Genomic DNA, 86,600 nt, shown 5'->3' with positions numbered 1-86,600 from the left:
TAAGCCGCATCCGGCGGGACAGGAGCCGGTGTGGCTGGCGACGAATGCAAAGTTGCCAGACCGCAACGGGCCCCGCCAAGACCCCCTCGCTACGACCTGGAGTCGTAGCGAGGACAGCGGCTCCGATTCGAAGGAGAGGTCACGCCGAGCGCGCCACCCCCTTCTGACCTGCGTAAACATCACCCACCCCCCGGCGAAAAGCGGGCAAAACGGACATTCCTAGCCGTCGTCGTGCACCGCAACCGCATGTGAGCGCACTCACCGTTTGAACCCCGACAGCATCACCACCCGACCCGCCCCCACCACGCCGAGTCACCACCGACCGGCCACAACTGAGACCGCCACCACACCGTGCCGACGCGGTGACGACAACCGGGGACACAGGGCGTGGGCCTGCGCGACGGCGTGCCGCGGCCGCTCGTCCACCGCACCGGTGCCTGTACGGCGACGAGTGGGACGCCGGCCGGCCGCCGGCTCGCCTCGCCTCGGATCGGCGGGCCCGGCAATCCGCCGGGACGTCCGGCCGGCGGAGCTTGCTCCGCACGGCCCACGCCGCCGTGCCCGCGGCCGGGCCCGCCCGCAGGCTGAGGTCCATGACGAGGAGCCTGTTCACCTGCGTCGGCGACACCGCCGACCACCGTTCCCGGGGCGCCACCGAGCGCCTGCTGAAGGCGATCGACGCGCTCGCGGAAGCCGACGGACTCGACTCCGTGACCCAGCCGCTGAGACGGATCATCCGGGCGCTGCCGCTGGGCCGGGCACGCGACGTGCTGCACGGGCTCCCGCTCGGCCATCCCCTGCACCCCGCCCTGGTCCAGATCCCCATCGGCGCCTGGACCTGCGCGGCCGTCCTCGACCTGACACCCGGCGCCCGCCGGCCGGCCCACCTCCTGGTGGCGCTCGGTGTGATCACCGCCGTCCCCGCCGCCTGGAGCGGCTGGGTCGACTGGGCCGAGCAGCACGAACAGCAGATGCGCACCGGCCTGGTGCACGCCCTCGGCGTCGGCGCGGCGATCGCCCTGTACGGCGGCTCGTGGGCCGCCCGGGGGCGGGGCCACCACGGGCTCGGCCGACTGCTCGGCTTCACCGGCGCCGCCGCCGCGACCGCCGGGGCCTACCTCGGCGGCCACGTCGCCTACCGACAGGGCGCGGGAACGAACAAGACCGAACCCGTCGCGCACCTGGTCGGGCCCGGCTGGCACCCGCTCGGCCGACTGGCCGACCTCCAGGTGGGCCTGCCCGCCCGACGCACCGTCGGCGACGTCCCCCTGCTCGTGGTGCGCGAGTCCGAGGACACCGTCCACGTCCTGGCGGCCTGGTGCAGCCACATGGCCGGACCGCTCACCGAGGGCGAGATCGTCGACGGGTGCGTGCGCTGCCCCTGGCACGGCAGCCTGTTCCGGCTCGCCGACGGCTGGAACGTCGGCGGGCCCGCCACCGCCCCGCAGCCCCGCTTCGAGACCCGCACCGACGGTGACGGCGTCCTGCACGTCCGCCTGCCCGAGGCCGGCTGAGCGGTTACGTCGGTGTCGGCCGCGGCCTCCCCCGGAACGCACCTGGCGGGGGGGGGGGGGGGGGGGCGGGCCCCCCCCCCCCCCCCCGCGGGGGGGCCGCCCGCCGCGCCCCCCCCCCCCCCCCCCCCCCCCCCGCCGGCGCGTCGCGCGAAGCAGTCGGTCGGTTGCCCGACGCCCGCTCAGACGCCTGCCGCGATCCGACCGTCGTCGATCCAGCCGCCGTGGCCGTCACCGCCGTTGTTGAGGAAGGCGGTGGTGGGGCCGGTGGTGACGAGGTAGTCGGCGTGGGCGTCGGCGTCGATGTCCGCCAGGGCCACCGTGGTCTGGTCGGTGGTGAGCCCGGTCGCCGTGCGGCCGTGGTCGGTCCAGCCCGCGTGGCCGTCGCCGCCCTTGTTGAGGAAGGTGGTGATGGAGCCGTCGGGGTTGATGACGTTGTAGTCGGCGCGGCCGTCACCGTCGAAGTCGGCGAAGCGGACGCGGCTCCGGTCGGAGGTGAGTCCGCCGGCGACCTTGCCGTCGTCGATCCAGCCGCCGTGGCCGTCACCGCCCCGGTTGAGGAAGGCGCCCACGGCGCCGTCGGGCTGGGTGATGAGGTAGTCCGCGCGGCCGTCGCCGTCGAAGTCCGCGAAGGTGACCTGGGTGGGGTCCGTGGTGAGTCCGGTGGCGATCTGGCCGAGGTCGCTCCAACCGCCGTGACCGTCACCGCCCTTGTTCAGGAACACCCGCACCGAACCGTCGGCGTTGATCATGATGTAGTCGGCACGCCCGTCACCGTCGAAGTCGGCGAAGCGGACCCGGCCGCGGTCGCTGGTCAGCCCGGTGGCGACCTGGCCCAGGTCACTCCAACCGCCGTGACCGTCACCGCCCTTGTTCAGGAACACCCGCACCGAACCGTTGTCGTTCACGATCACGTAGTCGGCACGGCCGTCACCGTCGAAGTCCGCCCACCGCACCCGGCCCGCCCCACCTGACTCCGTACCGGCGTGGTGCACCGGGGCCGGGGCGGCCAGGCCGTCCGTGAAGGCGCGGTCCAGGGCCTGGTCGAAGGTCTGCGCCATCCGCTGGTAGCCCAGGTCGTCCGGGTGCAGCCCGTCGGCCATCTCGGCCGGGGTCAGCGCGGGTGCGGCGGTGTAGCGGACCTTGCGCCCCTGGGCCTGCTTGGCGAGGACGGCCCGGCTCAGGCTGTCGTTGTAGTCGGCCACCTGGGTGGTCAGGCTCGGTGTGGTCGGGATCAGACCCATCACCAGGACGGTCACGCCCGGCCGGTCGGCCAGGATCCGGTCGATCAGCGCCGACGTCCGGTCCGCGGCGCGAGCCTTGTCGGTACCTCGGTCCAGGTCGTTGATGCCGATGTGGAGCAGTACGACGTCCGGCTGCGCGGCGGCCAGCCAGCCGTCGACTCCGGCCAGGAGGTCGTTGACCATGGACCCGCCGTGTCCCTCGTTGTCCGGGTCGGCCGTGGCGCCGTTGCGCAGCGAGCCCACCAGGTCGATGGTGTAGCGGTTCTGCTGGGCCACCAGGTCGGCGAGTGGTCCGCGGTACCCGGCGTCGGAGGTGCTCCGCCACCCGGAGGTGATCGAGTCGCCGAGCGGCATCACCCGCAGCACCGGGGCGGGCGTCGGCGCGGCGGCGGACGCCGTGGGGACGGCGGCGGCGAGCGCGGCCGCCGCGGTCACCGCGGCGAGAGCGAGTGTGGTGGTGCGCTTCACGGGATTCCTTCCTTGTTTCGGGTCGCGGTTCAGGCGCCGGCGGCGATCTGGCCGTAGCCGATCCAGCCGGGGTTGTTCTGGTCGTCGCCGCCGTTGTTGAGGAAGGCGGTGGTCGGGCCGGTGGTGACCAGGTAGTCGGCGCGGCCGTCGCCGCTGATGTCGGCGAGGTCGAGGGTGTTCTGGTTGCTGGTGATGCCGGTGGTGATCTTGGAGCGGAGGGTCCAGCCACCACCGGTGTCGCCACCGTGGTTGACGTAGCTGGTGATGCTGCCGTCCGGGTTGACGATGTTGTAGTCGGCCCGCCCGTCACCGTCGATGTCGGCCCACTTGATCCGGCTGAGGTCGCTGGTCACGCCGCTCGCGACCTTGCCGAGGTCCGTCCAGTTGCCGATGCCGTTGTTGCGGAAGACACCCACCGCACCGTCGGGCTGGGTGATCACGTAGTCCGTACGCCCGTCACCGTCGAAGTCGGCGAAGGTGACCTGGGCCGCGTTGGCCGTCAGCCCGGTGGCGACCTGACCGAGGTCGCTCCAACCGCCGTGGCCGTCACCGCCCTTGTTCAGGAACACCCGCACCGAACCGTCACCGTTGATCATGATGTAGTCGGCACGCCCGTCACCGTCGTAGTCCGCGAAGCGGACCCGGCCGCGGTCGCTGGTCATCCCGGTGGCGACCTGACCCAGGTCACTCCAACCGCCGTGGCCGTCACCACCCTTGTTCAGGAACACCCGCACCGAACCGTTGTCGTTCACGATCACGTAGTCGGCACGGCCGTCACCGTCGAAGTCCGCCCACCGCACCCGGTTCGCCCCACCCGACTCCGTACCGGCGGAGGATCCGCGGCCGCCGATCGGCGACACGTAGCCGCTGACGTGCTTGGACCCGTACATCCCGCCGGTGGTGATGGTGCCGCGGGTGACCTGGCTGTTGCCCTGGTTGCCACCGATGGTGCTGACGGTCCCGTCGGAGTTGACCGCAACGACCAGCGAGACGTGCTCCGCGTAGTCGACGCCGTTGTAGTTGAAGACGGCGGCGTCACCGACGCGGGGGGGTCGAGTGCATTCCGGAGCCGTACTTGGCGAAGCTGCCGGCCCCCGCGGTCAGCCCCGAGATGTTGACGCCGTTCTGCGCCCAGACCCACCGGGCGAAGTCGGCGCACCAGCTCTCGCCGCAACTGCCGTAGTAGCCGCTGCCGCCGGCGCTGTTGGTGTCGCAGGCCCCGTGGCCGAGGTTGGCCTCGGCGATGCCGACGATGTTCGACCCGACGCCGGCGGCGGCGACCTGGGCCCCCGTCAGCATGAGGACGGGCGTGACCGCGGCGGTGGCGAAGGCGGCGGTGAGCAGGGTACGGAGGGAGCGCTTGGGCATGGTGGGTTCTCCTGTTTCGGGCATGGCTGGGACAGGCGTGGTGAGGTGGTGGAGGTACGGCCCGCGGGTCACGCGACGTGGCGGGACCGGTGCCGGGGCCGGTGCCGGGGCGGGGGCCGGCACGGGGCGGGATCGCCGTCGGGCGGCACGGGGCGGCGACGGCTGCCCTGCAGGAGAAGCCGGTCGTGGGCCTGCGGCGCGGTGCCGGCTACTGCCAGATCATGTTGTCGTCGTGCACGTCGGCGGCCTCGACGCGGGAGACGGAGGCGCCGGCGTGCCCGGCGGCGGACAGGGCGACGGCGGGCAGGACGGCGGCGAGGGCGAGGGCGACGACCGCGGCGGCCTCGGCAAGACGGGTGCGCAGCATGGTGGTTGATCCTTCGACGGAGGAGGGACGGGGCGAGGAGGGGCGGCCGGACCGTGCGTCCCGCGGTGACGCTTCGTCCTGGTGGCCTTGCCGGTCGGTGGTCCCGGCCGGCGATCACTACCTTCGTCGAGGCCCGGGGCGGATGGAAGGGATGTCAGGTGGACGGAAACGTCCCCTGCCGGTTCCGTCCAGCGAGGCCTGATCGGGACAGTTCCAGTTCGTAGAACGGGGAGACGAGCGGGGCGCCGACCCGGGCCACGGACCAGCCGTGCAGCGCTGCGGCGGACGCCAGGGCCCGCCCGCAGAGCGCGGCGGCCCGGGACTCGGCGTCGGCGAGGCCGTCGGCGAGGAGGTACAGGCCGAGCACCGGGTCGGGGGCGGCGTCCGGGTGGACGGCGACGTGCTCCAGCCGGTCCGCAGGGGTCGCCACGGACCGGACGAGGTCGGCGACGCCGCCCGGCAGGGGTGCTTGGTCCGGGGAACGCAGGTGAATGTGGATCAGGTACATGCGCACGAGACTCCCAGGCCGCGCGAGCGGCGCACAGGGGGTCGACCGGGACTGTTCGGGCCATGGCCGGAACGGTCCACCGCACACCCCTGGTCCAGCTTCCGATCTCCGTGCGATGATCATGCGCGCATCTTTCGCAGTACTGCTACCGGGGGGTAGGAATGCTGGCAATTCTGGGGTTGGACGCGACTTCCGAAGCCGTGTACCGGGCCATGCTGGCCCGTCCTCAGGACGGCGTGGCGGGACTCTGCGCAGCGGTCGGGCTGCCCGAGGCGCAGGTGCGCTCAGCACTGGACACGCTCAGCGAGCTCGCCCTGGTCCGGCCCTCGCACGAACGGGAGGGAGCGCTGCGCGCGGTCTCGCCGGACGTCGGCATGGAGGTCCTGATGGCCCGCCAGCAGGCCGAACTGGCGCTCCAGCGGCAGCGGATCGAGGCCTCCCGCGTCGCGGCGGCGCAGCTCATCACCGACTTCTCGGACCTTCGTCCGGCCGCCGCGCACTCCGGGGTCGAGCAACTGGTCGGCCTGGACGCGATCCGCGACCGGCTGGCGTCCCTCACCCGCGAGGTGAAGGAGGAGGTGATGACCTTCGCCCCGGACGGCGGGCACACGCCGGAGAGCATCGAGGCGGCCCGCCCGCTCGACGAGGAGTTGCTCGGTCGCGGCGTGAAGATCCGCACCGTCTACCTCGACAGCGTGTGCAACAGCGCGCCGACCGTCGCGTACACCGGGTGGCTCGCCGCGCGGGGCGGGCAGGTGCGGGTCGTGCCGTCGCTGCCGACGCGGATGATCGTGGTCGACCGTGCCGCCGCCGTCATCCCGGTGAACAGCGACGACACGGCGGCGGCGGCCGTGGTGCTGACCGGCCACGGCACGCTGACGGCCCTCTGCGCGCTGTTCGAGAACGTCTGGGACGCCGCGCAGCCCCTCGGGGGCCAGGCCGTGCGCGACTCCCGGGGCCTCAGCGGCCAGGAGTCGGCCGCCCTGCGACTGCTCTCCGAGGGGCACACCGACGAGGCGATCGCCAAGCGGCTGGGCGTCTCGCCGCGGACGGCGCGGCGGATCGCCACCGAGCTGATGGAGCGGCTCGGCGCCCGCAGCCGTTTCGAGGCCGGGGTGCGCGCCGTCCAGCACGGCTGGCTCCCGGCCGGTGTCTGATCGACGGGAGTGATCTGCGCGGCGGCCCGGGCCGACTCCCCCCACGGCTGGACCAACTCCCCCACGGCTTGCGGAAGCCTCCGCCCGGACTACGCTGGTCCGACAGGACCGATCGGGCAAAGCCGACAATCGCCCGCATGTGACATTCAGCTCCACGCCAGGCCGCTGAGAGGTCATCTCATGGACAGATGTGAGGCTTTCCCGAATCACGACAAGGCTTTCCTGAAGGAAGCCGTACGGCTGGCCCGAGAATCCGTCGAGAACGGCTGGGGCGGCCCCTTCGGTGCCGTCATCGCCCGGGACGGGGAGATCATCGCACGCGGCCAGAACCGGGTCCTGCTCACCGGAGACCCCACCGCGCACGCCGAGGTGGAGGCCATCCGCAAGGCGAGCCAGATCCTCAACCCGGAGTCGCCGTCCATCGCCGAGGACCGGCAGAACGAGTGGACCCTCCAGTACGTCCCGCGGGACCCCGGGTCCTGCGACCCCGTGCCGGAGCGCGCCCGGATGCTCAAGGGGTGCTCCATCTACGTCAGCGGCGCTCCGTGCCCCATGTGCATGAGCGCCGTCTACTGGGCCCGGATCGACAGCGTCTACTTCTGCTGCTCCCTGGAGGACACCCGGGCCATCGGCTTCGACGACTCCTTCCAGTACGAGGACTTCGAGAAGCCCTACAAGGATCGACGGATCCACATCGAGCAGCTCCACCGCAAGCTCGGTGTGCGTGCCTACAGGGCGTGGATGGACAAGCCGAACCACCACTACTACTGAGGCGGGTCCCCGCGGGCCGCCGTCGCCGGGTTCGGCGCGGCGGCCCGCGGTGTGGTCAGGGCGTTCTCAGGGCGTTCTCACGACGCGCTCACGGCGTTCTCGCGGCGTCAGCCCTGGCAGCGGCCGCTGCTGTAGTCGAAGGTCGCGGCGGCCTGCGAGTACTGCCACTGCGGGGCGAGCAGTTGGGCGTCCAGCTGGGCGGCGGCGGTGCGGTTCTCCACGACGTAGCCGAAGTCCTGCAGCCAGGCCGGGTAGAGGTTCTTCGAGCCGATGAAGAACGCCGAGCCGTCGACCGAGACCAGCTTGTGGTGCAGCGCGTACGGGTGCCCGTCGGCCCAGGTGGGGGTGGACGCCGCGCGGAACGGGGCGAGTTGGAGGTTCCGGCACATCGCGGTCCGGGCCTGGGCCGGGTCGCCGAGGCGGGCGGTGAGCCGGGCAGCGAGGGTGTCGCTGATCTCGTTCAGGGACTTGATCTGCGAGTAGCCGCCGCTGCCGACCGTGCCCCGGTTGCCGGGGTCGCTGACCACGATCCGGACCTTCACCCCGTCGGCGAGCTTGCCCGCGAGCAGGTCGAAGAGCCGGGCGTCGTAGCGGGGCATCGGCGGGCAGGTGCCGGTCACGTCCTGCTGGGAGATGTCGATCCGGCTGGTGGCGCTGGCGACCAGCGAGCGCAGCGCGTTCTCCTCCGGATTGACCGTCTCGTAGGCGCGGTCGTCGTTGGTACGGTCGTGCAGGCCGACCGGGCCGCACGTGACGTCGTCGGCGCCGGCCGCCGGCTCCGGACGGTAGTCGGAGGTGGGGTCGCTGTCGCGGATCCCGACGCCCAGGCCGCCGACCGCGATCACCGGCACGTTGCCGGCGGCGGGCACCCGCGCGGCCGCCGGGTTGAGCCGCTTCTCCAGGTCGGGGGTGCATCCGGCGCCCTTCGAGGAGGCGAACCAGGCGGCCGAGAAGACACCGCTGTTGCGGCAGGTCCAGTCCCACAGGGTGTCCAGGTAGGCGCCGGCGGAGGCGGCGGCCGGACCGTTCAGCGCGAGGTCGACGTCCGTCACCGGGTGGGCGGTGTCCAGGTAGTCGCCCTTCCAGTTGTTGATGCCGCCGGTGATGACGCTCTGCCCGTCGACGACCAGCAACTTGGAGTGGTTCCAGGAGAACGCGGTCTTCGCGGTGGTCATCGAGGCCACCTCGATGGTCACCCGGTCGGCGGCCGTGCCGAGCCGGGCCACCAGGTCGTCCCGGTACTTCGACGGCAGCGCGGTGATGTTGAGCAGCGGAGCGGCCCCGGCGAGGATCCGCACGTGCGGCGCGTTCCCGGCGGCCACCGACGCCTTGAGGCCGTCCACGATGGCGTCCTGGAACCCACCGTCCGGGAACGGGGCGAGAGTTGATATGTCGACGGTGCGGGTGGCCTTCGAGATGTTCTCCCGCATCCGGTCCAACACCCGCTTGGTCCCAGGCCGTTCGGCGCAGGAGGCGTCCCCCCAGCACCCCGGCGTCTGCAGCAGCCACCCGCCCGGGTCCCCGGCCGGTGCGTCCAGCCGGTTGCCCGCCGTCCGCTGCCACACCACGCCCTCCAGCCCGGGCGACACCTGGCGCAGGATCCGCTCCACCGCGTCCAGGTGGGGAGTACCGTCGGCCTGGGCCGCCCCCGGCGCGGGAGCCGGAGCCGGAGCCGGAGCCGGAGCCGGGTCGGCGAACGCGGGGGCGACGGGCAGCACACCGACGGCGGCGGCGAGGGCCAGTGCGGAACCGGCCAGACGGCGGCCGGAACGGCGGGACTGGGGAGAGAGCACGTGCGAGTCCTTCATGCGGGGCCGGGGACGTTCACCCGGACGACACCGCTAAATTACCTCAAAGTAACCTGAGGTGCTGTCAGGGTCCCATCAAGGCCGCGCATCCGGCCTGACGTGCCATCCACTGGAGGTCCGGTGGCCCCGGGCCTCAGTGGAAGACGATGGCGTGGCCGCCCTCGATGCTCGCCAGGCACGCCCGATGGAGCTGACGCCAGGCGAAACGTTCCGTCTCGAACGGTCCGTCCATCGCGGGATCCACAGCCGGCCCGACCGCCCCGACATCGAAGGGAACGCCCTCACCGTCGAGCTCGATGCCGATCGACGACGCGATACCCGACAGTTCGGCCAGCAGTCGCTGACTGGAACCGACGATGCCATCGCCGTCGACGTCCGCCTCGTCAGGGAGGAAGAGCGGATCCTCGAAGTCGACCGGCACGTAGTAGCCGGAACTGTCGGAGTGACAGAGCAGATGAGAGTCGAACCTCGACATCTCGTCCCGGACCTTCTCGCAGTCGCGCTCGTACTGGCTCTCGCTGACCTCCAGAGCCGATGTGACGGGCTCGCCGAAGTCCGTGAGCACCAGGATGCGGCGCAGCTGGGTCAGGTACCCGTAGGGGAAGCCGGCGGAGAAGGTACGGGTGCGCGGCGGATCGGTCATCTCCGGCTCGTGCCAGCCGATTCCCTCCGCCATGAGCGCCCGGCTGAGGCGGGCGAAGGCGGAGCGGTGGTAGTCGAGCCCCTCGGCGTCATTGCGCGCCTGGTCGTAGAGGAGTCCCACTGATATCGAAAGTCCCATGGGCCGGAGTGTAGGAGCGGCCCCTGACACCCGACCACGCCTCCCCGGGGCTTCCGAACCGGGATGACCTCCCGGGCCGAACCGGCACCGACCTGCCGACCGAGTACGTGACCCTCGTGCTCCGGCCTCAGCGCGCCGGGGTTCTCCCCCGATCGGGGGAGAACCCCTTCCCTACTTCGCGTGATGTGTGGCCGTCCCCCGAGAGCCATGATCATGTCCTGCCCGGTCGAAGCGACCGATACCTCGCCGGCGTCGCCCGGCCTCCGCTCCCGTTCCCGGGCTCGTCGGCCTCCGTGAAGACGCGGAGACGCGGAGACGCGGAGACGCGGAGAGCTCATCATCCGATCATTCGAAGGATCAGCATGACGATGCGAAACACACCCATATCCTCTCTCGTGACCGTCGGAGCTGCGGTGGTTCTGGCCGCGACGCTGACACCGGCGACGGCCTCCGCCACGTCCGGCACCGTCGCCGAGGACCCGATGCGGCCGTACACCCAGCAGACGCTCCGCTGGGGGCACTGCGACGAGCACACGCCGGCCGCTTTCCAGTGCGCGACCGTCAAGGTGCCACTGGACTACAACAACCCCGATGGCGAGAAGCTCGACGTCGTGGTGAACCGGTTGAAGGCGAGCAGTACGCAACACCGCCGCGGCGTACTGCTGTTCAACCCCGGCGGTCCCGGCGCTTCGGGTCTGGGTCTGCCGGTCGCCATGGAGCCGGTCATCCCCCAGGAGGTGAAGGACCGGTACGACCTCGTCGGCTTCGATCCGAGGGGCATCGGGCAGAGCTCCCCCGTCAGCTGCGGTCTGACTCCCGACGAGCTGAACATCGACCGCCCGTACCACGCCGAGACCTTCGCCAAGGACGTGCGGTGGGCGCGAACAGTGGCCGACAAGTGCGCCGCCGCGGAAGGGGACAAGCTGCGGCACATCACCACCCGCAACACCGCCCGCGACATGGACCTCATCCGCACCGTCATGGGAGAGAAGAGGATCTCCTACTACGGGGGCTCGTACGGCACCTATCTCGGCGCCGTCTACATGCAGATGTTCCCCCAGCGGGCCGACCGGTTCGTGCTGGACAGCGCGGTCGACCCCACGCAGTACGGGCGGGGCACCTTCCAGCAGATGGCGCAGGCGACCGAGCCCGCCTTCACGCGGTGGAGCGAGTGGACCGCAGGGCAGGACACCACGTACCACCTGGGCCGGACCCCGGCCGAAGTCCGCAACACCTTCTGGGACATCGTCGCCCGGGCGGATCGCAAGCCCGTCGACACCGGCGACGGCCCCCTCACCGGCGACGACATCCGCGCCGTGCGCGACATCTTCTTCACGGAGCGGAAGGCCGCCGACTGGATCGCCGGACTGAAGAAGGCCGCCGAGGACGACAAGCCCGCCGCGCCGGCGCCCGACCCCGAACTCCCCCCGGAGAACCTCCTCGCGAGCCTCTGGACGGTCATGTGCGGCGACACCGCCGCATCGTGGCCGCGTGACCCCGAGCAGTACCGGCGCGACACCGTGCGCGGCAAGGCCCGGTACCCGCTGTACGGGGACTTCGCGTACGGCATCAAGCCGTGCGCCTTCTGGAAGCCCGGCAGCGAAGCCCCGACCACGGTGGACAACGACGTCCAAGCGCTGATCCTGCAGAACGAGTGGGACTCCCAGACGCCCCTGACCGCCGCCCAGAGCATGCACCGGTCCCTGCACGGCTCCCGGATGATCACCGTGCTGGGAGGAGAGGGGCACGGCGTCTACGGCAACGGGTCCTGCGCGGACGCGGCCACCACGCGCTACCTGACCACGGGCAAGCTCCCGGGGGGCGACCTCACCTGCCAGGCACCGACCGCCCGATGAACCACCGCCGCCGCGGTGCGGCCCCGCCCGCGCGGCGTCGGTGGGCATCCGCGGGTCGTCGCGGCTCCCCGTCCGCCCTGCGGTCCCGGACTGTTCCCGGACAAGATCGCTAGGCCTGATATCTTGCCAGCGCCGTGGTGTTCGGGAAACCGGTCGAATTCCGGTGCGGCCCTCGCCACTGTTGCCGCGGAGTTCCGCGGCCCTCGCTGACCGGCTCTGCCGCCGGTCAGGGCCACTGGGCGGGCTGGAAGAGCCGCTTGGGAAGGTCGGCCGCGGCGCGTCGATGCGGAAGCCAGGAGACCGGCCACGGCGCGACATGTTCCACGAGGGTTTTGGAGAACACGTGCCCAGCGGTCTGCCGTACCCGTTTCGATCCATACGTTCCGCACATTCTGTACATTCCGCACGTCCCAGAGGGCCGATACGTGTCGGCCGGGCGGTCGCGGCCGTCCTGTTCACCGGCATGCTCGGCGCCTGCGCGGGCGTCCCGGCTCCCGTCGCGTCCGGCGGGACGGCCGGGAGTGCCGCGCCGGTCGGCGTGGACAACTGCGGGACCACCGTGACGGTCGGCGCGCCGCCCGAGCGGCTGGTGACCCTCAACCAGGGTGCCACCGAGGTCGCCCTGGCCCTCGGCCTGCAGTCCCGCATGGCCGGCACCGCCTACCTCGACGACTCCGTCCCGGAGAAGTGGAAGGCGGCCTACGACTCCGTCCCGGTGCTCTCCAAGGAGTACCCGACGAAGGAGAAGCTCCTCGCGGCCCGTCCCGACTTCCTGTACGCCTCCTACGCCAGCGCGTTCACCGACAAGGTCGCGGGCAGCCGGGAGGAACTGCGCGACCAGGGCATCCCGTCGTACGTGTCCCCGTTCGGCTGCTCGGACAAGAGCAAGGTACCGCCGACGACCTGGCAGGCGATGTGGGGCGAACTGAACGACGTCGCCAAGGTCTTCGGTGTCCCGGAGCGGGCCGTCGCGATCCAGCAGCAGCAGGAGCAGCAGCTTGCCCGGTTCACCGCGACGGCCGCGGGCAAGGGCCTGAAGGTCCTGTGGTACGACTCGGACACCAAGACGCCGTTCGTCGGTGCCGGCCACGGCGGACCTCAACTCGTACTCGATGCCGTGGGCGCCCGCAACGTCTTCGGGGACCTGCCCGGTGGCTGGCAGAACGTGAGCTGGGAGAAGGTCGTCGCGGCGGACCCGGACGCCATCGTGCTGGCGGACGCAGGCTGGGACACCGCCCAGTCCAAGATCGACTACTTGGAGAACGACCCGGTGCTGAGCAAGCTCGGCGCCGTGCAGCGCAAGGCCTTCGTGGTGGTGCCGTTCTCGGAGTCGACTCCCGGCGTGCTGCTCGCCGACGGTGCCGCCCGGGTGTCCGCGGGGCTGGGCCGGCTGCACCCGGGTTCATGACCACCGCGCCCCACCCCGTCGTGCGGTCCTCCGGTCCGGGCCGCGCGACGGCGGCGCTGGCCATCGGTGTGGCCCTGCTGCTGACCACCGTGCTCCTCGGCCTGGCCGTGGGCTCGCAACACGAGCCGGTCCACACCGTGATCGACGTCGTGGTGCGCCGTCTCGGGCTGGGCGACCCGAACGTCACGCTGCTGGACGATCAGATCGTCTGGCAGCTGCGGCTCCCCCGGGTTCTGGGAGCGGCTGCCACCGGCGCCGGCCTCGCGGTCTGCGGTGCGGTGTTGCAGACGCTGACCGGGAACGACCTGGCCGATCCCTTCCTGCTCGGGATCTCGGACGGAGCCGCCGCCGGCGCGGTCACCGTGATCGTCCTCGGCGCCGGCGTGTCCGGCGTCGTGGGCACCGGTGCGGTGGCGACGGCGGCCTTCGCCGGTGCCCTGCTCGCCGCCGTCGTCGTCCTGGCACTGGCCGGCGCGCGCACCCGGTCGCTACCGACCGCCCGGACCGTGCTCGCCGGCATCGCGGTGGGACAGATGTGCGGGGCGTACACCTCGTTCGTCGTGATGGTCCTCGGGGACCGCAACGCGGCGCGCGGTGTCATGGAGTGGACGCTCGGCTCGGTCGCCGGCGTGCGGTGGCCCACCGCCGTCTTCCTGACCGCGGTCGCGCTGATCGGTGTCACGGTCCTGGCCTCCTCGGCCCGCGACCTGGACGCCTTCGCCTTCGGCGAGACCTCCGCCCGCTCCCTCGGCGTCCACGTCGAGCGCACCCGCTGGGCCCTCGTCGCCACAGCCGCGCTGGTGACCGCGTGCCTGGTCGCCAACACCGGCGTCATCGGATTCCTCGGCCTGGTCGTACCGCATGTGGTCCGTCTCGTCTGCGGGCCGCGCCACGCCCTCCTGCTGCCCGTGTCGGCGCTGGTGGGCGCGTCCCTCCTGGTGGGCAGCGACATCGTGGCGCGCTCGGTCCTGCCCGACCGGGAGATTCCCGTCGGCGTCATCACGGCCGGGCTCGGAGCGCCCTTCTTCGCCTGGCTGCTGTGGCGCCAGGGGCGGGCCGACGGGAGGGGGCAGTGACAAAGACGCCCCCCGTCGAACTGCGCGCGGAGGGACTCCGTGTGCGGATCGGCGCAGCCACGCTGCTGGACGAGGTCTCGCTCGCGTTCGGCCCCGGCCGGGTCACGGGCCTGCTCGGGCCCAACGGCGCCGGGAAGACCACCTTGCTGCGCGCGGTCGCCGGGCTGACCCGGCCGAGCGCGGGACGGGTCCTCCTGGACGGAGCGGATCTCCACGCGCTCACGGCCCGCCGACGAGCCCGACAGGTGGCCTTCATGGAGCAGCAGGCGGACACCCGGCTGTCGCTGCCGGTCCGTCAGGTCATCGAGCTCGGACGCACGCCGCACCGCGGCCGCTGGCCCGTGCCGACGAACTCCGCGGCCGGCGCCCACGAGCGGTCCGTGTTCGCCGACGCCGTTGCCGCGGCCGACGTCGGCCACCTGCTCGACCGGTCCTGGCCGACGCTGTCGGGCGGCGAGCGGCAGCGGGTCCAGCTCGCGCGGGCGCTGGTGCAGGAGCCCGGCGTGCTGCTGCTCGACGAGCCCACCAACCACCTCGACCTACGCCACCAACTCGGCTTCCTCGAAACCGTACGCGGGCTGGGCGTCACCACGGTGGCCGCGCTGCACGACCTCGAACTCGCCGCCGCCTACTGCGACGAGGTGGTCGTCCTGCTCGACGGCCGCCTGGTCGCCCACGGGCCCGTCTCCGAGGTGCTCACCTCGCCCACGATCGCGCACGTCTACGGCGTCGACGTCACCGTGGAACGACACCCCCGGCACGACAGACCGCACATCCGGTGGAACGGACTGCTCCGCGAAAGGACGACCCCATGACCTCCCCCCTGCCGGATGCCCCCGCCCGCCGCAGTGCCGTACTCCTGGTCGGCATGTCGATCGGGGAAGTCGTCCGCCGTGACGAACTCCTCCGGACGGCGGCGTCGCACCGGGCCTCGATCGCGTTCCTGCAGCAGGGAGACCCCTCCCTGTCGGCCGCGCTGACCAGGCTGGCCAACGAGGGCAACGAGACCGTGGTCGTGATCGGCGTCCGCCTCGCGGCTTCCGGCCCGGCCCATTCCTGGCTACGGCGGATCGCCGCGCACTGGTGGCGCGAGCGTGCGGGCCACCGCCCCGAACTCCTCGTCGCGACCCGCCTCGCCGACTCACCGGACGCGGTCGCCGCGGTGGCCGCGGTGACGAAGGCCATCAGCGGCACGGAGCCCGGCCTCACGTCCACGGCCTGGGAGGAGGTCCCCGGCCACCGGCACCAGGTCATGGTGTGCCGCGGTCCGCGTTGCGCGGCCGTGGGCGCGGAGGAGGGACTACGCGCCCTGGTAGGGAAACTGACCGAGCTGGGCCTCGGCGACGACGACGTGCTCGTCACCCAGACGGGGTGCCAGTTCCCCTGCAACCAGGCCCCCGTCGTCAGCGTGCAGCCGGACGACATCTGGTACGGGAGGATCGACCCGGCTGTCGCCGACCGCATCGTCACCGAGCACCTCGCCGGCGGACGACCGGTCGAGTCCCACCGACTCCCCCGCCACAGGAGAGAACAGACAGGCCACCACGACGACTGATCGCGACCACCGGCACGGGAGCGGGGTGAACTCCGTTCCCGGCCCACCGCGAGGTGCCCGCTCCGGCGGCGATCCCGCCCGGGCTACGCGGGCATCACCCCGTGGATGCGGGAGATGGTGAACATCCGCTCGTCGTTCCGCAGGTGACACCAGCCGTGCAGGTAGGGGGCGTCCAGTTCGAGCCGGCTGAGGGTGCGGACCGTCTCGTCGCCCGAGGTCGCGACGTACTCGATCGTGATGGCCTGGCCGTCGTCGACGGCATGGGCCAGCTGGCGGACGTCGGTGAAGGACAGGTTGCGCGCGTGCCCTGCGATGATCTCCTCGGTGTCGCTGGCGTACGGGCGGTCGTCCCACGGGTCCGGCTCCGGGATGTCCTGCGGGGCGTCCCGAAGCCGGACGGCGAGGGAGGGCAGGTCGACGGTCGTCCGGGCGTCCGTGGTGTGGGCGTCCGCCCGCTGTGTGCGGGACCTGCCACCGGACGGGCGCGGCGGCGGGAGGGTGCTCGCCGCGCGGGCGCGTTGGGCCCGCTCGATGCGGACGGACCCGTCGGGCTTCTCGGCGACGGGGGCGTAGCCCGCGGACCGCAGTGCCGCGAGCGTCTTGTCGAGCGGGGTCCGGCTGATCAGCACCGTCGGTGCCAGCAGCCGCAGGCCGAGCTGGGTGAGCTTGCGGTGCGCTGCCAGTTCGGCCAGGAGGGCGGGCTCCTCACCGTGGATCACACAGGCCGCGGAGACGATGCGCACTCGACCGTGGCTGCGCGCGGTGTCGTGGATCAGGTACGAGAGCGGCTGGGGAAGCGGCTCGACGGCGATGGCGGCCAGGTCGGCTGTGAGGGCGTCGGGGGTGAGGCCGGCGTCGAGGGCACGGCGGACGCTTCCCGGGCTGAACCGCCATACGGACGCCGCACCGGCGCTCTCCCGGTCCGCGACGGAGTCCAGCAGGGCGAGGAGGTGCGCCGACGGTGTGCCGGCGACCACGGCGGTGAGATCGCTTCCGAAGCGGGCAGTCCCGCTCGCGGCGGGCAGCAGTCGCCGGCAGGCGTCGGTCAGGGCTTGGGCGTCGTCGGCGAGCAGGGCGGCGCCGATCGGGGACACGGCCCCGAGGGCGAGTGCGCCGAGCAGTTCCGCCTCCCGGATCAGGGTGGCGAACGGCGTGGTGTCCTGGGGGAGTTCGTCGACGAGCGGGCGCAGCCACCCGAGCAGCGCTCCCAGGTCCGCCGAGTTCGCCGCGCCTTCGCCGGCCGGGAGTTGCGACGCGGCGGTGAGCAACCCGTGCCGGGCCTGCACGCAGCCTCCGCAGGGCGGTGCCCCGGCGAGCGCCGGCAGAGCCTTCCCGTCCTCGTCGCGGCTCCCGCCGGGGGTCAGCGGGAGTGCCCACCACGCCCGGAGCAGCACGGCGAGCTGGTCGGCCGGTTCCTGCTCGGCCCAGTTGTCGTAGGACGCGGTCGCCGCGACCCGGTCGCCGTCCCGGGCCAGCAGCCCGGCCGCGCTCGCCGCCTCCAGGACGAGGCGTACCGGGATCTCGTCGCACTGTGCCGCTCTGCCGATCCGGGCCAGCTCGCGGGCGCCGACCCCGCCGGCCTTGAGCCGGGCCGGTGGAGCGGCGGCGCACACCCCGAGGACGGACACGGCGTGGGCGGCGAACGCCATCGTGGCGGCCGAGGTTTCCCGGTCGATGTCCGAGACGGTGGCGGGCGCCGGCCGCACGCCGGGCGGGAGGGGTGTGAACGGGGCGTGCCAGTCGGGGCCGCGCAGTGCGAGTGCCACCTCCGCGGGCATGCGGGCCGGCCCGTACCGGTGCCGGTCCCGGATCAGTAGTCCCCTTTCCAGTGCCCACTGTTCGCCGGGCTCGGAGTCGGCCCGAGGCCCCCCGAACATGATGAAGCCCGGTCGTTCCGGAGCCTCCTGTGCCCGCCGCTCGAGGAGTTTCCGCGTGGCTGCGGGCGCCTTGGCCACCAGCGCGGTGACCCGGACCGGGTCGCTGTGATGGTCGATCAGCGCCGCCAGGCGCATTTCTTTCCTGTTGGCGGCGGGTTTGATGGCGAGTTTCGCCACCATGCGGCCCAGTTCGTCGGAGTTCGAGCCCCCGAGCAGTCGTGCGAGCGGTGCGTCGAGTCCCAGCGGCGAGGTCCACGCGTTCCGCAGCGGCGCGGCCATGTGCAGCAGGCCGTTGCCGTCGGGCCACATCAGAGCGCGATCCGCCAGTGCCTCCAGGGCGGCGGCCAACCCGTGGGCGCGTTCACCGTGTGTCGCGTCCAGGAGGCCTGCCAGGTCGTCCCGCGACGCAACCGTCAGTACGGCGACGGCCTCCGCCACCTGTAGGCACGGCTGCGTGAGTCGGGGCAGGGCCAGCGCCACGGACGCCGGGCGCTGGAGGCGGTCCGCCAGTTCGCCGACCGACCGCGGTTCCGGAGCCGACACGGCGTCCGGGCGCGCCGCCAGGACCCGCTCCAACTCGGCCGCGTCAAGACCGCGAAGCCATGCGGCCAGCGTCGATCCGTTCTTCTTACTGATGGGGACACCTCGCCACGCAGAAGGATGACTGCCCTGCCGAAAGCAGGCCCGGTGCACAAGGATGGCCTACCGGAGGGGGTGAGTGCGACGAAAGCCCCGACGGAGGGGCCGAGACCGTTCTTCGCCTCCCACCCAGGACGTCCGGTCCGCGGCGAAGGAGGAGGCCGCCGGCGACCGGCACAACCTGGTGATCGTCCTCGAACAGCGGCCTCGGGGCGGTACCGGTAGCCGCGGCCGGCGCCCTACTTGCCGACCAGCACCCGGGCGACGATCCCGCTGAGCGCCCCGGGCGCCAGCCGACGGGCCGTCCACAGGGCCCGGGTCCCACGCCCCGGAAAGGCCCACGACCGGCGACGCGCCAGCGCCCGGTCCATCGAGTCCAGCACCGCCTCGGCACTCAATCCCCGGCGTGGGCCGAGGAGTTGCGGGGTCTCGACGCGGATCCGGTCCAGCATCGGCGTCTCCACGGCCGGCGGGCAGACGCACAGGACCCGTATGCCCTCCGCACGGTGTTCCGCCGCGACGATCTCGGCGAGGAAGTGCACCGCCGCCTTCGCCGCGCCGTACCCGCCGCCGAGCGGTACCGGCACCCAGCCGCCGATCGACCCGAACAGCACCACCTCACCGCCGCCCCGGGCCGCCATCAACGGCACCACCGCGTGCACCACACGCAGTGTGCCGCCGTAGACGACGTCCATCACACGAAGGGTGTCCGCCGGATCCCGGTCGAGCAGCCGCCCCATCACGGCGACACCCGCGCAGTGCACCAGCCGGCGCGGCGGGCCCAACTCCCGCCCCACGTCGAGGACCACGGCGGCGACGGCCGTCCCGTCGGTGACATCGCAGACGAACGGGCGCACCCCCGACGCCTCCGCGGCCAGGCGGTCGAGACCTGCCTCATCCACGTCGACCGCCGCGACCACCCAGCCCGCCCGGGCCAGCCGCAGGGCCGCCGCCCGGCCGATACCACTGGCAGCGCCGGTGACGACGGCGACATCTCCTCGCAAGGACGCCATACTCCTGCTCCTGGGCTCGCATCGGGCCGGACACACCACCTCGGCCCGTACCCCGCACCGGAGTCCGGGCCGTACCCCCGGAGGATCCCTACCCGCCCGGCGCCGCCCGCAAGTGTCGCCACGGCACCGGGTAGTACGTGCTCGGGCCGGCGGCGCCCGTCACCGTCCGGCCGCGTAGGCCTGCATGCCCCGCGGGTCCGCGGCGGCCGACAGGAGCCCGGTGCGCGGATCGCGGGCCACCGCGCAGACGCGGCCCTCGCTCCACGGCCCGGCGACCCGCACCCGGTGCCGGCGTCGGCGCAGCTCGGCGATGGCGGCGTCGCCGATCCGCGCCTCGACGACGACCCGGGCCGGGTCCATGGCGTGGGGGTGGAAGGAGGACGGGAAGCTCTCCTGGTGCCAGTTCGGGGCGTCGACGGCGCCCTGGAGGTCGAGGCCGCCGCGCACGGCCGGGCGGAGGGCGACGGCCAGGAAGAAGTGCAGGGTCCACTGGTCCTGGGCGTCGCCGCCCGGTGTGCCGAAGGCCAGCACCGGCTCGCCGTCCCGCAGTGCCAGCGAGGGGGACAGCGTCGTGCGCGGACGGCGGCCGGGGGCGAGGGAGTTGGGCAGTCCCGGTTCGAGCCGCGCCATCTGGAGTCGCGTCCCGAGCGGGAACCCCAGGTCCGGGACGACGGGGCTGGACTGCAGCCAGCCGCCGCTGGGTGTGGCGGAGACCATGTTGCCCCAGCGGTCGACCACGTCGACGTGGCAGGTGTCGCCGTTGGTGGCCCCGTCGGCGGCGGTGGTCAAACCACCCTGGCCCCGCACATCGCCGGGGCCGGTCGGCTCGCCGCCGCCCGGGCCGGTGACGGTCGGCTCGCCGCCGCCGAGCGCCATCGCCCAGTCACCGGCCCCCGGGGCGGAGACGGCGCGTCGGCCGAGTCGTGGCGGCCGACCGCCGGGCCGGCCGGGGCGAAGCTCGGCGGAGGCGAACTCGCCGATCAGCGAGCGGCGTTCGGCGTTGTAGGCGGGATCGAGCAGGTCGGCCACGGTGACGCCGGCGTGTTCGGGGTTGTCGCCGTACCAGGCCTCCCGGTCGGCCATGGCCAGCTTGCCGCCCTCGATCAGCGTGTGGAGGTACTCCGCTCCGCCGTACCGCGGGCCTTTCGACCCGAAGTCGTCCGGCAGCAGGGCGAGTTGCTGGAGGAAGACCGGCCCCTGGCTCCACAGCCCGGGCTTGCAGACCGTCCAGCCGCCCCACTCGTGGCTGACCGGCTCCTCGTACGTCGCCTCGAAGGCCGCGAGATCGTCGCCCGTGAGCACCCCGGCGTGCGGCACGCCGGAGGCGTCCATCGCCGGGCGCGCGGCGAACTCGGCCAGCGCGGCCGCGACGAACCCCTGTCGCCAGACCCGCCGCGCCGCGTCGATCTGCTGCTCCCGCCCCGCCCCGGCGGCCTCCGCCTCCGCCAGCAGCCGCCTCCAGGTGTCGGCGAGACGGACGTTGCGCAGCAGCGCGCCCGCGGCCGGCGGACGGCCGTCCGGCAGGTAGAGCGCGGCCGAGCTCGGCCAGTGCCGCTCGAACTGCCCGCGGACCGCCGTGACCGCCGCCCCGATGGCCGGCAGCGCCGGGTGGCCGTGTTCCGCATGGCCGATGGCGTACCGGAGCACCTCGGACAGCCGTTTGGTGCCGTGGTCACGGAGCAGCAGCAGCCAGGCGTCGAAGGCGCCGGGGACGGTGGCGGCCAGCGGCCCGGTGCCGGGTACCTCGTCCAGGCCGAGCGCGGTGTAGTGCCCGATGGTGGCCGCGGCGGGTGCTCCGCCCTGGCCGCAGAGCACCTGCGGACGTCCCCCGGCCGGCGCGAGGATGATCGGCACCTCGCCGGCCGGGCCGTTCATGTGCGGTTCGACGACCTGGAGCGTGAACCCCGCGGCCACGGCGGCGTCGAAGGCGTTCCCGCCGTCCTCCAGCACCGCCGTCGCCGCCGCGGTGGCCAGCCAGTGGGACGAGGCCGCCATGCCGAAGGTGCCCTGCAGGGTCGGACGGGTGGTGAACATGCGAGTCCTCCTTGGGTTCGGCCCGGCTTCCAGGGATCCCTACCCGGCGACCGACCGGCTTGAAAGCCCACCCGAGTCCCCGCCCCTGACGGCTTTCCACGGGAACGTTGAGTTCTGATGCCGCTGGTCCACGGCGCCCCGGGCGGGAGACGAGTCGGCGGTCCGCGTCGGCGTCGTCGATGATGCCGCCGCAGCGCGGTGCCGACCTGCCGCTCGCCTCCGGACAGCCCACCGGCGGACCGCGGCGCCCGGCGTCGCATGCGGCGTCCTCGGCTGCCGCATGCGACGCCGTACCGCTCGTCAGGCCGGCGCGCTGCCGTCATGCATGGGGTGCCGCACTCCGGTCCCCCCGGCAAGGGCATCGGTGCGCGGTTCGAGGAGCGTGCCCCTGCGCAGGGTGATCGACATCAGGTCGCTGGGGGCGTCGAGTTCCAGCCGGTGCCAGCGGCCGCGCGGGACGATCACGGCGGTACCGGCCGGCAGCCGCACCATGTCCTCGGCGTCACCGGGCGTGGTGGGACGGAAGTAGAGGCGGACACCGCCGGCCAGACAGCACACCGCTTCCTCGGCCTCGGGGTGCATCTCCCAGTGGTCGGCATGGACGTCGGCGTCGGTCTCCACGTGGAACGTCGCGATCTGCCAGGCGTCGGAGTCGATGCCGGCCATCCGGCGTTCGGCGGCTCGGGCCCTCCCGTCGGGGTGGATGTACAGCGCCGAGGCGAACAGGTCGACGGACGTGATCGGGATCGTCGTCATGAGGGCGTTCCTTCCAGTCGGTTCTCCGTGGCGGCAGCGAGGCACGGGACAGGTCGCGGGCGCGACCGCCCGGGCCCGGACGCCCCCTAGTTTTTGTACATGTAAGTAAAGTAGACCGGAGGCTCTGCGTTGTCGAGGCCTGGGGGATGATGGAGGGCATGCAGCAGCCCTCCGCACCCCGCAAGGCCACCGGCCGGCCGCCCCGCATCTCCCGGGGGGAGGTCATCGGGACGGCTCGCCGGATCGTGACCGAGGAAGGTGTCGAGAGGCTGACCATGCGACGCTTGGCCGCGGAGATCGGCAGCACGCCGATGGCGCTCTACCACCACGTCCGCAACAAGGAGGATCTGCTCGTCCTCCTGCTGGACGACTACGCCTCGCGGACACTGCACCGGACCGAACTGCCGACCGAACCCCGGGAGCGGGTGGTCGCTGCCGCAACAGCGATCCACGAGGCGCTCGCCGCCTGCCCCTGGATCGTGGAGGTGCTGACCGCCGACGACCTGATGTCCGCCCACGCCCTGTGGTTCGTCGAGCAGATCATCGACGGCCTGATCGCCTGCGGCCTGTCGCTCGAAGGGGCCGCGCGGGGCTACCGCGCGATCTGGTACTACACCGCCGGAGAGATCATGGTCCGCGCGACAGCGACCCGGCGCCGCACGGGGGTTGACCGCCCGACCTATCGGCAGCAGGTCTTCGCCGGCCTCGACCCGAGCGATCTGCCCCGCCTGGCACAGCTCGCGGACCGCTGGGAGCCACTGACCGCCCAGGACACCTACCGGGACGGACTCCGCTCCCTGGTGGACGGCCTCCTCACCGCGCGCTGAGCGGGTGACGGCGTCGCACCTTGGCAAGGACGTCGTCCACGCCCTCCACACAGGCGAACGGCAGCCGGACCGACCGCGAGGTCGGACTCCCCGTCCACGGCACCCACAGGGTCAGCGGACTGCGCCGGGAGGAGGTCGCCGACCTCGCGGCGATGAGCGTGGAGCACTACACCCGCCTGGAGCGGGGGAACGCGTCATGCGTCTCCGACGGCATCCTCGACGCGGTCTGCGAGGCCCTGCGGCTCAGCCCGGGGGAACGCCGCTACCTGCGCAGCCTGGCCCGGCCGGCCGGCACCGACGTGCCCCGCCTTCCGGACGATCGACGGTCGGACCTGCAAGCGGTACTCGACTCGATGGCCCTCACCCCCGCGTACCTGGTCGGCCCGGGCGGCGCCATCCTCGCCTGGAACCGGCTCGCCGCCGCCGTCTTCCTCGACTTCGGGCGCCTGCGCCCGCAGGAGCGCACCGTCGGCCGGCTGGTCTTCACCGATCCGCGCGTGCGCCGGCTCTACGTCGACTGGGAGGCCAAGGCCCGGGAGACCGTGGGCCTGCTGCGCACCGAGGTCGGCAGACGGCCCCGGGATGCCGCGCTCGCCCGCGAGATCGGCGAACTGCGCGAGCACAGCCCGGTGTTCCGGCGGTTCTGGGACGAGCAGGTGGTGCTGGAACAGGCCCATGCGACGCTGCTGCTCGCCTCCCCCCGGGTGAGCGGCCCGCTGCGGCTGTCCGCGTCGGCGCTGCACCCTGCCGACCATCCCGACCTGGTGATCGTGGCGTACACGGCGGTGCCGGGGTCGGATTCCGAGTCCGCCCTGCACCGACTGGCACGCACCGTCGCGTCGGCCGAGACGCCGTGACGGGCGCGCGCCGCCGCGCCCCCGGCCTGCCGCGTCACCGCCCGCCGCGTCCTGGTCCCTGACCGCAGATCCCTGAACCCGCACCCGACCGCTCACCGGCTCGCACCGTGGTCCGCCTCCGCCCGGGCGGAGAGCTCCGCGCTCCGCAGCCGCTCCTGGCCGGCGGCGAGGTTGGCCTCCGGCCCCAGGTCCCCGCCGCCGGCGGGGCCGGGCAACGGGAACTGACTGGTGGCGAAGGCGGGCGTGAGGTACGTGCCGAGGACGGGCACGCCGTGGGCCTCCCCCACCGTCAGACTGAACGGCGACGGGGCGAAGGCGGTGAGCAGCAGGTCCGCCCCGCCGGCCACCGCACCCGCCACGCCGTCGACGAGCCCGTCCACGAACGCGGCCGTCACCGCACGACGGCGGTGGTACGGGTGCGCATGGTCCCCCCTGGGACGGTCAGGCCCCGCCCTACCGGGACTCCCGGCACATCCTCTTCGCCGACGTTCCCGAGGCCGAGGCCGAGCAGCCACTCGCCGTTCCTCTCCATGCCCCGGCGACTCGCCGCCCTGCTGGGCCGGATCGCGACCGGCCGGGGATGACCGACCGGCGGTGACCGACCGGCGGTGACCGACCGGGGGTGACCGACCGGCGGTGACCGACCGGCGGTGCAGCCCCTACGACCCCTCCCACCTGCGAATTCGACGGGAACGTGACGCGAACACCTCCGCCTGCTGCGGGGGTGTTTCGTCTTCGTGTCCAGATGCCTTGATCCCTGGTGTCACGTGTCGCCCACACACAGACTGGCCACTGCACGGTCGTGCAACCACCCCTTGGATCGAGGAAGTTCCACCCGCATGCGTACCTGCCCCAGACCCGGCGCTCCCCAGCCTCACCCGCCGCATCCGGTGGGGAGGTGCCGTCCGTGCTCCGGTATGTGACCCGCAGGGCGGTGAGCTGGTTCCTGGTGATCGCCGCGGCCACCAACGCCACGTACTTCCTGGCCAGTTGGTTCCTCGACCCGCGCTCGAACTTCAAGGAGCTGCGCCCGGTCCGCACTGAGGAGCAGATCTCCCGGGCTCTGGCCCCGTACAACCTCGACCCGCACGAGCCGCTGCTGCACCGCTGGTGGGACTGGCTGACCGGGGTGGCCCTGCACTTCGACTGGGGCCGCTCCCCGGTCGGGGTCCAGGTGAACGGGGAGATCGGCCACCGCTCCCTGGTCAGCGCCGAACTGGTGATCGGGGCGACGATCCTGTCCGTCGTCGTCGGCGTCGCACTCGCGGTCCACACCGCCTCGCGCCAGTACGGCTGGCGGGACCGGGCCGCCCAGGCCCTGTCCATGGCGCTCTTCAACGTCCCGGTGTCCATCGCCGCCCTCGCCCTGGTGCTGCTGGCCATCGGGCTGAACGAACACGCGGGTTGGCACTTCCTGTACGTCGCGGGAGAGAACTCGCCCGACGTGGAAGGGTTCTGGGCGACGATCGGCGACCGGCTGCTGCACCTGATCCTGCCGACGCTGACGCTCACCCTGACGGGGTACGTGGGCTACCACCTCACCCAGCGCTCCCTGCTGCTGGACGTCATAGGCTCCGACTTCGTGCGCACCGCCCGGGCCACCGGGCTCACCCGCGCCCAGGCGATCCGTCGGCACGCCCTGCGCACGGCCCTGATTCCCACCGCCCAGTCCGTGGCCTTCAGCATCCCGGCCGTCTTCACCGGCGCGGTCCTCACGGAGACGATCTTCGGCTGGAACGGCATGGGCCAGTACTTCATCCAGACCATCAACAAGAACGACGTACACGGCACCGTGGCGACCGCCGCCTTCGCCGCCGCCCTGACCGCGATCGGCGCGATCCTCGCGGACATCGCCACCGTTCTCCTCGACCCGAGAGTGCGGGTGAACTGAGATGGGCACCCCTGTGAGTCCCGACGGGACCTCCGAAGGCGTCCTCGCCACCGCCCCCGGGCCGACCGCCGATCCGCTGCTCACCGAGCACAACGGGCATAGCGGCCACGACAGCCACGACGGGCACGACAGGCGCTATCCGGGCCGGCGCCGCCTCTACCTGCGCCGCTTCCTGCGCAACCGAATCGCCGTCGCCGGTGTGGTGATCTTCCTGCTGCTCGTGCTGTTCAGCGCGCTCGGCGGCCTGTTCACCCCGTACGGCTACGCGGACGCCGACTTCTCGGCGCTGACCCAGTCCCCCGGCGCCGAGCACTGGTTCGGCACCAACCAGGGCGGCAACGACGTCTATGCCGCCGCCGTGCACGGGCTCCAGCGCTCGCTGGTGATCGCGGTGACCGTGTCCCTGCTGACCGTCGCCATCGCCGCGGTCGTAGGCGCGGGCGCCGCCTACTTCGGAGGCCGGGTGGAGAAGGCCACCCTCGCCCTCGTCCACTTCCTGCTGATCGTGCCCTCCTTCCTCATCCTCGCCCTGGTTTCGCACCGGCTGGCGGGCGACTGGCGGGTCCTCATCCTCGTCCTGACGGTGTTCGGCTGGATGTCCACCGCCCGCGTGGTCTGGTCGGTGTCGACGTCCCTGCGCGAGCGCGACTACGTGCGCGCCGCGGAGTTCATGGGCGTGCGCCCCCTGCGCATCGTGGTGCGCCACATCATCCCCAACCTGGGCTCCCTGCTCATCGTCAACCTCACCCTGGGCGTGGTCTCCACCGTGCTCAGCGAGACCGCCCTGTCCTTCCTCGGCTTCGGCGTCCAGACCCCGGACGTGTCGCTGGGCACGATGCTCGCCGACGGCGCGGGCACCATCACCAGCGCCCCCTGGCTCTTCGCCTTCCCCGCCGGGCTGACCGTGCTGCTCACCGTGTCGATGACCTTCGTCGGCGACGGCCTGCGCGACGCCCTCGACCCCACGTCCACCACCGGCGCGGCAGGAGGCCGACGATGACCCTCGCACCCGCCCCCCGCACCGGGCCCGCGCCCGTCCTGTCCGTACGCGACCTGCGCGTCTCCTTCCCCTCCGAGGCCGGACCGGTGGAGGCCGTGCGCGGCGTCGACTTCGACCTCCTGCCCGGGCGCACCCTGGGCATCGTCGGCGAGTCCGGCTCCGGCAAGTCCGCCACCGCCCTCGCCGTCATGGGCCTGTTGCCGCCCACCGCGCGGCTCGGCGGCCGGATCCTGCTGGGCGGGCGCGACCTGGCGGCGATGGACGACAAGGAGCTCTCCCGGGTGCGCGGCAAGGACATCGGCATGGTCTTCCAGGACCCGCTGTCCGCGCTCACGCCCATCTTCAGCGTCGGCCGGCTGCTCGCCGAGGCCCTGCGCGTGCACCGGGAGCTGTCCAGGAAGGACGCCTGGGAACAGGCGGTGGAACTGCTCGACCTGGTCGGCATCCCCGACCCCCGCGAACGCGCCAAGTCGTTCCCGCACGAGTTCTCCGGCGGCATGCGCCAACGCGTCGTCATCGCCCTGGCCATCGCCAACAAGCCCTCGGTGCTCGTCGCCGACGAGCCCACCACGGCGCTCGACGTCACCGTCCAGGCCCAGATCCTCGACGTGCTGCGCCTGGCCCAGCGCGAAACCGGCGCCGGTCTCGTCCTGATCACCCACGACCTGGGCGTGGTGGCCGGCCACGCCGACGACGTCGCCGTCATGTACGCCGGACGGATCGTCGAGCACGCGAGCGTCGACCAGCTCTTCCGCCGTCCCACGATGCCCTACACCGCCCGCCTGCTGGCCAGCGTCCCGACCGTGGACAGCGGTGTCGAACGGCCCCTGATCCCGATCGGCGGGGAGCCGCCGTCCCTGGTCGGCCTGCCCAGCGGCTGCCCGTTCGCGCCCCGCTGCGCCGTGGCCCGGGACGTGTGCCGGACCACCGAACCGGACCTGACCGCACCGGACCCGACCGAAGCGGTCCCGCCCGCACCGGCCGGGCGGCCCGGCCGCGTCGCCTGCCACCGCGCGCAGGAGATCGCCGACGGAAGCCTCGACCCGGCCGGGGAGGCCGCCCCCGTGCCACCGGCCGGCTCCGGGGCGCGGACCGCCGGCGACGTGGTCCTGCGCGTCGAGGACCTGGTCAAGACGTTCCCCGTCACCAAGGGGGCCCTGCTCAAGCGCCGGGTGGGGACCCTGCACGCGGTCAACCACGTCAGCTTCGAACTGCGCGCGGGCGAAACCCTGGGCCTGGTGGGGGAGTCCGGCAGCGGCAAGACCACCACGCTGCGCGAGGTGCTGCGGCTGCGCGCACCCGAGGGCGGCCGCATCGAAGTGGCCGGCACCGACGTCGCCACGCTGCGGTCGGCCGCCCAGGTGCGCGAGCTGCGGCGGGACGTCCAGATCGTCCTCCAGGATCCGACGGACGCCCTGGACCCCCGGCTGACCGTCTTCGACCTGCTGGCCGAACCGCTCCAGGCCACCGGCGCCGACCGGACGGCCATCCGGTCCCGGGTCACCCGGCTCCTGGACCTGGTGGGTCTGGACCGCGCCATGGACGACCGCTTCCCCGCCGCCCTGTCCGGCGGCCAGCGCCAGCGCGTCGGCATCGCCCGCGCCCTGGCCCGCGAGCCGAGGCTGCTGGCCCTGGACGAGCCGCTGTCCGCCCTGGACGTCTCCGTGCAGGCCGGGATCATCAACCTGCTCGCCCGGCTGAAGCGCGAACTGGGCCTGGCCTACCTGGTGGTGGCGCACGACCTGGCCGTGGTGCGCTACTTCTCCGACCGCATCGCGGTGATGTACCTCGGGCACATCGTCGAGTCCGGCGCCACCGAGGAGATCTTCGCCCGGCCCCGGCACCCGTACACGAAGGCCCTGCTGTCGGCGATCCCGGTGCCCGACCCGGAGCGCGAGCGCCACCGCGAGCGCATCGTCCTCGCGGGCGAGCAGCCCAGCGCCGCCCGGCTGCCCGAGGGCTGCGTGTTCGTCGACCGCTGCCCGCTCCACCGGGAGGCCGACGAGAGCGTGCGGACGCGCTGCCGCACCGAACGGCCGGCGACCGTCGGCGTCCCGGACGGCTCGGATCACCAGTACGCCTGCCACGCGGTCTGACTCCCGCCCCGCCCCGCCCTGTCCCGCCGCCTCACTCCTTCTCGCCCCTTCTCACCGATTCCCACCAAGGACATCCCATGCGTCGCAAGCTCGCCCTGCCCCTCGCGCTGGTCGCGGCCGTCTCGGTCGCCGCCACCGCGTGCTCCTCCCCGTCCTCCTCCGGCGGTTCCACCGACGGCTCCTCCGGGCAGGACGCCAAGAACGCCGCCCAGGTCGCGTCCTCGGTCACCGACTACAACCCCCAGCCGTACGAGAACATCAAGGACGGCGGCACCTACACCACCGCGGGGACCTTCGACGAGCAGGGCAACCCCTTCAACGTCAACGGCACCCTGAACGCGCTGCGGATCTGGTCCTGGTACAACGCCGACGCCATCACCTACTCGCCCACCGGCGAGGTCCAGTACAACCCGGACTACTACAGCGACGTGAAGGTCTCGGTCGAGGGCGGCGACCAGAAGGTCGTCATCACCCTCAACCCCAAGGCCGTGTTCAACGACGGCACCCCGATCGACTGGCGGGCCATCGAGGCCACCTGGAAGGCCAACAACGGCTCGAACAAGGACTACGCGGCCTCCTCCACCGACGGCTACGACCGCATCACCTCCGTCACCCCGGGCGCGGACGACAAGCAGGCGGTCATCACCTTCAAGGGCGTCAACGCCTCCTGGTCCGCGCTGTTCACCACCTTCCTGCACCCCCAGGCCGCCACCGTCGACAACTTCAACAAGGCGTACGTCAAGACGGCCCACCCCGAATGGGGCACCGGACCGTACACCGTGGGCACCTGGGACGACCACTCCGGCAACATCACCTTCGTGCGCAACCCCACCTGGTGGGGCCGGACGGGCAAGCTCGACAAGCGCGTCTACGTCAACCTGGAGAGCGCCGCCTCGATCAACGCCTTCAAGAACGGCGAACTCGACTACGCCCCCGTCGGGACCGCCGAGAACCTCAAGCAGGTGAAGACGGTCAAGGACACCGAGGTCCGCAGCGGCGGCAGTCCCTTCGAGTACTCGCTGTACCTCAACACCAAGTCGCCCCTCCTCGGTGACATCCAGGTCCGCAAGGCGGTGCAGGAGAGCATCGACCGCGCACAGATAGCGAAGATCCGCTTCCAGGGCCTCGACTACACCGAGCCGCTGCCCGGCTCGGCGGTGCTCTACAGCTTCCAGCAGGGCTACCAGGACAACGTCGCCGCCGTACTGAAGTACGACCCGCAGGAGGCGCGGAAGACCCTCGACGCGGCCGGCTGGAAGCCCGGGGCCGACGGCATCCGCACCAAGGACGGCAAGGAGCTCGCACTCGGCTACACCCTGCTCGGCGACGACCCCATCGAGAAGGCCACCGCCGGAGCGTTCACCGCGATGCTCAAGGCCGTCGGCGTGAAGGTGGACATCAACAAGGTCTCCTCGAACGACTTCTCCAAGGTGCTCAGCGACCGCCGCTTCGACCTGTTCGTCTCCGGCAACCGCTCGACGGACCCCTTCGGCGCACGGTACCTGTGCGACTTCTACTGCTCGGACCGTGACTCCAACATCACCGGAGCCGGCACCCCGGAGCTGGACGGGGAGATCCGCGCCACCGGGGAGATCGCCGATCTCGGCGAGCAGATCGCGGCCGTCAACAAGGTCGAGCAGAAGGCCCTCCAGCAGTACGCCTTCCTGCCGCTGTACAGCGGACCCTCCACCTACGGGATCCGGAAGGGCCTCGCCAACGTCGGTGCCACCATCTTCTACAGCCCGCTGCCCGAGACCATCGGCTGGCAGAAGTAGCACCGTCGGCGCCCAGGACGTGCGAGGGCCTGTCCGCACGGGGTGCGGACAGGCCAGGGTTCTCGGTGGTCCCGGGCACACCCGGGGGTACCTGCCAGTGGGTTCGAAGGATCCTGTTCGGGGCCCTGAATGGCATCGCCCGTGCCGTCGAGCGACTACGCGGTGTAGCCGTCCAGCTTCTTCAATGCCGCGCCGATCAGCCGGGCCACCTCCGTCCAGCCCGCCGCGGCCTCGGCGTACCCGTCGCGGGCGGCCCGCACGCGTTACTTTGAGCGATCAGGAGATGGCATTCAGTTGCACAATGATGGCAGTCGTCGCCCAGGAGGTACGCGATGCCCGACCCCGACCAGCTCGCAGCGATCGACCACATCGTGGTGCTGATGCTCGAGAACCGCTCGTTCGACCACATGCTCGGATTCCTCTACACCGATCAGGGCAACCGCTCCCCATCCGGGCAGCCGTACGAGGGCCTGACCGGCCGTGAGTCCAATCCCGATACGACCGGCGCGCAGGTCCCGGTCTTCCGGATCAAGCCGGCCGACCCTGGCGCGTATTACATGCCCGGCGCCGACCCCGGCGAGGGCTACCAGGCCACCAACCAGCAGCTCTTCGGCACCACCACCGTCGCCTCCCCCGCCCCGGCCGCGACCAACCAGGGCTTCGTCGCGAACTTCGCCGCCACCCTCGCGCTGCGCGCCCAGCAGGGCCGCTCCATCCTTCCCGGCACCACCGCCAAGAGCATCATGGGCTGCTTCAGCCCCGAAACCCTGCCGGTGATGTCCGCCCTCGCCCGCGGCTACGCCGTCTGCGACCACTGGTACTCCTCGGCTCCCACCGAGACCCTGCCCAACCGGGCGTTCGCCTGCGCCGCCACCAGCCAGGGCCACATGGACGACGCCACCCACACCTTCACCGTGCCGTCCGTCTTCGGCCTGCTCTCCGGCCACAACCTCGACTGGGCCGTCTACGGCTACTGCGCCCAGCCCCTCACCCGCGGCAACTTCCCCGACATCTACGCCGCCCCGGCCTCGCACTTCGGACTGTTCACCGACTTCCGGAAAGCCGCCGCGAACGGCGCCCTCCCACCGTTCACGTTCCTCGAGCCCAGCTGGTCCTCCACCGGCAACAGTCAACACCCCAACTACGACGTCGCCCTCGGCGAACAGCTCATCCACGACGTGTACTACGCCCTGCGCCAGGGCCCCGCCTGGGACAAGACCCTGCTGATCGTCACCTACGACGAGCACGGCGGCTGCTACGACCACGTACCCCCGCCCACCGCCGTCCCGCCGGACAGTGCCGCCGGCGAGTACGGCTACGACTTCACCCGCTACGGCGTTCGCGTACCCGCCATCCTCATTTCGCCACTGATCCCCGCCGCAACGGTCCTACGCGTCCCCGACGGCACCACACCCATCGACCACACCTCCATCCTCAAAACCGTCCAGCGCCGCTGGAACCTGCCCCCGCTCACCGCCCGCGACAAGGCCGCACCCGACCTCGGCGCGGCCCTCACCCTCACCACCCCGCGAACCGACGACCCCCTCGCCGGCATCACCGCTCCCACCGCCACCGGACCCAACCCCGCCGCCGCCGAGACCTCCCACCTCCTTCGGATCCACCAAGAACTGACCGCGCGCCACCTCATCCCCACCACCGACGACAACGAACACTGACACCCGGCCACATCCCCGACCGGAAGCGTCAGACAGTTGACTCTGGCCCACATTCGGCGGTGCCACACGGTGGCGCGGAACCGGAGGCCGCAGATGCCGTGGATCTCATCGGGGGCAGCGGGGTCGACAGGCAGCAGTCGCTCGGCCCAGTGGCGGATGACGAAGGGCTGGGCGTCGAGCCGGATGGTCAGGGCGTGCGGGGCTGGGTGAACAGCGCGGATGCCCATGGGGTGAGCACTGAGCAGGCCCAGACCCGTGCGCGCCCACCAGCATGCGGCCGGGGCCCGTCAAATCGGGCCCCGGCCGATGAGCCGGCCCATCACGCCATCGGACGCTCCCGCGGCGGGCTGACGACGAAGATCCACCTCGCCGCGGACGGCCGCTGCCGCCCGCCGTGCTTCCTCCTCACGCCCGGACAGGCCGGCGACGCGCCCGCGTTCGAGCACGTCATGGCCACCCTGTGCGTGCCCAGGCCGGCGATGGTCTCGCGGGCCGAATCCGGAGTCAGCTCAGGCATTGGGGGACCCTCCACACCAGTCGGTCGGGACCTCGTGGACGGTGAAGTTCCAGAAGTCCCTCGGGTTCTCGTTCCGGGTGTCCACCTTGTAGGTGAGGTCACGGTGGAACAGCACTTCGGCTTCGGCGGGGTAGACCGAGTAGTCCCACACTTCGGCGCCGGTCTTGCTGTCGAACACGAAGTGGGCGTTCGACCCGGGCCACGGTCCCCGGGGTCGGGGTGTAGTCGTCGGGCAGGCACGGGACGACGAGGACCGCGAGGACGGCGCCGCGCACCGCCGACTCGACGCTGACCTCCCCGTCGCGGTCGGAGTGCGTACGGGCCTGACCGGATGGTGGGCACGACTCCCGAGCGGGCCGAGGGCCGGGCTCACCGATCCCGCAGCAGGGCGTGCAGCGGACGGGCCGCCGCCTGCGCGGCGGGCCGGGTGAGGTGCAGGGCCGTGTGGAAGTAGCCGTCGGTCTCCTTGCCGCGGGGGTCGTCGCCGAGCGCGGACACCGCGGCGACGGCGTACCTCTGTTCGTCGGAGTCGGTGAAGCGCCGCTGCCGGTAGGTGCGGGACGTGTCCTTCTCCGTGGTCATGCCCAGGGCGGCCAGCCCGTCGGCGATGTCCTGGTAGGAACCCGTACGCAGCACGAACGCGGCCACCCACGGCAGCTCCCGCCGGCCTTCCAGCAGCGGACGGAAGGTGCGGGCGGACAGGAAGCTCGACCCGCCGGTCACGGTGATCAGGCGGGTGCCGCGGGTGGCCCGGTACAACTCCGGGCTGGGCGGGGCGGTTTCCAGGTTCTCGGCGAACCCCGCGTCGAGCAGGCCGACGGCTCGGCCGTAGGCGACGGCCTGCGCGGCGATGTCGAGGCCGATGACGGGCACGGCGTCCGGACGGCGGCGCGCCGCGTAGTACTCGCGGTCCGACTCGATCAGTTCGGCGGTCGTCAGGTCGGCCACCTGCGGTGATGTGTAGCGCTTGTACAGCTCGTCCAGCGTGACGTGGTGGTTGAGCAGGGCCGCGTTGATGCCGTACGAGCAGCAGATGTCCAGGACGTTTGCCTGCGGCTCGCCGTCCTGGCCGTCGGCCGGGCGTTCGGGGGCTTCGGTGACTTCGGAGGCTTCGGAGGCTTCGGGAAGGCCGACCAGCGGCAGGAGACCGCGGAAGACACTCCGGGCGTGCTGGGGCGTCTGGTACTCCAGCGGCCCCAGAGCGCCAAAGTACGACCGAGGGTCGGGTCGGTCGTAGATGTCGTCGAAGCGGGTCATCTGTGTGGGCGTACCCGGTGTGCGCTCGTTCCCGGCGGTGGTCATCAGGGCGCCTCCTCGTTCGGATGGGACAGGCATAGCGCACGGCGCTGCCGGTAGGGAAGGACGCCCCCGGCCAACTGACCCACAACATCTGGTCCTCGGAGGCGATTCGTCGGGCGAAGCCCGGGAGCCGATCCAGCCGGTTCTCACCGCCTGGAAGGTGAGTCATCCGGGGCTGAGCCCGGTGGAGGTGCGGCGCCGCCTCGAACGCTACGGCCTCACGACGGAGCCCTTCGACTTCCCCGAGCGGCCGGACCAGGCCTACGTGGAGTGGCTCAGCCGGGACCACACCGGGAGATGGCCGTGGGTGAGCGCCGCGACGCCGCTCCCGCCGTGGCAACTGGTCGCCGCCCAGGGCTGGTTGGAGCTCTCCGTCGAGGACGTCCGGGCCGAGTACGCGCGCCTCGGTTTCACCCTGCCGCCGCGCGCGGACTGCCGGGAGTCACCCGAGGACTTCGAGCTGCTGGCCGGTGGGTGGGAGGTCGACTGGTCCCCCTTCCGCACGGACCGCGCGCCGAGCTTCCACCAGCTCATCGAGGTGTCCGAGAACCTGGGGCTCAGCCTGCGGAAGCTGACCGGCCGGCTGGCGGCCTACCGGGTCCGCGTCGGCATGGTCCTGCCGCAGCGGCCGGGCGAGCTCGACCGCGAGCTGTTCCGCCGGGACGACCTGCCCGTGGCACAGACCGCCCGGGACCTGCGCGACCTGGGCGTCCACGTCGGCGACATCGCGGCCGCCGTGCGGGCGGCTCTGGCCCGGGTGCCGCTCGCGTGACCGCCGGGAGAGAGGGCGACGAGGTCCGGGTACCGGTCGGCGCGACGGAGGCGACGAGCCTCAGGAGAAGGAGGTGTGCAGGTACCTGACGGTCGGCGCGGCGATCAGCCAGGCCGCGACGGCGAGGCCCAGGGTCACCGGGAAGGGCCACTGCACCAGCGTGAGGACGACGGCACCGATGGCGGTCACCAGGACCATCCCCATGGTCAGGAGCAGTGAGCTGTCCCAGAACTCCGGGTTCCGGCCGGGCAGTCCGTAGGTGGTCACCACCGTGCCCACGGCGATCAGCGGCACGGCTTCCGCCAGGCCGAGCCAGTTGCGCCAGGACAGGGCCAGGGTGCTCACCTCGTGCCCGTCATGGGCGATCCGGACCACCATGTCCTTCCAGATCTTCAGGTCCACGGCGGTACCGGCCTCCACGTGCCGGTAGAGGGGCTCGTCGACCATGTACTTCTGGGTGGCCCCCTCCCCGCGTGCGATGTTCAGGTAGTAGCTGGTCCCGTCCTCGACGGAGGAGGACACCCACTTCCTGGTGACCTGGCCGCTCTCCAGCAGCAGGCAGTCGGCGTCCGGCCCGGGCGCCGGAGTGCCGCAGACGGGGGCGGTGCGGTAGGCGCCGCGCTCCTCGTACGTGCCGACGAACAGGACGAAGCCGAGGACGACCAGCGGCAGGCCCGCGAGGACGATGAGGGTGCGCGCGGTACGGGAGTCCCGCCACCGCCGCTTCGGCTTGCTCGGAGTCCCCGCCCAGCCGTCCATCGGATCCCCACCCGCCCTACCGCGTCCGCGTGTTCCGTGTGTTCCGTATGTTCCGCGTGTGACGTACCCCGGTGGTCTCCCGGGTCGTACGTCGGATGATGCCAGGGGTGCCCGGCGGGCGCGATGGAGTTCGGGAAGTTCACCGAGGGCCCGGCAGTTCGACACTGCCGGGCCCTGTGGCCGTTCCGGTTACCTGCCCGGACGGCTACCGGTGTCGGGGCCGTCGCCTGCGGAGCACGACGAGCGCCCCGCCGAGGGCCGTGAGCGCCGCGGCGGTGAGGGCCACCGGCACGAGGTCCGTGCCGGTGCTCGCCAGGTGCGATCCGGACGGTGCGGGCGGTGCCGCCGGTCGCGTCGGCGGCACCGGTGCCGCAGGCGTGTCCGACGCCGTCGGCGGCTCGGCCGGAGCACTCGGCGTCGCCGACGGCACGGGCGCGGGAGTGGGCAGCAACCGGTTGACCGCGGTCACGGAGACCCCGGCGTCGAGGTTCTCCGGGTTCAGCACCAGCGGGTCGGAGACCGGCTGGTCCGGAACGGCGTAGCCCTGGGGCGGGCTGATCTCCTGCCAGTAGTACGTCCCCGGTTCGACCGTGGACCGGCAGACTCCGTCGGCCCCGGTGGTACAGGGGTCACCGACGCGGGTGTCGGGCTTCGTCCCGGAGGTCTGCAGCCCGTCGGTGCCGTTCGTCTCCTTCCACAGGGCGAACTCCGCCCCGGCCAGCGGCTTTCCGTCCTGGTCGTGCTTGACCAGGCGCACCGCGCCTTCCTGCCGTCGGAAGCCGATGTCGAAGGTGTGGTCGTTCTCGCCCGGTCCGCCGGTGGTCAGCGACCGTTCGGGGAAGCGGGCGCCCTGCGGGACGGTGCCCTTGGAGTCCACGAAGCGGTTGTCGCCGACGCCCGCCTCGGTCGGCACCCACCGGTACAGCGGCCCGCCCGGCGCGTAGTCCGCCGGCTCGTCGATCCTGATCGTGTACGTGGTCCTCGGCTTCAGGCCGCCGGGCACGTTCGAGTCGTCGAAGTAGTACTCACCGCGCGGTGTCGTCTTCGTCGACGCGACCAACGTGCCGGACTCGTCGTAGAGGTTGACGGTGGCACCGGGGACCGGACGCTGGCTCGGGCTCTGGATGCCCTTGCGCTCGGGGTCGTACCAGACCCGGTTGCCGATCTGCAGCGGCGCCTGGTCGCAGAGCACCTCCAGATCGCCCATCGAAGCACCCTTCCCGAAGGCGGGCCTGGAGTTCTTGGGGTTCGTGGGGTTCGTGGAGTTCAGGCCCAGGCCGGAGCCCGGGGCCCTCGTCCCGTCGCGGTTGGTGAACATCGTGCCGATGACCCACGCGGAGTCGGTGGGGTCCACGGCCGAGATCGCGATGGAGTCCTCCACCTTCGACAACGCCATGCCCGCGTAGGCGGCGTTCGGATGGTTGCCCTGGAAGGTGCCCACGCTGAAGAACCTGGTCCCCCGTGCCGCCGTCCCGCAGCCGCCGTTCGTGTCCATCACGTACATGCCGCCGGACAGGCACGCCTTGTTCAGGTCACCGCCGGCCGCGAAGCTGTGGTACGTCGTGGGGTCTCCGGGCCGTGGGAACGCCGTCGCCTTGTCGGTGTGCCGGTCGCGGAACGCCAGCAGCATGGAGCCGTCGGTCTCGAAGGCGATCTCGGCCAGCTCGGGCTCGGGGTTGGCGTAGAACCCGGTGCCGGTGCACGCCTTGCCGCTCTGCTGGGCCGGGATGGTGCCCGTCCACGGGAACCAACCCGCTCCGGGGCAGAGGCCCTTGGCCGTGACCTCGCGCGGGTAGTCCAGGCGCTGGTCCAGCACCGCCCTGCCGAAGGCTCCCGTCGCCGGGTCGAAGGGCAGGACGACCGCACGCAGGTCCGAAACCTTCCCGGTCGACTCGCCCGAGCAGACCCCGCCGAGGTACCCGACGCCGTCCTGCAGGCCCAGGCCGAACGGACGCCAGTCCGCCGGCGAGGGGCAGCCCGGGTCCGGAACGGCGTAGGAGGCCTGCGGCTCCGGCGCGGTCGCCTTGGCGGCGTCGTAGCGGTACAGCCTGCGGTTGTTGAGGTTGACGACGAACAGGTCACGGCCGTCCTCGGAGACCTTCAGCGCGCCCAGGCTCTCCTTGCCCGCCGCGGAGAGGAAGGCGTCGTCGGCGGAGCCGGCACCGTGCGCCGATACTCCGGCGTCCGGGACGGTGGTGAACAGCGACGTCGTCCTGTTCGCCACGTCGGTGACATAGATCGCGCCGGCGCCGCCGGGGCCGTACGCCGTGTCCCGTTTGGCCAGCGCCGAACTGAACAGCCGCTTGCCGGACTTGCTCCACCCGATGCCGTAGACGGTGCCGGTCTCGGCGTTGGTGGCCAGGTCGGTCGTGTCCGTGTTGTCGCCGCGCGCGCCGTAGGGGAACGTCACCAGCGTGCGGCGGTTCTGCGGCTCGCTCGTCGCGGGCTGGCAGGCCGTGACCAGCGGGGCGTTCTTCTGGCAGTAGTCGCCGGGGTTCCACAGACCCGTGGTGAACTCGACGTGCTTGCCGCCACCGAGGTCGACGAACTCCTCGTTGCTGCTCAGCAGGTTCGGCGCGCCGTCCAGTCCCTGCCGCGACGCGAACGCCGGGAACAGCAGGCCCGGCTTCGGGTTCACGACCTGGACCCGGTACCTGCCGCCGGCGGACCGGGCCGTGCCCGGCGCCAGGGTGACCGTGCCGTTGGCCGCCGTCACGCCGGTGACCTCGGCGCCGTCGTCATTGGCGAGTACCACCGTGACCCCACCGATGCCCGGCTCCAGGGCCGGGCTCCACACGCCGGTGGCGTCGACCGCCCGGACCACCCGCACCGTCACCGAGCCGTCGTCCGCCTGCGGATACGCCGCCGGAGCCGCCAGCACCGAGCAGCTGCCGATCCCCAGGGCGAGCACCGCGACCCGGCCCACCGACCGCCGGCCCGGCAAGCCCGACCGCCGCCGGCCCGGCCCGCGCGCGACGCCGTTCATCTCTTCACTTGTAGGTGTCATTCCCGCTCTCATCGCTCAGGCGGTGATCCGCCTTGTCGACCAGGAGCTTAAAGGATTCCTAAACAACTACTGACAGTGATCGATAAATTGACGCACCGTCGAGGCCGCGCCCGCAGGGTGCGTCTTTTGCCGGAACCCCTTGACAGGTATAGACCACTCCGCTTGAGTCTGGGGCAGCCCCGCACCGGCCCGCACCCCGGTCGGCCCGTCCCCCACGACGTGCCCCACCCCGCGGGGCCCTGCTCCCCTGCCCCGACGTCCCTACCTCCACGACCGTGCGGCCCCACACCGCACAAGGGGTGATCAAGTGCCCACGAAACGCCTGCTCGCACTGCTCTCCGCCGTCGTCACGGCGCTGGTGGTGGTCCTGCTGCTGCCCGCGGCCAACGCCAGCGCCGCCGTCTGCGCCACGCCCTGGAACTCCTCGGCCGTCTACACCGGCGGCGCCGCCGTCTCCTACAACGGCCACAACTGGCTCGCCAAGTGGTGGACCCAGAACGAGCCGCCCGGCACCGGCGGCTCCGGCGTCTGGTCCGACCAGGGCGGCTGCGGCACCGGCCCGACGACGACCCCCACCCCGACCGTCACGCCGACGTCCACCGGCACGCCGAACCCGGGCGGATTCCCCGTCAGCCAGGCCCGGTTCGACCAGATGTTCCCGAACCGGAACCCCTTCTACACCTACCAGGGCCTGATCGACGCCCTCTCCGCCTACCCCGCCTTCGCGGCCACCGGCAGCGACACCGTCCGCAGGCAGGAGGCCGCGGCCTTCCTGGCCAACGTCAGCCACGAGACCGGCGCACTGGTCTACGTCGTCGAACAGAACACCGCCAACTACCCGCACTACTGCGACACTTCACAGCCGTACGGCTGCCCGGCCGGGCAGGCCGCGTACTACGGGCGCGGCCCGATCCAGCTGAGCTGGAACTTCAACTACAAGGCGGCCGGCGACGCCCTCGGCATCGACCTGCTGCGCAACCCCAACCTGGTGCAGACCGATCCGGCCGTCGCCTGGAAGACCGCGCTCTGGTACTGGAACACCCAGAACGGGCCGGGCACCATGACCGCGCACAACGCGATCGTCAACGGCTACGGCTTCGGTGAGACCATCCGCAGCATCAACGGCTCACTGGAGTGCAACGGCGGCAACCCCGCCCAGGTGCAGAGCCGCATCGACGCCTACCAGCGCTTCACCCAGCTGCTCGGCACCGTGCCGGGCTCGAATCTGAGCTGCTGAGCGCCCAGGACGCGTCCCCCACTATCGATCCTCCGGCCGCTTCGCGGAGCGGCCGGAGGATCGTCGAAGCCGGGACACCTCCTGCTCGGCACGCCACGACCGGCCGGCCCGGACGGACGGACACGTCGGCGGACGATCGGCGACCGACGACGTGCGACCGGCCTCATCCGGCGTCGGTCCCGGTCGGTCCCGCCTTCTTGGAGGAGTTCCTCCTCAGGCCTCGTCGAAGCGCCCCCATCAGGTGCCCGGCCGGCCCTCGCGGCCGCGTCCGGGGCTCCTCGGGTACCGGCCAGGGAATCCTCGCTCTCGTGAAGTCGTAGGCGGTCTCGGCGTGTTCGGCCTGGTCGATGCCGACCGTCTCGGTCTTCGGGGAGACCCGGAAGCCGATGGTCCGCTGGATCGCCAGCCCGAGCAGCCAGGAGATCGCGAAGGAGTAGACGGCGACCGCCGCGACCCCGATCGCCTGCTTGCCGAGTTGCCCGGGCCCGCCACCGTAGAACAAGCCCTTCGCGCTCTGGCCGACGTGCCCCGTGGCCAGGAGACCGATCAGCAGCGAGCCGACCGCCCCGCCGATCGCGTGCACGCCCACCACGTCGAGCGAGTCGTCGAAGCCCCAGCGGTACTTGAGCGAGACGGCGGCGCAGCAGACCACGCCCGCGACCAGCCCGATCGCGATGGCGCCGAGCATCGAGACCGAGCCGCAGGCCGGGGTGATCGCGACCAGGCCGGCCACCGCGCCGGAGGCGGCTCCGAGCAGGGTGAAGACGCCGCGTCGGGTCTTCTCGTAGGCCAGCCAGCCGATCATCGCGGCGGCGGTGGCGACCTGGGTGTTCATGAACGCCATGCCGGCCACACCGTCGGCGGCCAGCGCCGAGCCCGCGTTGAAGCCGAACCAGCCGAACCAGAGCAGCCCGGAGCCGAGCATCACCAGCGGCAACGAGTGCGGCCGCATCGGGTCCCTCCTGAAGCCGATCCGTCTGCCCAGCACCAGGCAGAGCGCGAGGCCGGCCACACCGGCGTCGACGTGCACGGCCGTACCGCCGGCGAAGTCGATCACGCCCACCCGGTCGACCAGCCAGCCGCCGTTCCCGTTGTCGGTGAAGAACACCCAGTGCGCGACCGGGAGGTAGACCACGGTGTCCCACAGCGCGACGAACAGCACCCAGGCGGTGAACCTGGCGCGGTCCGCGATCGCCCCGCTGATCAGCGCCGGGGTGATGACCGCGAACATCAGCTGGAACGCGGCGAACACGGTGACCGGGATCGAGCCCTTCAGGTCGTCCAGGCCGATGCCGCGCATCCCCAGGTGGTCCGGGGTCCCGATCAGACCGGCGAAGGAGTCCGTGCCGAAGGCGAGCGAGTAACCGTAGAGGACCCACAGCACGCTGACGATCGCCAGCGCTACGAAGTTCATGGCGAGCATGTTCAGGACGCTCTTGACCCGCACCATGCCGCCGTAGAAGAAGGCCAGCCCGGGGGTCATCAGCATCACCAGTGCGGCACCGATGAGCACGAACGCCGTGTCGGCCGCGCTGAAGCCCTCCGGCATCGGCGTCTCCTCCTGCTGTCGATGCCACGCCGCCCGCGCGGACCGTGACGTACCGTACCGCCGGACACCACCCGGAACGGCCGAGCCTTCCCCCCGCATACGCCGAACGGGCGAGCCCGGCGGCCCTCGACGGCCCTGGAGCCGGGGTCAGGTGAGGCACTTGCCGGCGCTCCGGGCTCCGGGCTCCGGGCTCCGGGCTCCGGGCTCCGGGCTCCGGGCTCCGGCGAGGGTGACACGACGACCGCCTCGGCCGGTCGGCCCGCTGCCGCCGGTAACGTCCCTGGTCATGAGGATTCTGGTCACCGGCGGTGCCGGGTTCATCGGTTCGGCGGTCGTACGGGCCCTGGCGACCGCGCGCCACGAGGTCCGGGTGCTGGACGCGCTGCTGCCCGCCGTCCATCCCTCCGGGATGATGCCCGTGCTGCCGGAGCGCGTGGAGGCGCGGCACGGTGACGTGCGGGACGCGGCGGCGGTCGAGCGGGCGCTGGCGGGCGTGGACGCGGTCTGCCACCAGGCGGCGATGGTGGGCCTGGGGCTGGACCTGGACGACGCTCCCGGGTACGTCGGCTGCAACGACCTCGGCACGGCGGTCCTGCTCGCCGCGATGGCCCGTTCGGACGTGCGGGACCTGGTGCTCGCCGGGTCGATGGTGGTCTACGGGGAGGGCCGCTACCGGTGCCCGGCGCACGGGGACGTCTCGCCCGGTCCGCGACGCCCGGCCGACCTGGAGGCCGGACGGTTCGAGCCCCCGTGCCCCCGGTGCGGCGCCGGGCTGAGCCCCGGGCTGGTGGCGGAGGGCGCCCCGACCGATCCGCGCAGCGTGTACGCCGCCACCAAGCTGGCGCAGGAACACCTGGCCTCCGCCTGGGCCCGGGCGTGCGGGGGACGCGTCCTGACGCTGCGGTACCACAACGTCTACGGGCCGGGCATGCCGCGCGACACCCCGTACGCCGGGGTCGCCTCGCTGTTCCGCTCGGCCCTGGCCCGGGGTGAGGCGCCGCGGGTGTTCGAGGACGGCGGGCAGCGACGGGACTTCGTCCACGTCCGGGACGTGGCCGAGGCCAACGTCGCCGCGCTCGCGGCGGTCGGCGGGCGGCTTCCGGGCAGTGCCCGGGCGTACAACGTGGGCAGCGGTGAGGTCCGGACGATCCGCGAGATGGCGGTGGCACTCGCCGCCGCCCACGGTGGGCCGGTGCCGGTGGTGACGGGTGAGTACCGGCTGGGCGACGTCCGGCACATCACCGCGGACTCCGCGCGGCTGCGCGGGGAGCTCGGCTGGCGGGCCCGGGTCGCCTTCGCCGACGGCATGACGGAGTTCGCGACCGCGCCGCTCCGCGCCTGACGCCCGGCGGTCGGAAGGCCGGGCTGCTCGCGGGAGCCACCGTGGCTCGCCCGAACGGGTGCGGCCGGACGGGTGCGGCCCGTCCGCGAAGGCGCGGTTCGGCTCTGCCGCGCCACCCGGCGGCTACCGTGACCGCCGTGACAGAAGCTCCCCCTCCCCCACCGGTCGGCGATGTGGTCCTGCCCTGTCTGGACGAGTCCGAGGCGCTGCCCTGGGTCCTCGAACGGATCCCGCCCGGCTGGCGGGCGATCGTCGTGGACAACGGTTCGCGGGACGGCTCCGCCGCACTCGCCCGCTCCCTCGGCGCGACGGTGGTCGAGGAACCCAGGCGCGGTTTCGGTGCCGCCTGCCACGCCGGACTGCGCGCCGCCACCGCCGAGCTGGTCTGTTTCCTGGACTGTGACGGCTCGCTCGATCCCGCCCAACTCCCCCGGGTCGCCGCCCCGGTGCTGGCCGGCACGGCCGACCTGGTGCTCGGCCGCCGCCGGCCCGCCACCGCCGGAGCCTGGCCCCTGCACGCCCGGTTCGCCAACGCCGTCCTCGCCCGCCGGCTGCGGGCCCGCACGGGCGTCCGTTTGCACGATCTCGGCCCGATGCGGGCCGCCCGCCGGGAGCAGCTGCTGGCCCTGGGGCTCGGCGACCGGCGCTCCGGCTACCCACTGGAGATGGTGCTCGCGGCTTCGGCCGCCGGGCTGCGGATCGCCGAGACCTCCGTCGACTACCTGCCGCGGGCCGGCCGGTCCAAGGTCACCGGAACCGTACGGGGCACCCGCCAGGCCGTCCGCGACATGCGGGTGGTGCTGGCCGCGCCGCCGCCCACGCTCCTGGTGATCGCGAAGGCGCCCGTCCCCGGCCGGGTCAAGACCCGTCTCACCCCGCCCTTCACCCCGTCCCAGGCGGCGGCCCTGGCCGAGGCCGCGCTCACGGACACCCTGCGCTCCCTGGACTCGATGCCCGCCGGGCGCCGTCTGCTGGTCCTGGACGGCGATCCCGGCGACTGGCTGCCGCCGGGCTGGACGGTCGTCCCGCAGTGCGACGGCGGCCTGGACCGGCGGCTGGCCGACGCCTTCGCGCACGCGGCCCGGCTGGCTCCGGGCTCCCCCGCGCTGCTGGTCGGCATGGACACCCCGCAGTTGGACGCCGCCACGCTGTCGGAGCCGCTCTCCGCCGTCCGGCGGCCGGGCGTCGACGCCTGGTACGGCCCGGCGGCCGACGGCGGGTTCTGGGCGCTGGGCCTGGCGCGGCCGACCGCGGAGCTGGCCGCCCGGCTGCTGCACGACGTGCCGATGTCCACGCCGGACACCGGCACGGGGCTCCTGCGCCGCCTGGCGGAAGCCCGCCTGGCCGTCCACCGGCTGCCGGTACTGACGGATGTGGACACCGCCGACGATGCCCGGCAGGTCGCCGCCGAGTCCCCCGGAAGCCGCTTCGCCTCCCGGCTGCGAGCCCTCACGACCGCGCCGGAGGTGGCGAGTTGACGGTGGCGGCGCCCTGGGTGGACGACCCGTTCGCCGAAGCCGTCCGCACGGGCCGCGGCCCGCTGTGGCTGCGTCACGAGGACGGCCACCGGGTGCACCTGGACATCGAGCGCTGGTGCGCGCCCGCGGCCGGCGCCGACCACAGCCTGCTGCGGCGCTGCACCCGTCTGGGCGCGCCGGTCCTCGACCTCGGCTGCGGCCCCGGCCGGCTGGTGGCCGCGCTGTTCACCCTCGGGGTGGACGTCCTCGGGGTGGACGTGACGAGGACCGCGGTGGCCCGCACGGTCGGCCTCGGCGGCCGGGCGATCTGCCGATCCGTCTTCGACCGCCTGCCCGCCGAGGGGCGCTGGGGTGCCGCGCTGCTGGCGGACGGCAACCTCGGCATCGGCGGCGACCCGGGCGCGCTGCTCCGCCGGGGCGCCGAACTCGTCGCCCCGGAAGGGCTGTTGCTGGTCGAGGTGGAGACGGAGGAGGTGGACGAACGGGCCGTCGTCCGGGTGGAGGGGCCGGGCGGGCAGCTCGGCCCCTCCTTTCCCTGGGCCCGTCTCGGCGGGTCGGCGACCCTGCGGCTGGCCGGCGCGGCGGGCCTCGTCGAGGCGGAACGCTGGACCTCCTGCGGACGCCGCTTCCTCGCCCTGCGCAAGGGCTGAACCCAGGGGCCTGCCGTGGTCCCCGACCGGACCGGCCCGGGAGCGCGGGCAGCCTGGCCGTCCGGTCAGGGGTTGGTCGTCTCCGGCACCGCCCCGGCCATCGCCCGGCGCGCTCCGCCACGCAGCCGCCCGCGCACCAGCGGCACCGCGAGCACCCACAGCAGCGCGGCCCCGTACGCGGCGCGCTGGGCGTCCTCGCCGCCCGTCAGGTAGAGCACCTGCCCGGCGGCCGGTACCGCCAGCCACTCCCACCGTCCGTCGAGCGCGACCAGGGCGACCACCAGCAGCCCGTACCAGGGGTAGCTCGGGGCCACGAGCAGCAGCGCCGTCCCGGTCACCAGGAGCGCGCCGCGCCAGGGCCTGGCCGGGTCACCGTGCCGTAGGACCCGCAGCACCACCGCCGCCAGCACCAGTGCGGCCGCCCACGGCGTCCAGGGGTCGGGCAGCACCACCCGCAGCAGGCCGAACCGTTCGAGGCGCCCCTGCTCGTACCCCTCCTCCCTCAGGTAGCCGGGCAGGTACCCCAGCACGCCGGCGCCGGAGAGCACGACGTACGGGAGGTAGGCCGCCGCGAAAGTGCCGAGGGCCGTCGTGGCGAGCAGCACGTCGTTCCTGGTCGGCCGCCGGGCCGACAGCCCGGACAGCGCCCCGGACAGCGCCCCGGGCAGGGCGAGTGCCGGGAGCAGCTTGGCCGCGGCCGCCGCGCCGAGCAGCGCGCCGCCGGCACCGGTCCGGCGGCGGGCCGCGCAGCCCAGCCCCGCCACCATGAGGAGGGCGCCCAGGGTGTCGGCGTGGGCGTCGTTGACCGCCCAGAGCGCCACTGCCGGGCACCAGCCCCACAGTGCCGCCCGCCGGCTCCGCCCGCCGACGGCGAGCAGCACACCGGTGGTGGCGACCGCCAGCAGGGCACCACCGACCTGCACGCCGCGCACCCCGCCGCCGAAGGGGTGTTCGGCGAGGAACCAGGCCTCCGCGACCGGCGGGTAGACGGTGTGCACGGCGGGCCGGTTGATCCGGGTGCAGTCCCCAGCCGCGGTCCTCCGCTCGTCCCAGGCCGAGCACCCGTCCCCGTCCGGGAACAGGCCCGGGTCGCGCAGCCAGGACAGCGCCGGATCGTCCGGGGTGTGCGCGTACGGGGAGACGCCGGCCGCCTGGACCCGCCCGTCCCACACGTACCGGTAGGCGTCGTCGCTGGTGCGCGGGGGTGCCAGCAGCCCCGTCCCGGCGACCAGGATGCTCCCGACCACCACCAGCGGCGCCACGTGGCGGTCGGCCACCCTCCGCAGCAGGAGCAGCGCGAAGGCGAACAGTGCGGCATCGAGGACGTACCAGCCGGGGAGCCGCGACCGGTCGGCGAGCGTCCCGCCGCCGGTCACGGTCAGCGCCAGGCCCGCCACCAGCGCGGCGACGGCCAGCGCGCAGGGCAGGACGCCCCGGGCCCGGTCAGTCACCCGGGATGCCGGGAAGGCCGGTCGCCAGTCCGTCCAGGACGTGCGGGCAGGGGCACTCCCGGTCGACGGGCAGGGCCTCCAGCGCCTTGAACAGCACGGTGCGCAGCCGGTCGACATTGCGGGCGAAGACCGCCAGCACCTCCGCCTGGGTGACGCCCTCGCCCTTCTCCACGCCGGCGTCGTGGTCCGTGACGAGGGCCAACGACGTGTAGCAGAGCCCGAGTTCGCGGGCGAGCGCGGCCTCCGGGTGCCCGGTCATGCCGACCACCGACCAGCCGTTCGCGCCGAACCAGCGGGATTCCGCCCGGGTGGAGAAGCGCGGCCCCTCGATCACCACCAGGGTGCCGCCGTCCACCGGCTCCCAGGCCGCCGTGCGCGCCGCCTCCAGGGCGGTCGACCGCCCCGCCGGGCAGTACGGGTCGGCCATCGACACGTGCACCACGTGCGACCGCGAGCCGTCCGGCAGCGGCTGCCCGTCGTAGAAGGTCTGCACCCGCCCCGAGGTCCGGTCCACGAACTGGTCCGGCACCAGGAGCACCCCGGGCCCGTACTCCGGCCGCAGCCCGCCGACCGCGCACGGCGCGATCACCTGCCGCACGCCCAGCGAGTGCAGCGCCCAGAGGTTGGCCCGGTAGTTGATCCGGTGCGGGGCCAACGCGTGGCCACGCCCGTGCCGGGGAAGGAACCCGACCCGGCGCCCCGCCACCTCGCCCAGGACCAGCGCGTCGCTCGGCGGCCCGTACGGCGTGTCGACCCGCACCTCCGTGACCGCGTCCAGCAGCTCGTACAACCCGGAGCCGCCGATCACGCCCAGCTCGGCCTGCGGGGAATCCTGACGCACTGCCATGTGCACCACCTCTCGTCGGGAGACGTCCGGTCACCGCGGGCGCGGGCCGGAAGGAAAGCCGTCCGCATACGGTCCTACGGTTCGCGGACGCCGTGTTCGCCGGCGCGCGCCGATCGGCCGGCCCGGCGCGCGCCGCGGATCCGGAACGCGAGGGCGACGGCGGAGGCCCCGAAGAGGACCCCGGTGATGACGAGCCACCGGGGCAGGTAGACCTCGTCCGACAGACCCGTGGCGCCCGGGTAGGGCTCGGACAGGCGGAGGATCAGGGGGAACCAGACGAGCAGCAGGAGGCCGGACAGGCAGGCCGGAACGCGCAGGTGGTTGATCCAGGGCACGGCCGGCACCGGCGCGGGCAGGCGGCGCAGCACCGAGCGGGCCGAGAGGTCGGCGATCGAGTAGAGCGGGAGCAGGATCAGGTCGTGGGCGACGGCCGCGCCGACGAACCAGACCGCCACCGCGACGGGCCGTTCGGCCACCAGGCGCTGGACCGCGTAGCCGGTGAGGGCGAAGGAGGCGAGGAGCGCGAGCAGGTGCAGGGGCCGCGCGCCGTACCAGCGGGTGATGGGGGCGAATCGGTCCATCGTCACGTCCTGAAGGTCAGCCGGCCGACCCACTTCGTGTTGTTCACACCGGGGTTGGCGGGGACGATGATGCGGGCGGGATAGCCGTGGTCGAGCGAGAGGTCGGCTCCGTTGACGTGCAGGGCGAGCAGGGAGAGCGGGTCCCGGATCTGGTTGCCGCGCAGCAGCACGGAGGTGTAGGGCCCGGGTGGTTGGACCGACTCCACGAGGACGTCCGCCGCGTCCGGGAGCCCGGCCATGGCCGCGAGCTCGGCGAGCGGCAGTCCGCTCCAGTGCTGGTCCTCGGTGGACCAGCCCTCCACACAGGCGATCGGCAGCCGGGCCGACCGCTGCGGCAGCGCCAGCAGCTGCTCCCGGGTGAACACCCGCACCGGAGCGGCACCGTACAGCTCCAGCCGCCAGTCGGGGCCGATCATGGCCGCCGTGACGCCGACGGAGGCGGCCGTCTTGTTGATCTGGAATCCGTTCGGACCGTTCGCGGGCTCGCGGTTGTGCGGTGCCAGCAGCGCGGTGGCCCGGAGCCGGCCGCCGATGCTCTGCCCCGCCGTGACGACCAACAGGGCCAGCGAACCCGCGCCGACCAGGGCCAGCGCACCGCGCCGGGCGATCGTCGGCGGGGCCGGGTCCGACGCCACGAGGCCGTCCGCGTCCGGCGGTTCGGGCCGGGTGCCGGCGACGCCGGTGCGCAGCTCCCCCCACAGCGGGCGCGACCTCAGGGCGCGGACCAGCTTCCCGAGCTTGAGCGCGACGTGGACCACGAACGCGGCGATGAACACCCACGCCCCGTAGAAGTGCAGGGTGTAGAAGGAGCCCGGAAAGACGTAGTGGAGCTGGATGTTGAGGATCCCGGTCACGAACTCGAAGACCACCCCGCCGACCAGCGTCAGCAGCGACAGCCGTTCCAGGGCGTGGGCGGCACTGCGCACGGGCGGCCACTCGAACAGCTTCGGGATCACCGACCACAGCTTGGCCAGCACGACCGGCACCAGGACGACGCCGAGCGTCACGTGCACGCCCTGGGTGAGCCGGTAGAGCCAGGAGGGGCGGGTGGGCCAGTCGAAGAGGTAGAAGCCCAGCAGGCCCTTGTCCGGAGTCTGGTCGTTGAGCGGCCCGAGGTCGGGGTTGTACGCGGCGTAGGACAGCGCCCCGGTCACGAACAGGACCGGCATCCCGACGAGCAGCACCGAGCCGAACACCGAGGTCAGCCACGGCCCGCGGATCGGACTGCGCCAGAAGCCGGGCCGGAACGGCCCCGGCGGGGCGGGCAGCCGCCCGATCGCGCCCGCGGCCTCCGACAGCCTGGCACCCGCCGCGGTACGGGCCCGCCCGATGGCCCGGCCCAGCCGACGCCCCGCGCGGGCGCCCCACCGCGGCCGGACCCGGCTCCCGGACGATCCACCACCGCGCCCAGCCGTCACCACCGACCACCTCCAGCCGCTCGGGAGCCCCCGGGGCCTCGGCACCCGGGGCCCCTGCGGCCCGGGAGGGGAGCCTGGTCGCCCGTTCTCCACGCCGCCGCACGTCGCCGCGGAAGCCTGTCGGCCGCAGCTCGCCGCACAGCAAACCACCCACCCCCCAACAGCCCGGGCGAAGCCACACGGGCGGACGAAGAGACCACCCGAACGGGCGGTTCCCGGACCGCGGCCCGCCTCGATCGCGACGGGGGACGGACTCGGGCGAGCGCCCGCCCATGAACGAGAATCACCGTGCGCGACGATCGTCACGCACGGTGACATTTCGTCGTCCTGGCCGTCGACGTCACCGACGCCGAGACCGTGCGGGCGGCAACCAAGCGGATCGAGCGGGAGCTCGGCACCGTCGACCTGCTCGTCAACAACGCCGGAGTGATGCTCCCGGCCCCCACCGAAGAGCTGCGCACCGACCAGTGGCAGCGCCAGATCGAGAGGTGTCGTAGGCGCCTGGCCCGCCCAGCACCGCCCTCGCCTTGCGAGACCTCTGCGGAGGGCAGAACCTGAAAGTGAGGCATGCCACCGATCACATCGACCGAGCGCAGACGGCTGCGGGGCTCGGCCACCGCGGCCCGTGCAGGGAGCGGGTTCCGATGAGGCTTGTCGTCGATCTCAACCGGTGCCAGGGATTCGCGCAGTGCGTCTATCTCGCTCCGGACGTCTTCGCCCTGCATGGCGATGAGGCGCTGCTGTTCTCCCCTCGCTTCGACGAGGCGCAGCGCGACCGGGTGGAGGAGGCTGCTGCGGCCTGCCCGGTCCAGGCCATACTTGTCGACTACTCCGACGAGCCGACGAAGGGTGTGGAGCCCCATGTCGGCTGAAGCGGACGTCGAGGTCCTGCGGCGGGAGGGCCGCATCGTCGTCGTGGGTGCTTCGCTGGCCGGTCTGCGAGCGGCGGAGACCCTGCGGGACGAGGGCTTCACCGGATCCCTGACCATGATCGGTGATGAGCCGTACGAGCCCTACGACCGGCCGCCGCTGTCCAAGCAGGCGCTGCTCGGGCGGGCGCGGGCCGAGGACACGGCGCTACCGCGGCGGCGTGAGATCGATGCCGAATGGCGTCTGGGCGTCGCGGCCGAGGGCCTGGACCGGGACGCCGAGCAGGTGCGCCTGGCGAACGGTGACGCCGTTCCGTACGACCGCCTGCTGATCACCACCGGGACCAGAGCGCGGCCCTGGTTCCACCCGGAACAGGCAGCTCTTGACGGGGTTTTCGCACTGCGCACCCGCGACGACTCCGCGCGCCTGAAGCGGAAGCTGGCCGGCGGCCCGTCCCGAGTGCTGGTGATCGGCGCCGGTTTCACGGGCTCCGAGGTCGCCTCCGCCTGCCGGGAGCTGGGCCTCGAGGTCACGGTCGCCGAACGCGGCCCCGCGCCGCTGGTGGGCGCACTGGGCGGGGTGATCGGCGCGGTCGCCGACCGGCTGCAGCGCGGGAAGGGAGTCGATCTGCGCTGCGGCGTCAGCGTCACCGCCCTGGAGGGTGATTACGCCGGACGGCTCAGGCGCGCCCATCTGTCGGACGGCTCGGCGATCGAGGTGGAGGTGGCGGTCGTCTCGCTCGGAGCGATCAGGAACACCGACTGGCTCGCCGGCTCCGGGCTGGCCGCAGGCCCCCGGGGGATCGCATGCGACGCCGGGTGTCGGGTCTTCGACGTCAACGGCATCGTCACCGACGACATCTACGCCGCCGGTGACGTCGCACGCAGCCCGCACCCGCTGTTCGACTACCAGTTCCTGTCGCTGGAGCACTGGGGCAACGCGGTCGAACAGGCAGAGATCGCCGCCCACAACATGATCTGTGCGGGTCCCGATCGCCGTCCGCACCTGTGGCTGCCGATGTTCTGGTCCTCCCAGTTCGGTGTGAACATCAAGTCCGTGGGTGTGCCTTCGCTGGGCGACCAGCTGGTCGTCGCCCAGGGGGCGCTCGCCGAGGACCGGTTCGTCGCGGTGTACGGCTACCGCGGCCGTGTCATCGCCGCGGCGTCCTTCGACGGAGCCAAGTGGCTGGGGTTCTACCAGCGGCAGATCGAGGCCGCCGCGCCGTTCCCGCCGGAGTACCGCACGGTCGACCGCCGCGCCGAAACGCTGGAGCCGGTCGACCCGGCCTTCCCCGACCCCCACCTGCCCACCCACGGGCCCACCGTCACGCTGACGGGTCACTCACCGAGCGAGCGGCGTGTCGCGTTCGTTCCGGCACGTGCCTGATCACCGGCCCTGTGCCGCCCGGAGCCCTCAGGAGACACCATGACGCCCGCCACCATCTCCGCGCAGATCACCGACTACGCCAATCGAGCCGATCCGTACCCGCTCTACGCGGAACTGCGCGAGCAACCGGTCAGGCGGGAGGACAACGGCACCTACCTGGTCAGCACCTACTACGAGGTGCGGAACCTGGCCAACGACCCGCGGCTGAGCAACGACATGAGCAACCGCCCGCCCGGCTACGCCCGCATCGGGCACCCGCCGGAGGAGAGCGGCCCACCGCCGAGCTTCATCTTCACCGACCCACCCGTGCACGACCGGCTGCGCGCCACCGTCACCCGGCCGTTCGGCCCCCCGCACAGCCCCAGATTCCTCGACGGCCTGCGCGGAGACCTGGCCAAGGTCGTCACCGAGCTGCTCGACGCCTTCGAAGGCAAGGACCGGGTCGACATCGTCGAGGACTTCTCCTACCCCCTTCCCGTCACCGCCATCTGCAAGGTCCTCGGTGTGCCGCGCGAGGACGAACAGCGCTTCCACGTCTGGGCCGACGCCCTGGCGTCCTCACTCGATCCCCACCCCGGCGGCGACGACGACCCCGACAAGGCACAGCGGGCACGGCAGGACATGGGCGCCTACCTGTCCGACCTGATCGAGACCAAACGCCGCCACCCCGGCCCGGGGATCCTCAGCGAGCTCGCCCCCGACATGACACCGACGGACCTGGAGGCCACCGCGATACTGCTCCTGGTCGCCGGCCACGAGACCACCGTCAACGCGATCACCAATACGACCCTCACCCTGCTGCGCCACCCCGACGTCCTCGACCGGTTCCAGAACGAGCCGGAACTGGCCGCCCCGCTCATCGAGGAATCGCTGCGCTACGAGCCCCCGGTCCAGTTCGTCCCGTGGACCACCGCCCTGGCCGACATCGACGTCGCCGGCACCACGATCCCCAAAGGCTCACCGGTCTGGCTCATGCTGGCCGCGGCCAACCGCGACCCCAAACGCTTCAAGGACCCCGACCGGTTCGATCCCGACCGCAAGGACAACCAGCACCTGGGTATGTACACCGGCATCCACTACTGCTTCGGCGCCCCTCTCGCCCGCATGGAACTACATCTGGCCGTGCCCGAACTGTTCCGCCGGGTCAGGTTCTCCGGGTTGCTCGAGGACCCGCCGCCGTACCGCGCCAACGCCGTACTGCGCGGCCCCCGCCACCTTCCCGTGGCGATCGAGGGCCTGACGGCCTGAACACCTCGTGGCAAGGAGGCAGCGGTTCCGCGGTACGGACACGGACCGCGAACCCGGACACAGGAGTGATCGACGATGGCGAAACTGCTCTTCGTTCTGACCGGATCCCCCTACTGGACCCTCAAGGACGGCACCCGGCACGCCACCGGCTACTGGGCCGAGGAGTTCACGGCGCCGTACACGGCGTTCACGGAAGCCGGCCACCAGGTCGTGGTGGCCGCACCCGACGGCGCGATCCCCAGCGTCGACATGATGAGCCTGCGCCCCGACATGGCGGGAGGCGCCGAGGCCGCCCTGGACCTGGAGCGCGTCATCCGTTCCGCGGAGGAGCTCCGACGGCCGATCCGGCTGTCCGACGCCCGCTTGGAGGACTACGACGCCGTCTACTTCCCCGGCGGCCACGGCCCGATGGAGGACCTGTGGCTCGACGCCGACGCGGGTCGGCTGCTGACCGCGGCACTCGCCTCGGACAAGCCCCTCGCACTGGTCTGCCACGCCCCCGCGGCGATGCTGTCCACCCGGGTGCGCGGGGTGTCCCCCTTCGCCGGTTACCGGGTCACGGCCTTCACCAACGACGAGGAGTACGCCGTCGGCCTGGCCCCCAGGGCACGCTGGCTGCTGGAGGACGAGCTGAAGGAGCTCGGGGTGCAGTTCGAGCGCGGAGAGATGTGGAAGCCGTACACGATGGTCGACCGCAATCTGTACACGGGGCAGAACCCGGCCTCCGCCGGCGCGCTGGCGCAGCTGCTGCTCAAGGTCCTGAAGTAGGCGGCGAGCCCCGGGCCGCCCGTGGTGACGACGTCTAGCCGCTCGCGGTCACGGCCTTGAGCTCGTCGAGCGATTCCCGCATCAACTGCGACAGCTCGCGTTCCTCGGACGCCGCGATCCAGAGTTCGAAGCCGACCTTGAAGACGGCGACGCCCACCTCGGCGGTCAGGCTCGCGGCCGGCCCCGCGACGCCTCGTCGGCGCAGGGTGTCGGCGAGCGCGGCCGAGATCGAGGCGAGCTTGATCAGCTCGCGTTCCTGGAGTTCCGCGTTCGCCGCGATGACGGCCTGTCGCTGCCGGGCGAACTCACGGCGGCCGACGAACTCCTCGGAGACCGCCTCGAGTCCCGCCGCTATCGCGTCGATCGGCGCCGCGGACTCCGGGGCACCGGCGACCGCCTGCACGAACAGCTCCTCCAGCGAACCGGAGCCGGCGAACAGCACCTCGCGCTTGTCGGCGTAGTGCCGGAAGAAGGTCCGCTCCGTGAGCCCGGCCCGTCTGGCGATCTCCGCCACCGTGGTCTGCTCGTAGCCGCGCTCGCCGTAGAGCTCCAACGCCGCTTTCGTCAGGCGTCCGCGCGAGTCCGGCTCCCATCTACCCATGCGTAGATCCTACGCGATGACAGTCACTGACATCAGATGCTAGAGTCGATGACAGTCACTGACATCGATAGTTTGGGGTGCCTTCCCATGCGTATCTTCGTAACCGGTGCGTCCGGCTGGATCGGCTCCGCCGTCGTTCCCGCGCTCATCGGCGCGGGCCACCAAGTCGTCGGACTCGCCCGATCCGACACCTCCGCCGCCGCGCTCACCGCGGCCGGCGCGGAGGTCGTCCGCGGTAGCGTCGACGACCTCACCGTGCTGCGGAACGCGGCCGCCGCGTCGGACGGGGTGATCCACCTCGCCTTCAAGCACGACATCGCCTTCACCGGCGACTTCCCTGGCGCCGCCGAGGCCGATCGCCGCGCCGTCGACACGTTCGGCGACGCGCTCGCCGGCACCGACCGCCCCTTCGTCCTCGCCTCCGGCGTGGCCGGCCTCACGCTCGGGCGCGCGGCGACCGAGCGGGACATGCCCGTGATCGACGGCTCGCCGATGTCGATCCGATCGGCCACCGCCCAAGCGGCGCTCGCACTCGCCTCGCGCGGCGTCCGCTCCTCCGTGGTGCGACTGTCTCCGACCTGCCACGGCGAAGGGGACAACGGCTTCATGGCGGCCCTGGTCGCCACCGCCCGGGCCAGGGGTGTCTCCGGCTACCTCGGCGACGGCGCCAACCGCTGGCCGGCCGTCCACCGCCTCGACGCCGCACGGCTGTTCCGTCTGGCGGTCGAGAAGGCCCCCGCCGGATCGGTGCTGCACGGAGTCGCCGAGGAAGGCGTCGCGATCCGCGAAGTCGCCGAGGTGATCGGCCGCCACCTCGACGTGCCGGTGACCTCCGTGGCCCCCGAGGCCGCGGCCGAACACTTCGCCTGGCTGGGCGCCTTCCTCGGCATCGACGCCCCGACATCGAGCACCCTGACCCGCGACCTGCTGAACTGGCAACCGACCCACCCCGGCCTGCTCGAGGACCTCGACAAGGGCCACTACTTCCATACCCCCGCCACCAGGGCCTGACCAGCCGCGGAGGCGCCACCTGAGCGAAGCCGGTACCGCGGGCTCGTCAGGGTCACCACTGCACGTACGAGTTCGGCACGGTCGGCGAGGAGTCGGAGGCAGCGCTTGATCGAGCCGGCCCGCCAGTGGACCCCTCGCTGGAGCAACCCGGCGAGCCGGCGGCCGTGTACGGCCGAGGAGTCGGTTTCCGCGTTCAGGCGGGTCAACCGGACGGTTGGCTCGGGTGCTCGCGCACGTCGGTCAGGCGGAGGCGAACTCCACGTACTCGATGATCGCGCCGCCAGGGTGCCGGAGAGTCGCGTTGCGGCCGGTGGGCACCGCGTTGGGGCCGTCGAGCAGGGTGCCGCTGTCGAGGACCTCGTCGAGCGAGTCGACCAGCACGGTGGCGTGGGTGTCCCGGTACGGCGCGAGCGCTTCGGGCGTGCCGGCGATCAGCAGGAAATCGCCGACGCGGGCCAGTTCCAGGTCGCGGTACTCGAACCGCAGCCGGGGCGGCTCGCCGGCGAGGGCGACGAAGGCGGGCAGAGCGACGTCCAGATCGTCCACGTAGACGCGGGCGAGGGTGGCGAGTGCAGGCATGGCGAACGCTCCCAAGAACAGGCGGTGATGGGCCACTGAAGATCGTTTCGACTTTCCCGAAATGTCGAAACGATCGGCATACTACTGTCATGACGGACGATCTGGAACTGGCCGCCGTGCTGCACGCGCTCGGTGACCCGGTGCGCCTCGCCCTGGTCCGCTGGATGGCGACCGAGGGCGAGAGCGCCTGCAGCCCCGACTGGCTCACGGTGCCGCGGTCGACGCTCTCCAACCACTGGCGCATCCTCCGCGAGGCCGGTCTCACCACCACCCGCCAGGAGGGCAAGAATCGCATCATGACGCTGCGCCGCCCGGAACTCGACGCCCGCTACCCGGGGCTCCTGGCCTCGGTGCTGGGAGAACACTGAGCCGTCGGCTCGGCCTTCGGGGCCGGCCTGCCCCCGCTGCCGGCGCGTCGTCCGCATCGACAAGCCCCTCGACGGACAGCGGGTCTGCCGCAACTGCATCGCGAGGCCCCGCATCGAGGAGTGCTCACGCTGCGGCGCCCGGCGCGAACCTGCCACCCGCGACGCCCAAGGCCGGCCGCTGTGTCCGAAGTGCCTGATCACGGACCCCGCCAACCCTGGAGACCTGCACCACCTGCGGCAAGCGGCGCATGGCCAGCACCAGGACTCCCGACGGGCCGATCTGTCCCAACTGCCGTCCACTTCCCACGCTGGTCCGCTCGATCTGTAGCCGGACGGCACCCTGCGTGCTCTCGAAGCTGAGCGGGCAACCCCGCTACGGCAGTTGCGACCAGCGAGAGGCGCACTGCACCGTCTGCGGGCGCTTGCGAGACATCCACTCCGACACGACCCCTCCCGGGCCATGGACGACGACGCCCACTGGGCCACCACCCGTCGCCTGCTGCATGACGACACCATCCGGACTGAAGACCGCCTGGCCAGGCTACTGTTGCTCCTCTATGCCCAGTGGCCAGCGGCGATCTCACGGTTGACCACCGCCCACATCGAGGAGACCAACGCGACAGTCCGGATCCGCCTCGGGGACGTCGCGGTCACCTTGCCCGGCCCCATCGCCAAGCCGGCCCTGGAACAAGTTGCCGCCCGTCGCAGCCACGCGGTCCTCACCCAGACCGACTTCCCCTGACTCTTCCCCGGCGGCCAGCCCGGCCGCCCGATCAGCGCCTAGGCCACGGGCGAACGACTCCGCAAACTCGGCATCCGGCCCGCGGCAACCCGCTCCACCACCCTGTTCCAGCTCGCCACCGAGCTGCCCGCCGCGATCCTCGCCCGCACCCGCGGCATCCACATCACCATCGCCGTCAAATGGCAGCGAGCCGCCGCCGGAGACTGGGCCACTTATGCGGCCGAGGTCAGCCAGAGAACCAGCCGATCAACCGGAATTCCTGTCGCACAGCGGTCACAGGGCGTTGCCGCACTTGATGCAGTCGATCCATGGGACAGCTGGAGCCGCTTGGGGACGGGATAGTGGGCGTCGCCGCGCGAGTAGACGGCGCGGGCCAGGCCGAGGCGGCGGTGGTCGGGGTGGGTGCCGACGGGTTCGAACGCGCCGGTGGCGTTGATCGCGTATTCGAGAAGCCGCGTACTGTCTCGGCAGCAGTTCGACGACATCAACTTTTATCTGGACAATCTTGCGCGCGTCAGAGTGGCGTTATGAGTCCCAGGACATCCCCGGCGCCTTGTCGCCGAACTCGCTTGTCGTACCTGGTGGCAACTCAGGAGACCCTTGACGGCTGCTCACTCGAACCCTCTGCAGCCAGGGCTCAGCATGGTGCTCGGCTCAGTGGTGACCGAGGCCTTGGCTGTCGAGATAGTCGATCAGCGCGGCCTCCTTGCGCAGCAACCGTTCGCGGTCATCGGCCGATAGCGACACAAGGGCGTCGACCAAGACCCGCTTGCGGTGAACGTAGACCATGTTGCCCGAGTAGATCCGGCACCCCGAGCACCAGCCAAACCCGATACATCGCTCGAAGCTGGAGGACTCAGGCGGATGCACGCGGTACTGGAAGGAACGGACTGGCTCCCGGCACACCATGCAGACCGAGCGTTCACCGTCACGAACGCACCAGCCGGTTACACCCCTGCGCCAGGACTTGCGTCCGGCCGGTGCTCTTCAAGTCGTCATGGCGATCATTCTGCCTCGTCGTGGTCTCGGGAAACAGGGTGATCAGTGTTGACGCCTCTCGCGCTCGCCAGCAACGGCGTCGCCGAACGGGGTGAAGCCCATGCTCGCTCCGAACATGTCGCCACCACGCCGGAAGGCGAGCAGGCGTGCCGATGGGGCGTCTCCCGCCTCACCGAAGTGGAAAACCGCGAGCGGCGCGGTCCGATCACCGGAAGCGTAGCCAAGGGTCTTGGCCGAGCGCGGATCCTGGTCGCCAAAGATCACGGAAGGCCGACCGTACACCTGCAGAACATCGTCGAAGGTGCGGTCGGTCTCCGCCCAGCCTTCGGCTGTCTCGACGAGGCTCGTGTACTCGTCAGTCCGCAAGGCTCGATCGAGATGGAGCCAGCCACGCTCGTGAGCTGCGGCGCCGTACTCCGCGGCCACCACATGAACTTCCGGCTGGGGAAAGCAGTAGCGCAGCAATGCCGCCATGTCCAACCGCGCGTTGTCGTCCACGATCCACCGCGTGCCGTCGGGCCGGGCCTCGTCCTCGGCGAGGGCATCGAGGAAGAGCGGCAAGCACGCGAGCCCACCGTGCGCGTCGGGGCACCGCACGGCGGCGTTGAACCTGTCGAGCACGCGGACGCGTTCCGCCTTGGTGAGCGGGGTCCGGCGGTGAACTGTGAGGGGGATGCTCCGAAGGGACAGCATGCCGACCACCTTGAGCCGTTGCCATCAGGCTGTCCACCCCGTTCCTCAATCCGCTAAGGCTCGGGTCGGTTCAGCAGTGATCGCCAGGGGCGGGGTCGGGACTCTCGCCGAGGTCCGCGAGGAGGCTCCGGATGCGGTCGGCGATGGCTGTGTGACGTTCGACCTCGCGGGGCCATCCGCGTTCAATGGCGTCCTGGGCGAGCTGCTGCTCGCGGGCCAGCCGGGATCGAAGGCGCGGAGCGTACTCGCTGGTGGTGAGGAACTTCGAGCAGCGAAGGTAGAGGTCGCATTCGCAGGGTCCTTCGGCGGGTGCGCGCAGGCAATGGCCCAGTTCGAGCTCGGTCTTGAAGAAGTTGGTCTTGAGCCAGTTCAGGGTGTCTTCGCCGATCCGGCCGCTGAGCAGTTCCTCTGCGGCCGGGCCCGCGATCCGGCCGCCGGCAGCGATGACCTTCTCGTACTGTTCCTTCAGGATGGGGTCGCTGATGTGGGAGTAGGTGGCCGACATCTGCGCGTTGCGGTGCCCGAGGATCGCCATGATGGTCTGGATCTGGGCTCCGCCCTCGGCGAGCTGGGTGCCGACGGTATGCCGGAACCGATGGGCGGTCACCATGGGGTTGCCGTCGCCATCGACCAGCCCGGCCTTGCGGCAGGCGACTTCCAGGGAGTCGGTGAACAGGAACTGCCGGCCCATCGGCTTGCCCCGCCGCATGAACACGTAGCGGACCGGCCGCTGGGCCCAAGGGTCGTGGCGGGCTGCGGCATTGCCGGCCTTGGCCGTCTCGATCAGGCTCCGCAGCGCGTCGGCGGCCTGCGGGTGCAGCGGGATCATGCGCTCGGTGTAGGTCTTGCCGACCGGGATTCGCAACCGGGGATAGCCGTCGGGATAGGCATCGAGGCAGTCGATGGGCAGGCGGGCGATCTCGCCGCGGCGGGCACCGCTCCACCGCAAGAGCAACAAGGCTGTCCTCTGGTGAGGGTCCTCCAGGTCCTCGACGGCCTGCATGAGTCGGTCCAGCTCGTCGCGCGGGATGAATCGGGGCAGCCTTGACGGCAATTTCGGCAGGTCGGAACGCCCCAGCAACGGCCTGGCCGGGACGTCCGTCCAGCCCCACTGGCTGGTCTCGCGGAAGAACTGCAGCAGCGGGCTGATGTAGGTGTAGCGCGTGCGGGCCGACAGCGGTCGGCCGTTGCGCGGATTGATCCGCTCGTGCTGATGGGTCAGGAAGCCCTCGATGTGAGCTCGCGTCAGCTCGGCGAGGTTCGTCAGCTCGGGGACGTCCTGGGCGAGCCAGCGCAGGAAGTAGCGGAAGGCGTCCCGGCAGTTGCGCACAGACTCCGCCCGGTCGGTGGTCTGCAGCCGTCCGGACAACCACCGGTTGACCGGCGCTGCGATCGCAGGCGGGGTGTCCGGGGAAGTGAGCTCTTCGCGCCACAGCTCGCACGTCTTCAGCCCGTGGAACGGTGGTTCCTTGACCTGCCCGGTGTTGAACAGCAGCACGTGCAGGCCGTGCAGCCGGCTCAGGCATGCCTTTTCGAACTCGGCGGTGAGCGTGGCAGGGTCGCTGTCACGGCGGTTTCGGTGAACGTGGGCGGCCCGGATGGTCCTGGCTTCCGGCATCGCGCACCAGCGGCGGATCTCCTCGCCGAACGCGGCAAGGTCGCCGTAGGTGATGGCGGTGATGTCCGGATCGCCCTTCCAGAGGACAAGGCGGGCGATTCCCCAGGTCAGCAGCGACCGGCCGCTGCGGTAGCCGAGCTGCCGCTGGCGTTCGTCCAGCGCGTCGACCAGGTCCAGGTCCATCCCGAGTGTCGGGGCGACGCGGGGGTTGAACAGGCTGTCGAAGTTCCGGGCCAGCACCCAGTCGGCGTCCATCGGGATTCGATGGATCAGTGAGAGGTAGGCCAGGTAGGAGCCTGCTTCGTGGGAGATGCCCAGGTGCTTGCCGGAGCCCGGAGTCGCATCGGCATGCAGGTCCAGCCGGTCCAGCAGCGGGGCGGCGAACCAGTCCTCCAGATCGGGCCAGTGCTGGACGAACCTGTTGTAGAAGAACAGCCGGGAACTGATCGTCCCTCGTGTCCCGGCGAAGGTGGCGCGGACCCACGCGGTGTACTCCTCCCGCGGGGCGTGGCGCCGCCGATCCGGCAGGTCCGGGACTGCGGCCAGGGCATTCACCGCTGGTTCTCCAACGCCCGGGTGTAGTCGGCCAGCACCGCCTCATCGGACACCCGGGTATAGATTTTCGTCGATTCCGGCGAAGCGTGTCCGAGCCGCTTCTGCAGCGACAACTCGCGCATCCCGCCCTCCCACATCGCCGTGGCGTGGGTGTGCCGCAAAGCGTGCGGAGTGGCCTCCGGCGTGCGCGCGCCGAGCTTCGCCATTCGGCGGGAGAACAACCGGACGAGCGCGTCGTAGCTCAGCGGCTCCAGCCTGCGGGCTCCGTTGCCGCCGACGAGGAACACGAATGGGCTGGCGGACTCCAGGGGCCGCTCGTGCATGACGTAGCGGCTGACCGCGTCCAGCGTGCGCGGATCGTGCAGGTCGACGACCCGCTCGGAGCGCGACTTCCCGCGGGCTCCGCCGGGGTGGTCGTCACGCTTGCCGATCGTCACCCGCCGCCGCCCATAGGAAAGGTCGGCCAGATGAAGGGACAGCACCTCGCCCGGCCGCAGCCCTCCGTCCAGCATCAGCAGGAACATCGCCAGGTCACGCAGCTTCGTCAGGCTCGCGATGAAGCCCTCCAACACCGCCTCGTCCATCGGACGCGGCAGCCGCCGCGGCTGCTTGACCGTGACCGTGCGCCGCACCGGCTGCTGGCGGCTGGCCTTACCCATGAACGGCTGATGCCGGCCCGGGACCCTCGCGAGAGCCGGATCCGGGCGCATCTGCATCGGCGAGTCCTCGCCGTCGTACTCCTCCGCGACCATGGCCCAGTCGTAGAAACTCGACACCGCGGCCAAGATGCGGTTCACCGTCGACGGCGACAGCAGACTGCCAGGCAGGTCCGCTCCGCCGACCACGACGGTCAACCCGAGTCGCTGGGCTGGCCGGCGGCTCGGCTGACGGCGCAGGAAGCCCAGCAGCCGCAACGCGTCCGGTGCTCGGAAGTCCCGCCAGTCCAGGCTCTCCCGGGCCAGGAACGTGAACAGGTACTTCAGGTCGTAGGCGTAGGCGCACCAGGTGTTCGGCGACAGCCCCCGATCATTGAGATGCCCCAGAAACCGGCAGACCGGATCGATCTCGGAACCGGATGCGTCGATCAACCGGACGCGACGGACGATGCCGCCGTCTCGGTCCTTCACCACACGCAGTTCGCACTCCACAGCACCATCAACGAGCGGCGACGAGGAGCGCGACGCCGGGAAGCCGAACTCCACCCGGGAGTGTCCAGATAAGAACCTCCTCGGCCGGTAAGCGTTCTTTCGGCCGCGGGACGCCGGGCGCCGGCCGCTGCGCGAACCGTCGGTCGGCGAAGACGACAGCGAGCGACAGGGAGGCCGACCGGCCCAGTACCCGGCTGTCCTCGACGGCGGCTGGGTACTGGGCGGCGATGGCTCAGCCGGAACGCGCCCCGTGGTGATCTGGAAACATGCCGTAGTTGTAGCCTGCGAGCCATGACGCTTAGGACTGGGACGGTACACGGCTTCTGGGCGCGCAAGTTGCTCGCAGACTCAGGTGTGGATCCGGAGGATCTGCGGCTGGATGTATACGAACACGTGGACCGTGGCGTCGCGCTTGCCATGGGCGGGTTCGACTCCGAGCGCTCTGAGCTGGTCGAGGGCGCGGTGTCACTCGCCTCGGACATTCTGCGGCGATGGCGTACGCCCCGGCCGGAGTTGGTAGCCGGTCTGGTGCGATGCCTACAGTCCCGTCATCCCCATGCCAGAGGCGACGCGGCGATGGTGCTGGCGCGGCTCGTGTCGGCAGACTCCACGCAGGACATCACGTCGGCCGTTCCCGCACTGATCGTGGCCGCCAACGATTCCTACGACCGGGTTGCCGGGCCGGCGGCGCTGGCTCTTGCCCGTATCGACCATCCGGGGGTTCTGGAGCCGGTACACCGGTGGTTGATGTCAAGCAGCCGACTCCCGTTCTTCCAGGTGACTTCACTCGGGCAGGTTCTGCAGCCGCTGGTGGGATGTGCCGACGAGCTGCTCCCCGGGATCCGTCGCATGCTCGTCGACTCGGCCGACAGCGAGGGACTGCGTCCGGTCCTCACAACACTGGCCGCGTGGGGCCCCTCCGCGAGCGCGGCGGTTCCAGAGCTGGTGTCGGCACTCGCCACCCGCAACGTGCGATGGGTCTGCGACGTGCTCGGCAGTATCGGCGCGGCGGCGGCGCCTGCGGCGGACACCCTTGACAGCTTCCTCTGCGGCGTCAAGCAGCCACCGCGCCACGACGGCAGCACCCTGATGCCCAACGGCATACGAAGATGGCACGGCGCCCAGAACGCGGCGTGGGCCCATTGGCGGATCACCGATGACTCAAAGGTCTTCCTGGCTTTCCTGGAGGACGCGGCATCCCGGGGCTTGGGGTACGCCGACCTCGGCCGGTTGGCGGAGTTGGGGCCGCAGGCGACGCGATGTGCGAGCGCGGTCCGGCCGCTGCTGGAGTCGCCGGGCCCGTGGACCCGTGTCCAGGCCGCCTATGCCTGGTGGCGGATCACCGGCGACACGGACGCCGCTGTCCCGGTACTGCTGGCAGCGCTGGAACCATTGAGGTCGGGTGATGCCGACGAGTCCTGCCGCGCGGCGGTCCAGTACATCGCCCAGATCGGTGCCCGGGCCTCCGCCGCGGCACCTCTGCTCGAAGCGACGCTGTCATCCGACCGGCGCTTCCCAGCGGACGTCTATCCTGCGGCACGCGCGGCGCTGGCGGCCTTCGGCGGCGGCCTCCGCCTTCAATGAACCGTCGCCACTCCCGAGATCATCCGGGCTGCCCGCGACATGCTGCCCAACCCCGAGAACTCGATCACCTCTATCGCCAAGCTTCTCGGCGTCGGCCCCGGCACCCTCGATAACCACATCCCCGACCTGTAGGAACTCCGCTCCTCCGGCCGAGTCCCGAACCCAGCTCACCGCAGGCTGACCGCTAGCGCCACCGGTCCGTTCCTCCCCACGGGCCCTCCCGGACCTGGCGGCGGACGTTGAGCGGGATAACGGGCCCCTCCACCGCCCGGTCGCCGTCCTTCCGGAACTCACGGTACTGGCCGGGCTGTTCGTTCAGGTAGTCGGCCACCACGGATTCCCGGGCCGCGCCCTTCGGGGTGCGCGGTCGGATCCGACGGCGCACCCTCGTGCATCGAGTGGTACGACTACTTCCGCTACCGCGGCGGGTCGACCTTCTCGACCGGGCCGAAGTCGCGGAAGGTGCCGTAGGTGCGCATCTGGATGCCCCGCAGCTCGGTCTTCTTGTCGTAGCGGACGGTGCGGCCCTGGGCGTCGATCCACTGGTCGAGCCGGAAGCTCTCCACGGACTTGCCCTTGAGGATCTTGTACTGCTCGGGCTCCACGGCCTTCATCTGCTCCAGGTCCACCGTGCCGGAGAGGTGGTAGCACGGCGTGCCCTCGCAGTCCTCCATGCCCTTGCGGGCGGACGGGCCGAGGGCCAGCACCGCCTTGGCGTAGCCGTGGTAGTCGGCGATCCGGTTGCCGAGCGGGGAGGTGCGCCAGCTGCTGCCGTTCCTGATGTAGGTGGTGCCGTCGTCGGTGACGACGACGCTCGGGCCGTCGTTCGCGCCGCCCATCATGTCCTCGCCGCCCACGCTCATCGACTCGGCGAGCCGGCCGGAGCGGATCGGCCCGTTGAGGTTCACCCGGGCCTTGACGACCGCGCTGATCGGGCCGCCATCGGACGTGAAGTCCTGGGTGGCCGCGTACGGCGTCCTCTCCGCGAGCGCGAGCGCCGCCTCCGGGTCGATCACCCCGCCCGCCGTGGTGGCGACTGCGGTGGCGGCGGGTGCGGGCGTCGCGACGGCGGTGGGTGCCGGGGTGGGAGTCGCCGTGGGCGCGGAGGTCGGCGCGGCCTCGGGCGTGGTGGCGCCCGGGGACGCCGTCGAGGACGCGGCCGGCGCAGGGTCGCCGTCGCAGCCCACCAGAGCGACGAGGGAGACCGTCGCGGCGGCGACGGCGAGCACGGTGGAGCGGCGCATGGTCAGGAGAACCCCCGGTCGAACCAAGAAGCGAAGAGACGGGGCATCCTGCCACAGCGCCTGGTCGGTGATCGAACCGTTTTCCTCGCCGGGGCCGCCCTTGACGGCGAGTCAACGCACGTACGCCGTCTCCAGCGGTCCGTCTCCCTCGTCCGGTACGGACGGCTGGTCCACGCCGTCCTGGGGTGACGCGGGCGCGCCGCCCACTGCCGCCGCCAGGAGAACGACGTGTGCGGGTACCTGACCGTCGGCGTCGCGATCAGCCCGCGAGGGAGCTGGTCTCCCCCGGCGATGGGGTGCCGGCGGAGGCTCGCGTCGACGGCGGTGGTCACAGGGCGCCGATGGTCCTCGACGCGTGGTCGGCGACCTGGCGCGGTGTGAGGCGGGTGGTGTCGATGACCTCGGCGTCGGCCGCGAGCCAGCCGTCGTACGCCTCGGTGTAGACCGGCAGCTTTCGGCGGCGGAAGGCGCGGACCTTCTCGTTGCGCGCCTCGTCGTCGGGGAATTCGACGCCGACGGCGATGCGGGCGCCGACGGTGTCGGGGTCGGCGTGGAGCAGGAGGTGCCGGAGCGGGATGTCGGCGGCACGGACGGCGTCGTGGATCTCGGCGGCGTAGTCCCGGCGCAGCAGGGTCATCGGGATGATCACCGGTCGGCCGTCGTTCTCCCGGTGGCAGCGGACGGCGAACTCGGCGACGAGGGGGCGCCAGGCCGGGTTGTCCTGGAAGTCCTCGTACTTGCCGGGGAAGACCTGGCGCAGGAGGAAGCCGACCTCCTCGGCGTCGAAGAGGACGGCGCCGGGCAGTTCCCGCTGAAGGGTGGTGGCGAGGGTGGTCTTGCCGCCGCCGAAGGGGCCGTTGATCCAGATCACGGTCACCGGGATCTCGCTTTCGTCGCTGGGTGCTGGTGTTCGCTGTCGGAGTCGATCGCTGCGATCCGCAGTCGCCGGCTGACCATGCCGGCCGGCGTCGCACGCCGTCAGGTACCGGCCGGCACCTCCGCGACCTGGGGCGTGAACGCGTAGGTGCGGACCGGGTCGAGGTGCAGTTCGTAGGGCCCGAAGCAGTCCGCCGCGAGGGTGGCGACCCGGGCTCCGCAGGGACAGGCCCGGTTGAGGCCCTCGGTTCCGTTCGGTCCGCAGCATCCGCTGCTGTTCTCCCCGTTCGGGAGGGGCCGCAGCGCGGGCGCGCCATCGGGGTGGACCACGATCGTGTCGCGGACCCCGGCCGAGGCGACGAAACCCTCCTCGGTGGCCATGAGGATGCCGCGGGGCTGCGACGGCGCCGGGTTCTCCTGGTCCTCCTGCATGACGAAGGGGACTCCCCAGGGCTCGGTTTCGATCGCTTAGCAGCCGCGCGGCACGGTCGGCGGGGCCTGCTGTGCTCCCTCGGGCCGGGCGTCTTCGAGCCCAGGAACCGTGGGGACGGCGGGCAGGGCTGTCAGGTCCGGGGTGAGCGTCGCACCGCACTTGGAGCAGGAGAAGACGGTCATGGGGTCCGTTGTAGCCGTGAATCGTCTCGTCCCGCACCTCGCTCATCGTGCCCGCAGCCGGTCGTGCGGGGCGTGGACGACCACCGTGAGGCGTCCGAGCTGAGGTCGGGTGCGAGCCGGTGACGGGTGACGTTCAGGCCCAGGAGGGAGCGCACCCGGGTGTCGACCGTGGCGGGGATGCCGCCGGCCGCTCACGGACTTGTGAGGGGCCGGCGGCGTCGTCGGCGGCTCCGGTTCCGCTGCCGGCTGGTGCTCCGTTGGAGACGGCACCGGGCTGGGGCGGTGGTTCGATGAGCCGACAGGTGCGGCACGGGACGGGGGCGAGGTTCTCCGAAGTCCGGGCCTACACGCGCAGCGCGCCGGCGTCGCGGAGCAGGGCAGCGAGGTCGTCCGGGATCGGCATGTGGGTGGTCAGCCCGACCCGGGTGCGGCCGGTGTTGCCGTCCGGGTAGTTCCCGGCCGCGGAACCGGGCGCGGCGACGACCAGGCGCACCAGCTGGCCGAGCATCTCCCACACGTCGCGGTCACGGAGGGCAAGGCGGAACATCACGCCGTGGGTGCGGGTGTGGGGCCACGGCCAGGGCTGGGACAGGATGTGGGCACGCTCTACGGCCTTCCATCGCTGCGCGGTGGGTCCTGGGGTCCGGGCCGCGGCCATCTCGGCGTCGAACGCTTCGAGCAGGGCGGGCGGCATGGGAGCACGGCGGGACACTGCGGACCTCCAGTGGTTCGGATTTCACGGATTCACACCCGGATGCGGCGAGGTGGCGCCCAGCGGTACGGTCCGCGGACGGCTCCGCGGGCGCCGGTGCGGCGCATGGGCACATCGATCAGGGCGATGTCGCTTGGGAACGCGGATCCCCCACGCGGTCCCCGCGCTGGAGCTCCGCCGCCGGTCGGGAGGCCCCGGACCCGAGCCCGCGGCCCGGGCTTCGGAGCACGGCGACGACGAGGGTCGCCGCGCCCGCCATCAGGACGGCGCTGACCACCGAGGCGATCCGGGCTTCCCGGGTGAAGGCCTCGAAGGCCACGTGGCGCAGGGACTCGGCGGTGCCGCTCGGGAGCGTGGCGGCGGTCTCGACGGCGCCGCCGAGGGTGTTCCTCGCCGCCTCCAGTTGTCCGGGTGTGAGGGCGTCAGGGGCGTTGGCCGCCAGTTCCGAACGGTAGACGGCGGTGCCGATGCTGCCCAGGAGCGCGATGCCCAGCGCCCCGCCGAATTCGGCGGAGGTCTCGGCCGTGGCCGAGGCCGCCCCGGCCCGCTCCGGCGGGGCGGCGGACTGGATCACCTCGGTGACGACCGCGGAGACGGCGCCGATGCCGATCGAGACGACGGTCATGCCGCTGACGAGGTGGACGATTCCCGAACCGGCCTGGAGCAGGGCCAGCATGACGTAACCGGCGGTGGCCACCAGCAGCCCGGCGGCGATCACGTTGTGCTTGCCGACGCGCGGAGCGATCGCGGTGGCCAGCGCGATGCCCACGGGCATCACGAGGAAGGTGGGCAAGGACCACAGGGCCGACTCCACCGGGCCCATTCCCAGGACGAGTTGCATGAACTGCCAGTTGAACAGGCTGAAGCCGACCAGTCCGAACGTCGCCAGCGCGTCGATGAGCAGGGGCACGTTGAACCGGCGGGTGCGGAACAACGCCATGTCGATCATCGGGTTCGCGGACCGGTGCTGGCGGCGGAGGAACGCCGCTCCCACGGCGAGTCCGGCGGCGCAGCAGGTCAGGGAAATCCATCCGAAGCCGTGCTCCGCCACGGCCTTGACGCCGTAGATGACGCCGAGGACGGCTGTGAGGGACATGGCGGCGCCGAGCAGGTCGAAACGGCCCGGCTCGGGGTCGCGGTGTTCGGTGAGCAGCAGCGGGCCGAGGAGCAGCAGCAGGGCCATCACCGGCACGTTGATCAGGAACACCGATCCCCACCAGAAGCGCTCCAGGAGCAGACCACCGATGATCGGACCGAGCACGGCGCCACCTGCGAAGCCCGCCGTCCAGATGCCGACCGCGGCGGCCCGCTGCCCGGCGTCGTGGAACATGCTCCGGACCAGGGAGAGGGTGGACGGTGCCAGCGTGGCTCCGGCGATGCCCAGGAGGGCACGGGCCGCGATGAGCGTCCCGGGGCTGGTCGAGTAGGCCGCCAGGACCGAGGCGGCACCGAAGGCCGCGGCGCCCGTGAGCAGCACCCGCCGACGCCCGAAACGGTCGCCGAGCGTGCCCATCGTGATGAGCAGGCCGGCGAGGAGGAAGCCGTAGGCGTCCATGATCCAGAGTTGCTCGGAGCCGCTCGGGCCGAGGTCGGCCGCCAGGGACGGGAGCGTGATGAACATGACGGCCATGTCCATGGATGCCAGGACGCAGGGCAGCACCAGCACGGCGAGGCCGGCCCACTCCCTGGATCCGGCGTGTTTCTCTTCTCCAGCCATGCCCTCTCCTGAGCGGTGTGTGTGGATCCGGGCAGGCTTGACCATCCCGGGTGCGTACTTAGTACGCATCGACGCGTGCAGAGTACGCATGCATTCCTGAACGACACAACAACATTTTTGACCTGCGGATTTATGCAGAAATTCGCACCCGCTCACGCTGCCGGGCTAGAATTTCGTCACGGCCCCCGATGTGTGACGAAAAGGAGTTCGTTGATGTCCGTGCAGCCGGCGTGCGCGTCCTGCGGAAAGGGACTGGAGCCCGCGGACCGGGGCCGGCCCCGGCTCTACTGTTCCCGCGCGTGCCAGGCGAGGGCCTACCGGGCACGCAGGGCGGAGGACCCGGCCGACGTCCCGGTGGGCCACGACGGCGTGCCGCACCTCACCGTCGAGCGCATCGTCCGGGCCGGGATCGTCGTCGCGGACGCGGAGGGGCTCGACGCGCTGTCGATGCGCCGCGTCGCCGCGGAGCTGGGCACCGGCACGATGTCCCTGTACCGGCACGTGGCGTCCAAGGACGACCTGGTGACCCTGATGGTGGAAGCCGCGATGGCCGACGTGCCGATGCCCGACTCGCCACCGCGGAACTGGCGGCACGGCCTCGAACGCGCCGCGGAGCACGACTGGGAGCTGTACCACCGCCACCCGTGGATCCTGCCGAGGGTCACGGTGACGACCCGCGCCTACTTCAGCCCGGCCCTCGCCGCGGACAGCGAAAGCGCCTTCTCCTCGTTCGACGGGCTCGACCTCGAACCCGCCGACGCCTTCCGGTACATGTTCATGTTCGCCTCCTACGTGCAGGGCGTGGCGGTGACCCTCGTCAGCGATCTGGAGGCGGAGCGGCAGTCGAGGACCGGCGCGACGCGGGAGGCGACGGACCCGTACCGCACGCAGGACCCGCTGTACGAACCCGGGGCGTACCCCCGGCTCGCCCGTGCGATGCGCGCGGGCGCCGACCCGTGGGACCTCGACGCCCTGTTCACCTCGGGCCTGGCCGGCGTCCTGGACGGCATCGCGGCCGATCTCGCACGGAAGGGCATCGACGCCTGAGCTCCGGGCCATTCCGGGCCGCTCCGGTTCGCCGTACCGGCAGGAGTCCGCGACCGTCCGGGCGCCCTCGTACCCGGCCCACCGCCCGTCCGTGAACCCCGCCGTACGGCGGGTGCAGGCCGGCCCGGACCCGCTACCGGCCGACCCGGTCCTCTACCGGCCGGCCCGGTCCTCCCCGGAGGCACGGTGGCGGAGTTCCTTCCTGTCGATCTTGCCCAGGGCGGTGAGGGGCAGTGCGTCGGCGAGGTGGATCCGCTTCGGGACCCAGAGGGGGCCCTTGCAGGTGCGGACGTGGTCCGTCAACTCGGCGGGGGTGGCGTGCCGTCCGGGGTGCAGGACCACGGTGGCGGTGACGGCTTCGCCCCAGTGCGGGTCGGGTGTGCCGTAGACGGCGACGGCGGCGACGGCCGGGTGGGCGGAGAGGGCCTCCTCGACCTCGCGCGGGTAGACGTTGAAGCCGCCGGTGATGATGGTGTCCTTGATCCGGTCGATGATCGTGATCAGGCCGTCGTCGTCCCTGCGGGCGACGTCCCCGGTGTGCAGCCATCCTCCTTCGAGCGCGGCCGCGGTCTGCTCGGGCTTGTTCCAGTAGCCGTCCATCACGAGCGGTCCCCGGGCGCACAGTTCGCCCGGCTCACCGGCCGGCACCTCCCGACCGTGCGGATCGCGCAGGGTGATCTCCACACCGGGCATCGGTCGGCCGCAGCTGCCCAGGACGGCCGGGTCGTCGCGGTGCTCGGCCGGGTCCAGGACGGTCAGTGCGTTGGGGGCCTCGGCCTGACCGTAGTGCTGGCTGAGTACGGGGCCGAGGAGCCGGCGGGCCTGGGCGAGCCGGGCGGGGTCGGCCGGTGCGGCGCCGTACAGGACCCACTTCAGACCCGACAGGTCCGCTGCGGGGAGCCGGGGGTGGTCGAGCAGGGCGTAGAGCATGGTGGGGACGACGAACGTGGCGCTCACGCCGTCGTGTTCGACCGCGTCGATGACGCGGTCCGGGTCGAAGGAGGGGTGCAGTTCGAAGCAGGCGCCGTGCAGCAGGCCGGGTGCGACGAGGAGGCCGGCGGCGTGCGACATGGGGGTGGTGATCAGGAAACGGGTGTCCCGGGGCCACGCCCAGGTGGAGCAGGCCCAGGCGTTGGCGAGCAGGGAACGGTCGCGCAGCATCACGCCCTTGGGTTCGCCGGTGGTACCGCCGGTGTAGAAGAGGTAGAGAGCGGGGCCGCGCGGGTCGGCGGGGCCGGGGGGCGTGTCGGCGGCGAGGCGGTCGAGTTCGGCGAGGGTGATCGCCCGGGTGCCGTCGGGGTGGGCACGGGAGGCGAAGCGGGTGTCGTCCACGACCAGGTGGTCGGAGGCGCTGTCGCGCAGGACGGTGCGGTCGGTGTCGGCGGTGGCCAGCGGGTGCAGGGCGGTGTAGCGCAGTCCGGCCAGGCAGGCGGCGGCCATGACGGTGAACGCCCGCGGGTCGGGGCCGCACAGCAGGGCGATCCCGTCACCGGGTGTCAGGCCCAGCCGTCCGAACGCGGCCGCGGTGCGTTCGATCCGGTCCGCGGCCTCCCGGTAGGTCCAGGTGTGCTTCGTCCCGTCGTCGTCGCCGCTGAAGCGGAAGGCGGTGCGCTCGGGCCGTCTGCGCAGCGCGGTGAGGATCAGGTCCGCGTAGCCGGGTCTCATCGGGTCCTCCCCAGGATGGTCACGGCGGCCACCGCCTCCTCGATTCCGTACAGGCCGCCGCCGTTCTCGGCGATCGCGATGCGGGCGTCGGGGACCTGTCGTCCGCATGCCCGGCTGCGCAGCTGCGTGACCAGTTCGAAGACCTGGGCCAGTCCGGTGGCGGACACCGGGTGGCCGCGCGATTCGAGTCCTCCCGACGGGTTCACCGGAAGGGTGCCCCCGAGTGCGCTCGCGCCCGAGAGCGACCACGGGCCGCCGTCGCCGATCGGGCAGAAGCCCAGGTTCTCCGCCTGCTGGATCTCGCCGAAGGCGGTGGCGTCGTGGACCTCCGCCACGTCGACGTCCTGGGGACCGAGGCCGGCCTTCTCGTAGGCGGCGAGCGCGGCGCGGCGGCCGATGTGGTGTTCGGCGTCGTCCGCCGCCCGGTCGGTGCCCGACAGCAGGACACTGCTCAGGACCGCCACGGCCGAGTCGTCGTGGGGGAAGTCGGCTCTCGTCACGACGGCGGCGGCGGCCCCGTCGCTGACCGGTGAGCACATCGGCACCGTCAGCGGCCACGCCACCCGCCGGGCCGCCAGGACCTCGTCCGCGGTGAACGGCCGGCGGAAGTGGGCCCGGGGGTTGTGGACGGAGTGGGCGTGGTTCTTCGCGGAGACCGCGGCCAGGTGGGCTTCGGTGGTGCCGAAGCGCTGCATGTGGGCTCGGGCCAGGGAGGCGTAGATCTCCATGAACACCGACCGGTCGCCGTCCACGGAGAGTTCGGGCGGCAGCGGGTCGGCCAGGGCGGCGAGCGCGGCGAGGGTCCCCTCGCGATGGGCGACGTCCATGGCGCCGTCGAACACCGCCAGCCCCTGGGCGGGGTCGGCGCAGACGAGCTTGTCCACGCCGACGGCGAGGGCGACGTCCGACAGACCCGCCCGGACGTGGGCGATCGCCAGCCACAGGGCGGTCGCGCCGCCCGCGCAGGCGTTCTCCACGTTCACCACCGGCACGCCGGCGAAGCCATGAGGGCGCAGGGCGACCTGACCGGGGATCATGTGCTGGCCGTCGATCGCCTTCTGGCTGACCGTGGCGTGGAACACGGCGCCGACATCGGCGGGGGTGAGCCCGGCGTCGCGCAGCGCCTCGTACGCGGCGAGGCCGGCGAGGTCGCCGGCGCTGTGGTCGAGGCGGCCGAAGCGGGTGGAGCCGACGCCGAGGACGAGTGCTTCGTGATTCATGACACCACCCGGTTGCGCAGCACGCCCAGGCCGGAGACCTCGAGTTCGACGGTGTCACCGGGTTCCAGGAAGCGGCCGTGCTCCAGTCCGCAGCCGGTCGCCACGGTGCCCGAGCACAGGACCTCTCCCGGGTGCAGCCGGGTCGACCGGGAGGCGAAGGCGATCATGTCAGCGAAGCTGTGGTGCATGTCGGCGGAGGTGCCCCGGCTGACCTCCTGGCCGTTGATGCGGGCGGTCATGGTGAGCCGGTACGGGTCGCCGACCTCGTCGGCGGTGACGATCCACGGGCCGAGGACGTTCGAGCCGGTGAAGTCCTTGCTCTTGCTCAGGCCCAGCCCGGTGGCGATCTCCTCCAGCTGGGTGTCGCGGGCGCTGAAGTCGTTGAAGACGGTGTAGCCGAAGATGTGCGACGGGGCGTCGGCTGCGGGGATGTCGGTGCCGCCGCGGCCCAGGACGCAGGCGAACTCCAGCTCGTAGTCCCGCACCGAGGAGTACGAGGGCCAGTGGATGTCGCTGTCGTGGCCGGTCACGGCGAGCCTGTTGGCCAGGTAGTAGAGCGGCCGTTCGAACATGACGGCGGGCAGCTCGACCCGGTCGGCCGGGATGCCCTGAATCCGGGAGCGGGCGTTGCGGAAGTGGCCCATGAAGCTGCCGAAGTCCCGGATCTGCACGGGCCTGGGCAGCGGGGACAGCCAGCGCACCTCGGTCGCGGCGACGACCGCTTCGGACGGCGCCAGTTCGGCGAGCCGCTCCAGGGTCTGCCGTACGGGTTCGCCGCCGTCGATGCAGAGAGGATTTGACTTGGATTCAGAAACGCCGCGAGGCCTGCCGGCGAGACGGAGTCATCGATCCCACCGTTCGGAACACGCGCACGCCCGACCGCGCACGGCCACCGCCCCGCCTCCACGGGCGTGCAGGGTCGGCACAGCGGTGGGCACTGACGGTCAAAGCCGATGGCACTGTTCGGAGGGAATCAAAAGCCGTCGACAGCGACAGCCCCCTCGCGGACATGAAGGGGCCTGGACCGAAGGGCTGAACCCAGGTTCCCGTGGGGCTGGGACGCATTCAGCTGGCGTGGCTCGGGTTGAACCCCTACAACGCGAACATGGCGTACATCACGAGGGACACTTTTGATCCGAACGTGTTCGCCGTGGTCGTCCTCGGCACGAACGCCAACGTGACCGACGTCCTCGAGGACCTCGACGTCGGCACGCCAACTCGACCTACCTGAAACTGCTCAAAGCACCCGTCCTGCCTGCCGGCCCGGTGGTGACGCCCCTCAGCCCCGCCACCGGCGAGGCAGGCAGCACGATCGCCATCGCCGGCAGCGGCTTCGACGCTGACTGCGTGGTCGGCTTCGGCACCGTCCCGCGTACGGCCTTTCGCGTCGAGAGCGACAAGCGGATCAGGGCGACCGCGCCCGTCGGAGTCGGCGTCGTCGACGTCCGGATCACCAACACCCTGGACACCTCCCCCGCCGGCCCCGCCGGCGAGTTCACCTACACCGGCTGACCCTGACCGACGGCGGTGCGTGCCACGCCTTCGACGCCCGCGCGGACGGGCGTGGGACGCGAGGGACGCCTCCCTGATGAGGCGCTGTCGTCAGGCTTCCGTGCCCGTACGCGCCAGGATGCCTTTGAGCAGCCCCGTGGCCTGGCCCACCTCGATGAGGTATCCGTCCGGATCACGCATGTAGCAGCGCAGTTCGGCGCGGCGGTCGATGGGTGGGGTGAGGAACTCGGCCCCTTTGGCGCTCGCCGTGGCGTAGAAGTCGTGGATGTCCGCCACCCGTACGTTCAGGAAGCTGGAGACGGTGTTGGGATCCTCCGGTGTGCGCAGGATGACATCGGGTTTGTCGGCGGTGGGCCCGCCGCCCGGGTTCATGATGATCCAGCTGTTGGCGACCTTGACGATGCAGGGGTTCTCGTCCAGCACCACCCTTCCACCCAGTACCTCGGCGTAGAACGCCCGCGAGCGAGGGACATCGCTGACCGTGAGGAAGTGCGTGAGCACCAGCCCCTCGGCCGGTGCGGGAAGATCGTCGGCTGTGGCGCCGGCAGACGTGACGTCGGACATGTGTCGAGGGTATGGCGCGCATGGCCGTGCCGCATTCTCGGCAGGTGCGCCTGGGGCTGGGTCGGCGATGACCGCTGTGGCCGGCTGGGCCGCCCGGCGGCGCCGACCGCCCGGGGGTGACGAGTCCGTTCGGGAGGCGGCGCGCACGGGCGACCGATCTCGACATCGCCCACCGCTCCACCAGCGCACCACCGCCCTTGCCAGACACTACGGTGACCGTACTATGGTGGCCGGTGTGACGAAGAAACGCTCCATGCAGGAGCCCACCTTCCTGCTGCTCACCGCCCTCGCCGACCAGCCACGGCACGGCTACGCGCTCGGCGACGAGGTCGCCGCGATCTCCGAGGGGCGGGTCCGGCTCGGCGCCGGCACCCTGTACGGGACGCTCGACCGGCTGCTCGCCGAAGACCTCATCCGGGTCGAACGGGAGGAGACGGTCGCCGGGCGGCCCCGCCGCGTCTTCGCGCTCACCCCGACCGGCACCCAGGCCCTCACGGGCGAAAGCGACCGGCTGCGCGCCGCCCTCCGCGAGGCCGACCGGCGCCTCGCCATCACCCGGAACAGGCTTGCAGGAGGCACGGCATGACCTCGCGCCAGGAGCAGAAGGACCAGAAGGGCGGTCGCCTGACGGCGCACCTGCTGCGCCGTGCCCTCGTCCTCTACCCGGCCTCGTACGGCACCGACGCGCTGGCGGAGGTCGCCGACCACGCCGAACGCCGCGTCCGCACCGCGGCCCCGCTCGCCGCTCTGCGCGAGGTCGCCGACGTGGCGGGGCACGGGTTGCGGGTCCGGCTCGGCCTGGTCTCCCACCTGCCGACGGGCCGGGCCCTGGCCACCGCGGCCCCGCTCGCCGCCGCACTCGCCGGCAGCTACGCGGCCGTGCACCTCTGGTGGGCCGTCCGGACCGCCACCGACCCGGACGGCGGGGTACGTGTCGGATCGCTCGTCGCCACGGCGGCCCTGCTCGTCCCGGCGGCGCTGATGGCCGTCGCGGCCCTGGCCGGCCGCTGGACGACGGCCCGGGTCCTGGCGGCGGCCACCGTCGTGGCCCCGCTGCTCGTCCTGTTCGCCGGCCCCGAGCTGCCCGGTGCGCAGGCGCACATCCCACTGACCTACGCCCTGCAGGGCCCGGACACCGTGTTGTTCGCCCTCAACGCCCTCGTGCTGCTGATCGCCCCGCCGGACCGCACCACGCAACCGCGCCCCGCCGTACCGTGGGGGGCCGTGATCGCTCTCACGGCCTCGGACGCCGTCCTCACCCAGGCACTCGGCCCCGGCGAGGGAACGATCTTCCGCACCGGATTCCACATCCTCGCCCCGGTGGTCGCGGGCGCGGCCGTCGCCTGCACCACCCGCACGGTCGGCTCCGCGGCCCTGACCGCCGTCGTCCTGGGCGTGCCGCCCGTGGTCGCCCCCGTACTGACGGGCTACTCCATCATGAACGCGACCGCACTCCTGTTCCTGGTGGCGCTGTTCACCGTCGGGTACGCGGCCGCCCTCGCCGTGGTCCGGCTGACGGACCGGTTCACCCCGCGCACCGGCCGGCAGCAGCGCTGATCCCCGGACGCGGCCGGGGCGGCCGGGCGTCGGCGGTACCCCGCCCACGCCCGGCCGCTGGAGGTCCCGTCGGCCGCGGGGGCGAGTCACCGGCCGGCGGGCGTCCCGTCGGCAGGCTCGGTGCGCTCGGCCTGCTCGGTGCGCTCGGCCTGCTCGGTGTGCTCGGTGTGCTCGGTGTCCCGGACGACGACGACCGGGCAGGAGGCGTGCTGGACGCAGTGTTGGCTGACCGAGCCGAGCAGCGCTCCGACGAAGCCCCCGTGGCCGCGGTTGCCGAGGACCAGGAGTTCGGCACCCTCGGCGACCTCCAGCAGGACCTGGGCGGCGTTGCCGTACTCCACCCGTTCGCGCACCTCCACCGGGTACTGCGGGCCCGTCTCCTCCGCGACGGCCTCGGCGAGCGTCTTCCCGGCGTACCCCGCGACGACCCCGTCGTCCACGTCGGCCACGGGCACACCCCACTGGTAGACGGCCGGGTACTCCCAGGTGATCACCGCCTCGACCGCGGCTCCGACCAGGGCGGCCTGACGCACCGCCCACCGCAGGGCGGCGCGGGAGGACGCCGATCCGTCGACGCCCACCACGATCCGCCGCTGTGCCACCGTCTCGTTCATGTCGTTCCCTTCCTCTTCCTTCGGGTTGTGGATCGCGGACCGGACCCCGGTCAGCGCAGGTCGAAGACCAGGCGGGCGGAGACCTTGCCGCTGAGGACTTCGTCGAAGCAGGTGTTGACGTCCTCGAGTCGGCGGGTTTCGCGGATGACCCGGGTGCGGCCGAGGGCGTGCAGGCGGAAGACCTCGGCGAGGTCCTCGCGGGTGCCGACGATCGAGCCGATGACCTTGGTGCCGTTCAACACGGTCTCGAAGACGGGGAGTTCGAGTTTGCCGGCGGCGGGGAGGGCGACCAGGACGAGGGTGCCGCCGCGGCGCAGGGCACGGTAGGCGGCCTGGAAGGAGGCGTTGCTGACGGCGAGGGCGATCGCGGCGTGGGCGCCGCCGAGGGCCTGGACCTCGGTGGCGACGTCCTGGGTGCGGGCGTCGATGACGTGGTCGGCGCCGAGGTCGCGGGCGAGGGCGAGTTTGTCGTCGGTGACGTCGACGGCGATGGTCTCGGCGCCGCAGAGCCGGGCGTACTGGAGGGCGAGGTGGCCCAGGCCGCCGATGCCGGAGACCAGGACGCGGGTGCCGGGCCCGGCGCCGGAGACCTTGAGGGCCTTGTAGGTGGTGACGCCGGCGCAGGACAGCGGGGCGGCGTCCAGGGGGTCGATGCCGTCGGGGACGGGGACGACGTAGTCGCCGTGCGCGAGCGCGTACTCGGCGTAGGCGCCGTCCACCGAGTAGCCGCTGTTGTGCTGCTGGAGACAGAGCGTCTCCCACCCGGAGACGCACTGGTCGCAGCGCCCGCAGGCGTCGGCCAGCCAGGGAATCGCGACCCGCTCGCCCACCCGGACGTGCCGCACCCCCTCACCGGCCGCCTCCACGATGCCGACGCCCTCGTGTCCGGGAACGAACGGCGGACTGGGCTTCACCGGCCAGTCGCCGTGGGCGGCGTGGATGTCGGTGTGGCACAGGCCGGAGGCCTCGATCCGGACCCGGACCTGATGCGCGGCCGGCTCCGGCACCGGACGGTCCTCGACGACCAGCGGTGCGGTGAAATCACGGACGACGGCGGCCTTCATGTGCTGCTCCCTCGGACGGTGACGAACGCGGTTCCGGTGTCCACCGGTACCGCGCTGCCTTCATCCCAGCGTCTCGGCCCGCTGTCCGCTGGGGCCGGGAGGTACCTGTCCTCCAGGACGAAGGTCCCCGGTCGCCAGGGTCGGCCGACGCGGTGTCCGGTCACCACGTCCGCGCCGATCCGCGCGGGGGGGGCACGGGGGGCCTGAGCCCTCCGGCAAGGACGGGATCCCCCCGACGGGATCGCCTCCTCACCGCGCCAGCCGGTGTCCGGCGGTCCCGCTGCTATCCTCGTCTGGCCCAGTGGCACACCTGGGCGAGGCTCACGGGGGGTCCGGGGGAGCAGATGAAGCCGCGTCTGGTGTTCGTCCACGGGATCGGCAAGCCGCGCGACGCTGCCGCCGAGCTGGACGGGTGGCTGGATGCGCTGATCAGCGGTGCGGGCGATGCGGGGCACTCCCGGCGCGCCGACGCGCTGCTGCGGGGCGAGCAGGTGGATGTCCGATTCGCCTACTACACCGATCTGTTCGCTGCGGAGGGTACCCGGAACGGGGCAGCCCCTGACGACGAGAACAGCGCCGAGGCGGAGGCGCTGGCCGATCTGCTGCTGGACGTCCTCGACACGAGGCTGGCCGATCCCCAGGACGGCCAGGAGGAGCGAGTACTGCGGCGGGCCAGGGCTCAACTGGCTCCCGAGGGGCAGCAGCAGGGACTCGGCAGCGCGGTCCGGCGGACCCTCAACGCGGCGAACACCGTGCTGGCGCTGCCCGGGCTGCGCAGGTTCGGCGGCTGGGCGAGTGACCGGATCATGGTCAGGGAGCTCGGCCAGGTCAGGCGCTATCTGGCCCGCCAGGAGCAGGACGGATCCGGTCTCAGCCTGGACCAGCGCATACGCGACCGGGTCACCGCAGAGCTGCATCCCACGGGACCCACCGTCGTCGTCGCCCACTCCCTGGGAACGGTGGTGGCCTTCGAGGCGCTTCACGATCACCTCGGTACCGTGCCGCTGCTGATCACGCTGGGCTCGCCGATCGGGATGCGCACCGCCGTGCGGCGTCGGATGCGTCCGCAACCGCTGGCGGTCCCCGCGTCGGTGGGTCGTTGGCTGAACTTCTGGGACCGTGACGACGTGATCGCCGGGCACCCCTGGCTGGAGAAGTCCATCACCGCGAACAGCGCCTCGACCAGCCCGGTGAGCCGTCGGATCGACTCCGACGGCGTGTGGACCCACCCGGCGCTCAAGTACCTCGCGCAGCCCGGCGTGGCCGGACCGGTCCTTGAGGCTCTTGAGGCAGTCACGGCCGGATGACCGCCCCGTCCTCGCCCCGCCACCTCCTGGTGATCGCGCCGCAGTGCCCGGACATGGGGCTCCTCAGCGGGCTGGAGGAGGCGGCCGGATCTCTGTACGCCGCTCTGCTGGACCGCCGGGTGGGCGGCTGTGAGCGCGAAGCGGGCGCGGCCTCGCTGGTGTGCGGCCCGTCGGTGACGCAGGCGCGGATCGAGGCGGCGGTCCGTGACGCTGCGCGGCACGCGGGCCGGGTGGGGGCCGAACTCGTGCTCGCCTTCATCGGCCACGGCACGACCCAGGGCGGGATTCCCAAGCTGTTCCTGATGGCGGGCGACTCCCTCCGTGACGAGCCGACCACGGTCGTGAGCGTCGGCGATCTCCTGACCCAGGCGTTGGACACCCAAGGGGTTCAGGGAGTGATCGCGCTGGTGGACACCTGCCACGCCGGCGGCGCCACCCCGGACATCGCGGCCCTGGACGCGGGGATCCGAAGGGGCGCGGTGAACCTGTCGCTGCTGATGTCGGTCGGCGTCGGCGAGGAGGCGTACGACCTCGCCTTCACCCGCGGGCTGAACCGGGTGCTGCGCGACGGCATCGCCGGGGCCGGCAGCCGGCTATCGGCGGAGGACGTGCGCGACGCCGTCAACCGGGCGATGAACATCGGTGCCCGGGCCGTGGAGTCGAACGGCGATCCGTTCAGGGGGCGGCTGTGGCTGGCGCGCAACAGCCTGCACGCACGGGGCGGCGAGCAGCTCCTGGGCCGGATCGGCCGGGAGGACCTGGACTCGGCACTGCTGCCGTTCGGCGAGGACGGAGAGCCGCTGTCGAACCGGATCTCCAGCCCGACGGACCCGGCGGACCTGGCGCACCTCCAGCAGAGGCTCCGGGATCTCGCGCGGTCCGGCGCAGCGAACCCCGACGACGTCACCTACGCGGAGCGGGTGCTCGACGGACTCCGTGACGCGGCACGCGCCGCCGAGCTGCTCAAGTCCTGGCCCGGCGCGCCGCTGACCTCGGAGCGTTTGCGGCGCGCGGTGTCGACGGTCGACGGCGCCCCGGCCGGCGCCCGGGGCAACAGCGGTGGCGAACTGTTGCGCGACTGCGTCGAATTTCTCCGGCTCCGGGCTCCCGTGATCGGGGCCAGCCGCCTCGCACCGCTGGCCGCGTTCGTCGCCGCGCTCGCCGCGGAGGACGGGCTGGACGCCGGCCATCCGGCGCTCCGCACCTGGGCCAAGGACACCGGCGCCGTCGTCGAACTGAACGACGCCTTCGAGTGGCTGGCCGGCCAAGAGGCCGAATCCCGGCTGCGACTGGTGGTCAGCCTGCACGCGGCCCTCGCGGACGAGTGGCCGGACACCCTGCCGGCCTGGCTGCTCGACACCGGCCGGCTGGTGGCACACGAGGAGTTCCCCTGCTCCCCCACGCAGCGAGGGGTCGAAGAACAGCTCGCGTCCGTACTGCGGTGGGCATACCGTCTTGCCAGGCCGATCGGAGCAGACCTCAGACGCATCGAGATCGCCGTGCCCTCGCCCCTGCTGCTGCGCTGGCGCCCCGAGGAGACCAACCTCGGCTTCCGGCTGGGGGCCAGGCACGACGTCGTACTCCGGTGGAGCGACCGGCTCTGCCTGCCCGAGCACCTGTGGTGGATCAACACCCACGCCCGGGACCAGCTCACCGCGATGAAGGCCGGCCGCGGCGACGGCGCCCCGGTGGACTGGCTCGGCAAGCCCGAGGCCGGCAGCACCGAGGAGCTGGCCAGGAAACTGGCGGACGGCGCCTACGGGCGGGCGCTGGCACTCAGCCATCTCCCCGACCGGATCGAGCAGTTCATGCCGCTGCTGCTCGCGCACGCGCCGATCGTGCTCTGGCCCAAGTACGAGGGCGAGCTGGCCGCAGCCGCCCGTGAGAGCGTGGAACGCCACTGGGACAAGCTCCCGAAGGAGTTCAGCGTCGCCTACCGCAAGACCTGGCAGCAGGGCACCGGCCAGGACCACGCGGAGGGGACCGCGGCACTGGCCCGCATGCGGTCCGTGTGGCACGACACCGACTGGCTGGACTTCTGCGACTGGTTCGAGACCCGCACGACCGATGGAGAGAACGCGCAATGACCTGGAGCCCCTTCTACGTCGGTGACGGGCACCCCCGGAACGTGGACCTCGGCGCCCCGCCGCCGTGGCGCACCTTCCCCCGGCAGACCCCGCCGCACCGCTTCCAGCCGCCGCCCGGCCTGGTCGAAGCAGTCAACGCGGCGCTCGCGCTGCGCCGACCGCTGCTCCTCACCGGCGCTCCCGGGTCCGGCAAGTCCACGGTCATCGAGCAGGTGGCGGCGGAGCTGACGCTCGGCGACGTGCTGCGCTGGCACATCACCTCCCGCAGCACGCTCGCGGAGGCGCTCTACCGCTACGACGCGCTCGGCCGCATCCACGCCCAGCGGATCGAGGGCAACACGGGCAGCGACGACATCGCCCCCTTCCTGCAGATGGGGCCGCTGGGGACGGCACTGCTGCCCACCGGACGTCCTCGCGCCCTGCTGATCGACGAGATCGACAAGAGCGACCTCGACCTGCCCAGCGACCTGCTCGACGTCCTGGAACGCGGCGAGTTCGAGGTCCCCGAGCTGGCCAGGTACCGCGACGACGTCGTCCACGTCCGCGAGTGGGGTGGCGAGGCGCGCCATCCCGTCACCAAGGGCCGGGTCCGCTGCAACGGATTCCCGTTCATCGTGATGACGAGCAACGGCGAACGGGACTTCCCGGCGGCGTTCCTCCGCCGCTGCATCCGCTACACGATGCCGGCGCCGACGGTGGAATCACTGCACCAGATCGTCGCCGCGCACCTGGAGGTCTCCGAGGAACAGTCCGGTTCCGTCGACGCCGTGGTCACGGGCTTCGTCGAACGGCTGGGGGCTGGCGAGAGCCTCGCGGTGGACCAACTCCTCAACGCGGTCCACCTGCTGATCGGAGCGGACGCGCCTTCGGAGGAGGACGCCCGGGCCATCCTGGACCTGGTCCTCAACGAGCTCTCCCGTGTCTGATCTGTCGGCGCCCGTTTCGTCTCCGGCCGCGGAGGCGCAGTGGGAACCGACGGCGACACCTCTGGAGCACATCGTCGCGGCGCTGCACGCCACCGCTCCCGGGCTGGACGCGACGGCCCTCTCGGAAGCGATCTGGCTGGCTTCGCGTCTGGGGTCGGCGGCGCCGCTTTCGCCAGGAGGGGACGGTGACCTCGCGGAACCGGCCGACGAATCGACCGCCGAGGCCCCGGACACCGTCGCACCGCAGACCACCCCGCCGACCGCACCGCCGACCGTTCCCCGGGGCCGTACGCCCGTGCCGGCGTTCCACGAGCGGCTGCCCGGGTCGGATTCGCTGGTCCGCGGCGATGCGAGCAGCATCCCGCGCGCGGGGGCGCTGCCGCTGGCACTGGAGGTGAGCAGGGCACTGCGTCCATGGAAGCGGCCCTGGCGCGCCGGCCGACGTCGGACCCTGGACGTCGGTGCGACCGTGGACGGCTACGCTCGCAGCGGCGATCTGCTCCCGGTCTTCGGCGCGGCCCCGGAGCGGTGGTTCGACCTGGTCCTGGTCGTGGACCGGTCACCCTCGATGCAGGTCTGGCGGGAGACCGTCGACGCCTTCGCCGCCACCCTGGACCGGCTCGGGGCCTTCCGTACCCTCCAGGTCCGCGATCTGACCTTCGACGCCGACTCCTCCCCACAGCTGCGCGACTCCCAGGGCCGGTCGAGCACGGTCGGACAGCTGCGCTCACCGAACGGCCGCCGCCTGGTGCTGACCGTCTCGGACTGCACCTCCGACGCCTGGCGGGCACCGGCGGTCTGGCAGCAGCTGCGCACCTGGGCCCGGACGACACCCGTCGCCCTGCTCAACCCGCTGCCGACGAAACTGTGGCGCCGCAGCGGACTCGATCTGCCGACGGTCCGGGCGACGCCGGACCGGCCGGGCGCGAGCAGTCCCCGGCTCTCCTTCACCCTGCCGCTCCTGCTGCCAGCGGCCACCGGCGAGGGGACCGACCGCTCCTGGCTCCCGCTCCCCGTCGTCTCACTGTCACCCCACCACCTGGACCGCTGGTCGCGAGCGGTGATGACCGCAGCCCCCGAAGGCTGCGCCGCTGTCCTCGTCCCGCCCGGCGGTCGCCTCCCGACCCGCCCCGGTCAGCCGCACCCGACGCGATCCAGGGGACCGGCGGAACTGGCGGACGGCTTCCTGCGGACGGCGGCACCCGCCGCCGCCCGACTGGCCGTCCTCTGCTCGCAGTTCGACCGCTTGAGCCTGGGGCTCCTGCACACGATCCGCCGGGAACTCCTCCCGCACGCCACCACCGCGGACCTCGCCGAGGTGCTGACGAGCGGCGTGTTCACTCTGGAGACGGATCCGGGCGGCGCCGTACAGGTGGTGGTGCCGCCGCAGGCCCAGGCCCGGCTTCGGCAGGAGCTGACGGAGCACGAGGTGTGGCGCCTCAACCGGGCACTGAGCCGCCCCGTCTCCTCGCAGGGCGCCGGCCGGGGAAGGCTGCCGGCGGTCGTCCGGCACCCGGAGGGACAGCAGGAGTTCCCCGCGGCGTCCGTGCCGTTCGGCCAGGCGCTGGATCGGACCCGCGAACTGCTCGGACTCCCGGCGGCGTCGGAGACCGGCACGGCCGTGCCCTCCGGGGACCGGATCGCTGAGGACCTGACCAGCTTCGCCACGCGACTGGCCCTGGCCCTGCTCCCGACGGACGTGCCGCCGACGCAGGCCGAACTCACCGACAGTGCCCACCTGGTGACGGCGCTGCTGGAGAGGTACGGCGGTCACCTGGACCCGGAAGCCCTGCTGAGGCACCTTGAGACCCTGGTAGCAGTCTTCCAGCCCGCTCCCGTCGCGTCGGACACCACCGTGCACCTCACGTGGCTGGACCGCCGCACGGGCGACCGCAGCCAGGACTTCTGGGAACGTCACCTGCGGTACCTCCGAGAGATCAGAGCCGTACAGGAGGACTGGGCCCGATACCTCGACGAATCCACCGACGAGGTGCTGGGCCGGCTCGAAGATCCCCACAGGGCCGGCGGCTGGCGCCGCACCGGGCTGGTCCTGACGCAGGGGCCCGGGTCGGGCAGGACCGGCCACGGCATCGCCCTGGCGGCCAAGGCCATCGATGCGGGCTACCGCGTGATCGTCTTCCTGACCGGCAACAGGAACAACCTCCGGATACAGACCCAACAGCACGTCGACGAGGGCCTCCTCGGCTTCGACACCGGATTCCGCCGAAGGACCGACCGCCATGACGGCGCGCTGAGACACCTCACCGGCGCCGGCGCCCTGCCGAACGCCAAGCAGCTCAGCATCATTTCGCTGACCGGTGCGGACAGGAACGGGGACTTCACCCCGGCCCGTGCGGCACAGATCGCACCGCTCGGAAGCACCATCCCCCTGGTCTTCGTGGTCAAGAAGAACCCACGGATCATCGGCAGCCTGCGGGACTGGCTGACGAAGCTCACCGGCCCGGTCACGGGGCAGCCGGTCGACCAGAGCCTCCCGCTGCTCGTCATCGACGCCGGTTACGACTCCTACAACTACCTCCCCAGGCGCTGGACGAGCACCCCGTCGGCCAGCGAGACGAGCGTCTACGAACTGGTCTCGGCGTTCGAGAAGGCGGCCTTGGTGGCGTACCCGACGACAGCCTATGAACCCGCACTGTTCCGCCGGTTCCCGGACGCCTTCGCCTACCACCTCGCCCCTCCTGTCCGGCCACCTCGGGATCTGGCGGGCCTGTTTCGGCACTACGACGAGGAAGCCCGTCAGGAGAGGACCGGGCCGACTTCGATCCTCCGGCTCGTGAGCGACAACGAGTCGTGGCTACCCAGCCGCCACGACCAGTCCGCCGCACCGGGGGCGGAACTGCCGGCCTCGCTGCGTGAGGCGATCAACGCCTTCCTCCTCGCCTGCGCCGTCCACCGAGCACGGGGCCGGTTCTCTCCACGCAACTCGATGTCGGTCTCCGTCAGCCGTTTCATCAACGTCCAGACACTGGTGCGCGACCAGGTGGCGGCACACCTCGGATTCGTCGCCACCGCGCTGCGCGACCACCGCGCCCACGGCGCGGCCCTGCCGACGGCCAACCTGCGGGAGCTGTGGCGGTCCGCCGTCGAATGGGCCGGTACCTCACGGACGGAGGTGGCAGAACACCTGGCGGCCGAAGCCGCGCGAGTCCGGGTCGTGACACTGAACAGCGCCTCACCCAACCGGCTCGGCCGCCTCGCCGGCGCCCCCGGCGTCGTCGTGGTCGGCGGCACGAAGCTCGCCCAGGGTGGGGGACTCGACGGCCTGACCATCAGCTACAACCTCCTCCCTCACGACGTCGGCGAAGCGCTGGATCGCCGGTTTCTCCTGCGGGATCCGGCCCTCTTCCGCCACTACACCACCACCGAGGTGATGGCCAGTCACTCGGGCCTCCTGACAACGGCCACCGAACGCCCTCCTCGCACAACGCGGTCGATCAGCCCCGAGCCGCCCACGGAAAGGCCCGTCGAGGACCTTGCCGGCTTTGCACCCGAGACCGTGAGGTTCAGCCTGTCACCCGAGGTTCTGGAGCAGAACTTCCGCACACTGGAGAACTTCGTCAGGTCGCTCGACGCTCTCGGCGGCCAGCGGACCACCGACCCCGCCAACCGAAGCGTGCTGTGGCGGGAGGTACCGTACGAACTGATCGTGTCGAGGCTCCTCGACGACTATCTGCCCGCTCCGGGCAACACACCGATGCTGCCCGAGCGCGTCGCCGCCTACATCCGGCAGTGCGCGGCCCAGGGTTCGCTCCGCACCTGGGCCGTCCAGCTCATCGGCATCGAGACATCGACACCCGAACACGACATCGCCGGCCACCGGCTCGGCCTCGTGAGACGCAGCCCCACGGATCTCCCCGTTGGTGACTCCTACACGGTGCGCCGCCTGACGAACCCCCGTCACGAAGTCCGGGACCTCGACCAGGAGCAGTACGACACAGCGCTGAAGATGACTCTGGCAGCCAGAGCGAACCGCGGCGGCATCGCCGGTCCGCGTGCGATCGAGATCCCTTCCGGACATGCCATCAGATCTGTACGACGCCACGATCAACCACTGCTGACGATCTACCCTCTTCTCTCTCCGCTTCACGACACCGAAGGCCCTGGCGTACCGGTCGTGGGGCTTGCTGTGAGCTTCCCCTTCGCCAACCGGACCGACGAGTAGCCTGCGCTGCCGACCAGTTGGACGGCAGCGCAGGCGGGAGGGAGCAAGCGCGGGCCGGCGCAGAGGAGCGACTGGGTGCTCCCGAAGCCGGCTCGACGGGCCTGCTCCAGGACGTCGCAGGGATCGGCCGGGCCGTGGTGACGGCTCTTCCGGGCCCGGAAATGCGAAGAACCCCCATCCGGAATCCGGATGGGGGTTATTCAGAAGAATTGTTCGGCGGCGTCCTACTCTCCCACAGGGTCCCCCCTGCAGTACCATCGGCGCTGTGAGGCTTAGCTTCCGGGTTCGGAATGT

78 protein-coding genes, 1 rRNA gene, 2 pseudogenes and 1 riboswitch are annotated in these 86,600 nt (G+C 72.0%); of the genes and pseudogenes, 40 read left to right on the top strand and 41 right to left on the bottom strand.

Annotated elements, in window-relative coordinates; genetic code table 11:
* The first annotated feature begins 593 nt into the window (after positions 1-593).
* Entirely contained in the window at positions 594-1,514 is a 921-nt protein-coding gene (locus ACGF0D_RS27850) for a Rieske 2Fe-2S domain-containing protein (protein WP_392884023.1), read from the top strand.
* A 179-nt stretch (positions 1,515-1,693) separates the two neighbouring features.
* Here the strand turns inward: ACGF0D_RS27850 and ACGF0D_RS27845 are convergent, their stop codons facing one another.
* The 5 genes from ACGF0D_RS27845 to ACGF0D_RS27825 all read right to left on the bottom strand — a co-directional run bounded on the left by ACGF0D_RS27845 (position 1,694) and on the right by ACGF0D_RS27825 (position 5,466).
* Positions 1,694-3,223, bottom strand: coding sequence for an FG-GAP-like repeat-containing protein (locus ACGF0D_RS27845; RefSeq protein WP_392920832.1), 1,530 nt, complete (start codon positions 3,221-3,223; stop codon positions 1,694-1,696).
* A 29-nt stretch (positions 3,224-3,252) separates the two neighbouring features.
* Entirely contained in the window at positions 3,253-4,113 is an 861-nt protein-coding gene (locus tag ACGF0D_RS27840; RefSeq protein ID WP_392920829.1) for an FG-GAP repeat domain-containing protein, read from the bottom strand.
* Positions 4,114-4,258: 145 nt separating this feature from the next.
* Positions 4,259-4,591 carry a hypothetical protein gene (locus ACGF0D_RS27835; RefSeq protein WP_392920826.1) on the bottom strand — a complete coding sequence of 111 codons (333 nt, stop codon included), beginning with the start codon at positions 4,589-4,591 and terminating at the stop codon, positions 4,259-4,261.
* Positions 4,592-4,799: 208 nt separating this feature from the next.
* Positions 4,800-4,958: a hypothetical protein gene (locus ACGF0D_RS27830; protein ID WP_392884028.1), complete on the bottom strand. Its 159-nt coding sequence runs from the start codon at positions 4,956-4,958 to the stop codon at positions 4,800-4,802.
* A gap of 154 nt (positions 4,959-5,112) precedes the next feature.
* Positions 5,113-5,466, bottom strand: a complete 354-nt coding sequence (locus ACGF0D_RS27825) for a hypothetical protein (protein ID WP_392884030.1) — start codon at positions 5,464-5,466, stop codon at positions 5,113-5,115.
* 161 nt (positions 5,467-5,627) lie between these two features.
* On the opposite strand from ACGF0D_RS27825, the gene ACGF0D_RS27820 reads away from it, so the two are divergent.
* Both ACGF0D_RS27820 and ACGF0D_RS27815 read left to right on the top strand, forming a co-directional pair.
* Positions 5,628-6,623 carry a helix-turn-helix domain-containing protein gene (locus tag ACGF0D_RS27820; RefSeq protein WP_392920823.1) on the top strand — a complete coding sequence of 332 codons (996 nt, stop codon included), beginning with the start codon at positions 5,628-5,630 and terminating at the stop codon, positions 6,621-6,623.
* Between the two features lie 180 nt (positions 6,624-6,803).
* Positions 6,804-7,394 carry a nucleoside deaminase gene (locus ACGF0D_RS27815; RefSeq protein ID WP_392884032.1) on the top strand — a complete coding sequence of 197 codons (591 nt, stop codon included), beginning with the start codon at positions 6,804-6,806 and terminating at the stop codon, positions 7,392-7,394.
* A 107-nt stretch (positions 7,395-7,501) separates the two neighbouring features.
* Here the strand turns inward: ACGF0D_RS27815 and ACGF0D_RS27810 are convergent, their stop codons facing one another.
* Positions 7,502-9,187 carry a phospholipase gene (locus tag ACGF0D_RS27810; protein WP_392920821.1) on the bottom strand — a complete coding sequence of 562 codons (1,686 nt, stop codon included), beginning with the start codon at positions 9,185-9,187 and terminating at the stop codon, positions 7,502-7,504.
* A 148-nt stretch (positions 9,188-9,335) separates the two neighbouring features.
* Positions 9,336-9,965 (bottom strand): hypothetical protein, encoded by a 630-nt coding sequence (locus ACGF0D_RS27805; RefSeq protein WP_392920819.1) that lies wholly within the window; start codon positions 9,963-9,965, stop codon positions 9,336-9,338.
* Between the two features lie 413 nt (positions 9,966-10,378).
* Between ACGF0D_RS27805 and ACGF0D_RS27800 the strand changes: the two genes are divergently transcribed.
* From ACGF0D_RS27800 to ACGF0D_RS27780, 5 genes are all read left to right on the top strand, one after another.
* Positions 10,379-11,839 (top strand): alpha/beta hydrolase, encoded by a 1,461-nt coding sequence (locus ACGF0D_RS27800; protein WP_392920817.1) that lies wholly within the window; start codon positions 10,379-10,381, stop codon positions 11,837-11,839.
* Positions 11,840-11,957: 118 nt separating this feature from the next.
* Positions 11,958-12,163, top strand: a riboswitch (cobalamin riboswitch).
* A 139-nt stretch (positions 12,164-12,302) separates the two neighbouring features.
* A complete protein-coding gene (locus ACGF0D_RS27795) occupies positions 12,303-13,247 on the top strand; it encodes an ABC transporter substrate-binding protein (protein WP_392920814.1) in 945 nt (314 codons plus the stop codon).
* Entirely contained in the window at positions 13,244-14,323 is a 1,080-nt protein-coding gene (locus ACGF0D_RS27790; protein ID WP_392920811.1) for a FecCD family ABC transporter permease, read from the top strand. Before ACGF0D_RS27795 ends, ACGF0D_RS27790 begins: the two co-directional genes overlap by 4 nt.
* Positions 14,320-15,138 carry an ABC transporter ATP-binding protein gene (locus ACGF0D_RS27785; RefSeq protein WP_392920808.1) on the top strand — a complete coding sequence of 273 codons (819 nt, stop codon included), beginning with the start codon at positions 14,320-14,322 and terminating at the stop codon, positions 15,136-15,138. Before ACGF0D_RS27790 ends, ACGF0D_RS27785 begins: the two co-directional genes overlap by 4 nt.
* Positions 15,135-15,878 carry a ferredoxin gene (locus tag ACGF0D_RS27780; protein ID WP_392920805.1) on the top strand — a complete coding sequence of 248 codons (744 nt, stop codon included), beginning with the start codon at positions 15,135-15,137 and terminating at the stop codon, positions 15,876-15,878. Before ACGF0D_RS27785 ends, ACGF0D_RS27780 begins: the two co-directional genes overlap by 4 nt.
* Before the next feature lie 83 nt (positions 15,879-15,961).
* On the opposite strand, the gene ACGF0D_RS27775 is transcribed toward ACGF0D_RS27780, so the two are convergent.
* The 4 genes from ACGF0D_RS27775 to ACGF0D_RS27760 all read right to left on the bottom strand — a co-directional run bounded on the left by ACGF0D_RS27775 (position 15,962) and on the right by ACGF0D_RS27760 (position 22,197).
* Positions 15,962-18,331: a helicase C-terminal domain-containing protein gene (locus tag ACGF0D_RS27775; protein ID WP_392920803.1), complete on the bottom strand. Its 2,370-nt coding sequence runs from the start codon at positions 18,329-18,331 to the stop codon at positions 15,962-15,964.
* A gap of 302 nt (positions 18,332-18,633) precedes the next feature.
* Entirely contained in the window at positions 18,634-19,407 is a 774-nt protein-coding gene (locus ACGF0D_RS27770; protein WP_392920800.1) for an SDR family NAD(P)-dependent oxidoreductase, read from the bottom strand.
* Positions 19,408-19,566: 159 nt separating this feature from the next.
* Positions 19,567-21,441, bottom strand: coding sequence for a gamma-glutamyltransferase family protein (locus ACGF0D_RS27765; protein ID WP_392920797.1), 1,875 nt, complete (start codon positions 21,439-21,441; stop codon positions 19,567-19,569).
* A gap of 300 nt (positions 21,442-21,741) precedes the next feature.
* Entirely contained in the window at positions 21,742-22,197 is a 456-nt protein-coding gene (locus ACGF0D_RS27760; protein ID WP_392884047.1) for a cupin, read from the bottom strand.
* Positions 22,198-22,355: 158 nt separating this feature from the next.
* Between ACGF0D_RS27760 and ACGF0D_RS27755 the strand changes: the two genes are divergently transcribed.
* Together ACGF0D_RS27755 and ACGF0D_RS27750 are read left to right on the top strand one after the other, a co-directional pair.
* Positions 22,356-23,024, top strand: coding sequence for a TetR/AcrR family transcriptional regulator (locus ACGF0D_RS27755; protein ID WP_392920794.1), 669 nt, complete (start codon positions 22,356-22,358; stop codon positions 23,022-23,024).
* Between the two features lie 20 nt (positions 23,025-23,044).
* Positions 23,045-23,881: a helix-turn-helix transcriptional regulator gene (locus ACGF0D_RS27750; protein ID WP_392920791.1), complete on the top strand. Its 837-nt coding sequence runs from the start codon at positions 23,045-23,047 to the stop codon at positions 23,879-23,881.
* 92 nt (positions 23,882-23,973) lie between these two features.
* Here the strand turns inward: ACGF0D_RS27750 and ACGF0D_RS27745 are convergent, their stop codons facing one another.
* Positions 23,974-24,276, bottom strand: coding sequence for a hypothetical protein (locus ACGF0D_RS27745; RefSeq protein WP_392920788.1), 303 nt, complete (start codon positions 24,274-24,276; stop codon positions 23,974-23,976).
* A 512-nt stretch (positions 24,277-24,788) separates the two neighbouring features.
* On the opposite strand from ACGF0D_RS27745, the gene ACGF0D_RS27740 reads away from it, so the two are divergent.
* The 6 genes and pseudogenes from ACGF0D_RS27740 to ACGF0D_RS27715 all read left to right on the top strand — a co-directional run.
* On the top strand, positions 24,789-25,772 hold the full coding sequence (locus ACGF0D_RS27740) for an ABC transporter permease (RefSeq protein ID WP_392884053.1): 984 nt from the start codon (positions 24,789-24,791) through the stop codon (positions 25,770-25,772).
* A 1-nt stretch (position 25,773) separates the two neighbouring features.
* Positions 25,774-26,772, top strand: coding sequence for an ABC transporter permease (locus ACGF0D_RS27735; protein WP_392884055.1), 999 nt, complete (start codon positions 25,774-25,776; stop codon positions 26,770-26,772).
* Positions 26,769-28,868, top strand: a complete 2,100-nt coding sequence (locus tag ACGF0D_RS27730) for a dipeptide ABC transporter ATP-binding protein (RefSeq protein ID WP_392920785.1) — start codon at positions 26,769-26,771, stop codon at positions 28,866-28,868. Before ACGF0D_RS27735 ends, ACGF0D_RS27730 begins: the two co-directional genes overlap by 4 nt.
* 77 nt (positions 28,869-28,945) lie before the next feature.
* A complete protein-coding gene (locus ACGF0D_RS27725; RefSeq protein ID WP_392920782.1) occupies positions 28,946-30,643 on the top strand; it encodes an ABC transporter family substrate-binding protein in 1,698 nt (565 codons plus the stop codon).
* Between the two features lie 332 nt (positions 30,644-30,975).
* A complete protein-coding gene (locus ACGF0D_RS27720) occupies positions 30,976-32,319 on the top strand; it encodes an alkaline phosphatase family protein (RefSeq protein ID WP_392884059.1) in 1,344 nt (447 codons plus the stop codon).
* A 255-nt stretch (positions 32,320-32,574) separates the two neighbouring features.
* A pseudogene (locus ACGF0D_RS27715) lies at positions 32,575-32,753 on the top strand (IS5/IS1182 family transposase); the annotation flags it as partial.
* Between the two features lie 75 nt (positions 32,754-32,828).
* Here ACGF0D_RS27715 and ACGF0D_RS27710 read toward each other — a convergent pair.
* Together ACGF0D_RS27710 and ACGF0D_RS27705 are read right to left on the bottom strand one after the other, a co-directional pair.
* A complete protein-coding gene (locus tag ACGF0D_RS27710; protein ID WP_392884065.1) occupies positions 32,829-33,014 on the bottom strand; it encodes a hypothetical protein in 186 nt (61 codons plus the stop codon).
* Positions 33,015-33,205: 191 nt separating this feature from the next.
* Positions 33,206-34,138 (bottom strand): hypothetical protein, encoded by a 933-nt coding sequence (locus tag ACGF0D_RS27705; protein WP_392920780.1) that lies wholly within the window; start codon positions 34,136-34,138, stop codon positions 33,206-33,208.
* Between the two features lie 157 nt (positions 34,139-34,295).
* Between ACGF0D_RS27705 and ACGF0D_RS27700 the strand changes: the two genes are divergently transcribed.
* The gene (locus tag ACGF0D_RS27700) at positions 34,296-34,907 is read left to right on the top strand and encodes a hypothetical protein (RefSeq protein ID WP_392920777.1); all 612 of its coding nucleotides are present in this window, start codon (positions 34,296-34,298) and stop codon (positions 34,905-34,907) included.
* Between the two features lie 60 nt (positions 34,908-34,967).
* Here the strand turns inward: ACGF0D_RS27700 and ACGF0D_RS27695 are convergent, their stop codons facing one another.
* Together ACGF0D_RS27695 and ACGF0D_RS27690 are read right to left on the bottom strand one after the other, a co-directional pair.
* The gene (locus tag ACGF0D_RS27695; protein WP_392920775.1) at positions 34,968-35,666 is read right to left on the bottom strand and encodes a hypothetical protein; all 699 of its coding nucleotides are present in this window, start codon (positions 35,664-35,666) and stop codon (positions 34,968-34,970) included.
* Positions 35,667-35,871: 205 nt separating this feature from the next.
* Positions 35,872-38,652, bottom strand: a complete 2,781-nt coding sequence (locus ACGF0D_RS27690; RefSeq protein ID WP_392920772.1) for an SdrD B-like domain-containing protein — start codon at positions 38,650-38,652, stop codon at positions 35,872-35,874.
* A 328-nt stretch (positions 38,653-38,980) separates the two neighbouring features.
* Here ACGF0D_RS27690 and ACGF0D_RS27685 point away from each other — a divergent pair, with 328 nt between their 5' ends.
* A complete protein-coding gene (locus tag ACGF0D_RS27685) occupies positions 38,981-39,910 on the top strand; it encodes a glycoside hydrolase family 19 protein (protein WP_392884417.1) in 930 nt (309 codons plus the stop codon).
* A gap of 163 nt (positions 39,911-40,073) precedes the next feature.
* Here the strand turns inward: ACGF0D_RS27685 and ACGF0D_RS27680 are convergent, their stop codons facing one another.
* A complete protein-coding gene (locus ACGF0D_RS27680; RefSeq protein WP_392920770.1) occupies positions 40,074-41,459 on the bottom strand; it encodes an ammonium transporter in 1,386 nt (461 codons plus the stop codon).
* A 286-nt stretch (positions 41,460-41,745) separates the two neighbouring features.
* On the opposite strand from ACGF0D_RS27680, the gene ACGF0D_RS27675 reads away from it, so the two are divergent.
* The 4 genes and pseudogenes from ACGF0D_RS27675 to ACGF0D_RS27660 all read left to right on the top strand — a co-directional run bounded on the left by ACGF0D_RS27675 (position 41,746) and on the right by ACGF0D_RS27660 (position 44,929).
* A complete protein-coding gene (locus ACGF0D_RS27675; protein WP_392920768.1) occupies positions 41,746-42,801 on the top strand; it encodes an NAD-dependent epimerase/dehydratase family protein in 1,056 nt (351 codons plus the stop codon).
* Positions 42,802-42,929: 128 nt separating this feature from the next.
* Positions 42,930-43,649: pseudogene (locus ACGF0D_RS27670) on the top strand (glycosyltransferase family 2 protein); the annotation flags it as partial.
* Between the two features lie 102 nt (positions 43,650-43,751).
* On the top strand, positions 43,752-44,279 hold the full coding sequence (locus ACGF0D_RS27665) for a DUF2064 domain-containing protein (RefSeq protein ID WP_392920845.1): 528 nt from the start codon (positions 43,752-43,754) through the stop codon (positions 44,277-44,279).
* Between the two features lie 2 nt (positions 44,280-44,281).
* Positions 44,282-44,929 (top strand): methionine biosynthesis protein MetW, encoded by a 648-nt coding sequence (locus ACGF0D_RS27660; RefSeq protein ID WP_392920843.1) that lies wholly within the window; start codon positions 44,282-44,284, stop codon positions 44,927-44,929.
* A 65-nt stretch (positions 44,930-44,994) separates the two neighbouring features.
* Here ACGF0D_RS27660 and ACGF0D_RS27655 read toward each other — a convergent pair whose 3' ends face one another.
* From ACGF0D_RS27655 to ACGF0D_RS27640, 4 genes are all read right to left on the bottom strand, one after another.
* Positions 44,995-46,380, bottom strand: coding sequence for a hypothetical protein (locus tag ACGF0D_RS27655; protein ID WP_392920765.1), 1,386 nt, complete (start codon positions 46,378-46,380; stop codon positions 44,995-44,997).
* Positions 46,373-47,227 carry an S-methyl-5'-thioadenosine phosphorylase gene (locus ACGF0D_RS27650; protein ID WP_392920762.1) on the bottom strand — a complete coding sequence of 285 codons (855 nt, stop codon included), beginning with the start codon at positions 47,225-47,227 and terminating at the stop codon, positions 46,373-46,375. Before ACGF0D_RS27650 ends, ACGF0D_RS27655 begins: the two co-directional genes overlap by 8 nt.
* 74 nt (positions 47,228-47,301) lie before the next feature.
* Positions 47,302-47,808, bottom strand: coding sequence for a hypothetical protein (locus ACGF0D_RS27645; protein ID WP_392920840.1), 507 nt, complete (start codon positions 47,806-47,808; stop codon positions 47,302-47,304).
* Positions 47,809-47,810: 2 nt separating this feature from the next.
* Complete coding sequence (locus tag ACGF0D_RS27640) at positions 47,811-49,085, bottom strand: molybdopterin-dependent oxidoreductase (protein WP_392920838.1); 1,275 nt, start codon at positions 49,083-49,085, stop codon at positions 47,811-47,813.
* A 468-nt stretch (positions 49,086-49,553) separates the two neighbouring features.
* Between ACGF0D_RS27640 and ACGF0D_RS27635 the strand changes: the two genes are divergently transcribed.
* From ACGF0D_RS27635 to ACGF0D_RS27615, 5 genes are all read left to right on the top strand, one after another.
* Positions 49,554-49,784 (top strand): SDR family NAD(P)-dependent oxidoreductase, encoded by a 231-nt coding sequence (locus ACGF0D_RS27635; RefSeq protein WP_392920835.1) that lies wholly within the window; start codon positions 49,554-49,556, stop codon positions 49,782-49,784.
* Positions 49,785-49,870: 86 nt separating this feature from the next.
* Complete coding sequence (locus ACGF0D_RS27630) at positions 49,871-50,098, top strand: ferredoxin (protein ID WP_392884411.1); 228 nt, start codon at positions 49,871-49,873, stop codon at positions 50,096-50,098.
* Complete coding sequence (locus tag ACGF0D_RS27625; RefSeq protein ID WP_392884410.1) at positions 50,088-51,482, top strand: NAD(P)/FAD-dependent oxidoreductase; 1,395 nt, start codon at positions 50,088-50,090, stop codon at positions 51,480-51,482. The genes ACGF0D_RS27630 and ACGF0D_RS27625 overlap by 11 nt, the downstream gene beginning before the upstream one ends.
* A 39-nt stretch (positions 51,483-51,521) precedes the next feature.
* On the top strand, positions 51,522-52,730 hold the full coding sequence (locus ACGF0D_RS27620) for a cytochrome P450 (RefSeq protein ID WP_392920759.1): 1,209 nt from the start codon (positions 51,522-51,524) through the stop codon (positions 52,728-52,730).
* 75 nt (positions 52,731-52,805) lie between these two features.
* Positions 52,806-53,498 carry a type 1 glutamine amidotransferase domain-containing protein gene (locus ACGF0D_RS27615; protein ID WP_392920756.1) on the top strand — a complete coding sequence of 231 codons (693 nt, stop codon included), beginning with the start codon at positions 52,806-52,808 and terminating at the stop codon, positions 53,496-53,498.
* A 34-nt stretch (positions 53,499-53,532) separates the two neighbouring features.
* On the opposite strand, the gene ACGF0D_RS27610 is transcribed toward ACGF0D_RS27615, so the two are convergent.
* Positions 53,533-54,099: a TetR/AcrR family transcriptional regulator gene (locus ACGF0D_RS27610; protein ID WP_392920753.1), complete on the bottom strand. Its 567-nt coding sequence runs from the start codon at positions 54,097-54,099 to the stop codon at positions 53,533-53,535.
* A gap of 87 nt (positions 54,100-54,186) precedes the next feature.
* Here ACGF0D_RS27610 and ACGF0D_RS27605 point away from each other — a divergent pair, with 87 nt between their 5' ends.
* Positions 54,187-55,110, top strand: coding sequence for an SDR family oxidoreductase (locus ACGF0D_RS27605; protein WP_392920750.1), 924 nt, complete (start codon positions 54,187-54,189; stop codon positions 55,108-55,110).
* A gap of 240 nt (positions 55,111-55,350) precedes the next feature.
* On the opposite strand, the gene ACGF0D_RS27600 is transcribed toward ACGF0D_RS27605, so the two are convergent.
* The gene (locus ACGF0D_RS27600) at positions 55,351-55,689 is read right to left on the bottom strand and encodes a hypothetical protein (RefSeq protein ID WP_392920747.1); all 339 of its coding nucleotides are present in this window, start codon (positions 55,687-55,689) and stop codon (positions 55,351-55,353) included.
* An 89-nt stretch (positions 55,690-55,778) separates the two neighbouring features.
* Between ACGF0D_RS27600 and ACGF0D_RS27595 the strand changes: the two genes are divergently transcribed.
* Positions 55,779-56,057, top strand: a complete 279-nt coding sequence (locus ACGF0D_RS27595; RefSeq protein ID WP_392920745.1) for an ArsR/SmtB family transcription factor — start codon at positions 55,779-55,781, stop codon at positions 56,055-56,057.
* Positions 56,058-56,517: 460 nt separating this feature from the next.
* A complete protein-coding gene (locus tag ACGF0D_RS27590; protein ID WP_392920742.1) occupies positions 56,518-56,799 on the top strand; it encodes a hypothetical protein in 282 nt (93 codons plus the stop codon).
* 654 nt (positions 56,800-57,453) lie between these two features.
* Here ACGF0D_RS27590 and ACGF0D_RS27585 read toward each other — a convergent pair.
* From ACGF0D_RS27585 to ACGF0D_RS27570, 4 genes are all read right to left on the bottom strand, one after another.
* Positions 57,454-57,588: a hypothetical protein gene (locus ACGF0D_RS27585; protein ID WP_392920739.1), complete on the bottom strand. Its 135-nt coding sequence runs from the start codon at positions 57,586-57,588 to the stop codon at positions 57,454-57,456.
* A gap of 252 nt (positions 57,589-57,840) precedes the next feature.
* Positions 57,841-58,491 (bottom strand): hypothetical protein, encoded by a 651-nt coding sequence (locus ACGF0D_RS27580; protein WP_392920737.1) that lies wholly within the window; start codon positions 58,489-58,491, stop codon positions 57,841-57,843.
* Between the two features lie 70 nt (positions 58,492-58,561).
* Positions 58,562-60,664, bottom strand: a complete 2,103-nt coding sequence (locus ACGF0D_RS27575) for a tyrosine-type recombinase/integrase (RefSeq protein ID WP_392920734.1) — start codon at positions 60,662-60,664, stop codon at positions 58,562-58,564.
* Positions 60,661-61,866 (bottom strand): tyrosine-type recombinase/integrase, encoded by a 1,206-nt coding sequence (locus ACGF0D_RS27570; protein ID WP_392920731.1) that lies wholly within the window; start codon positions 61,864-61,866, stop codon positions 60,661-60,663. Before ACGF0D_RS27570 ends, ACGF0D_RS27575 begins: the two co-directional genes overlap by 4 nt.
* 237 nt (positions 61,867-62,103) lie before the next feature.
* Here ACGF0D_RS27570 and ACGF0D_RS27565 point away from each other — a divergent pair, with 237 nt between their 5' ends.
* Entirely contained in the window at positions 62,104-63,396 is a 1,293-nt protein-coding gene (locus tag ACGF0D_RS27565; RefSeq protein WP_392920728.1) for a hypothetical protein, read from the top strand.
* A gap of 184 nt (positions 63,397-63,580) precedes the next feature.
* On the opposite strand, the gene ACGF0D_RS27560 is transcribed toward ACGF0D_RS27565, so the two are convergent.
* The 7 genes from ACGF0D_RS27560 to ACGF0D_RS27530 all read right to left on the bottom strand — a co-directional run bounded on the left by ACGF0D_RS27560 (position 63,581) and on the right by ACGF0D_RS27530 (position 68,560).
* Positions 63,581-63,727 (bottom strand): hypothetical protein, encoded by a 147-nt coding sequence (locus ACGF0D_RS27560; protein ID WP_392920725.1) that lies wholly within the window; start codon positions 63,725-63,727, stop codon positions 63,581-63,583.
* A gap of 85 nt (positions 63,728-63,812) precedes the next feature.
* Positions 63,813-64,640, bottom strand: a complete 828-nt coding sequence (locus tag ACGF0D_RS27555; RefSeq protein WP_392920723.1) for a hypothetical protein — start codon at positions 64,638-64,640, stop codon at positions 63,813-63,815.
* Between the two features lie 328 nt (positions 64,641-64,968).
* Positions 64,969-65,517 (bottom strand): AAA family ATPase, encoded by a 549-nt coding sequence (locus ACGF0D_RS27550; protein ID WP_392920721.1) that lies wholly within the window; start codon positions 65,515-65,517, stop codon positions 64,969-64,971.
* A 101-nt stretch (positions 65,518-65,618) separates the two neighbouring features.
* Positions 65,619-65,948 (bottom strand): hypothetical protein, encoded by a 330-nt coding sequence (locus ACGF0D_RS27545; RefSeq protein ID WP_392920718.1) that lies wholly within the window; start codon positions 65,946-65,948, stop codon positions 65,619-65,621.
* A 36-nt stretch (positions 65,949-65,984) separates the two neighbouring features.
* Positions 65,985-66,131, bottom strand: coding sequence for a hypothetical protein (locus tag ACGF0D_RS27540; protein WP_392920715.1), 147 nt, complete (start codon positions 66,129-66,131; stop codon positions 65,985-65,987).
* A 343-nt stretch (positions 66,132-66,474) separates the two neighbouring features.
* A complete protein-coding gene (locus ACGF0D_RS27535; RefSeq protein WP_392920712.1) occupies positions 66,475-66,843 on the bottom strand; it encodes a DUF3703 domain-containing protein in 369 nt (122 codons plus the stop codon).
* 118 nt (positions 66,844-66,961) lie between these two features.
* Entirely contained in the window at positions 66,962-68,560 is a 1,599-nt protein-coding gene (locus ACGF0D_RS27530) for an MFS transporter (RefSeq protein WP_392920710.1), read from the bottom strand.
* Between the two features lie 213 nt (positions 68,561-68,773).
* Between ACGF0D_RS27530 and ACGF0D_RS27525 the strand changes: the two genes are divergently transcribed.
* Complete coding sequence (locus tag ACGF0D_RS27525) at positions 68,774-69,607, top strand: TetR/AcrR family transcriptional regulator (protein WP_392920708.1); 834 nt, start codon at positions 68,774-68,776, stop codon at positions 69,605-69,607.
* Between the two features lie 153 nt (positions 69,608-69,760).
* Here the strand turns inward: ACGF0D_RS27525 and ACGF0D_RS27520 are convergent, their stop codons facing one another.
* From ACGF0D_RS27520 to ACGF0D_RS27510, 3 genes are read right to left on the bottom strand one after another with little or no spacing between them, the layout of a single operon-like run.
* Positions 69,761-71,272: an AMP-binding protein gene (locus tag ACGF0D_RS27520; RefSeq protein ID WP_392920705.1), complete on the bottom strand. Its 1,512-nt coding sequence runs from the start codon at positions 71,270-71,272 to the stop codon at positions 69,761-69,763.
* Positions 71,269-72,492 carry a thiolase family protein gene (locus ACGF0D_RS27515; protein ID WP_392920702.1) on the bottom strand — a complete coding sequence of 408 codons (1,224 nt, stop codon included), beginning with the start codon at positions 72,490-72,492 and terminating at the stop codon, positions 71,269-71,271. Before ACGF0D_RS27515 ends, ACGF0D_RS27520 begins: the two co-directional genes overlap by 4 nt.
* Positions 72,489-73,193 (bottom strand): fumarylacetoacetate hydrolase family protein, encoded by a 705-nt coding sequence (locus ACGF0D_RS27510; RefSeq protein ID WP_392920699.1) that lies wholly within the window; start codon positions 73,191-73,193, stop codon positions 72,489-72,491. Before ACGF0D_RS27510 ends, ACGF0D_RS27515 begins: the two co-directional genes overlap by 4 nt.
* Positions 73,194-73,597: 404 nt before the next feature.
* Between ACGF0D_RS27510 and ACGF0D_RS27505 the strand changes: the two genes are divergently transcribed.
* Entirely contained in the window at positions 73,598-73,723 is a 126-nt protein-coding gene (locus tag ACGF0D_RS27505; RefSeq protein WP_392920696.1) for a hypothetical protein, read from the top strand.
* 38 nt (positions 73,724-73,761) lie between these two features.
* Positions 73,762-74,004, top strand: coding sequence for an IPT/TIG domain-containing protein (locus ACGF0D_RS27500; protein ID WP_392920694.1), 243 nt, complete (start codon positions 73,762-73,764; stop codon positions 74,002-74,004).
* A 90-nt stretch (positions 74,005-74,094) separates the two neighbouring features.
* On the opposite strand, the gene ACGF0D_RS27495 is transcribed toward ACGF0D_RS27500, so the two are convergent.
* Complete coding sequence (locus ACGF0D_RS27495) at positions 74,095-74,568, bottom strand: VOC family protein (RefSeq protein ID WP_392920691.1); 474 nt, start codon at positions 74,566-74,568, stop codon at positions 74,095-74,097.
* A 253-nt stretch (positions 74,569-74,821) separates the two neighbouring features.
* Between ACGF0D_RS27495 and ACGF0D_RS27490 the strand changes: the two genes are divergently transcribed.
* Both ACGF0D_RS27490 and ACGF0D_RS27485 read left to right on the top strand, forming a co-directional pair.
* A complete protein-coding gene (locus ACGF0D_RS27490) occupies positions 74,822-75,154 on the top strand; it encodes a PadR family transcriptional regulator (protein ID WP_392884420.1) in 333 nt (110 codons plus the stop codon).
* Positions 75,151-76,125 (top strand): hypothetical protein, encoded by a 975-nt coding sequence (locus ACGF0D_RS27485; RefSeq protein WP_392920689.1) that lies wholly within the window; start codon positions 75,151-75,153, stop codon positions 76,123-76,125. The genes ACGF0D_RS27490 and ACGF0D_RS27485 overlap by 4 nt, the downstream gene beginning before the upstream one ends.
* A gap of 86 nt (positions 76,126-76,211) precedes the next feature.
* Here ACGF0D_RS27485 and ACGF0D_RS27480 read toward each other — a convergent pair whose 3' ends face one another.
* Together ACGF0D_RS27480 and adhP are read right to left on the bottom strand one after the other, a co-directional pair.
* On the bottom strand, positions 76,212-76,739 hold the full coding sequence (locus ACGF0D_RS27480; protein WP_392920687.1) for a universal stress protein: 528 nt from the start codon (positions 76,737-76,739) through the stop codon (positions 76,212-76,214).
* 50 nt (positions 76,740-76,789) lie between these two features.
* Positions 76,790-77,803, bottom strand: coding sequence for an alcohol dehydrogenase AdhP (gene adhP, locus ACGF0D_RS27475; protein WP_392920685.1), 1,014 nt, complete (start codon positions 77,801-77,803; stop codon positions 76,790-76,792).
* 344 nt (positions 77,804-78,147) lie between these two features.
* Between adhP and ACGF0D_RS27470 the strand changes: the two genes are divergently transcribed.
* From ACGF0D_RS27470 to ACGF0D_RS27455, 4 genes are read left to right on the top strand one after another with little or no spacing between them, the layout of a single operon-like run.
* On the top strand, positions 78,148-79,110 hold the full coding sequence (locus ACGF0D_RS27470; RefSeq protein ID WP_392920683.1) for an alpha/beta hydrolase: 963 nt from the start codon (positions 78,148-78,150) through the stop codon (positions 79,108-79,110).
* The gene (locus ACGF0D_RS27465) at positions 79,107-81,197 is read left to right on the top strand and encodes a hypothetical protein (protein ID WP_392920681.1); all 2,091 of its coding nucleotides are present in this window, start codon (positions 79,107-79,109) and stop codon (positions 81,195-81,197) included. The genes ACGF0D_RS27470 and ACGF0D_RS27465 overlap by 4 nt, the downstream gene beginning before the upstream one ends.
* A complete protein-coding gene (locus ACGF0D_RS27460; protein WP_392920679.1) occupies positions 81,194-82,123 on the top strand; it encodes an AAA family ATPase in 930 nt (309 codons plus the stop codon). Before ACGF0D_RS27465 ends, ACGF0D_RS27460 begins: the two co-directional genes overlap by 4 nt.
* A complete protein-coding gene (locus tag ACGF0D_RS27455) occupies positions 82,116-86,306 on the top strand; it encodes an SAV_2336 N-terminal domain-related protein (RefSeq protein ID WP_392920676.1) in 4,191 nt (1,396 codons plus the stop codon). The genes ACGF0D_RS27460 and ACGF0D_RS27455 overlap by 8 nt, the downstream gene beginning before the upstream one ends.
* A 211-nt stretch (positions 86,307-86,517) precedes the next feature.
* Here the strand turns inward: ACGF0D_RS27455 and rrf are convergent.
* Positions 86,518-86,600, bottom strand: a 5S ribosomal RNA gene (rrf, locus tag ACGF0D_RS27450); the annotation flags it as partial.

This window comes from Kitasatospora sp. NPDC048298, assembly GCF_043201465.1.
Lineage (GTDB): Bacteria > Actinomycetota > Actinomycetes > Streptomycetales > Streptomycetaceae > Kitasatospora.
The sequence above is the reverse complement of the archived record's forward strand: the minus strand, read 5'-3'. Positions and strand labels throughout refer to the sequence as shown.

Excerpts from the sequence above, each read along its gene's own strand:
- ACGF0D_RS27850 (WP_392884023.1), top strand. The coding sequence starts at position 594 with ATGACGAGGAGCCTGTTCACCTGCGTCGGCGACACCGCCGACCACCGT.
- ACGF0D_RS27840 (WP_392920829.1), bottom strand. The coding sequence starts at position 4,113 with ATGTACGGGTCCAAGCACGTCAGCGGCTACGTGTCGCCGATCGGCGGC.
- ACGF0D_RS27835 (WP_392920826.1), bottom strand. The coding sequence starts at position 4,591 with ATGCCCAAGCGCTCCCTCCGTACCCTGCTCACCGCCGCCTTCGCCACC.
- ACGF0D_RS27830 (WP_392884028.1), bottom strand. The coding sequence starts at position 4,958 with ATGCTGCGCACCCGTCTTGCCGAGGCCGCCGCGGTCGTCGCCCTCGCC.
- ACGF0D_RS27825 (WP_392884030.1), bottom strand. The coding sequence starts at position 5,466 with ATGTACCTGATCCACATTCACCTGCGTTCCCCGGACCAAGCACCCCTG.
- ACGF0D_RS27820 (WP_392920823.1), top strand. The coding sequence starts at position 5,628 with ATGCTGGCAATTCTGGGGTTGGACGCGACTTCCGAAGCCGTGTACCGG.
- ACGF0D_RS27815 (WP_392884032.1), top strand. The coding sequence starts at position 6,804 with ATGGACAGATGTGAGGCTTTCCCGAATCACGACAAGGCTTTCCTGAAG.
- ACGF0D_RS27795 (WP_392920814.1), top strand. The coding sequence starts at position 12,303 with ATGCTCGGCGCCTGCGCGGGCGTCCCGGCTCCCGTCGCGTCCGGCGGG.
- ACGF0D_RS27790 (WP_392920811.1), top strand. The coding sequence starts at position 13,244 with ATGACCACCGCGCCCCACCCCGTCGTGCGGTCCTCCGGTCCGGGCCGC.
- ACGF0D_RS27780 (WP_392920805.1), top strand. The coding sequence starts at position 15,135 with ATGACCTCCCCCCTGCCGGATGCCCCCGCCCGCCGCAGTGCCGTACTC.
- ACGF0D_RS27770 (WP_392920800.1), bottom strand. The coding sequence starts at position 19,407 with ATGGCGTCCTTGCGAGGAGATGTCGCCGTCGTCACCGGCGCTGCCAGT.
- ACGF0D_RS27765 (WP_392920797.1), bottom strand. The coding sequence starts at position 21,441 with ATGTTCACCACCCGTCCGACCCTGCAGGGCACCTTCGGCATGGCGGCC.
- ACGF0D_RS27760 (WP_392884047.1), bottom strand. The coding sequence starts at position 22,197 with ATGACGACGATCCCGATCACGTCCGTCGACCTGTTCGCCTCGGCGCTG.
- ACGF0D_RS27755 (WP_392920794.1), top strand. The coding sequence starts at position 22,356 with ATGCAGCAGCCCTCCGCACCCCGCAAGGCCACCGGCCGGCCGCCCCGC.
- ACGF0D_RS27735 (WP_392884055.1), top strand. The coding sequence starts at position 25,774 with ATGGGCACCCCTGTGAGTCCCGACGGGACCTCCGAAGGCGTCCTCGCC.
- ACGF0D_RS27730 (WP_392920785.1), top strand. The coding sequence starts at position 26,769 with ATGACCCTCGCACCCGCCCCCCGCACCGGGCCCGCGCCCGTCCTGTCC.
- ACGF0D_RS27725 (WP_392920782.1), top strand. The coding sequence starts at position 28,946 with ATGCGTCGCAAGCTCGCCCTGCCCCTCGCGCTGGTCGCGGCCGTCTCG.
- ACGF0D_RS27720 (WP_392884059.1), top strand. The coding sequence starts at position 30,976 with ATGCCCGACCCCGACCAGCTCGCAGCGATCGACCACATCGTGGTGCTG.
- ACGF0D_RS27705 (WP_392920780.1), bottom strand. The coding sequence starts at position 34,138 with ATGACCACCGCCGGGAACGAGCGCACACCGGGTACGCCCACACAGATG.
- ACGF0D_RS27695 (WP_392920775.1), bottom strand. The coding sequence starts at position 35,666 with ATGGACGGCTGGGCGGGGACTCCGAGCAAGCCGAAGCGGCGGTGGCGG.
- ACGF0D_RS27690 (WP_392920772.1), bottom strand. The coding sequence starts at position 38,652 with ATGAACGGCGTCGCGCGCGGGCCGGGCCGGCGGCGGTCGGGCTTGCCG.
- ACGF0D_RS27680 (WP_392920770.1), bottom strand. The coding sequence starts at position 41,459 with ATGCCGGAGGGCTTCAGCGCGGCCGACACGGCGTTCGTGCTCATCGGT.
- ACGF0D_RS27675 (WP_392920768.1), top strand. The coding sequence starts at position 41,746 with ATGAGGATTCTGGTCACCGGCGGTGCCGGGTTCATCGGTTCGGCGGTC.
- ACGF0D_RS27665 (WP_392920845.1), top strand. The coding sequence starts at position 43,752 with ATGCCCGCCGGGCGCCGTCTGCTGGTCCTGGACGGCGATCCCGGCGAC.
- ACGF0D_RS27650 (WP_392920762.1), bottom strand. The coding sequence starts at position 47,227 with ATGGCAGTGCGTCAGGATTCCCCGCAGGCCGAGCTGGGCGTGATCGGC.
- ACGF0D_RS27645 (WP_392920840.1), bottom strand. The coding sequence starts at position 47,808 with ATGGACCGATTCGCCCCCATCACCCGCTGGTACGGCGCGCGGCCCCTG.
- ACGF0D_RS27630 (WP_392884411.1), top strand. The coding sequence starts at position 49,871 with ATGAGGCTTGTCGTCGATCTCAACCGGTGCCAGGGATTCGCGCAGTGC.
- ACGF0D_RS27625 (WP_392884410.1), top strand. The coding sequence starts at position 50,088 with ATGTCGGCTGAAGCGGACGTCGAGGTCCTGCGGCGGGAGGGCCGCATC.
- ACGF0D_RS27620 (WP_392920759.1), top strand. The coding sequence starts at position 51,522 with ATGACGCCCGCCACCATCTCCGCGCAGATCACCGACTACGCCAATCGA.
- ACGF0D_RS27615 (WP_392920756.1), top strand. The coding sequence starts at position 52,806 with ATGGCGAAACTGCTCTTCGTTCTGACCGGATCCCCCTACTGGACCCTC.
- ACGF0D_RS27610 (WP_392920753.1), bottom strand. The coding sequence starts at position 54,099 with ATGGGTAGATGGGAGCCGGACTCGCGCGGACGCCTGACGAAAGCGGCG.
- ACGF0D_RS27605 (WP_392920750.1), top strand. The coding sequence starts at position 54,187 with ATGCGTATCTTCGTAACCGGTGCGTCCGGCTGGATCGGCTCCGCCGTC.
- ACGF0D_RS27600 (WP_392920747.1), bottom strand. The coding sequence starts at position 55,689 with ATGCCTGCACTCGCCACCCTCGCCCGCGTCTACGTGGACGATCTGGAC.
- ACGF0D_RS27595 (WP_392920745.1), top strand. The coding sequence starts at position 55,779 with ATGACGGACGATCTGGAACTGGCCGCCGTGCTGCACGCGCTCGGTGAC.
- ACGF0D_RS27590 (WP_392920742.1), top strand. The coding sequence starts at position 56,518 with ATGGACGACGACGCCCACTGGGCCACCACCCGTCGCCTGCTGCATGAC.
- ACGF0D_RS27585 (WP_392920739.1), bottom strand. The coding sequence starts at position 57,588 with ATGGTCTACGTTCACCGCAAGCGGGTCTTGGTCGACGCCCTTGTGTCG.
- ACGF0D_RS27580 (WP_392920737.1), bottom strand. The coding sequence starts at position 58,491 with ATGCTGTCCCTTCGGAGCATCCCCCTCACAGTTCACCGCCGGACCCCG.
- ACGF0D_RS27565 (WP_392920728.1), top strand. The coding sequence starts at position 62,104 with ATGACGCTTAGGACTGGGACGGTACACGGCTTCTGGGCGCGCAAGTTG.
- ACGF0D_RS27555 (WP_392920723.1), bottom strand. The coding sequence starts at position 64,640 with ATGCGCCGCTCCACCGTGCTCGCCGTCGCCGCCGCGACGGTCTCCCTC.
- ACGF0D_RS27545 (WP_392920718.1), bottom strand. The coding sequence starts at position 65,948 with ATGCAGGAGGACCAGGAGAACCCGGCGCCGTCGCAGCCCCGCGGCATC.
- ACGF0D_RS27540 (WP_392920715.1), bottom strand. The coding sequence starts at position 66,131 with ATGACCGTCTTCTCCTGCTCCAAGTGCGGTGCGACGCTCACCCCGGAC.
- ACGF0D_RS27530 (WP_392920710.1), bottom strand. The coding sequence starts at position 68,560 with ATGGCTGGAGAAGAGAAACACGCCGGATCCAGGGAGTGGGCCGGCCTC.
- ACGF0D_RS27525 (WP_392920708.1), top strand. The coding sequence starts at position 68,774 with ATGTCCGTGCAGCCGGCGTGCGCGTCCTGCGGAAAGGGACTGGAGCCC.
- ACGF0D_RS27520 (WP_392920705.1), bottom strand. The coding sequence starts at position 71,272 with ATGAGACCCGGCTACGCGGACCTGATCCTCACCGCGCTGCGCAGACGG.
- ACGF0D_RS27515 (WP_392920702.1), bottom strand. The coding sequence starts at position 72,492 with ATGAATCACGAAGCACTCGTCCTCGGCGTCGGCTCCACCCGCTTCGGC.
- ACGF0D_RS27505 (WP_392920696.1), top strand. The coding sequence starts at position 73,598 with ATGGCGTACATCACGAGGGACACTTTTGATCCGAACGTGTTCGCCGTG.
- ACGF0D_RS27495 (WP_392920691.1), bottom strand. The coding sequence starts at position 74,568 with ATGTCCGACGTCACGTCTGCCGGCGCCACAGCCGACGATCTTCCCGCA.
- ACGF0D_RS27490 (WP_392884420.1), top strand. The coding sequence starts at position 74,822 with ATGCAGGAGCCCACCTTCCTGCTGCTCACCGCCCTCGCCGACCAGCCA.
- ACGF0D_RS27485 (WP_392920689.1), top strand. The coding sequence starts at position 75,151 with ATGACCTCGCGCCAGGAGCAGAAGGACCAGAAGGGCGGTCGCCTGACG.
- ACGF0D_RS27480 (WP_392920687.1), bottom strand. The coding sequence starts at position 76,739 with ATGAACGAGACGGTGGCACAGCGGCGGATCGTGGTGGGCGTCGACGGA.
- adhP (WP_392920685.1), bottom strand. The coding sequence starts at position 77,803 with ATGAAGGCCGCCGTCGTCCGTGATTTCACCGCACCGCTGGTCGTCGAG.
- ACGF0D_RS27470 (WP_392920683.1), top strand. The coding sequence starts at position 78,148 with ATGAAGCCGCGTCTGGTGTTCGTCCACGGGATCGGCAAGCCGCGCGAC.
- ACGF0D_RS27465 (WP_392920681.1), top strand. The coding sequence starts at position 79,107 with ATGACCGCCCCGTCCTCGCCCCGCCACCTCCTGGTGATCGCGCCGCAG.
- ACGF0D_RS27460 (WP_392920679.1), top strand. The coding sequence starts at position 81,194 with ATGACCTGGAGCCCCTTCTACGTCGGTGACGGGCACCCCCGGAACGTG.